General features: G+C 40.9%; 81 protein-coding genes and 1 tRNA gene (1 of these 82 running past the window's edge). 41 read left to right on the forward strand and 41 right to left on the reverse strand.

Translation table 11 applies throughout. From position 1 onward, the window contains the following. Window positions 1-125: 125 nt before the first annotated feature. Window positions 126-1,337: an MFS transporter gene (locus ACFO6W_RS18820; RefSeq protein WP_379999263.1), complete on the reverse strand. Its 1,212-nt coding sequence runs from the start codon at window positions 1,335-1,337 to the stop codon at window positions 126-128. A 695-nt stretch (window positions 1,338-2,032) separates the two neighbouring features. Here ACFO6W_RS18820 and ACFO6W_RS18825 point away from each other — a divergent pair. Then, complete coding sequence (locus ACFO6W_RS18825; RefSeq protein ID WP_379999265.1) at window positions 2,033-3,412, forward strand: C1 family peptidase; 1,380 nt, start codon at window positions 2,033-2,035, stop codon at window positions 3,410-3,412. Window positions 3,413-3,717: 305 nt separating this feature from the next. On the opposite strand, the gene prmA is transcribed toward ACFO6W_RS18825, so the two are convergent. Beyond that, window positions 3,718-4,560, reverse strand: coding sequence for a 50S ribosomal protein L11 methyltransferase (gene prmA / locus ACFO6W_RS18830; RefSeq protein ID WP_379999267.1), 843 nt, complete (start codon window positions 4,558-4,560; stop codon window positions 3,718-3,720). 186 nt (window positions 4,561-4,746) lie between these two features. Here prmA and ACFO6W_RS18835 point away from each other — a divergent pair, with 186 nt between their 5' ends. Then, window positions 4,747-5,589, forward strand: coding sequence for a hypothetical protein (locus tag ACFO6W_RS18835; protein WP_379999269.1), 843 nt, complete (start codon window positions 4,747-4,749; stop codon window positions 5,587-5,589). Between the two features lie 150 nt (window positions 5,590-5,739). Beyond that, window positions 5,740-6,432 (forward strand): DUF554 domain-containing protein, encoded by a 693-nt coding sequence (locus ACFO6W_RS18840; RefSeq protein WP_379999271.1) that lies wholly within the window; start codon window positions 5,740-5,742, stop codon window positions 6,430-6,432. A gap of 65 nt (window positions 6,433-6,497) precedes the next feature. Here the strand turns inward: ACFO6W_RS18840 and ACFO6W_RS18845 are convergent. Further along, window positions 6,498-6,573, reverse strand: a tRNA-His gene (locus ACFO6W_RS18845). A gap of 231 nt (window positions 6,574-6,804) precedes the next feature. Between ACFO6W_RS18845 and ACFO6W_RS18850 the strand changes: the two genes are divergently transcribed. The 14 genes from ACFO6W_RS18850 (at window position 6,805) to ACFO6W_RS18915 (ending at window position 22,966) form a co-directional block, all read left to right on the forward strand. After that, complete coding sequence (locus ACFO6W_RS18850) at window positions 6,805-8,079, forward strand: dicarboxylate/amino acid:cation symporter (protein ID WP_379999273.1); 1,275 nt, start codon at window positions 6,805-6,807, stop codon at window positions 8,077-8,079. A 41-nt stretch (window positions 8,080-8,120) separates the two neighbouring features. Then, entirely contained in the window at window positions 8,121-9,962 is a 1,842-nt protein-coding gene (locus tag ACFO6W_RS18855; protein WP_379999275.1) for a membrane dipeptidase, read from the forward strand. A 398-nt stretch (window positions 9,963-10,360) separates the two neighbouring features. Then, window positions 10,361-11,155, forward strand: a complete 795-nt coding sequence (locus ACFO6W_RS18860; protein WP_379999277.1) for a thymidylate synthase — start codon at window positions 10,361-10,363, stop codon at window positions 11,153-11,155. Window positions 11,156-11,187: 32 nt separating this feature from the next. Further along, entirely contained in the window at window positions 11,188-12,918 is a 1,731-nt protein-coding gene (locus ACFO6W_RS18865) for an LIC_10190 family membrane protein (protein WP_379999279.1), read from the forward strand. A gap of 251 nt (window positions 12,919-13,169) precedes the next feature. Further along, complete coding sequence (rplM, locus tag ACFO6W_RS18870; RefSeq protein WP_379999281.1) at window positions 13,170-13,625, forward strand: 50S ribosomal protein L13; 456 nt, start codon at window positions 13,170-13,172, stop codon at window positions 13,623-13,625. 6 nt (window positions 13,626-13,631) lie between these two features. Then, on the forward strand, window positions 13,632-14,018 hold the full coding sequence (rpsI, locus tag ACFO6W_RS18875; RefSeq protein ID WP_379999283.1) for a 30S ribosomal protein S9: 387 nt from the start codon (window positions 13,632-13,634) through the stop codon (window positions 14,016-14,018). A 190-nt stretch (window positions 14,019-14,208) separates the two neighbouring features. Beyond that, window positions 14,209-15,063: a 30S ribosomal protein S2 gene (gene rpsB / locus ACFO6W_RS18880; RefSeq protein WP_194225583.1), complete on the forward strand. Its 855-nt coding sequence runs from the start codon at window positions 14,209-14,211 to the stop codon at window positions 15,061-15,063. Window positions 15,064-15,284: 221 nt separating this feature from the next. Further along, on the forward strand, window positions 15,285-16,109 hold the full coding sequence (tsf, locus tag ACFO6W_RS18885; RefSeq protein ID WP_379999285.1) for a translation elongation factor Ts: 825 nt from the start codon (window positions 15,285-15,287) through the stop codon (window positions 16,107-16,109). A gap of 104 nt (window positions 16,110-16,213) precedes the next feature. Next, window positions 16,214-17,032 (forward strand): hypothetical protein, encoded by an 819-nt coding sequence (locus tag ACFO6W_RS18890; protein WP_379999287.1) that lies wholly within the window; start codon window positions 16,214-16,216, stop codon window positions 17,030-17,032. An 830-nt stretch (window positions 17,033-17,862) separates the two neighbouring features. After that, window positions 17,863-19,623, forward strand: a complete 1,761-nt coding sequence (locus ACFO6W_RS18895) for a family 43 glycosylhydrolase (protein ID WP_379999289.1) — start codon at window positions 17,863-17,865, stop codon at window positions 19,621-19,623. A 166-nt stretch (window positions 19,624-19,789) separates the two neighbouring features. After that, on the forward strand, window positions 19,790-20,488 hold the full coding sequence (locus ACFO6W_RS18900) for a DNA alkylation repair protein (RefSeq protein ID WP_379999291.1): 699 nt from the start codon (window positions 19,790-19,792) through the stop codon (window positions 20,486-20,488). Beyond that, complete coding sequence (locus tag ACFO6W_RS18905; protein WP_379999293.1) at window positions 20,485-21,708, forward strand: M16 family metallopeptidase; 1,224 nt, start codon at window positions 20,485-20,487, stop codon at window positions 21,706-21,708. Before ACFO6W_RS18900 ends, ACFO6W_RS18905 begins: the two co-directional genes overlap by 4 nt. A gap of 32 nt (window positions 21,709-21,740) precedes the next feature. Continuing rightward, window positions 21,741-22,445, forward strand: coding sequence for a porin family protein (locus tag ACFO6W_RS18910; protein WP_379999295.1), 705 nt, complete (start codon window positions 21,741-21,743; stop codon window positions 22,443-22,445). A 125-nt stretch (window positions 22,446-22,570) separates the two neighbouring features. Further along, on the forward strand, window positions 22,571-22,966 hold the full coding sequence (locus ACFO6W_RS18915; RefSeq protein ID WP_379999297.1) for a hypothetical protein: 396 nt from the start codon (window positions 22,571-22,573) through the stop codon (window positions 22,964-22,966). Here the strand turns inward: ACFO6W_RS18915 and ACFO6W_RS18920 are convergent. After that, the gene (locus ACFO6W_RS18920; RefSeq protein ID WP_379999299.1) at window positions 22,907-24,691 is read right to left on the reverse strand and encodes a L,D-transpeptidase family protein; all 1,785 of its coding nucleotides are present in this window, start codon (window positions 24,689-24,691) and stop codon (window positions 22,907-22,909) included. The two genes, ACFO6W_RS18915 and ACFO6W_RS18920, sit on opposite strands and share 60 nt — an antisense overlap. 309 nt (window positions 24,692-25,000) lie before the next feature. On the opposite strand from ACFO6W_RS18920, the gene ACFO6W_RS18925 reads away from it, so the two are divergent. The 14 genes from ACFO6W_RS18925 to ACFO6W_RS18990 all read left to right on the forward strand — a co-directional run bounded on the left by ACFO6W_RS18925 (window position 25,001) and on the right by ACFO6W_RS18990 (window position 49,226). Then, on the forward strand, window positions 25,001-27,772 hold the full coding sequence (locus ACFO6W_RS18925; protein ID WP_379999301.1) for a family 78 glycoside hydrolase catalytic domain: 2,772 nt from the start codon (window positions 25,001-25,003) through the stop codon (window positions 27,770-27,772). A gap of 264 nt (window positions 27,773-28,036) precedes the next feature. Then, window positions 28,037-29,140: an alpha-L-rhamnosidase N-terminal domain-containing protein gene (locus ACFO6W_RS18930; protein WP_379999303.1), complete on the forward strand. Its 1,104-nt coding sequence runs from the start codon at window positions 28,037-28,039 to the stop codon at window positions 29,138-29,140. Then, window positions 29,141-30,778, forward strand: a complete 1,638-nt coding sequence (locus ACFO6W_RS18935; protein ID WP_379999305.1) for a family 78 glycoside hydrolase catalytic domain — start codon at window positions 29,141-29,143, stop codon at window positions 30,776-30,778. A gap of 464 nt (window positions 30,779-31,242) precedes the next feature. After that, entirely contained in the window at window positions 31,243-32,121 is an 879-nt protein-coding gene (locus ACFO6W_RS18940; protein WP_379999307.1) for an AraC family transcriptional regulator, read from the forward strand. A 165-nt stretch (window positions 32,122-32,286) separates the two neighbouring features. Continuing rightward, entirely contained in the window at window positions 32,287-33,462 is a 1,176-nt protein-coding gene (locus ACFO6W_RS18945) for a glycoside hydrolase family 130 protein (protein WP_379999309.1), read from the forward strand. Window positions 33,463-33,650: 188 nt separating this feature from the next. Beyond that, on the forward strand, window positions 33,651-35,048 hold the full coding sequence (locus ACFO6W_RS18950; RefSeq protein ID WP_379999312.1) for an MFS transporter: 1,398 nt from the start codon (window positions 33,651-33,653) through the stop codon (window positions 35,046-35,048). Beyond that, window positions 35,041-36,222 (forward strand): AGE family epimerase/isomerase, encoded by a 1,182-nt coding sequence (locus tag ACFO6W_RS18955; RefSeq protein WP_379999314.1) that lies wholly within the window; start codon window positions 35,041-35,043, stop codon window positions 36,220-36,222. The genes ACFO6W_RS18950 and ACFO6W_RS18955 overlap by 8 nt, the downstream gene beginning before the upstream one ends. A 226-nt stretch (window positions 36,223-36,448) precedes the next feature. Further along, window positions 36,449-39,535, forward strand: a complete 3,087-nt coding sequence (locus ACFO6W_RS18960) for a SusC/RagA family TonB-linked outer membrane protein (protein ID WP_379999316.1) — start codon at window positions 36,449-36,451, stop codon at window positions 39,533-39,535. Between the two features lie 19 nt (window positions 39,536-39,554). Then, complete coding sequence (locus tag ACFO6W_RS18965; protein WP_379999318.1) at window positions 39,555-41,279, forward strand: RagB/SusD family nutrient uptake outer membrane protein; 1,725 nt, start codon at window positions 39,555-39,557, stop codon at window positions 41,277-41,279. A 214-nt stretch (window positions 41,280-41,493) separates the two neighbouring features. Further along, complete coding sequence (locus ACFO6W_RS18970; RefSeq protein ID WP_379999321.1) at window positions 41,494-42,714, forward strand: glycoside hydrolase family 88 protein; 1,221 nt, start codon at window positions 41,494-41,496, stop codon at window positions 42,712-42,714. 133 nt (window positions 42,715-42,847) lie between these two features. Then, window positions 42,848-44,962, forward strand: coding sequence for a polysaccharide lyase family 8 super-sandwich domain-containing protein (locus ACFO6W_RS18975; protein WP_379999323.1), 2,115 nt, complete (start codon window positions 42,848-42,850; stop codon window positions 44,960-44,962). 13 nt (window positions 44,963-44,975) lie between these two features. After that, entirely contained in the window at window positions 44,976-46,577 is a 1,602-nt protein-coding gene (locus ACFO6W_RS18980; protein ID WP_379999326.1) for a glycoside hydrolase family 28 protein, read from the forward strand. A gap of 112 nt (window positions 46,578-46,689) precedes the next feature. Further along, on the forward strand, window positions 46,690-48,945 hold the full coding sequence (locus ACFO6W_RS18985; protein WP_379999328.1) for an alpha-L-rhamnosidase-related protein: 2,256 nt from the start codon (window positions 46,690-46,692) through the stop codon (window positions 48,943-48,945). A 158-nt stretch (window positions 48,946-49,103) separates the two neighbouring features. Further along, entirely contained in the window at window positions 49,104-49,226 is a 123-nt protein-coding gene (locus tag ACFO6W_RS18990; RefSeq protein ID WP_379999330.1) for a hypothetical protein, read from the forward strand. Window positions 49,227-49,417: 191 nt separating this feature from the next. On the opposite strand, the gene ACFO6W_RS18995 is transcribed toward ACFO6W_RS18990, so the two are convergent. Both ACFO6W_RS18995 and ACFO6W_RS19000 read right to left on the reverse strand, forming a co-directional pair. After that, window positions 49,418-51,511, reverse strand: a complete 2,094-nt coding sequence (locus ACFO6W_RS18995) for a M3 family metallopeptidase (protein ID WP_379999333.1) — start codon at window positions 51,509-51,511, stop codon at window positions 49,418-49,420. Window positions 51,512-51,654: 143 nt separating this feature from the next. Then, the gene (locus tag ACFO6W_RS19000) at window positions 51,655-52,293 is read right to left on the reverse strand and encodes a nitroreductase family protein (protein ID WP_379999335.1); all 639 of its coding nucleotides are present in this window, start codon (window positions 52,291-52,293) and stop codon (window positions 51,655-51,657) included. A 281-nt stretch (window positions 52,294-52,574) separates the two neighbouring features. On the opposite strand from ACFO6W_RS19000, the gene ACFO6W_RS19005 reads away from it, so the two are divergent. The 5 genes from ACFO6W_RS19005 (at window position 52,575) to rprY (ending at window position 64,683) form a co-directional block, all read left to right on the forward strand. Then, complete coding sequence (locus tag ACFO6W_RS19005) at window positions 52,575-53,660, forward strand: IS110 family RNA-guided transposase (RefSeq protein WP_379999338.1); 1,086 nt, start codon at window positions 52,575-52,577, stop codon at window positions 53,658-53,660. Between the two features lie 398 nt (window positions 53,661-54,058). After that, window positions 54,059-54,640, forward strand: a complete 582-nt coding sequence (gene ruvA, locus ACFO6W_RS19010; RefSeq protein ID WP_379999341.1) for a Holliday junction branch migration protein RuvA — start codon at window positions 54,059-54,061, stop codon at window positions 54,638-54,640. A 74-nt stretch (window positions 54,641-54,714) separates the two neighbouring features. Next, window positions 54,715-62,208, forward strand: a complete 7,494-nt coding sequence (sov, locus tag ACFO6W_RS19015; RefSeq protein ID WP_379999344.1) for a T9SS outer membrane translocon Sov/SprA — start codon at window positions 54,715-54,717, stop codon at window positions 62,206-62,208. A 158-nt stretch (window positions 62,209-62,366) separates the two neighbouring features. Continuing rightward, entirely contained in the window at window positions 62,367-63,947 is a 1,581-nt protein-coding gene (locus ACFO6W_RS19020; protein WP_379999346.1) for a sensor histidine kinase, read from the forward strand. Between the two features lie 22 nt (window positions 63,948-63,969). Next, window positions 63,970-64,683, forward strand: coding sequence for a response regulator transcription factor RprY (gene rprY, locus ACFO6W_RS19025; RefSeq protein ID WP_379999348.1), 714 nt, complete (start codon window positions 63,970-63,972; stop codon window positions 64,681-64,683). A gap of 50 nt (window positions 64,684-64,733) precedes the next feature. On the opposite strand, the gene ACFO6W_RS19030 is transcribed toward rprY, so the two are convergent. The 26 genes from ACFO6W_RS19030 to ACFO6W_RS19155 all read right to left on the reverse strand — a co-directional run bounded on the left by ACFO6W_RS19030 (window position 64,734) and on the right by ACFO6W_RS19155 (window position 92,714). After that, window positions 64,734-65,636 (reverse strand): DMT family transporter, encoded by a 903-nt coding sequence (locus ACFO6W_RS19030; RefSeq protein WP_379999351.1) that lies wholly within the window; start codon window positions 65,634-65,636, stop codon window positions 64,734-64,736. A 2-nt stretch (window positions 65,637-65,638) separates the two neighbouring features. Beyond that, window positions 65,639-67,012 carry an aminopeptidase P family protein gene (locus ACFO6W_RS19035; RefSeq protein ID WP_379999353.1) on the reverse strand — a complete coding sequence of 458 codons (1,374 nt, stop codon included), beginning with the start codon at window positions 67,010-67,012 and terminating at the stop codon, window positions 65,639-65,641. Window positions 67,013-67,944: 932 nt separating this feature from the next. Beyond that, window positions 67,945-68,475 (reverse strand): REP-associated tyrosine transposase, encoded by a 531-nt coding sequence (locus ACFO6W_RS19040; RefSeq protein WP_379999355.1) that lies wholly within the window; start codon window positions 68,473-68,475, stop codon window positions 67,945-67,947. A gap of 190 nt (window positions 68,476-68,665) precedes the next feature. After that, complete coding sequence (locus ACFO6W_RS19045; RefSeq protein ID WP_379999357.1) at window positions 68,666-69,250, reverse strand: hypothetical protein; 585 nt, start codon at window positions 69,248-69,250, stop codon at window positions 68,666-68,668. A 65-nt stretch (window positions 69,251-69,315) separates the two neighbouring features. Further along, window positions 69,316-70,614, reverse strand: a complete 1,299-nt coding sequence (gene flxY / locus ACFO6W_RS19050; RefSeq protein WP_379999359.1) for a flexirubin biosynthesis putative acyl-CoA ligase FlxY — start codon at window positions 70,612-70,614, stop codon at window positions 69,316-69,318. Window positions 70,615-70,621: 7 nt separating this feature from the next. After that, window positions 70,622-72,283 carry a C45 family autoproteolytic acyltransferase/hydolase gene (locus tag ACFO6W_RS19055; RefSeq protein WP_379999361.1) on the reverse strand — a complete coding sequence of 554 codons (1,662 nt, stop codon included), beginning with the start codon at window positions 72,281-72,283 and terminating at the stop codon, window positions 70,622-70,624. Further along, complete coding sequence (locus ACFO6W_RS19060; RefSeq protein ID WP_379999363.1) at window positions 72,276-73,763, reverse strand: phytoene desaturase family protein; 1,488 nt, start codon at window positions 73,761-73,763, stop codon at window positions 72,276-72,278. Before ACFO6W_RS19060 ends, ACFO6W_RS19055 begins: the two co-directional genes overlap by 8 nt. Further along, on the reverse strand, window positions 73,756-77,622 hold the full coding sequence (locus tag ACFO6W_RS19065) for a 1-acyl-sn-glycerol-3-phosphate acyltransferase (protein ID WP_379999365.1): 3,867 nt from the start codon (window positions 77,620-77,622) through the stop codon (window positions 73,756-73,758). The genes ACFO6W_RS19060 and ACFO6W_RS19065 overlap by 8 nt, the downstream gene beginning before the upstream one ends. 13 nt (window positions 77,623-77,635) lie before the next feature. Next, entirely contained in the window at window positions 77,636-78,835 is a 1,200-nt protein-coding gene (locus tag ACFO6W_RS19070) for a DUF2062 domain-containing protein (RefSeq protein ID WP_379999367.1), read from the reverse strand. After that, window positions 78,828-79,211 carry an ApeI family dehydratase gene (locus tag ACFO6W_RS19075; protein ID WP_379999369.1) on the reverse strand — a complete coding sequence of 128 codons (384 nt, stop codon included), beginning with the start codon at window positions 79,209-79,211 and terminating at the stop codon, window positions 78,828-78,830. Before ACFO6W_RS19075 ends, ACFO6W_RS19070 begins: the two co-directional genes overlap by 8 nt. Continuing rightward, on the reverse strand, window positions 79,198-79,746 hold the full coding sequence (lolB2, locus tag ACFO6W_RS19080) for a flexirubin biosynthesis protein LolB2 (protein WP_379999372.1): 549 nt from the start codon (window positions 79,744-79,746) through the stop codon (window positions 79,198-79,200). Before lolB2 ends, ACFO6W_RS19075 begins: the two co-directional genes overlap by 14 nt. Next, window positions 79,721-80,350 (reverse strand): flexirubin biosynthesis/transport protein LolA2, encoded by a 630-nt coding sequence (lolA2, locus tag ACFO6W_RS19085; protein ID WP_379999374.1) that lies wholly within the window; start codon window positions 80,348-80,350, stop codon window positions 79,721-79,723. Before lolA2 ends, lolB2 begins: the two co-directional genes overlap by 26 nt. Next, a complete protein-coding gene (locus ACFO6W_RS19090; protein ID WP_379999376.1) occupies window positions 80,347-81,039 on the reverse strand; it encodes a polysaccharide deacetylase family protein in 693 nt (230 codons plus the stop codon). The genes lolA2 and ACFO6W_RS19090 overlap by 4 nt, the downstream gene beginning before the upstream one ends. Then, a complete protein-coding gene (locus tag ACFO6W_RS19095) occupies window positions 81,033-81,983 on the reverse strand; it encodes a beta-ketoacyl synthase chain length factor (protein WP_379999378.1) in 951 nt (316 codons plus the stop codon). The genes ACFO6W_RS19090 and ACFO6W_RS19095 overlap by 7 nt, the downstream gene beginning before the upstream one ends. A gap of 10 nt (window positions 81,984-81,993) precedes the next feature. After that, entirely contained in the window at window positions 81,994-83,178 is a 1,185-nt protein-coding gene (locus tag ACFO6W_RS19100; RefSeq protein WP_379999380.1) for a beta-ketoacyl-[acyl-carrier-protein] synthase family protein, read from the reverse strand. Continuing rightward, on the reverse strand, window positions 83,178-83,438 hold the full coding sequence (locus ACFO6W_RS19105; RefSeq protein ID WP_291110700.1) for a phosphopantetheine-binding protein: 261 nt from the start codon (window positions 83,436-83,438) through the stop codon (window positions 83,178-83,180). The genes ACFO6W_RS19100 and ACFO6W_RS19105 overlap by 1 nt, the downstream gene beginning before the upstream one ends. Next, complete coding sequence (locus ACFO6W_RS19110) at window positions 83,426-85,162, reverse strand: beta-ketoacyl synthase N-terminal-like domain-containing protein (protein WP_379999481.1); 1,737 nt, start codon at window positions 85,160-85,162, stop codon at window positions 83,426-83,428. Before ACFO6W_RS19110 ends, ACFO6W_RS19105 begins: the two co-directional genes overlap by 13 nt. Further along, complete coding sequence (locus ACFO6W_RS19115; RefSeq protein WP_379999382.1) at window positions 85,150-85,593, reverse strand: acyl-CoA thioesterase; 444 nt, start codon at window positions 85,591-85,593, stop codon at window positions 85,150-85,152. The genes ACFO6W_RS19110 and ACFO6W_RS19115 overlap by 13 nt, the downstream gene beginning before the upstream one ends. After that, a complete protein-coding gene (locus ACFO6W_RS19120; RefSeq protein WP_291110696.1) occupies window positions 85,590-86,024 on the reverse strand; it encodes a hotdog family protein in 435 nt (144 codons plus the stop codon). Before ACFO6W_RS19120 ends, ACFO6W_RS19115 begins: the two co-directional genes overlap by 4 nt. Further along, window positions 86,021-87,106: a FlxJ family methyltransferase gene (locus ACFO6W_RS19125; protein ID WP_379999384.1), complete on the reverse strand. Its 1,086-nt coding sequence runs from the start codon at window positions 87,104-87,106 to the stop codon at window positions 86,021-86,023. Before ACFO6W_RS19125 ends, ACFO6W_RS19120 begins: the two co-directional genes overlap by 4 nt. A gap of 32 nt (window positions 87,107-87,138) precedes the next feature. Next, entirely contained in the window at window positions 87,139-88,026 is an 888-nt protein-coding gene (locus ACFO6W_RS19130; RefSeq protein ID WP_379999386.1) for an LpxL/LpxP family acyltransferase, read from the reverse strand. Beyond that, window positions 88,007-88,273 carry an acyl carrier protein gene (locus ACFO6W_RS19135; RefSeq protein WP_006801508.1) on the reverse strand — a complete coding sequence of 89 codons (267 nt, stop codon included), beginning with the start codon at window positions 88,271-88,273 and terminating at the stop codon, window positions 88,007-88,009. The genes ACFO6W_RS19130 and ACFO6W_RS19135 overlap by 20 nt, the downstream gene beginning before the upstream one ends. 16 nt (window positions 88,274-88,289) lie before the next feature. Next, on the reverse strand, window positions 88,290-89,513 hold the full coding sequence (locus ACFO6W_RS19140; protein ID WP_379999388.1) for a beta-ketoacyl-[acyl-carrier-protein] synthase family protein: 1,224 nt from the start codon (window positions 89,511-89,513) through the stop codon (window positions 88,290-88,292). Between the two features lie 19 nt (window positions 89,514-89,532). Further along, entirely contained in the window at window positions 89,533-90,261 is a 729-nt protein-coding gene (flxB, locus tag ACFO6W_RS19145) for a flexirubin biosynthesis SDR family reductase FlxB (protein ID WP_379999390.1), read from the reverse strand. Beyond that, window positions 90,258-91,790, reverse strand: coding sequence for a flexirubin biosynthesis tyrosine ammonia-lyase FlxA (gene flxA, locus ACFO6W_RS19150; RefSeq protein ID WP_379999392.1), 1,533 nt, complete (start codon window positions 91,788-91,790; stop codon window positions 90,258-90,260). Before flxA ends, flxB begins: the two co-directional genes overlap by 4 nt. A gap of 120 nt (window positions 91,791-91,910) precedes the next feature. Continuing rightward, a complete protein-coding gene (locus ACFO6W_RS19155) occupies window positions 91,911-92,714 on the reverse strand; it encodes an inositol monophosphatase family protein (protein WP_379999394.1) in 804 nt (267 codons plus the stop codon). 160 nt (window positions 92,715-92,874) lie between these two features. Between ACFO6W_RS19155 and ACFO6W_RS19160 the strand changes: the two genes are divergently transcribed. From ACFO6W_RS19160 to ACFO6W_RS19175, 4 genes are all read left to right on the forward strand, one after another. Then, the gene (locus tag ACFO6W_RS19160; RefSeq protein WP_379999396.1) at window positions 92,875-93,438 is read left to right on the forward strand and encodes a helix-turn-helix domain-containing protein; all 564 of its coding nucleotides are present in this window, start codon (window positions 92,875-92,877) and stop codon (window positions 93,436-93,438) included. Window positions 93,439-93,519: 81 nt separating this feature from the next. After that, window positions 93,520-95,739 (forward strand): heavy metal translocating P-type ATPase, encoded by a 2,220-nt coding sequence (locus tag ACFO6W_RS19165; protein WP_379999398.1) that lies wholly within the window; start codon window positions 93,520-93,522, stop codon window positions 95,737-95,739. A 69-nt stretch (window positions 95,740-95,808) separates the two neighbouring features. Then, complete coding sequence (locus ACFO6W_RS19170; protein ID WP_379999400.1) at window positions 95,809-96,024, forward strand: heavy-metal-associated domain-containing protein; 216 nt, start codon at window positions 95,809-95,811, stop codon at window positions 96,022-96,024. Between the two features lie 275 nt (window positions 96,025-96,299). Continuing rightward, window positions 96,300-97,976 (forward strand): putative transporter, encoded by a 1,677-nt coding sequence (locus ACFO6W_RS19175; protein WP_379999402.1) that lies wholly within the window; start codon window positions 96,300-96,302, stop codon window positions 97,974-97,976. A gap of 107 nt (window positions 97,977-98,083) precedes the next feature. Here the strand turns inward: ACFO6W_RS19175 and ACFO6W_RS19180 are convergent, their stop codons facing one another. Next, complete coding sequence (locus tag ACFO6W_RS19180) at window positions 98,084-99,496, reverse strand: amidophosphoribosyltransferase (protein WP_379999404.1); 1,413 nt, start codon at window positions 99,494-99,496, stop codon at window positions 98,084-98,086. Between the two features lie 407 nt (window positions 99,497-99,903). On the opposite strand from ACFO6W_RS19180, the gene ACFO6W_RS19185 reads away from it, so the two are divergent. Then, a complete protein-coding gene (locus tag ACFO6W_RS19185; RefSeq protein ID WP_379999406.1) occupies window positions 99,904-100,290 on the forward strand; it encodes an Arm DNA-binding domain-containing protein in 387 nt (128 codons plus the stop codon). Between the two features lie 260 nt (window positions 100,291-100,550). Here ACFO6W_RS19185 and ACFO6W_RS19190 read toward each other — a convergent pair whose 3' ends face one another. From ACFO6W_RS19190 to ACFO6W_RS19225, 8 genes are all read right to left on the reverse strand, one after another. Beyond that, complete coding sequence (locus ACFO6W_RS19190) at window positions 100,551-101,030, reverse strand: hypothetical protein (protein WP_379999408.1); 480 nt, start codon at window positions 101,028-101,030, stop codon at window positions 100,551-100,553. Between the two features lie 120 nt (window positions 101,031-101,150). After that, window positions 101,151-102,734: an MGH1-like glycoside hydrolase domain-containing protein gene (locus ACFO6W_RS19195; protein WP_379999410.1), complete on the reverse strand. Its 1,584-nt coding sequence runs from the start codon at window positions 102,732-102,734 to the stop codon at window positions 101,151-101,153. A gap of 136 nt (window positions 102,735-102,870) precedes the next feature. Next, the gene (locus ACFO6W_RS19200; RefSeq protein WP_379999412.1) at window positions 102,871-103,872 is read right to left on the reverse strand and encodes a hypothetical protein; all 1,002 of its coding nucleotides are present in this window, start codon (window positions 103,870-103,872) and stop codon (window positions 102,871-102,873) included. A gap of 24 nt (window positions 103,873-103,896) precedes the next feature. After that, window positions 103,897-105,594 (reverse strand): RagB/SusD family nutrient uptake outer membrane protein, encoded by a 1,698-nt coding sequence (locus ACFO6W_RS19205; protein WP_379999414.1) that lies wholly within the window; start codon window positions 105,592-105,594, stop codon window positions 103,897-103,899. 13 nt (window positions 105,595-105,607) lie between these two features. Then, window positions 105,608-108,802 carry a SusC/RagA family TonB-linked outer membrane protein gene (locus ACFO6W_RS19210; protein ID WP_379999416.1) on the reverse strand — a complete coding sequence of 1,065 codons (3,195 nt, stop codon included), beginning with the start codon at window positions 108,800-108,802 and terminating at the stop codon, window positions 105,608-105,610. Window positions 108,803-108,833: 31 nt separating this feature from the next. Beyond that, entirely contained in the window at window positions 108,834-111,152 is a 2,319-nt protein-coding gene (locus ACFO6W_RS19215) for a glycoside hydrolase family 3 N-terminal domain-containing protein (RefSeq protein ID WP_379999418.1), read from the reverse strand. A 40-nt stretch (window positions 111,153-111,192) separates the two neighbouring features. Next, window positions 111,193-114,213, reverse strand: coding sequence for a glycosyl hydrolase 2 galactose-binding domain-containing protein (locus ACFO6W_RS19220; protein WP_379999420.1), 3,021 nt, complete (start codon window positions 114,211-114,213; stop codon window positions 111,193-111,195). 39 nt (window positions 114,214-114,252) lie between these two features. After that, window positions 114,253-115,343: the 3' portion of a sulfatase family protein gene (locus tag ACFO6W_RS19225; RefSeq protein ID WP_379999422.1), read on the reverse strand. 364 nt of this gene lie beyond the right edge of the window; 1,091 of the gene's 1,455 nt are visible here — the last part of the coding sequence; its start codon lies off the right edge, out of view; its stop codon occupies window positions 114,253-114,255.

Below are 115,343 nucleotides of genomic sequence, written 5' to 3' on the forward strand. Positions count from 1 at the left end.
CAAATATAAGTATTTTCACTCATCCTTAACGAATTATCAGTTTATCAGCAGACCCTAATTATGAATTATAAGTTATGGATTATGAGTTATCTGCTTCGAGTTTATTCATAACTCATAACTCATAACTATTTCCTAAGCGTCTTGCTCAATGCTGCAATAACAACAATGCATCCGCCCAATAACCCGACCGCAAGGTAAGCCCATTCCATTCCATGACTGTCGGATATGGCCCCTACTAACAGGGGGGCAACCAATGGTCCTACAAAGCTGATGCTCGACATAATGGTAAGGGCTGTTCCGACCGGAGTTTTAGCTTTATCTCCGACAATACTGTATAAGGTAGGTACTACACAGGATATTCCCAGACCGATAAGCATAAAGCCGATCGAATTGATTATAACCTTTATGATAAGGGTATCGGCCGTATGGATAAACAGGGAAGATGTAACGAAGCCTATCAGGATAAGTGCTCCGGCAATCTGCAATACTGTTTTTTTCTGCCAGATACGGTATGCAAAATTGGTAAGCATACGTCCCGAAAACATCATAATCATAAATACAAGGAAACCTACCTGTAGAGATTCAGGCGCTTTTATAACCGATTGGAAATATACATCGCTCCATTCGAACATTGTATTTTCTACGATGAGGGCAAGCAGCCACACCAGACCTAACTGTATAAGCAATGTTTCGGGCATACGGAAGCCTTTCGATATTATCTTCGGCTCTGTTTCCTTTTCAGCTTGTACTGCTTTTGGAGTTGCTTCCTGCAGGTATTTATAATTGATAAGTATAGCGATAAGCGCGACTATTGTAATTATAGCAAAATGGACGAATGTTCCTACTTTCAGGTTAATCATACCATAACCTATCAATGCACCGATACAGGCGGCAAGGCTCCAGCTTGCGTGGAATGTGGCTATGATGGGTTTTCCGTAGATGCGCTCTACTTCAATAGCCTGCGTATTAAGTGAAATATCAGTCATATTCCAAAAAATGCCGAACAGGAACATGGCTATGCCCAATCCGGTAATATCAGGCATAAGGCTTACCATAAAGAGGGAAAGCGTGAATCCGGTGATACTTATCAGGACGGTTTTCTTACTTCCGATACGGGGCAGGAGGAATCCAACCAGTGGTATGGCTACGAATTTACCTATCGGAATAAGGAACATAAGTAAACCATAGTGCAGATAGCTTTCTACACTGAAATCCTTTTTAATGTCCGGTAAACGGCTTGCCCAACTGGCAAAGCATAATCCCTGAGCTATAAAAAGAGCCATTACGGCGTAACGTATTCTTTGTTTGGAGTAAGAGGCCGGCTGTATTTCAGTCATTTTCCTGATGATTTTTTGATTAAAACGATGCAAAGATAAATTCTTTAAGGAAGATTCTTTATATATAAGACAATTATTTATGCATATACAGGAAGTTTGAGGTATAATTTGTATCTAAGTTTATCTATGTATATATATAGCCGATAGCCTTTAGCTGTTAGCTGATAGTTTTTGAAATTTTGATTAGCATATTAGCGGATTAGCATATGACTGAAAAAGTTGTTACTTTTGTTACCTTTTTAACAGCTATGAGTTACGAGCAAACAAGATACGAGATATAAGTTGTTGACTGTTAATTGTAAAAGGTACCTTTGTTCCCTTTTTGCGTCTTTGCGAGAGAATATTGTTAACTGATGACTGTTGACTGTTCACTGATATATGTGTTACCTTTGTTACCTTTTTTGAATAGAGTTACGAGTACATAAGATACGAGATACGAGTTATTACGATTTGTGACTGCTCACTGTTTACTGCTCACTGTTTACTGTTAACTGTAAAAAGTGTTACTTTTTCGATTTATGTAACATTTGTAACATTGTAAGACTGTTATCCCGCCGTATTTCTTATTTTTGTATAGTAAAAACTATTAATTGGTCTGTCTAACCATGAAAACCGATATATCTTACCAGAGGAACTAATCCTTATATTTGATATATGTAGGTTTCCGTGTAATGATTAAATAAAACTATTCATATATGAAAAAGATTCTGTTTACAGGAGCCTTGTTATGTTCTTCGATACTCCTGTCCGCGCAAAGTATTACTGAAAGAGAATTGCAGGAAATACAGTCGGGCTTTAAACAAGATGCTCCTACAAAAGCGATTCAAAACATCCTGACAACAAACGCCAACATTACGGCAAATGCCCTGAATCACGACCTGCAAGGGAAAATAGATCATTATTTCCGGTACAGAGTGAATGTAAAGGGGATTACCGATCAAAAAAGTTCGGGACGCTGCTGGATGTTTACATCGATGAACGTATTGCGTCCGTCTATTATGGAGAAATACAATATCAGTGAATTTGATTTCTCTCACAATTATCTGTATTTCTGGGATATTTTTGAAAAAGCCAACCTGTTTCTCGAAAATATTATAGGTACGAGTAAAGACCCGTTTGGAGACAGGGCCGTGGAATACCTGTTCAAATCTCCGGTTGGCGACGGTGGTGTTTGGAACCTGTATTATAATGCCGCGAAGAAATATGGAGTTGTGCCTCAGGATGTAATGCCGGAAACTGCGCATTCGAACAATACAAGGCAAATGCTTGGTTTACTCAATGAAAGGCTGCGTTCCGGCGGATATACCCTTAGGGAACTGGCGTCCTCAGGCAAGAAAATGCAGGATTTAAGGTCGGAGAAAACACTTATACTAAAAGATGTGTATCGCATACTGGCTCTGTGTCTTGGCGAACCGCCTGCAGAATTTACATGGAGATATAAGGATAAAAACGGTATTATAAAGGAATTGCGTAATTATACCCCGAAACAGTTTTATGAGGCGATCACTCCGGAAGATTATTCTCCCGATAACTATATTATGGTGATGAACGATCCTACCCGCGAGTATTATCAGCTATATGAAATACAGAATTACAAAAATACGATCGAAGGCATCAACTGGATATATCTGAACCTGCCGAATGAAGACATAAAGAAAGCTGCTCTGGCTTCCATAAAGAATAACGAACCCCTGTATGCCTCTTGCGATGTGGGTAAGCAACTGAACAGGGAATCGGGAATACTCGATCCGGATATGTACGATTACCAGTCTTTATTAGGAGTGAATTTGTCGATGGATAAAAAAGCACGTATCCTGACACGGCAAAGCGGTTCGAGCCATGCCATGACATTGATCGGTTGCGACACGGATGTGAGTGACACGCCTGTAAAATGGGAATTTGAGAATAGTTGGGGAGCTGCTTCTGGCAATAAAGGTTATCTGACCTTTACAGATAAATGGTTTAGTGAATATATGTTCCGTCTGGTAGTACATAAAAAATATCTGGATGCCAAAGCGGTAGATTGTCTTAAACAGAAACCTGTACAATTGCCAATGTGGGACTATATGAATTAAGGCTGGCACATATTTTGTTGTTATACAGGGTATATATTGGGGTATTATGTGTTGATAGATAAAATTAACTAAAATTAGGATGGTGTTAAAAGGGTTTAAAAAACATTGGTTTTCGGCCTTGATATGTTAGCATTATTTATAAAAAATATGTTTTATAATATGTTTTTTTATTTGGTACGGTTTAATTTATGTCGTTCCTTTGTACCGATAACCAAACAATCTTTATTTACCTTAAAGCCTAATACCTAATTTAACTCACACATAAGAGGAGGTTTCAAATCAGAAGCCTCCTCTTATGTCTTTTATTATGACAATTTAGTATATTTTACTGCCACCCAGTTATCCTTTTCTGTATTATAGATGAAAGCCAGCTCATTTTTACTACACTCTTCGTCTATTGCCGGAATATCTTCCGCATAAAAACCACTCATATACAGAATGCCACCGTTATTCAAAACTGAAGAATAAGAATGGATGTCGTTTAGCAGGATGTTGCGGTTTATGTTTGCCAGGATGATATCAAACTTCTTATCGCCCAGCAATTCCGCCCCGCCTATCTTTATATCTACATTGTCAACGTTGTTCAAATTAAGATTCTCAATAGCGTTATCATATGCCCACTGATCTATATCTATGGCGGTTATAGGATTCGCACCGCGCATAGAAGCCAGTATCGCGAGTATGGCGGTGCCTGTACCCATATCGAGAACCGATTTGCCGTTGAAATCATCTTTCAGTATTTCCCGTATCATCAGCTCGGTGGTTTGATGGTGTCCTGTTCCGAAAGCCATCTTAGGGTCGATGTATATATTGTAGTCGTATGTTGCAGGAACATTGTGGAATGTGCTTTGGATGATACATTTGTCGCCGATAATCAGCGGCTGGAAATAATTCTTCTCCCATTCTTCATTCCAGTTCCGGTCTTCTATGCTTTTGTATGTATAGGTGATTTCGGCTTTTATAGGGAGTGTATTTAGGGCTTTATCCAGTTCTTCGATGTCGAACAGATTGTTCTGGATATATGCTGTTGTTCCGAGTTCGTCTTCAACGAAGCTTTCAAATCCTATCTCTGCAATTATGGCTGACAGTACACTATTGACTATTTCATCATTCGGCGTACATATAAATTTTACTTCAATATAGTTCATAATAGTAATTAGTTTAGCACAAAAGTACATTTTTATTCCCACTTTCGGATTTAAGATTTAGTATATCTGTGTTATAAATATTTTAACATTCTTTCTTGTTGTAGGTTAACTTTTTTTATATCTTTGGGCCTTGAAGAGTGAAAATAATCCGCTCTTTATTAACTAAACCTAACAACTTAAAGAAACATGAGACTACTATTACTGACTATCATCGCATTATGCGTATTACCTTTGCACGCTCAAGAAACCATAACCCTTAGTTCAAATTCTGTTTTGTCGATGGCTGATTCCGTTGCTGCTGCACCTGCTGCCGGCTTTGCAGAAAAAAAATCAGACAAGCAGTTTCTCTCACATCTCAGCATAGCTCTGAGGGCCTCGACTATGGGTATCGGTTTGCAGGCAGCAACACCGATAAACGATTATCTCAATTTACGTGCGGGAATTGATTTTGTCGGATTCAAAACAAGTACATTCGATATTGGTCTGGATGACACTGATGGAATGTTCGAAGAGGCATTTGGTTATACGCCTGATTATAAAATGAAAGGTGAGTTGAATTTTACCAATGGGAATGTATTGGTAGATTTCCATCCTACAAAGGGTATATTCCATCTGACTGCAGGTGTGTTTATAGGAGCAAACAAGCTTAAAGCGAAAGGCTTCCTGGTTAATCCGAATACAGGAGAGCGCGCAACCTTGAAACCCGGAGTTTCAGAATGGCCATATGTAGATTTCGACGGACACAGACTAACATTGGATGACGCTAATCTGGATGCAACCCTTCAATTGGGAAAAATTATCAAACCGTATTTCGGGCTGGGAGTTGGCCGTGCTATAGCGAACAAGCGTGTCGCTTTCAAATTCGAACTGGGTATGATTTATCAGGGAAATTACAGCCTTAAGCAAAATGGGAAGAAATTAGATGTGGTGAATAATGCCTCTGAAAGTTTCGAAGATATAGATGATTATACTAAATGGCTGAAATGGTGGCCTATGCTTAATTTCCAGCTGTCATACAAAATATTCTAGTCTGAAATAAATAGACTAAAAAAGAGCTACTCAGGACGAGTGGCTCTTTTTAGTTTTTTGTAAACGAACCGGATCTATAGAGAATAAAATGTCGATATATTTTCTATTTTTGTAGAAAATCAAATCTATTTAAACACAATTGCTATATCTATGGTAGGAACACTGGTCAACACGGGGGCAATTATCGGGGGTAGCCTGATAGGACTGATGGTCCATTCAAGGCTGTCTTCCAAAATGACAGGTATTGTATTTCAGGGTATCGGGCTGCTTACTATTGCAATCGGCATATCAATGTCGTTGCGTATAGAAAGCATGCTTCTTGTAGTGGTGAGTATTGTACTGGGTTCCGTAACCGGACAGGGTATCGATATAGATAAACATTTGCGGCGCTTTTCCAATTATCTGGAATCCAAAAGTTCGGGAACGAAAAAAGGTAATGCGGCAACAAATCAATTTACAGAGGGATTTATTACCGCCTCCATGCTGTTTTGTGTCGGTTCTATGGCCATATTGGGATCGATTGAGGATGGTATGGGAAAGTCTCCTGATTTATTGCTAACCAAGTCTATTATGGATGGAATTTCGTCCATAGCTTTGGCTTCCACATTTGGTATCTGCATTCTGTTTTCATCCGTTCCCGTCTTAATTTATCAGGGAGGACTGACTTTGTTCGCGGCTTTTATTATGCGCTATATGAGCGATGATATGACAGCGAATATGACCGGAGTAGGAGGAATTCTGTTGATAGGGCTGGGAATCAGCATCCTTAAAATAAAGGATATCAGTGTGACGAATATGCTTCCGGCCCTGGTCATTGTAGTGATTTTGTCATACTTCTTTTGATTATAGTATGGCGTGGCTGTAAAAATAAAAAGAAACTGCTTGATAAACAGTTTCTTTTCTTCTTTGGGTGAAAGACGGGTCTCGAACCCGCGACCTTCGGAACCACAATCCGACGCTCTAACCAACTGAGCTACAATCACCATTTTTGCATTCGCGGTGCAAATATATGTATTTTTATTATAATAACAAGGCTTCCGGGAGAAAAAATGTGAAGCTTTTTGTAGATATACAGCGAAAATTAAGACTATCAACAGGATAGTTATTGCCTTCAGGATATCAATTTTCTTAAATCTGCAATTATTTATAGATAACAGATGTAGATTCTCCGTTTGAAAGTGTAATTTTGCAGACTTATACAATTTGTTTGTTTCGATGAATATTTTAAGAAATTATGTATATACTATTCTTCTCCTTTGTGGAATATTGACAGGAGGGATATGCGGTATCATTTTCGGGGAAGATGCATCTGTCGTTAAACCGGTAGGGGATATTTTTCTTAACCTGATGTTTGTGCTGATAGTGCCGTTGGTATTTTTCAGTGTTTCGTCGTCTATCTGCAACATGAAGCAGTCGAATATGGTGGGGAAGGTTGTCGGTAATATTGCCCTTGTATTCCTGCTCACCTCTGTTGTTGCGGCGATAGTAGCATATCTGTTCACTCTGTTTTATAACCCCCTGGGTGGAATTAACCAGTCGGATGTGCTGACAGGGCTTCCCGGACAAACAATCAGGCAGCTGACTTCTGCTGAAATATTTGTAAATACATTTACGGTCTCCGATTTTCAGCAGTTGTTTACCAAATCAAATTTGTTGCCCCTTATTATATTTTCCGCGTTTTTTGGCCTTGCCACCGCTCTTTCCAAGAGTAAAGGGAAGATGGTGGCGGAACTGCTTAATGCTGCCAATAGTATAATATTGAAAATGATGAGTATTATCATGATAGCCGCGCCTTTAGGCCTTGGCTGTTATTTCGCGGATACAGTAGGGAAGCTGGGAGGACAGATACTGAATGGATATTTACATGTATTCCTGCTTTATCTGATACTCACTGCTATCTCTTTTTTTGTACTGAATTCGGTTTATATTTTCATAGCCGGAGGGAAAAAGGCTTTTGTCGCTTTCTGGCGCAATATGCCGACACCATCCTTGATGGCGATTGCCACATCTTCGAGTGCGGCTTGTATTCCTGTAAATATTGAGGCGTCGAAAAAAATGGGAGTTCCGGAGAATATTGCGGAAACGGTTATTCCTTTAGGTACAAATATACATAAGGATGGTTCGGTTATGGCCGGGGTGCTTAAAGTTATATTTCTGTTTACTATATTCGGGCAGGAACTTACATCCTCCTCCAATATGTTTATGATTATCGGAGTAGCCTTGCTTGTGGGAGCGGTAATGGGGGCGATACCGAGTGGAGGTATGACCGGAGAGCTGCTTATCTGTTCAGTTTTTGGATTCTCTCCTCAACTTGCAGGAACATTGATGATAATAAGTACAATTGTGGATATTCCGGCTACACTGCTCAATTCTACCGGGAATGTCGTCTGCGCGGTATTAGTTACCCGGCTGACAGATGGTAAAGACTGGGTAAAGAAACAACTGGTAGCCCCTCCTGACCTCCCCGAAAGGGAGGAAATAAAAAGATGATAATAAGTAATGGAAAGGTCAAAGCTTTTAATAATAAAGAGATGAAAAAAATAGTATCCATCATATTTTCTATCTGCTTGTCGGTAAGCGGAAGTATATACAGTCAGAAAACAGCCACTCCAAGCCTGCCGGAGTTATATAAAACCATAGATTCGGAATTTGTTGATTTACGCTCCAAGCCGGCTCCGCTTATCGGTTTATCGGCAAGCCGGACAGATAAAGGCAGTTCGGTAGTACAGGCGACATATATCAATGCCATACTAAAGGCCGGAGGTAAGCCTGTAATTATTCCTGTAATAACAGATGGCGTAATTTTGAGGGGTATTGTAAAAGACCTCGATGGGCTGGTGATGACCGGAGGAGAAGATATTAATCCTCCCTATTACAAGGAAACAGCAATCCCGGATATGAACGATATAGATTCCCTCCGTGATATCTACGATTTGGTGTTACTGAAGCTGGCTACCGACCGGAATGTTCCTATACTTGGAATTTGCCGGGGGATGCAACTGATAAATGTAGCTTTCGGAGGAACACTCTATCAGGATATCCCTACGCAGGTAAAAGATAAGAGTATCAATCATAAGCAAACAGAGCCGAGAGAACAAGGGACACATACGATAGCTATAGAAAAAGATTCCAAACTAGCACAAGTATTAGGAGTTGATGAGTTCTCGGTGAATACATTCCACCATCAGGCGGTAAAAGATATTGCGCCGGATTTCCGTACGGTGGCAATCACGCAGGATGGCATCGTAGAAGCTATCGAGGCATATCCCAACCGTTCAGTAATAGGGGTGCAATGGCATCCCGAAGGACATGTTTACGGCGGGGATACGACAATGCTTAAAATATTCAGGTTTATTGTGAACGAAGCCAATACTTTCCGTAAGGCAAAAGAACTGCATAAGCATATTTTGTCGGTTGATACGCATTGCGATACACCGACCGAATTCAAAAAAGCAGGGTTTGACATAGGAAGAAGGGAAGAAAATCAGGTGAATATCCCTAAAATGGAAGAGGGGATGCTGGATGCTATTTTCTTCGCTGCTTATATAGCGCAAGGGCCTCGGGATAAAGAGTCGACACAGAAAGCAGTGGATAAGATAGAAAACTATATAAAAGAAACGCATCAACAGGTAGAAAGAAACAAGGATATCTGCGGAATAGCCTATACGGCCGATGATCTTATACGCCTCAAAAATGAAGGTAAAAAGGCTGTATTTATCGGTATCGAAAACGGATATGGCATAGGCAAGGATATCTCCAATATTGCCCGTTTCCAAAAAATGGGAGTGAATTATATAACCCTTTGCCATACCAAAGACAATGATATATGCGATACGTCGAGTGATACAAAACATGAATGGAACGGCCTTAGTCCTTATGGAAAAGAGGTGGTAAAGGAAATGAACCGGCTGGGGGTTATGGTGGATATTTCGCACGTGGGAGAAAAAACATTCTGGGATGTAATAGAACTATCTACCAAACCTGTCATCGCATCGCATTCGTCTGTGCAGGCGCTGTGCTATCACGACCGCAACCTGACCGACAAGCAGATGCAGGCAATTGCAAAAAACGGAGGAGTAGTGCAGATATGCCTCGTAGACCTGTTTATCAATAAAGATAAAAGCAAAGCCAGCCTGACAGATGCTATAGACCATATTGATTATGTTGTGAAAGTAGCGGGTGTCGACCATGTGGGTATCGCGTCCGATTTTGATGGTGGCGGAGGGCTGATAGGATGTCAGGGTAGTAATGACATGATAAATATCACGGTGAAATTATTAGAGCGAGGTTATTCGGATAAAGATATAGAAAAGATATGGGGCGGTAATTTCCTTCGGGTAATGTCGGAGGTGCAAAAGGGCGCGAAGAAATAAGCGATTAAATACTTTATAATAATATTGTTGAATGTGAAGGTGTGCCAAAAGTCTTTTACTTTTTCTTTGTCATGTTGAACGGAGTGAAACATCGCATTTCCAAGGGGCGAGATTCTTCGTTGCACTCAGAAACAACGTTCGGCAGAGCGAAGCGGAGCCAATGACAAAGAGGATAATTAGTTGATTGTACAGTTTTACTTTTGACATCACCATACAAATCATCTCTAAAAATTGTTATATAAAGTAACCGTTTATTTTTTAGATTTCTACAGAGATGCAAGCAAGTCAGGGATCTGAATTTAGAAATATTACAAAAGCATAACACGAACCATTGTTTTTTTAGAGCGAAATATATCTTACTTTTGTATAATTTTCAAAGCAAAACAAAATATCCAAATATGAAACAATATCACGATTTACTGAAACGTGTTCTGGCAGAAGGCATACATAAAAGTGACCGCACCGGGACAGGTACGATCAGTGTATTCGGACATCAGAGCCGTTACAATCTGGCAGACGGTTTCCCCGTGCTCACTACGAAGAAATTACATCTCAAATCCATCATATACGAACTACTCTGGTTTCTGGCAGGGGATACCAACGCGAAATATCTGCAGGACCATGGTGTGCGTATATGGAACGAATGGGCTGATGAAAACGGTGATCTGGGGCATATTTACGGTTATCAGTGGCGTTCCTGGCCCGATTATAACGGAGGCTTTATAGATCAGATCTCCAATGTGGTGGATACAATAAAAAACAATCCGGATTCGCGCCGTATTATCGTGAGTGCATGGAATGTGGCCGATCTGCCGAATATGAACCTTCCTCCGTGTCATGCTTTCTTCCAGTTTTATGTGGCTGACGGGAAGTTGAGTCTGCAACTGTATCAGCGCAGTGCCGACATATTTCTGGGCGTACCTTTCAATATCGCTTCATATGCCCTTTTGTTGCAGATGATGGCGCAGGTAACAGGTCTCGAAGCCGGAGATTTTGTGCATACATTAGGAGATGCGCACATATATACAAATCATCTGGAGCAGGTAAAATTACAATTGACACGCGATTTCCGCCCGTTGCCACGTATGATAATAAACCCTGAAGTAAAAAGTATTTTCGGTTTTAAATTTGAGGATTTCAGCTTGGAAGGCTATGATCCGCATCCGCATATAAAAGGGGAAGTGGCTGTGTGATAATCATAACTTATAACTTATAATTACCAAACGTGCTTGCAAACTTTATAACATGGACAATCATATTCTTTATCCTCTTTAGTTTCGGGGATATGCTGCTCGCGTTATATAATAGGATTTGCAAACGTGATGAAGAGTACAATCCTGTAGATAAACTGCTGCTCGGATTGTGTTTTCTTATTATACCCTTGTCGTTGTGGTCGTTGTGGCTGCCATCCAATCAGTTATTCTTAGTTGCCGTCTTTCTGGTTTCGCTAAACTATTGGGCTATCTGCCCCAGAAGGTTGTTTTATACCTATGATTATATTGTAAAGTCAACGAAAGGAGTTTTTTCCCCTTTTCAATCGGTACTTATAATCCTATTCCTACTGTTCTCTCTCTATTTCTTTACGTGGCAACAGGATGTGTATGATTCAGCATTTTACCATTTTCAAAATATCAGGTGGAATGAAGAATACGCAGTTGTGCCCGGAGTCGCAAATCTCGATGACAGGTTTGGCTTCAACTCCAATTACTTCCTGCTATGCGCTGTTTTTTCGTTTCGTTTTTTTCTGGGAGAGGCGATGTATCCGTTACAACCGCTGATTGTGACGGTTGCCGGATGTTGGATTTTATACGAACTGTTTATCTCCAGATACGAGGCAAAGCGCGTTGTCATATTATTATCATATATTCTGCTTTTTTGGATTTCTATCTACTTTCTCGGAAATACCTCTACGGATATATTGCCTAATTTTATTGTGTTTTATATCATTGCCCGGATTGTATTATACCCTAAACTGTTGAAAACGAATTGCCTGATTGGTATTGTGCTCCCGGTTTTTTTGCTTACATGTAAATTATCATTTTTCCCGATCGGGCTGATAAGTATTTATTTGTTGTATAACCTTTTCAGAGAGCGGAAATACAAGGTTATTTCATTTGTCGTTATTGCCGGGCTTTTCATATTGATTCCGTGGCTGATAAGGAATGTTGTGATTTCCGGCTATCTTATCTATCCGTTCTATCAGATAGATTTATTCTCTTTCGATTGGAAAGTTCCACGCGAAGTGGCTATAAGAGAAACGAATTATATATTCGATATCGGTTATTATTTTTTCAGGATTGCCCTGCGCTATCCGGGGGAGAGTGTCCGGGACCCATTGTTCATAAATATACTTACTGATGTAATATATTTACTGACCCTTTGCTCATTTATTCTCGCTTCTTATCTGATACTGAAAAAGAGAAAAAAAATTGGAATACATATATATTTACTGTATGTTGTTTTCTTTGTCTCTATTGTGGTCTGGGCTTTTGGAGGGCCTGATATACGATTTGTACCCGGTATATTGTGTGCTGTGATTTTTACGGGAGGGGTACTGTTGTATGAGAATAGGGATTATAAATTATATTTGCCGGGATTCAGTAAAACGTTACTTTGTGCTTTTATTCTTGGTATTGCCTTGTGGACGGGTAGCTGTTATTACGGCTTTTATCCGCAAATTAAAGAGTATGGCATCCATCCGTTCTCGCATCTGATGCTTAAACCTTATTCCATCACCGACCGGCAGAAAGCGCGAGGTATAGATATTACAGATGGGTTTTTGCCATATACCATTAATAATGAGCAAATCATATGGGTAAGTGAAGACCTGCCTTATGAGATGATACTTCCCGCCAGTATTGCAAGCCACTACGCCAAATTTATTCCTTTGGAATGCATTGAGGCCAGAGGATATAAGATACAGGATGGGTACAGGGTGAAGAAAATGTGCCAATAAAAGATAGATATGCAAATAATCTATTAATTCATTGGCATATCGGCATATTATAACATTCCCTCATTAAAAATTCCCCGTTTATTTTTGCTAATTCACTGATAATTTGTAATTTTGCGAGCCGATTATTACGAAATAAAACGTAAAAATTTGATTAACAAACGATTATCGCTTATCATATCTTAGCTCGATAAGCGGATGAAAGTTGAGTGAGTCAAAGAAAAAGTAATTAACCAAATTAATTTTTTAAGTAAGTGGATACTTTAAGTTATAAGACCATTTCAGCGAACAAAGCAACCGTACAAAAAGAATGGGTTGTGATTGACGCTACAGGCCAGACACTGGGACGCATGGCATCCAAAGTGGCAAAACTTCTGAGAGGGAAGTATAAACCAAGTTTTACCCCGCATGTAGACTGTGGCGATAATGTAATTATTATCAACGCGGACAAAGTGGTGTTGACTGGTAACAAATGGAACGACCGTGTTTATCTTAGATATACAGGCTATCCGGGTGGACAAAGAGAAGCTACTCCTGCCGTATTGATGGAAAAAGGAGCCGACCGCTTGGTGCATAAGGTAGTAAAAGGTATGTTGCCTAAGAATCGTCTTGGCGCAGCTCTTTTGAAAAATCTTTATGTATATGCAGGTACTGAGCACAAGCATGAAGCTCAACAACCGAAAACAATAGATATTAACGCTCTTAAATAATTATTAATGGAAGTAGTAAATGCAATAGGAAGACGTAAAGCTGCTATAGCTCGCGTATTCGTAAGCGAAGGAACCGGAAAAATAGTGATCAACAAACGTGAACTAGAGAATTACTTCCCTTCAACTATTCTTCAATATGTTGTAAAACAACCGCTAAACAAACTGGCAGTTGCTGAAAAGTACGACATCAAGATCAACCTGAACGGAGGTGGATACAAAGGACAGGCAGAAGCTGCACGTCTTGGTATCGCCCGCGCTTTGGTGAAGATCAACCCAGAAGATAAGTCTGCTCTCAGAGCTGAAGGATTTATGACTCGCGACCCACGTGTTGTAGAACGTAAAAAACCGGGACAACCAAAAGCAAGAAAAAGATTTCAGTTCTCAAAACGTTAATTTGGATATTATTTTACCCAATTACGCTTTCACGGCTACGGCCGCTTAAAAGTTACAGGTTGGTTAATATATGATGAGTCGGCCTCATCTCTTAAATTACGTTTAGTATCTAAATTGCCGGGACTTCTGAAAATGAGCTACCCGACAATTCGCTAACAGAAAAAGAAAGTAAACGATCAAAAAATTAAAAATGGCAAAATTAGAATTCGACCAATTATTAGACGCTGGTGTACACTTCGGTCACTTGAAAAGAAAGTGGAACCCGGCAATGGCTCCTTATATCTTTATGGAGCGCAATGGTATCCACATCATTGACCTATATAAAACAATAGCTAAGACCGAAGACGCAGCTGCTGCTATGAAGCAAATCGCTAAATCGGGCAAAAAAATATTGTTTGTTGCTACAAAGAAACAAGCAAAGCAAGTTGTTACAGACCTGGCCCTGTCAATAAATATGCCTTATGTGGTAGAGCGCTGGCCGGGTGGTATGTTGACAAACTTCCCTACAATCCGTAAGGCTGTGAAGAAGATGTCGACTATCGACAAAATGGTGAAAGACGGAACTTTCGATACTCTATCGAAAAGAGAAAGACTTCAGGTTACACGTCAACGTGCAAAACTTGAAAAAACATTAGGTTCTATTCAGGATCTTACCCGTCTTCCATCTGCACTATTCGTAGTGGACGTGATGAAAGAACACATCGCCGTAAGAGAAGCAAACCGTCTCGGAATACCTGTATTTGCAATGGTAGATACAAACTCTAATCCGGATGATATCGACTTCGTAATCCCTGCAAACGATGATGCTGCCAAATCTATCGAACTTATCCTCGGAAGCCTTTGCGATGCAATCAAAGAAGGTCTTGAGGAAAGAAAGATCGAAAAAGCAGATAGCGCAGCTGCTGAAGCTCAGGATGAAGAAGGTGCTCCAAGAAGAGAGCGCAAAGCGAAAGCCGGTGCAAAGAAACCTGTGGTTGAAAAAGAAGACCAGGAGGCTATCAATGCAGCTGTAGCAAGTAAATTTGCTAAAGGAGACGAAGAGTAAATAAAGTTTAATAGACTAAGAATTAGCCTCTAAGAGCATTCTTAGAGACTATTTCTTGGTCTTTTTTAATAGTTACAAGTTACAAAGTTACGAGTTACAAGTTTACTGTTGATTGGAAAATGACATACTCGTAAAATATATTGGAGACTTGTAACTCGTAACTGCCCAAAGGGCGAAGTAACTCGTAACTAATTATAAACCAAAAATAAAAGGAGAAAAACATGGCAATTTCTATGGCAGATATCCAACACTTGCGCAAAATGACAGGTGCAGGTATGATGGATTGTAAAAATGCTTTGACTGAAGCAGAAGGAGATTTTGATAAAGCAATCGAAATAATTCGTAAAAAAGGACAGGCTTTCGCTGCAAAACGTGAAGACCGTGATGCAACAGAAGGTTGCGTGTTGGCTGCAACAAACAGCGATTTCGCTGCGATAGTGGCAGTAAACTGCGAAACTGACTTTGTGGCAATGAACGGCGATTTCGTGGGAATGACTAAGTCGATACTTGATGCCGCACTGTCTAACAGACCTGCTGATATAGATACTCTGAAAACTATTAAAGTCGGCGATCGTACAATTGCTGAACTTGTAACAGACAGAATGGGCGTTACAGGTGAAAAAATGGAACTGAACGTGTATAAGCAAATCACTGCTCCTACAGTAGTGGCATATGTTCATCCGGGCAATAAGCTGGCGGCTATCGTTGGTTTCAATAAGCCAAATGTTGACGAACAGGTAGCTAAAGATATAGCTATGCAAATCGCTGCTATGAGTCCTGTTGCCCTTGTGGCGGAAGAAGTTTCGGAAGAAATCAAAGAAAGGGAACTCAAGATTGCCAGAGAAAAAGCGATTGAAGCCGGCAAACCTGAGAATCTGATCGACAGAATTGCTGAAGGCGCATTGCAGAAGTTCTATAAAGAATTTACACTTCTTCAACAGGAATTTGTGAAAAATCCTAAGCAAACAATTGCTCAATATCTTGCAGAACATGATAAAGAGCTTGCTGTTACAGGTTTCCAACGTTTTACGTTGAACGCTGAATAAGCAGGTTTAAGAAATAGATATAAAAAGTGCAGCCGTTACAGGTTGCACTTTTTTGTTTGGTTTCTTATTCTTATTTTTGATTATTGATAATCAATGTGAATACTATGAGATACCTGACGCAGATTTTACTATTAGTTCTTGTTATTGCTACTCTGACCGGTTGTGAAACGGTCGCCAATATGTTTTCATACAGATATGTTACAGTAGCATTTGTGGAAAGCCTTCTAAATGAGGAGTATGACAACGCTATTGATCAAATGACAGTGAATAGGAAAGACTTAGGTGAAGCTAATCTGGATACGCTGAAACTCGAATTGGCTGATTTTCGGTATCATATCGTAAAGAAATTCGGAACAGAGTTGGATTATACCTTTATGAAAGCTGAAAAAATGAGTTCGGCCTTAACCTCTGATCAAGCATCGTCTGCCGGGACTACGGATGTATACATTCAATTTTCAAATGAAGACTATTTCGGCGTTTTTAAGGTTTCTTTCGATGAGGGGTACGGAAAGATCAAGTTTATAAATGTACTTGATATCAAAAAGATCATTCCTTCTATGTTTTCATTCTGGCTGATAGGGTTCATTGCAATCTTGGTGCCTGTCCTTAATGTATATGCGATCGTACGGATAAAACGAAGTGATCTGAAAAGGAAATGGATAAAATACATTGCGGTTATTTGCCTGAATGTTCCCACAATAACATATTCCGCCATTAATGGTTTTTCATTTCAATTATTACAGTTTCAAGTGCTTTTCGGGTTTGGTTTTAGCCTTATGGGGTATCTGAACTGCGCATGGACAATAGGTGTACCTATAGGCGGATTGTTTTGGCTGTGGCGGCTGAATGAACGCAAGAGGCTCAGATACGAACCCGATACGGCATATACGGAGGATATAGAACAGAAATTTCCGTCCGAATAGGATTTTTTGTATAACAGTTTATCTATATACATAGCTGATAGCCTTTAGCTATTAGCTGATAGTTCTTTGAAAGGATAAGCGAGCGTCCTCAATTCCCCAAAAGGCAGGGCTGTTAAGTTCTACGTTTTATTCTGTTATTCTCTGCTGTCATCCTGAGTGAAACGAAGGATCTCTTTCGAGTTAAGAGATGTTTCACTTCGTTCAACATGACACAGAGGATATAAGAATGCAGAACTTAACAGCCCTGCCCCCAAGGGAGACTTATACAGAGGAAAAAAAGGAACAGATAAAAAATAGTGGAAAAAGTGTAACTTTTGTAACTTTTTTGATATAGTTACGAGTTACTTCGCCCTTCGGGCAGTTACGAGTTACGAGTAGACAAGATACGAGATACGAGTTGTTTACTGTTCACTGCTAACTGAAATAAGTGTTACTTTTGTTACCTTTTACCCCCCGCTGGCGCGAACTTCCAGTCCGTGTCTTGTTGACAGGGAAAAAATGTTTGCTACGCAACACACAGACGGGACGTCTGCGCGAGCGAGGGGCACCCTATTTTGTTTCACGCAAAGACGCAAAGGCGCAAAGTTTTTACATCTTGCGAGTTGTTGACTGCTAACAGATTACTGTTTACTGATTACTGTTTACTGTTGACTGATACACCTGTTACCTTTTAACCATATACAGTTAACAGATGTGAAAACTACAAAATGAAAATAATGGAAAAAGTGTCAGATATGTCAGGTTTTAACCAAATATAGTCAATAAATGTAAATTGCATAAATGATTAAAATTGCTTATTTTCGTTTACCCTAATTACAAATACCACTAGTATGAATAATCTGAAAATAATATTATCCCTGTTGTTTTTTGTGGGATGCCTGCATTTACCTGCGCAGCAGAAAACATATTGCAACCCGGTCAATCTGGATTATGGTTACGGGCCTATCCCAAGTTTTACAACATGGGGAAAGCACCGGTCTACAGCCGATCCTGCTATTGTCAATTATAAAGGGGACTACTATTTATTCTCCACCAACCAAACCGGATATTGGTGGAGCAGTGATATGCTGAACTGGAACTTCGTTTCAAGGAAATTCCTTACGCAAGAGGCTATAGATACTACTCCTAACAAATGGGATGACCTTTGTGCCCCGGCTGTTTGGGTACAAGGTGATTCGCTGTGTGTTTTCGGGTCAACCTATTCCCGGATTTTTCCTATATGGGTGAGTACCAGCCCTAAAGAGAATGAGTGGTCCAAGGCTGTAGAACATTTTGAAATCGGAGGCTGGGACCCGGCTTTCTTTGTAGATGACGACAAGCGCCTTTATATGTATAACGGTAGTAGCAATGTGTATCCTTTGTATGGTATTGAACTTGATAGGGCTACATTCCAGCCTGCAGGAACACGCAAGGAACTTTTGTTATTGGATGATGACCGTATCGGTTGGCATCGCTTTGGTGAACATATGGATAATACATTTCTAAAACCTTTTATGGAAGGAGCCTGGATGACTAAGCATAATGGAAAATATTATCTTCAGTGGGGTGGCCCGGGCACAGAATTCAGCCATTATGGAGATGGAGTCGCCGTAAGTAATAGTCCTTTAGGGTATTTTGAGCATGTCTCTTTACCTTTTAGTATGAAGGCCGGCGGGTTTATTCGCGGAGCAGGTCATGGTGCTACGTTTCAGGATAATAGCGGTAACTATTGGCATACATCTACAATGGTGATAAATGTGAAAAATAATTTTGAACGTCGTATCGGCATATGGCCTGCCGGATTCGATAAAGATGATGTAATGTATTGTAATACGGCTTTTGGGGACTATCCTCACTATTTGCCGGATGGAAAAGCGGCCGACCATCAGAAAAGCCGTTTTACGGGATGGATGTTACTCAATTATAAGAAGCCTGTTCAGGTATCCTCTGTTTTTGGAACGCATTATCCTAATAATATCGTCAACGAGGATATAAAAACATATTGGAGCGCCGGGACTGCCCGCAAGGGAGAATGGCTTATCTCCGATCTGGGCGAAGTATCGACCGTTTATGCCCTACAGATCAATTATGCAGATCAGGATGCTGAATTTTCAGGCAAGCAGCAAGGCATATATCATCAATATAAGATCTACTATTCATCAGATGGGAAAAAATGGGATGTTCTTATTGACAAGAGCAGGAATGACAAGGATGTGCCGCATGACTATGTAGAACTAGAAAGGCCTGTGAAAGCCAGATATCTGAAAATGGAGAACATTCATATGCCAACAGGTAAATTTGCAATATCGGGTTTCAGGGTGTTCGGGATAGGCTCCGGGCAGAAACCGGATAAGGTAGAGCAGTTTATGGCCTTTAGGTCGGATGTAACAGACAGGCGGAATGCCTGGTTGAAATGGAAGCCTGTGGACAAAGCCTATGCTTATAATATATATATAGGTCAGGAGCCGGATAAACTGTATAATTGTGTGATGGTATACGATGCGAATGAGTATTATTATCCGGGAATGGATAAAACCAAACCTTACTATTTCGCTATTGAAGCAATAAACGAGAATGGAATTTCAGAATTAACCAAAGCTGAGGCTCCATGATCTATAGCTTATATGAAATTTTAGAAGCACTGTATATAGAAAGAGGCAGAGACGAAATAGTATAAAAAATCAAGTTTTATGCAGGAAGGGCAACCTCAAGAATTATTAATTTTTCATTCTTCATTATTAATTGTTTTCTGTTACCTTTGTTACTTTTCTGGATACAATGACTGCAAAAAATATACAAAAAGAACTGGAATCATATTCAACACCGGAGAAGAAAGAATTTCTCCCGTACTTTTTCAAAACAGGAAAAGGACAATACGGTGAAGGTGACAGGTTTATCGGGGTTGTAGTACCTGATACCCGCAGGGTGGCTAAGAAATGTAAAGATATTCCATTCGCGGAAATTACCAAGCTATTGGAAAGTGAATATCATGAATGCCGTCTTTGCGCATTACTTATACTTGTAGAACGCTTCAAGAAGGCCAAAGAGGCGGAACGTAAAGAGATTTGTGATTATTATCTGTCGAAAACCAAATATATCAATAACTGGGACCTGGTAGATCTGAGCGCAAAAGATATAGTAGGGGAGTATCTTGTAGACAAAGACCGTTCGGTGCTTTATGGCTTGGCGGAGAGTAGCTTACTCTGGGATCAGCGTATTTCTATCCTGGCTACTTTCGCTTTTATCAGGCGTGGTGATCTGGATGATATATTTGCTTTATCTGAAAAGCTGTTGCGGCACGAGCATGATCTGATGCATAAAGCCATTGGCTGGATGCTGCGCGAAGCAGGGAAAAAAGATAAAGATCGATTGTGTTCATTTTTAGGTCTTTATCATAAAAAAATGCCGAGGACGATGTTACGCTATTCCATAGAGAAATTCCAGCCTGAAGAACGGGCGCATTATATGAAAAAATGATCAATTACCATTCACATACCTTATCCAATGGTTTGCGTATAGTGCATAAACCTATAGCTGGAAATGTCTCATACTGTGGCTTTATCGTAAATACCGGTACACGAGATGAGAACCCCGTGGAATATGGTATGGCTCACTTTGTAGAGCACATGTTGTTTAAGGGGACAACGAAACGCCGTTCACATCACATAATCAATCGTATGGAGCATGTAGGTGGAGAGCTGAATGCTTATACGAATAAGGAAGAGACCGTGGTGTATGCCATATTCATGGAACAGCATTTCGACCGGGCATTTGAACTGCTATCCGATATGACTTTTCACTCCCGGTTCCCTCAGCAGGAGATAGATAAGGAAGTGGAAGTAATTATTGATGAAATACATTCTTATGAAGATAATCCCTCGGAATTGATATTTGACGAATTTGAGAATCTTGTTTTTAATGGATCGCAGATGGGGCACAATATTCTGGGAGATCCGGATACACTATTAAGCTTTGATACACAGAAAGCCAGGGCTTTTGTTGACAGGTACTACGTGCCGTCCAATGCCGTTTTCTTTTCCTTAGGGAATACAAACTTTAAGAAAGTTGTATATCTTGCCGAAAAGTATTTGTCCGGTCTTCCCGGCACTGTATGTCCCAATGGGCGTATCGTCCCTGCGGGGATAAGGTTGGAAAACAGGACTGAAAATAAGGATACATCGCAGGTACACGCTCTGATAGGTTGTCGTTCATATTCATTGCTTGACCCTAACCGGAAAGTATTGAACCTGTTGAATAATATATTGGGAGGGCCGGGTATGAATAGCCGCCTGAATATTTCGCTTCGTGAGAAAAAAGGATATGTCTACAGTGTTGATTCTACTGCTACGGCTTATACCGACACAGGTATAGTATCTATATATTTCGGATGCGACAAGCGCAATGCGGACAAATGTGTTGATCTGGTTCATAAGGAACTGAAGAAAATAAAGACAGAGAAGCTGAGTACATCGCAATTATCGATAGCTAAAAAGCAATTGATAGGACAGATCGGTGTAATGAGTGATAACCATGAAAATATGGCGTTGTCGCTTGGAAAGAGTTTCTTTCATTACAATCATTATAATACACTTGAAGAAACGTTTCGCAAGATCGAATCCATAACAGCGGAACAAATACAGGATGTGGGGAATGAAATTTTTGAGGAAAACAGGCTCTTTAGTTTATTATATAATTAATTCTTTTACCTTTGTGATACGATATAAGCTTTATGAAAACAGTATCTAGAATATTTTTACTTGCCGGTTTATTAGTTTTGGCATCTTCCGTAGTGAATGCCCAGACTATAAGGAAGCGCTTTACCGCGGATCTCCTGTTTGGGTTCAACTTTGCTTCCATGGATATCAAAGGTGCTAATATGTATAAAGAACCTAAGGTTGGTTTCACAATAGGTACTAATATCAATTTCAAGATATTGCATAATATTCAGATACAATCAGGACTTTATGTAACAAAGAAAGGTCTCAGGCAGCATATCAGGAGGAGCGAATATAATACAGGTATGGATATTGAGTATTATGGTGATACTCTGCGCAATACAGCAGCTGACTATCTGCAGGTTCCACTGTGTTTGGGCTATGAGGTGTATCTTTCGAAGCATTTTGCGATCAACCTTAATGCCGGCGGTTACGTTGCATATGGTTTTAAGGGAAAGAACAGGGGCGAAGCTTATGCAACAACGATTAAGAACGGTGTTGTGCAAGGTACGCAAATAACAATACCTTCTTACGAAGAAGAAACATTTGCTTTACGAAAATGGAATAGGCTGGATTATGGTGTTTTAGGCAGGGTTGGGTTGATATATGATATATGGACGATAAACCTGACCTATGAATACGGCTTTCATAATATAGCCGATGACGGACGGGATTTACGGAACCGTAATATGTCGGTAGCTTTGGGCTTTCGTTTTTAGGAAGGCGTGTAGCTAATCGGAAGACTCTTCTTTCTTATTCGGAACCTTATAATACTGCAGGCCGGAACTTTTAACCGGGCATTTTGTTCTATATTTACAGGATAACCCTCAAAAATAGTATAGATATGGAAGATTTGGTAAAGAGACTTCAGACCGAAGTTGGACTGACAGAGGAAGAGGCTATTAAGTCTATATCTGTAGTAAAAGACTATATGGATAAGGAAGGTCTTGATATAGATTGGGAAAAGTTCTTTAAAGGTAAGAGCGAAGATTTTATAGAGAAGGCCCGGCTATTATTTGCAAATGTATCTAAGCAAACCCAAAGCTATACAGATAAGATAGTGGATAAAGTAGATAGCTTTGCCGATAAGGCTAAGAAAAGTGCGCAAGACCTAGCCAGAAAGCAGCAGACTTCTTCGGTGAGAAATAGCCGTACTCAGATAAAGGCTTGGCTATTACAATTATTTATCCTCCCTTTTCTTTTCTGTGGTTTGTTTGGGGTTCAGAGCGTCCAGTATTAGCTGATCGTATTCGTAAGTGTCATCGGCATAATACAATAGCTTATCATCAGGATACATAAAAGCAGTATAGTAATCAATGGATAAGGATATCTTATCTTCTTTATCAATATTGATAATATCAGGCAGTTTCTTTAGCTTTTGCTCTTTAAGCAGTTTTTTGCCATCATCGGATATAGGTTGCTTATTTATACTGTGGTATAGCCGATCCTTATAGATCTCGGTTACGGGTGACACACAGAAAAATGCAAGCTCGAACGGTTTCTGCACTCTCACACAGCCATGACTGACAGCCCTGTCTTTCCTGTTGAACGCCAACTTGCTAGGCGTGTCGTGGAGGTACACAGAGAATGCATTATTGAACATGAACTTAATCAGACCAAGAGAATTACCCCCTCCCGGATCTTGTTTGATGGTATAGGAAAACTTACTGGGGTCGACATTCTTCCAGTCTATCGACGACACATCTACTTCTTTGCCTCTTTTGTACAGTTTCATATTATGCCGTTCGATATATGTAGGGTCTTTCTTTTGTAATACTGCAACCTCTTTCTGAGCTATACTTGTTGGTATATTCCATACCGGATTAAGATTAATATAGCTGATATCACTTTGCAGGAGGGGCGTCTTGTTTTTTACAGAACCAACGCATACTCTCGATACCAAAGGGAGGCTGTCACCACTTGTATTACTAGCAACCAACATGGCCGCAGCTACATTCACTTCTATATGCTTATTGCGTCTGGTTTTGGTCCGCCTCCAGCGATACCGTTCCATATTGGCCCGTATCTTCGCCTGATAATAGTCCAAAGGCCTGTTTAGTGCGCTGATCGTCAATTTGCCGATCTCGGCTTCTTCCGGATATGAATTTCTACGTCTGAAAGTATTTATTGCAACAAGTAGCTCTTCATCGAGTCTCATCTGGAGGCTGTCGCTACTGATCGAATCAGGTGCATATTCTCCGGTCAGTATAAGCCTGTTTGCAATATCTTTGATGTGCTTGTTCTTATCTCCCAGCTTATAAGTCGCATCACCGGATGCTATCTCTTTAAACCCTGCCTCTTTCCTTTTTTTGAGGAGTTTGTATTCTTCCGATAATTTCAGATAAACTTCTTCTGTTGGCTGAGAATTGAGTAAGGCGGAAATCGGATCTTTCATTATTTCAGTATATACATCCTCATAGAATAAGGAGTCCGGGACGGAGGTAATTATATCATAATCTTTTTGATATAGGTTCCTAGGATTGACGAATCCGTATTTCATCCCGGTAATATACCTGATGGCAGATTTCGTCGAAGTCTCTTCTATATCCAGCATTATCTTATATACTGTATCCAGATTGTTTACGAAGATACCTGAGTCTATGGCATCTGTCATAGATTTGATTTTTGAAGAAGAAAACATCTCGGGGGATAACCCATGTTCTTCTGCCTGGTTCAAAATATCAATAAATGTATACAATCTTTTAGTATCCAGTGTATCATGTATCCATACCGGATTAAATCCCGTCACTGTATATATAGGCTTCAGGATAGAATCCTGATCTGTATGAGCTTTTAATGACTCTTGCAATACCCTGAAATCAAATTCCGGATAATTTTGAGCAAACTTGGATTGGAGGACTTCTTTCTTGTCAGATTCACTGACTTTTGTATGCTCTTTCCTTTTACAGCTTGTTATAAGAAATGAGAATATAAGGAAAGTGATGAACCATATAAAATATTTCATGCAGGTTATTAATGTGCCAGGTGTGTAATTCGTTCGATTATTATTTGACACAAAAATAATAAAACTTTATAATATGACAATATATAAAATCGGCTTAACAAAGCAAAGTTTTCATTATACTATGTGGAATAGTGATTCAACGATTTTGAAAACGCCAATATTGCCGCTTTCCATTTTTAACCTTTCCTCCCCCAAAAAAGGTGCAAAAAAGTATTATATACAGATAAAAAATTACTTGACAATCTTCTGTAAACGCAATACTTTTACAACCAACAATTTAATAGTTAAAGCGATCTAAATAGTATGACCATGAAAATGTATAGGTATATGGGGTTGATCACAGTATTCTTATTTACTGTATGCCAAATTTACGCCCGGGAAAAAGAACCGGCTAAATGCCCGGTTTATCCGACCGACCTTAAGTGTGAATATCTGAAAAATCCAATAGGACTAGATGTTTTCACTCCGCGTTTAAGTTGGAAATTGACCACACGCAACATTGAGGCCAGAGGACAAAAACAACACTCGTTCCAGATTATAGTAGCAACTTCCGAAGCTGTATTGCAGCAAGGTAAAGCCGATCTATGGGACTCGGGGACCGTGAAGTCCGATGAATCCGTAAACATCATCTATAATGGGAAAAAACTGAACGAAGGACAGCAATGCTTCTGGACAGTACGCGTATGTGACGAGCATAATCATTGGTCGGCATGGAGTGAACCGTCTTTCTGGACTATGGGGATCACTCAAAACAGTTGGAAAGGTAAATGGATTGGAGCAAACGGATTAGATTTAGATAAACAAAACGAGGGATCTATTTCGATGCGGAGAGCTGATCCTTGGATAAGGAAGAATCTTGAGCTGGCAGAAAAACCAGAGAAAGCTGTGATCTATGTAGCATCGGTAGGTTACCACGAATTATACGTGAACGGAAAGAAAATAGGCGACAAGGTATTAATGCCATCGGTGAGCGATCATAAAAGACGGGCGCGCTATATAACTTATGATATCGCCAAGGAGTTGGAAAAAGGTGACAATGTGATTGCCTTGTGGCTGGGGACTTCATGGTCTATTTTTCCAGCTTATCAGACTGATGATAAACCCAATGCACCCCTCACATTAGTTCAGGCAGAAATAACTTTTCAGGACAACAGACCCATGCAAATCGTGTCCGACGAGAGTTGGAAAACACATCCAAGCCCGAACACCTTGTTGGGGTATTGGGAAGCGCATCATTTTGCGGGAGAGGAATATGATAGCTCCAAAGAGATAGACGGCTGGAATAAACCCGGGTACGACGATTCTGATTGGAAACCGGCTTCGGTGTTCAGTCCAAACTTGCTTGTGTCTGCGGATAAAACAGAACCAAATCGTTTGATAAAAGAAATCAGGCCGGTGGCTATTGAGGAGATAGAAGCAGGTATCTACCGTATAGATATGGGAGTGAATTTTGTAGGATGGCTGGAAATGACTGTAACAGGAAGTCCGGGAGATATGGTAACATTTCATTTCTCGGAGCGCGAAAAAGAAAGCTCTAGCTATGGACTACACAGTATTTACAAAGTAGGCGAGTCGGGTATAGGGGTATTCTGTAACAAATTCAATTACATGTCCGGACGTTGGATAAAGGTGTCGGGCATTAAGCACAAACCTAGGCTAGAAGATATAAAAGGGTTTTTAATACGTCCCGATTTTGAGCGGATAGGGCAGTTTAAGTGCGACCAACCATTGATGAACGATATTTATGATGCGACTCTCTGGAGTTTCGAGAATTTGAGCTTGGGAAATTATGTAGTAGACTGCCCACATCGCGAGCGTCGCGGATATGGTGGCGATGCCTTGGCTACTACACGTCCGGCAATGGGAAACTACTCATTGGGGGCATTCTATACCAAGTGGATGGAGGACTGGCGCGACGTACAGCAAGCTGACGGAAATGTACCGTATACCGCCCCCACACATGTAGGCGGAGGCGGCCCGTCGTGGAGTGGATATTGTATTACGTTGCCTTGGAATATGTACAGGCAGTATGGTGACAAGCGGGTGTTGGAAGAGAGCTTTCCTACCATAGAGCGTTGGCTGGCTTTTGTTGAAACCAAATCGGCAGGCAATATGCTGGTTCGATGGGGAGGGAAATGGAGTTTCTTGGGCGACTGGCTATGGCCACAGGCATGGGACGAAAGATCGAGAATGGAAACACAGGGGAAAGCTCTGGGTGACACCGATGAAACTCTCTTTTTTAACAATTGCCATTGGGTTTACAGTTTGGATTTGGCTGCAAATATTGCTGAGATCATAGGCAATGGTGTGAAAGCAAGAACATATAGGACACGTGCCGATGAGGTAAGAAAGACCCTACACCAAAAGTTTTTTAATGTATCGGACAATAGCTATGTAAATGGATATCCTGCCTATTTGGCAATGGCTTTGAATACCAATATCCCGCCCGTAGAATTAAAAGATAAAGTTTGGAAACGCTTAGAGCATGAGATTATGGTAACACGCGAAGGACATTTTTGGGGAGGGATTACCGCAGGTTCGTTCTTGTTCTTTACATTAATGGATAATGAGAAAAATGACTGGTTGTACACGATGATTGGCAAGGAAGATTTCCCCGGTTGGGGTAATATGCTGAAACACAATTTAGGCACTTTCTTCGAAGATTGGGAATGCCGTGGCTCGGCAATACATAGCTCTTATTTGTATGTAGGCAGTTGGTTTATAGAAAATCTGGGTGGAATTAAGCAACCTCGGGCTGGCTTTAAGCAATTTACCATAGACCCGTGGATAAATCAGACACATGCCCCACAGGAAGTGGCTGCCAGTTACAACTCGCTATATGGCGATGTTGTTTCCAATTGGCATAAAAAAGACGGAAAACTGCAAATGGAAGTAACAATTCCGCCAAATACCACAGCTCTTCTATATCTGCGCGGGGTGGATGCAAACAGTGTGAAAGAGAATAACCAACCACTGAAAGGCACAAAAGGTATTGCCATCGATGTTCAAAAAAACGAATACACCAGCTTACGCTTGATGGCGGGCCGCTACAAATTTTCGGCTAGAATGGCCGGTGAATAAACTGAACTGGAATAATATCTGGCTTTTAGTATGTCTTTCTCTTCCAATATTTCAGTGTGGTTAAGAATATAAGAAACAAGGCCTCCGAGAGCTCTGTAAAGAAGGATTTTCGAAATAAATGTGACCTGGTGTAAATTACCTGCCTGTATTACGCGTTGTCTAAAGACCGGATACAAACGGAGATCAGGATGTTAATCAAAATAATACTTGATGGAATGAAACAAACAAATTTAGATAGTTACTTAATGACTCCAGTTTAAAAACATGAAAACATATTTCTTATTTAAGTCATCAATGGTTCTGTTCTTACTATTTTTATGTTCAGTGAGTTATGGGAAGGATATAACATTGACCCATTTACAGACAGAATACAAAACCAACCCGGTGGGAATTGAGGCTGAACAGCCAAGATTGAGTTGGGAGATAAAATCAACTGATCGATCAGTAATTCAGACCGCTTTTCAAATTCGGGCTGCTGCATCTGAAGCGCTGCTAAAATCAGATAAAAGCCTTTTGTGGGATAGCAGGAAAGTAGAGTCAGGCCAATCGGTACATATTCCATATTCAGGCGGGCTACTGCAAAGTAGAGAGAAAATATACTGGCAAGTGAGAATATGGACAAACAAAGGAAACTCTTCTTGGAGCAGCCCCGCTTCCTTTGAAATGGGGTTGTTGTACCCTTCCGATTGGATCGCCTCATGGATTGAAGCTGATATTCCGGAGGATATTGAAAAATCTGGTCCTTCCCCTTACTTAAGAAAAGAGTTTACTGTAGGAAAAGAAATTAAAAGTGCCAGGATTTATACTTCGGCCCGGGGCCTTTACCAATTGCACCTGAATGGAGAAAAGGTGGGTGATGAACTTTTTACTCCGGGATGGACATCCTATCACAAAAGAATACAATATCAGATATATGATGTTACTCAACAACTTAGGAAAGGTACTAACGCAATAGGCGTGATATTGGGAGATGGTTGGTACAGAGGGGTGTTGAAGTGGAGAAGCCAACGAAATCACTATGGCGAAAAATTACAGGCTATCTTACAATTAGAAATCACTTATACCGATGGTTCGAAAGAAACGGTTGTGTCCGATAAGAGTTGGAAATCCAATACAGGACCTATTGTGAAGTCTGATATTTACAACGGAGAAAGTTATGATGCCCGATTGGAGATGAAAGGCTGGGATAATCCTCATTATCCGGATTCTCAATGGAGCGGAGTAATAATAAAAGAAGTAGACAAAAAATTGCTGGTGACTTCGGAAAGTGTACCTGTCCGAATCACTCAGACAATTAAACCCATTGCTAAGATCATCACGCCTAAGAACGAGTTGGTATTCGACTTTGGACAAAACTTTGTTGGTTAGGTGGAATTTAATTTAAAAGGTAGTAAAAATGATAGTATATGTTTAAATTTTGCAGAAGTGCTTGATAAAGAAGGCAATTTTTATACTAAAAACCTTCGTACAGCAAAGGCAGAAGATAATTATATTTTCAAAGGTGAAGGAGTTGAAAAATATGAACCACATTTTACTTTTCATGGATTCCGTTATATGAAAATAAGTGGTTATAAAGGCGAAATTACTTTGGATGACTTTATTGGCAAAGTTGTTACCTCAGATGTTGCTACTATAGGATACTTCACTTGTTCCGACACTTTGGTTAATCGTCTGCAGGAAAATATTAAGTGGGGATTGCGGAGTAATTTCTTAGATGTCCCGACTGACTGCCCACAGCGCGACGAACGTCTTGGATGGACAGGCGATATCCAAGCTTTTTCACCGACAGCTTGTTTTAACGTTCATGCGGCGACTTTTTTGAGCAAATGGCTAAAAGATTTGTCTGCCGATCAATTAGAGAACGGTAGTGTTCCTCATTTTATTCCGGCTGTAAAAACAGGTCATGGGGCTGCAGGTTGGGCAGATGCTGCAGTAATTGTACCATGGGAAGTGTATATGGCATATGGAGATAAGACTATACTGGAAACGCAATATCCTTCCATGAAGGCTTGGGTGGATTTTCTGAAACAAGGTGCAAATGAATATTTGATTGCAGATAACGGAGATAATTTTGGAGATTGGTTGGCTTATGCCCCGGCCCTGCGCGACTATCCGGGAGCGACTACTGACAAGGATTTGATTGCTACCGCTTTTTTTGCATATTCTACCAGGTTGCTAGCGCAAACGGCGAATGTATTAGACAAACAGGATGATGCAAAATCATACTTTGATTTGTATGAAAATATAAAAAAAGCGTTTCAGAAAGAATATATGACCCCGACCGGACGCCTGTCTTCTAATACCCAAACGGCTTATGCCCTGGCTCTGGCTTTTGAATTGATGCCTGACAGCCTGAAAGCATCTGGCGCTGAACGGTTGGCAGAGAATGTCCGTTCTTTCGGTCATATTACCACCGGATTTCTTGGTACCCCGTTGATAAACAATGTGCTGAGCCGATATGGATATAATGAAGAGGCATATACTTTGCTTTTTCGCAAAAAATATCCTTCATGGCTATATCCGGTAACTATGGGGGCAACCACAATCTGGGAACATTGGGACGGAATTAACCCGGACGGAAGTTTCCACACACCTGGTATGAATTCATTCAATCACTACGCTTACGGAGCCATCGGACACTGGTTGTACACACACGTGGCCGGTATTTCTCAAGCGTCAAATTCGGCAGGTTACAAAAAGATCGTAATTAATCCTGTTCCTGATAAAAAAATATTGCAGTATGCTGAGGCTAGCTACCATTCTGTCTATGGAGAAATTGTTTCTCACTGGGAAAAAAAGGATGGATTTTTTACGTTGAAAGTAGTGGTTCCAACCAATACAACAGCCACAGTATATCTTCCGGCCCGGACAATAACGGACATCACAGAAACTGGAAAACCGTTGGGTAAAGTGGACGGGATATTGAAATCTGAAGCACTGGGAGGCAAAGTGATACTCGAGATAGGTTCAGGAGAATATAATTTTTCTACACTTCTCCAACAATAGCTTTCTAAGCTAAATAGCTACAATCCGAGTTCCTGATTAGATATGCTCAAAGGTCTAATTTGGAACTCATTTTTTATTTTCTCCATTTTTTCATATTAAGCCATTATTGAGGGTACTGCCTATCGTTTTGGTTTCTACTGCACCCTCTATGGTACCAGAAAACGTTCCCCAAAGATATAGGGATAATCATACTGGGACGGAAACTATATTCTAATTTTCAGATAAAAAAGTACCATAATTATTCCGCTCAATTCTATTTTATGTGTGTTATTTACTTATTGTAATTTTTGTGTTCAGGCAACTTTATAATATGATTTTATCATATATTATTTTTATTTTTTATTTATTTGCTTACAATTGAGTATATTAATGTTTTATTGTATTGTTTTTGTTAATTATTTTCTTTGCTTTTATTTATATTTATTAGTTAATAAAGTATATTTGTATATAGATAAATAACAGATATGAATACTATTTTCAGAGAAGTGACCCCATTGTCGGCCGAAGATTGTTTTATGATCTTTTCGCGTGTGAAGTCGGAATTCAACTTTCCCATACATACTCATGCCGAATATGAGCTGAATTTTATTGAAAATGGAGCCGGCGCAAGGCGTGTAGTGGGCGATAGCGTGGAGGAAATAGGAAGCCTGGAACTGACGCTTATTGCGGGCTCTAACCTTGAGCATGGTTGGCTGAATCATTATTGTAAATCGGATCAGATTAACGAAATCACAATACAATTTCATAACAATCTGGTAAATAATGATTTACTTTCAAAGAACCAGTTTATTTCGATGAAAGAGATGTTTGATAAAGCCTCCTGTGGCCTTACCTTTTCCAATGAAGCTATTCTGAAAATAAAAGATAGGCTTTATTCTCTGGCAACAGAGCAGGAGGGGGTGCATTCGGTTCTGAAACTTATTGGTATTCTGTATGACCTGTCTCTCTCAAAAGCATCGAGAGTGTTATCCAGTACTTCTTTTGTGAAGGAGGTACAAACCTATGATAGCCGTCGTATAGAGCGCGCTTATACTTATATGCTCGAGAACTATAGTAAAGAGATATCTTTGTCCGATATTGCAGGCATTGTGGGTATGACAGAGGTCTCATTTAGTCGGTTTATCAAAAAAAGAACCAGTAAAACATTTATCGATTCGCTCAACGAAATCAGGCTGGGGCATGCTACCCGCATGTTGGTAAATACTACCCATAATGTGTCAGAAATTTGTTTAGCTTGCGGTTTTAATAATATATCCAACTTTAATCGCCTTTTTAAAAAGAAAAAAGGTTGTACGCCCAGCGGATTCAGGGAGAACTATAATGAAACAAAGATATTCTTATAGAGTACGCTTTTCCCTTTTTTAATTCTTTATGTATTGATGATAATGAGTTCTGTCTAATTATGTACTTATAATACAATGATTAGATAAAAAAGTATATTCAAAAAAGATATAAAGGATATACTTTTGTTTATCGCTAATCTATCGTATCATTCAATACATGAATCTATGAATTTTGAACAAAGACTACTTGACGTAACTAATGCTTACGAAACGCTTATTACTCGGAAAAACGAAACCTTATTGCCGGGAAATGGCATTTTTGAGCGCTATAAATACCCTGTATTGACAGCTAATCATACCCCTCTATTTTGGCGATACGACATGTCGCCCGATACCAATCCATATTTTATGGAGCGTTTCGGGATCAATGGAACGTTTAATGCCGGAGCCATGAAATGGGAAGAAAAGTATCTGATGGTAGTCAGAGTAGAAGGAAACGACCGGAAATCTTTTTTCGCCATAGCCGAAAGTCCCAATGGAGTGGATAATTTCCGTTTCTGGGATTATCCTATTGTTATTCCCGAAACTGACGATCCGGACACGAATGTGTATGATATGCGCCTGACAGTTCACGAAGATGGTTGGATATATGGCGTATTCTGTACCGAAAGGAAAGACCCTGCTGCTAAATTAGGTGATTTGTCGTCAGCCGTTGCAGCCGCAGGTATTGTGCGCACAAAAGATTTGAAGACTTGGACGCGATTGCCTGATGTTATCAGTAGTCATCAACAACGTAATGTGGTGTTGCACCCTGAGTTCGTAAACGGAAAATATGCTTTATATACTCGTCCGCAAGACGGATTCATTGATGCCGGAAAAGGAAGGGGCATTGGGTGGGCTTTGACCGATGATATTTGCAATGCGAAAATCGAAGAAGAGAAAATTATCAATTTCCGCTATTATCATACAATAAAAGAACTGAAAAATGGCGAGGGACCGCATCCTATAAAGACAGCTAAGGGGTGGTTACATATGGCTCATGGAGTGCGTGTATGTGCTGCCGGGTTGCGTTACGTCCTGTATTTGTATCTGACCGATTTGGAAAATCCGGAAAAACTAATTGCCGAACCGGCAGGACATTTGATGGCTCCGGTTGGTGAAGAACGCATAGGCGATGTATCTAATGTTTTGTTTAGCAATGGCTGGATCGCAGATGAGGATGGTACAGTATTTATCTATTACGCATCGGCCGACACCCGGATGCATGTGGCAGTTTCTTCTATCGATAGGCTTTTGGATTATTGCATCAACACTGCCGTTGATGGATATCGTTCGGCTACATCGGTTGAAACACTGACAACATTGATAAAGAAAAATAGAGAATCAGGTGAATCGGTCTGATAATAGTGATTGATTGAAGAAACTGAAACTTGTAAAGTAAGGAGCAGATAGTCTCGGTATAATTGTATATATGCATGCAAGTAAATAAACTTTCCATTTTTGTTTTCGGTACAAAAAGAGACATAACATATATTTGCCTTTTGTGAATTGTTAACCCTATATTCCTTTCAGGGAATTAAAATAGAACCATGCAAAATCTTTCAACCAAAGTGACTCTTAAGGAAAAAATCGGCTACGGATTGGGCGATGCAGCCTCTTCTGTGTTTTGGAAACTATTCAGTATGTATCTGCTGTTTTTCTATACTGATGTTTTTGGGATAGATGCAGCAATAGCAGGTACAATGTTTCTTATTACCCGCATTTGGGATTCTCTTCTCGATCCCGTTGTGGGAGTCATCGGTGATCGTACAGAATCGAAATGGGGAAAATTTCGTCCTTATTTGCTGTATTTTTCCGTGCCATTCGGTGTAATAGGGGTATTGACGTTTACGACTCCCGACCTTTCGGCAACAGGTAAAATCATTTATGCCTATATCACCTATTCGCTTATGATGATGATTTATTCGCTCATCAACGTTCCCTATGCATCACTTTTAGGGGTAATGTCTGCTGCTCCCAAAGAAAGAACGGCACTATCGTCTTACCGGATGATATTTGCTTTCTTGGGAAGTATTCTTGCTCTTGTCCTTATTGAGCCGTTGGTCAGGCTATTTAGTGGAAACGATGGCAATCTTCAGTCTGGCTGGTCCATGGCTGCATTGGTTTTTGCCGTGATATCCGTTGTCTTTTTCCTTTGCACTTTTTCTTGGACAAGGGAACGGGTGCGTCCTATAAAAGAAAGTGGCAACTCACTGAAAGATGATTTAAACGATTTGTTAAAGAACAAACCTTGGTGGATATTGTTAGGGGCAGGTATTGCCGCATTAATATTCAATTCGATTAGAGATGGGGCTGCAGTGTTTTATTTTAAATATTACGTGGCTGCATCCGAAACGTTTGATCTGGGAATCATCAGTTCGGCACTATCTCTTACTACCGTTTTTCTCGTATTGGGACAAGGTGCCAATATATTAGGTATACTTCTGGTAACCCCTGTTTCTAATCGTATAGGGAAAAAGAAAACATATCTGTCGGCCATGCTTATAGCTACTGTATTCAGCATTGCTTTCTATTTTGTAGATAAGAATAATATTTTAACAATGCTTTTCTTGCAAGTCATTATTAGTGCCTGTGCAGGAAGCATATTCCCGTTACTGTGGTCTATGTATGCCGATATTGCCGACTACTCCGAATGGAAAACTGGTCGTAGAGCTACAGGCTTGATATTTTCCTCTTCCTCTATGTCTCAAAAGTTCGGATGGTCTATAGGAGGCGCGTTAACCGGGTGGTTACTGGCTTTATATGGATTTGAAGCTAACGCAATACAAACAACTGAAACCCAGACTGGTATAAGGTTGATGATGAGTGTATTACCAGCTATAGGGACTATTCTGTCTGTGGTTTTTATCTCCATTTATCCTCTTACCGAAAGTAAGTTGAAAGAAATAACCGGGAATCTGAATGCAAAACGAAAGAAAAATGATTGAAGAATTCCATATAGAATTGACTGCTAATATCTTGCCGTTTTGGATGAATAAGATGGCAGATAGCGAAAACGGAGGGTTCTATGGGCGCATAGATGGTAGTGGAATATTACATAAACAAGCCAATAAAGGTTCGGTATTGAATATGCGTATCTTATGGGCATTTTCTGCGGCATATCGAATATTATGTAGAGAAGAATATCTCGAAATGGCAAATAGGGCATTTGATTATATACAGAGCCATTTCATAGATTACAAAAACGGCGGGGTGTATTGGGAGTTGAACTGCAAAGGCAAACCTGTAAATACAAAAAAGCAGGTTTACGCGCAAGGATTTGCCCTCTATGCATTTTCGGAATATTATCGTGCTACCCAAAATACAAAAGCGTTGGAATTGTCTAAAGAGTTTTTTTATCTGATCGAAGGACAATGCAAAGACAAAGAAAGGGGAGGCTATTTCGAGGCATTTACCGAAGATTGGAAGCCAATAGATGATATGCGTCTGAGTGGGAAAGACGCGAATGAGAAGAAAACCATGAATACGCATCTGCACATTCTGGAACCATATACAAATCTATATAGAGTATGGCCCGACAAAAACTTGCAGAGAGCCCAAACTGAACTTATAGATATTTTTTCAAACCAAATCTTGAACAAAAGGAATCATCATCTGAACCTGTTTTTTGATGACAATTGGAACTCTAAATCCACTATTGTTTCATATGGGCACGACATCGAGGCTTCATGGCTCTTGTTCGAAGCCGCAGATGTACTGGGAGACAAAAAGCTTCGTGCAAAAGTTAGAAGGATATCTCTTCGGATCGTTGATGCGGCTATGGAAGGCTTTCGGGAAGATGGCAGCCTGATTTATGAAACAGCCGGAGCTCATGCCGATACCGATCGTCATTGGTGGGTGCAAGCCGAAGCTGTGGTCGGATTAATGTATGCTCATAAAAACTCAGGAGATAAAGTGCATAAAGAAAAAGCCGCAAAAACTTGGGAATACATTAAGCGATATCTGATAGACTATAAAAGTGGTGAATGGTATTGGAGTGTATTACAGGATGGCAGTATAAACCTGAAGGATGACAAAGCAGGCTGTTGGAAGTGCCCTTATCACAACGGGCGGATGTGTATGGAAATGATAGAGCACTTTTCTGATGATAAGACTAATTAAATATAGATTTTTTATTTCATTGATATAATTAACCAGAATTTAAACTTTACTTAAAAATACGAGCCTATGGAATGATATAAATATTCAAATCTAATTGACTATGAAAAGATAAGTGAAAACCGGCCGCAATACAATCGAACCGGTTTGTAAAAGAAAAATTTAAGTATTAAACACTCTGTGGAATAATCGTAATAAAATCTACAGATTCTATTAACAAAAATCATCTATGAAAAAAAATAAAAAAAGAATACTCTGTTATAGGTGGCTAACTATGCTTCTGACTGTTTGTCTATTCTTCAATTTGGCAAATGCACAGAACGATAAAAGGACGCTCAAGGGAGTTGTTACAGATCCTTCGGGTGAAACCCTGATTGGAGTAACTATAATAGAAATAGGTACAAATAATGGAACAGTTACCGATTTAGATGGTAATTTCACGTTACAGGTAAAAGCCGGAGCAAAGATCAAATTCAGCTACGTGGGTTATAATGCCAATATAGTAACTGTTGGGAATCAATCTACACTAAATATAATAATGGAGCATGGTGCAGGATCGGAACTGGACGAGGTGGTAGTAGTGGGATATGGTGTGGTAAAGAAAAAAGACCTTACCGGATCTGTTGCATCTGTCAATTCACAGAAATTAATGGAAAGTCCCGGACTGACAGTTGCCGAAGCCATGCAAGGTAAAATTCCCGGAATGTTGGTTACAAAAAGTAGCTGGAAGCCGGGAGCGAGTGCTTCGGTTCTTATTCGTGGGACACGATCTATATCAGCGAAGAATGATCCACTATATGTAGTGGATGGTATTCCTGTAACCGGAGCCTTAGACGAAATCCCTCCGGGAGATATAGAATCTGTCGATGTGTTGAAGGATGCTTCGGCCACAGCAATTTATGGCTCTCGTGGAGCAAATGGAGTGATTATCATCACTACCAAAAAAGGAAAAACAGGAAAAGTCCAGGTCGACTATAATGGATACTTTGGTTTCCAAACAATTAAGAATAAATTGGAGTTAATGAATGGAGCAGAGTATGCCGACTATATACGAGAGTCGTATCGCGGGAAAGGTGAATATTCTTCGGCAACGCCTGATAAAACGCTGGACTTTACCATTGCGGCATTTGGCGGTAATCCGACTAAACCTAACGACTCCCCTCTTGATGCATATACATGGCAATCGATCGCAATGGCCTATGATGCCAATGGAAATTACAACCCGTCCAAAATTCGTTCCGGTGCATTGTGGTGGAAAGATGTAGAGCAAACAGGTATCGTAACCGACCATCAGGCAACAGTACGAGGTGGAAATGATAAGACTCAGTTTGCATTGGGTTTGACTTATTTTAGCAATGAAGGGGTATATAAAACACAGCAATACGACAGATATTCGGTTCGTTTGAGTCTCGATACAGAAGTGACCGACTGGCTGAAGATTGGAGGCCAGACACAATTCTCTCATTCGGTGAATAAAAGAGGACGCAATTTTCAAGACGATTGGCGGGTAAATCCGTTAGGGGCATTGTATGATGAAAACGGCAATCTGACAGAATGCACAACAGGTGTTGATGTTCAGTATTGGAATCCTTTGCAGTATTTAGTAAACGGGGCTATAGTGAATCCGCTGAAAGTAAATCGTTTTTTTGGCAGTTATTATGTAGAAGTAAAATTGCCTCTGGATGGCCTGAAATATCGTTTGAATGCAGGTATTGATTATTTTGGAGTTGAAGACAACAGCTTTTCTTCAAGTCTGGCAAATCAAGGTAGGGTGAATAGCGCGAGCAATTCTAAAACAAACACTTATGCATACACCATCGAAAACCTGCTGTTCTATAATAAGGAAATAGGCGAGCACTCGTTTGGAGGAACATTATTGCAGTCGGTAGAGCAAAATCGTAAAGAAAGCCTTAATGCTTCCGTAGAAAATTTACCATCGGATTATTTAACTTATAATGATATTGCATCTGCTCTTACTATCAAGGAAATAGGGAGCAATAATACTGTTGCAAGCTTAGCTTCTTTTATGGGCAGAGTAAATTATAATTATAAGGGGCGTTATTACTTAACTGCTTCAATGCGTTACGATGGATCATCGCGCCTGGCCGATGGACATAAATGGGTTGCTTTCCCTTCTTTTTCATTGGCTTGGCGTATGAATGAAGAATCGTTTTTAAACTATGAAAGCCTGGATAACTTGAAACTGCGTTTTGGATATGGCGTAACTGCAAATCAGTCAGTAGATCCTTATCAGACAAAGGGCTTATTGTCGAAGAAATATTATAATTATGGCAACGATTTGGTGATTGGTTATGCGCCGGGTGACCTGCCTGATAAAAATTTGACATGGGAAACAACAAAGCAATGGAATATTGGCCTTGACTTTGGATTCTTTAAAGGACGCATAAACGGTACTCTGGATATTTATAGTCAAAATACATACGACCTGCTGTTGCACAGGCAGATACCTGCGGTTTCGGGATATAGCCGAACTCTAACTAACATAGGAAAAACCAAAAATACAGGATTGGAGCTGAGTTTGAACACAGTTAATTTAAGCTTGCGCGATTTTCTATGGACTAGTAATTTTACCTATAGTACCAATAAGGAAGAAATTGTAGAGCTCTACAATGGAAAAACAGATGATATAGGTAATAAATGGTTTATAGGTGAAGCTGTGAATACATTCTATGATTATAATAAAATAGGAATCTGGCAAAATACACCCGAAGATTTAGCTGAAATGGCAAAATTCAATACTAATGGGCATAAATTTAAACCGGGTCAGATTAGGGTAGAAGATATCGATAAGGATTATAGAATCAGCGCGGATAAAGATCGGGTAATTATAGGACAAAGAAATCCAAAGCATATCTTTTATCTGGGAAATACGTTTGTATATAAAGGATTTGACCTAAATGTAGTTGCATACTCAACCCTGGGAGGAATGCTGTCTAACAATATTCGTTACAATCATCAATCGGATCGTAATAATAATGTGAAATACGATTATTGGACAGCCACTAATCCGACTAATGCTTATCCACAGCCTGACAGAGGTTTTCAAAACATCGATTATGAATCTTCTCTGTATTACGAAAAATCGGATTTCTTACGATTGAAAACAGTCACATTAGGTTACACTCTTCCTAAAAAACTAATAATAAAAGCTGCTCTATCAAGGTGTCGCATATACTTTACAGCCGAAAACCCATTGTTGTTTACAAACTATTCAGGGATAGATCCAGAGGGTGCAACCGGTTATGCGGCGCCAAGTTTAAGCAGTTGGATACTTGGTCTTAATTTAAGTTTTTAATAGTATATAAAGAAAAAATATGAAGAGCAATAATTATATAAAAACAATCAAAGCATTTTCTATTGCAGCCGGAATATTATTCCTAAGTGTTGGGTGTGATGATTTTTTGGCAGAAAAAGAAGTGCCTCGCATAGGCAATGAGTTTTATAAAACTAAACAAGGAGTACTTTCTGCAGTTGATGCTACATATAGCTATATGCGTTACGGAGTAGGGGGCGAATTTACAAACCTGTTTACCGAACTGGGTACTGACCTGATCGTTGGAGCGGTAGGAGGCATATCAAAACCAACTGATTCTTACAATTCCGGATTAAATCCAGCTTGGGAAAATCTCCATAATTGGTGGGAAAATAATTACAAAGCAATTAATATCACTAACGAAGTACTGCAAGCATTACCCGAAATAGAAGGCATGTCGGAGTCCGAAAAGAGACAATGTACCTCAGAAATGCGGTTTTTCAGAGGATACTATTATTTCGACTTGGTGCAGCAATTTGGAAGTATTCCTTTGGTAACAGTGGCAGATCCGGTCTCGGTAAGGACAGATTTTAAACGTGCACCGGTTAGTAATATCTATAATCAGATTATTTCGGATTTGCGTTATGCTGAAGAAAATCTGAATGAAACAGCAACTGAAAAAAAAGGGAAAGCGACAAAATATGCAGCAGCCCACTTGTTGGCCAAAGTATATTTGACCCGTGGCAGTGCGGTTGCTGAGCAAAGAGGTCAACAAACGACCGATATGGATAGTACCTTATATTATGCCCGAAAAGTGATCGGCAATACAAAATATGCCTTATTAGACAACTTTTCGGATTTATGGGATATTGATAATATGGGAAACAAGGAAGTAATTTTTTCAGTCCAGTTTACTTACGATCTTATTTATAATGGGGGGGGGAATTATGGGCATTTATACTGGTGTTCGTCGTACGAAAGTGTCCCGGGAATGGTCCGTGATATAGCTAATGGCAGACCTTGGGGATTTCACCGTCCGACCAATAAAGTAATGTTCGAATTGTTTGACCGCAAAAATGACTCTCGCTTTTATAAAAGTTTTCGTTGGGTAAATTATGCAAATAAAGCGGAAAAAGGTTTGGCAATAGGTGATACAGCAATATATTACAGCCTGAATGCACCAAAACCGGGAAGTACGCATAAATATACTTACTTTCAGTGGAACAAGGAAGATGAGACTAAGAACAATGACAGATATCCTTCGCTAATCAAGCATTTTGATCCTAAGCGTGCTACAGTAGCAGAACAGAGGGGTTCACGCGAATGGGTGCGTATGCGTTTGGGCGAGACATATCTGATAGCTGCCGAAGCCGCAGGTCGAAAAGGGGATTATACCACAGCCATAACCTATATTAATAAATTACGCGAACGCGCTGCCTGGAAAGCAGATGAGGCAAAATATCCTCAATATTGGATAGAAGAAGGGGGGGAGGAAGGAGATACAAATTCGACCTTTCCATTAATCAAAGTAACCGAGAACGATATAAAGACCAATTTCGTAGATTTTATGTTGGATGAGCGGGGACGTGAGTTGCTTGGCGAATATTATCGTTGGGAAGATCTTGTACGTTGCGAAAAGTTGGTGGAATATGTCACTAAGTGGAATGCTACAGCTGCCAGAAACATCAAAGACTATCACAGAGTACGCCCTATTCCACAAAAACATATCGACCGGTTGAATCCTAGAGGTCCTATAGAGGAAGAACAAAATAAAGGTTACTTCTAACAGCTATTATTGCCTTGTTATTGATATTATAGCAAGATAAGTGTCTTATCAGACCCAGATTACGAACCGCATGAGAAATGTCTCTCTTGTATATTGGAAAATGATACCGTAGCATTACGGATGGCTCATTATCCCTCAATAATATATTAATAAGAAGGTATGGCGAGTGTAAAAAACTCTTCATACCTTTATGTAAAACAAACTCTTTTTCATTATGAAAATATTAAAACATTTGCTTGTTTTTTTTATAGTAAACCTTATTATATTACCACTTTCAATACCAATACATGCCCAGCCGGGCAAGAACATAGAGAAAAGTTCCTTTAATGCCGCCAGACAATTAAATAATGCTACTGTTCAATACCGACACATGATAAAAAAACTGAACGAATCGGGTAAAGATCAATTTCCCAGAACCAATAATCCATATTTGCAGCGTTTGCAAACATCTAATTCTAGTTGGTGGTGCAGTGGATTCTATCCCGGTACATTATTTTATCTGTACGAAGAGATGGGCAAGAAGGAGCTATACGACGAAGGTTTGCGTATGCTGAAACTGTTAGAAAAAGAACAATTCAATACCGAAACACACGACATAGGCTTTATGATGTATTGCAGCTATGGTAATGCCAACCGCATATCGCCAAAACCTGAATACAAGGGAATATTGATAAACAGCGCTAAATCACTTATCACACGTTTCAATCCGAAAGTAGGTTGTATAAAATCACACAACCGCGAACCCGAAGATTTTATTGTCATAATAGATAATATGATGAATCTTGAATTGCTCTTTTGGGCAACTCAAGTAACTGGCGATAGTACTTATTATAACATTGCCGTTACGCATGCCAATACGACTATGAAAAACCATTTCAGAACAGACAACAGTTTGTATCATGGAATCAATTATCATCCCGAAACAGGTAAAATTGTTTACTATCAGGGAGGGCAAGGCTATTCCCAAACATCAGCATGGTCGCGCGGACAGTCATGGGGGTTGTATGGCTTCACGATGATGTATCGTTTTACCAAAGACCAAAAATATCTGGATACGGCAATCAAAATAGCAGAATTCCAATTCAACCATCCCAGTATGCCTCAAGACCTGATACCGTACTGGGACTTTAACGCTCCTGATATACCGGATTCTTTGTGTGATGCATCGGCGGCGGCTATTAATTGCTCGGGATTGCTGGAACTGGCGCAATATGTATCCCCGGCACTTTCCCAAAAATATGAGAACTATGCAAAAAAAATACTTATAGCGTTATCGTCGCCTAAGTATACGGCTCGCCCAAACACCAATGGAGGATTTATTCTTATGCACTCGGTAGGTAATATTCCGGCAATGACCGAATTGGATGTCCCGCTTACTTACGCCGATTATTATTATGTAGAAGCATTGAAGCGTTATAGAGACCTGAATAAATAAGGTTGCAGACCTCTTTTATAGCTTTACATACGCTTTGCTCCGGTGAATATTTTTAGTATGTATAACATTATGAGATAGTTATTCTATAAAAACATATCGTTAAATACTTTATATTATTTAAAAATCTTTTTTGATGCAAAATAAAATTATATCTCTGGGTCTTTTTTTGTTATTTACCGTTTTTGTAGCGGCTCAACAGCAGGATATAGACCTGATTACCGGACGTCTTGTCGATCAACATCTGCAAGGCAGTTACAGTCCACAACAGGTGAACCAGTACATGAGCAGCATAAAAGCCGATGGCAGCTGGAGTGATGTAGACTATGACGCCGTGGTCCGGGAGTTTCCTTCCGGCCCTCACCTCGAACGTCTCGTGCAAATGGCGCTAGCATACCGAAAAACAGGTTCTGAGTTTTCCAATTCTAAGTTTTTGTTGGATAAGATCCTTTTGGGAATCGATTATTATTTCAAAAAACACCCACGTTCTACCAATTGGTGGTGGAACGAAATAGGCGGGCCGCAAAATTATATGGCGGTACTCATCTTATTAAAAGGAAAAATCGAAAAGGAAAAATTACATCATTATTCATCTTATCTGGAAGATAGAACATCTAATGCAGCACATAAAGGGAAAAACCGGACTTGGATATCGTCTATCACCATGCACAAGGGTTGTATCGAAGATAATTATCAATTGATTTCCATCAGCTTCAACTCCATCGCTTCTACCATCATCATCGCCGACAGTAAAATGGTGGAGGGAATGAAAATAGATAACAGCATACATCAACATCGGCCACAGCTATATTCGGGCGGGTATGGAATGTCTTTTATGAGCGATCTTGCTCAATTTATCCATTTGTCACGTCAGACATCTTTTGCCCAACTGTTCACTCCCGAAAAAATGGAGATATTCAGGCAAACCATGTTGGGTGGACAGCAAATATTCGGTTACAGGAGAACTTATGATTTTGGTACCGAAGGACGTAATATCAGCCGTGTGGGGCATATGACCAACATATCGCCTGGCGTATTGGAACTGATGGCTGTGATAGATTCCGCAAATGCTCCGGCATACGATGCTTGGCGTAGACATTTAGATGGCGCTCCTTTTCCGCAGGTGGGCAACAAATTTTTTTGGAATTCGGCTATTATGACATATCATGGTGGCAATTATTACTTGTCGGCCAAAGTGATCTCGACCCGAACTAATGGGACCGAAATGCTGAACGGTGAAAACCTGAAAGGCTACAATTTGCCTTTGGGTACCACCAATATACTGACATCCGGGAAAGAATATTTCGATATCTTTCCTGTTTGGAACTGGGCGCGCATCCCAGGCACTACGGTACTGGCCAATCAGGACTCTACACGGTTGGAAGGATATCATTTCGGCACTAATAAGTTTGCGGGAGGAGTTAGCAACGGCAAAAATGGAGTACTGGCATATGAGCACCACTATAGAGGAGTGCAGGCAAAAAAAGCATACTTTTTTGCAGGCGACGCCATGTTATGTTTAGGTGCGGGCATTTCGTCTGTTGCACCAGACAAGGTAGAGACTACCCTGAATCAATGTTTTGCTAATGGCGATGTATTTTATTCAGAAAATGGGAAAGTCCAAAAATTAGATAATACTGGAAAGACCTCATCTCATATAGACTGGGTGCATCACGATAATGTCGGGTATATCTTTCCGCAAGCGTCAAACTGTGTCATACAAAGTACCGACCAAAAAGGTTCGTGGCAAATGATAAGAGATTTAGGCGATGAGGAAGAATTGACCGAAAAGGTGTTTAGCCTGTGGGTAGATCATGGCAACAAACCACAAAATAGCAGTTACGCCTATATCGTGATGCCCGATGTTTCGATATCCAATTTTGAGCAAAAGGCTAAACAGCATGGCTTCGAGGTACTGGAAAATACCAGTCGGTTGCAAGTAGTAAGGAATAAGGAAGCGGGCTCCTGTATGATTGTTTTTTATTCGCCGGGAACAGCGACGTTGGCAAAAGGCTTCCGGATTACTGCCGATAAACCGGCTATGGTGCTTTTGGAAGGAAAAGACGAAGAATACCAGATCTCGGTATCCGACCCCTTATACGAAGCCAGAGAAATTACTTTAAACGTGAGTAAAAAACTAAATGGGCCGGGAGCTACGGTTCTGGAAAAACAGACCGCAATTAAAATAGAGCTTCCTCAGGGAGAATATGCCGGTAGCATTGTGGACCGGAAATTTAATCTTATAAAATAATATACAGTAAAGCATGAAGAAAATCTGTTCGATCCTTATTTTATCTATGGTTGTTCTATGGCAATCGTGCGCCAACAAGACCGGCTTCAATGTGAAAAATTACGGGGCTGTAGGCGATGGGGCTACCATAAACACGCAGGCCATTCAGAAAGCTGTTGACGAGTGCCATAGCAAAGGCGGAGGCACTGTAATTATTCCCGAAGGAGTGTATATATCAGGAACATTGTATATGAAAGACAATGTGAACTTGCATCTCGAAGAGAGAGCCATACTAAAGGGCAGTGCTTCTTTCAGTGACTATCCCGACAATAAAGTGAAATACATAAACTCATTTACGCATCCACCGGGAAAAGAGTTTGGTTGCAAGGCTCTTATTTTTGCCGAAGGAGTGCGCAATGTGTCCGTTACAGGAAAGGGAACAATTGATGGAAATGGAGACAACCCTGCATTCCAACTGGGTAACGACTCAAGTCCGGAAAGCCGTAAACGCCCCTGTATGCTTCTGTTTATTGATAGCAAAAACATAAAAGTGCATGGCCTCCATTTGCGTAATTCGGCTTATTGGTTACAAAATTATTTGGGTTGTGATACCTTGCATCTGAAAGGGTTGAATATTTACAATCACACCAATTTTAATCAAGACGCTATGGATATTGATGCCAATAATGTATTGGTAGAGGATTGCAATATAGATGCTGATGATGATGGTATCTGCCTGAAAAGCCATGACCCGAACCGTATTGTAGAAAATGTAACAGTACGTAACTGTACTATTGCTACCAATTGCAATGCAGTGAAATTCGGTACAAAATCGGATGGTGGATTCAGAAATATCAATATCTCTAATTGCTTCATCAAAAAAGCATCGGAAGACAATATGCGCAAATGGCAAGAGAATCTGAAATTTATAGAATTGCCTACTACTGTAATTTCGGGTATTGCTTTAGAGTCGGTAGATGGTGGCATGGTAGATAATGTGACAGTCTCGGATATCACTATGCAAGATGTACAAACTCCTATTTTTGTGATAATGGGGCGTCGCAATGCGGGGCAGGCAGGTAATCAAGACTTCTATAATTCGGAGAAAAACGGATTAGAACCGTCTTTGAAGGTAGGCCGGGTTTCTAACCTCACTCTCCGCAACATTACGGCTATTAGCCACAGCAAAATGACCAGCTCGATAAGCGCGGTCCAGGGTTACTATGTAGAAAATGTGACATTGGAAAATATAAAAATAAGTACTATGGGCGATGGGACAAAAGCCGAGGCTGATGCTCCTTTGCCGGAATACGCAGGCTCATACCCCGAAAATCGTATGTATGGTTTTGTATATCCATCAAGCGGATTATTCTTGCGCCATATAAAAAATGTGACGTTAAAAAATATCGACTTATCAGTCAGAAAAGAAGATTTCCGCCCATCGGTTATTTTAGACGATGTGCATAAGATAAGCATAGACAATCTTATGGCGGCGCCTCCGGCAGGAAATCAGCCGATATTCAAGATAATAAACAGTACCGCCATAGATTTATCTAATACTAAAACTGGCACCAATCCTTTGGCTGTTCTTGCAGGAACAGATAAAAAGGAGGTGACAGGTAATCACGATCGTTGATACTATAACATGCCGATTTTTGTAAAAAATATTGACCGGTGATTTAAAATCAAAATTTAATTTATTTTTATATATGCGCTTATTGTCTATTTCCTTCATATTCTTTTTGTCTGTGCTGCTTGTGAAACCTCAGGCTCCTACCAATCTGACAACAGATTTATTAGAACATACCGACAGAGTATTTTTAGATGGCTATCTCACTACCATGTCTTTGTCTGATATAGATTCGGCTATAGAGCATTATCAAATAGCAGCAGTGCGCAGCGCACAGCCTTGTTTTGGGTGGGTGGTAAATAGTAAAATGCCTAACGCTTTACAAGTCGCATACCGCCTGGAGGTGGCTTCGTCTAAGGAAATATTGGAAGCGGGTAGGGCGGATGTATGGACTAGTGGAACAGTAGCAAGCGAAAACTCTGTTGCAGTTGAGTATAAAGGTGCTCCTCTTCAACCGTCAAAAGTTTATTTTTGGAGAGTGAAAACTTGGGATAATCATGGAAATGAAAGTCCGTTTTCGGTCATAAAGCCCTTTATGACCGCTTCGGAACTGGATGGTAAAACAACACAATATCCACTTCAAATCACCGACGAATATCCTGTCGATATAAATAAGACCGGAAACCAAAATACTTTTATTGATTTTGGAAAAGCGGCATTTGGAAGATTAAAATTAACGTTGGCTTCCGAAAATGGTGAAGATACAATCACTATACGATTGGGGGAGCGGAGCAAAGATGGGTTAATTGATAGAAACCCCGGAGGATATATCCGATACACCGAGTATAAGTTGCCACTGATGGCAGGAATTCATTCTTACACAATCAAATTCAGGCCTGACGAGAGAAACACAAGTAAGAAAAAGAACGAAAGTAATACAGACCCGGTCTACATGCCCGATTATATAGGAGAGGTTTATCCGTTCCGCTATTGCGAAATAGATAACTACTCTTATCCATTAACCGGCAAGAGTGTGATGCGTCAAAGTGTTCATTATCCTTTTAATGACATGGCGGCTTATTTTCATTCTTCAGATTCTGTTCTGAATCAGGTATGGGAACTATGCAGGTATTCGATAAAAGCAACCTCTTTTATGGGTACTTATATTGATGGCGATAGGGAACGTATAGCATACGAAGCAGATGCGCTTATAAATCAGCTTGGACATTATGCTGTAGACAGGGAATATACTATGGCGCGCCATACGCACGAATATCTTCTATATACTCCGACATGGCCTACCGAATGGAGTCTTCAATCGGTTTTAATGTCTTGGTATGACTATATGTATACCGGGAACAAAGCCTCTCTCGAACGTTATTACAATGACCTGAAAGCTAAAACATTGATGGCGTTGAAAGAGGACAATGGATTAATATCCACGAAAACCGGAAAACTAACTGAGGAATTTAATAAGAGTATACATTTCAAAGGAAAATCTATAAGGGATATCGTAGACTGGCCTCAGTCGGGAATTATCGGCGATGAGAAAGAAAATCCTGGTGAAGCTGATGGGTATGTGTTAACTGATTATAATACAGTAGTGAACGCGTTTCATTACGAAGCTGTGAGAGTGATGGGTATGATAGCCGGAGTATTAGGACATAAGGCAGATCTAGAGTATTGTGCAGCAGAAGCACAACAGATAAAGAAGCAATTTAACCAATTGCTGTTCGACCCCAAGAAGGGTTATTACAAGGATGGTATAGACACAGATCATAGTTCTTTGCATGCGAATATGTTTCCGATGGCTTTTAATATGGTTCCAGACAAAAATGTGACGCAAGTTGCAGATTTTATTAAATCCAGGAAAATGGCGTGCAGTGTCTACGGTTCGCAATTTTTGTTAGATGCTATGTACAATGCGCATGCTGCAGAGCATGCTCTACAACTACTTACTTCGACTAAAGAGCGTAGCTGGTACAATATGATAAGAGCTGGTTCTACAATTACATTGGAAGCATGGGACGACAAATATAAACCCAATTTAGACTGGAATCATGCATGGGGGGCGGCTCCAGCCAACCTGATACCAAGAAAATTGATGGGTATTGAACCTATTGAACCCGGATTTAAAAAGATACGCATCAAACCGCAGCCGGCACATCTGCGTGAAGCATCAATAAAAGTTCCTTCCATAAGAGGAGATGTGATAGTATCGTTTGTAAATAATTTGCAAGAACGTTTCTTGATGGATGTCCGGATTCCCGCTAATATGGAGGCAGAGGTATGGCTTCCGTATATAACAAAAGGATATAGGCTGGAGGTGGATGGGCTGAAGCAGAAAGGCGAATCAGTGAATGGTTTTGTAAAAGTAAATATAGGCTCGGGTAAGCATACTTTGGTGATTTTGGGAGCAACCAGCCGGCAATAAGTTTCGTTATATTGTTACAGGTACCGCCTTATGCTAAAAAATCTTCTACAATATATATGTGTCTATATGAATGTATTAATAATGCGAATCAGTAGTTGAGTTTTAACGATCTATTCTTCTGACGCTCCTGCGGGCTTGTTTTATTAAACGTTGCCTTGATGCAAAAGTTACAAAAAATCAAGGCTACACCTCCTTCGGCGACCCAAAACCGTAAGTTGAAGCGGGGCGCAAAAGCGTTTTTGTTTCCTTTTGCGGCCTGGGCAGGAAGTAACCTCGTATAAAAATTTGTGTTCTTTGTGATCAAACCTTTTTTGCCACAAAGAACACAAAGAAAAAGTATTAAGGACACAAATATTCGATTGTGTTATACTGATAAAGAATTGATTATATATTTTTCTTATATCCAGCTCACGTAAATATTGATATACAGCCTGTTACTCTTAAAGAGGATTATCCCTGTATATAAATTCTGTTATTTTTTCACGCCATTGCGAATCAACAATGCATCCACAGACGGTTCTTGTCCTCTGAATTTGACATACAGGCTCATCGGTTCTTCTGTATTTCCTCTTTCAAGGATATTTTTACGGAACGATTCTGCTGTTTCCTTGTTGAAAATACCGGTTTCCCTGAATAAGGCGAAAGCATCGGCATCGAGTACCTCAGCCCATTTATAGCCATAGTATCCGGCTGCGTATCCACCCGAGAATATATGACCGAATGAAGGAGACATTGCACTCCCATCTACCAGTGGCAGGAGAGCGGTTTTAGCCATTGCTTTACGTTCAAAGTCGATCACATCGCCTGTATAGGGCTGAGTAAGCGTATGCCAGGCCATATCCAGATATCCGAACGATAATTGGCGATAGCACAGGTAACCTGCATTATAGTTAGCAGCATCCACCAGTTTCTTTACCAGTCCGGCGGGAATTTTCTCTCCCGTTTTGTAATGTACGGCAAACTTATCCAGATATTCTTTTTCTGTCAGCCAGTTTTCCATTATCTGAGATGGAAGTTCCACAAAATCGTGTAAGACATTCGTGCCGGATAAAGATTCGTAAGTGCATTTTGTAAGCATGCCATGCAACGCGTGCCCGAATTCATGCAGGAATGTTTCTACTTCATCAAATGTAAGCAGGGCGGGATCTGTACCCGCCGGACGGGTAAAGTTCATTACAATAAGCACCTGCGGGCGGGAATCCTTACCTTTCTCTATGTATTGTCCTTTAAATTCTGTCATCCACGCGCCTTGTCTCTTTCCTTCGCGCGGATGGAAATCCGTATAAAGCACAGAAAGAAAGCTTCCTTTTTCGTCTAATACATCAAAAGCTTCTACTTCAGGATGATAAACCGGTATTTTCGTATTCTTTCTGAATGTGATGCCATACAAATCGGTAGCCAGGCCGAATACGCCTTTCTTTACATTTTCCAGTTCGAAGTATGGGCGTACCAGTTCGTCACTGACACTATATTTGGCATCTTTCAGTTTTTCGGAATAGTACGACCAGTCCCAAGGCTGAAGATCTATATCTTTATTTTCCATACCGACAGCGAAGCCTTCGACCATTTTCACATCTTCGCGGGCTGCTTTAGTATAGGCATCGAACAGATTGTCAAGTAGTTCATATACGTGTTTCTTATCCTTAGCCATTTTGTTACGCAATACATAAGTTGCATAATCGGAATAACCCAGCAGATTGGCGATTTCCATACGGATTTTGGCTATTCCTTTTACATTTTCCTGATTGTCGAATTCGCCGCCTGCGGCACATTGGGTCGTATATGCCTTATATAGCTTTTCCCGCAGATCGCGGCGTGAAGAGTATTTCATAAATGCAATATAGCTGGGAGCCGACAAGTCGAATAGCCATCCTTCCTTGTCCTTTGACTTGGCTTTAGCTTCAGCAGCATCCAAAGCCATTTTAGGAAGTCCGGCAAGATCTGCTTTATCGGTCAGCAGCATTTCGAATTTGTTGTTCTCTTTCAACGCATTTTGTCCGAAAGTCAGAGTTAATTGGCTCAATTTGGAAGATAATTCCTTATAGGTATCCCTGTCTTTGCCTGTGAGTGTGGCTCCTCTGTTTTCGAATCCCTGATATGTTTTTTCCACCAGACGGATCTGCTCAGGATTAAGGTTGGATTCGAACCGTTTGTCATATACAGCTTTCACTTTCTGAAACAACCCTTCGTTAAGGTTTATTTCATTTGAGTGTGCCGAAAGCTTCGGTTGCACCCGTTGCGCTATTTGTAGCATTTCGTCATTACTTTCCGCACTTAGCAGGTTGAAGAACACTGATGTCACACGGGATAGAAGTTTACCCGATTCATCCAGCGGTACTATTGTATTCTCAAAAGTAGGGACAGCCCTGATCATTACTATCTTGTTTATTTCCATAGTATGGTCTTTAATACCTTTCTCTATGGCAGGTTCGTAATGTTCGTTTTTTATTTTGTCGAACGGGGGAGTATCGTAAGGCGTTTTGTACGCCGAAAAGAACGGGTTTTGAGCTTGAATTGTTGTCATCGCTGTTATTAATAATAAAATAGATAATATGAGTTTTTTCATATAAATCAGGGTTTTTAAAGTTAATAAGTAATAGATAGAATTTAATAATATATTTTCTGTAAAATTTAAGCAGTTACTAAACAGGTCTGTGACCTTAACCGTGTTGTAAACTGTTTTACTTTATAGTTTGTTCACTGCACAAATTATTTCCATTGAGCAACTTCATTTACAGAGAAACGAACTGTATCTTTACTATCCTCTGCGGCTTTCCCTATAGATAAGAGTAATACAGGAATATATCGCTTAGGGTCAAGATTTAGGGTTTCGGTCAGTTCTTTACGCAAAAATCCGCCTATGGGATTGGTGTCATAGCCGTAATTTTTGGCGGCAAGCATCAGCTGCATTGCCACAAAGCCGCAGTCAAGTAAGATGGAATTTCTTAGTCTTTCCTCAGTATAACCGGTGCCATAGCCGTTTATGATTTCCAGCATTTTATCTTTGTGTTCCTGTGCCATCAAGTCATATTCCACATTGGCCGACAGTATTTTATCGGCAGAGGAATAATTGTCCATATCACCATAGATGGCTATTATGGCAGACGAAGTTTCCCATTGCAGCTGGTTAAACATCATATATGGCTTTATCAGTTCTTTACCTTCTTCGCTGTCGAAAATGAAAAAACGCCAGGGTTGGAGGTTGAATGACGAGGGCGCAGTCATTGCATCTTGGAGGATATCGGACATTTCCTCTTTACTGATTTTTATAGACGGGTCATATTTTCTGATTGAAGTGCGTTCTGTAAACAGATTGTTGGCCTGATTATTAACTTTCTTTAATTGCATAGCTCTCTTTTGGGATTAATAGACTCAGGCAAAGGTATAAAAACTAATCTAAAAACTTTATCTTTGCCCATTAAATAAGATATTTGCGGAGATTGAAGAGTCTGAAAAAGTTCTTTGCCGGGATATACTTTTTTTAATGTTTTTTCGTTATTAATTAACCAGTGTAATATAATAGTTCCTATGTTTAAAATCGGAAGCGACGGATAGGTAGCGAAGAAATAAGCTATACCATTTTAGTTAACTTTATTTTGAAAAGAAGTTTAACTTAAACAATATAGCTTATGAGAACAACACAAAGAAAAGGATTGGATTTCAAAGGACAAAATATTTATGTAGGAATTGATGTCCATTTGAAGAGTTGGTCGGTAACGGTGTTATCAGAAAATTCAGTCCTGAAAAAGTTCAGTCAGTCACCCGATGCAGGAGCATTGTTCAGGTTTTTATCAGCAAATTATCCGGGAGCGAGTTATCACTCGGTTTACGAAGCGGGATTTAGTGGATTTTGGATACATCGCCAATTAGTGAAGTTTGGAATCACGAATATAGTCGTTAATCCGGCAGATGTACCGACTATGAGTAAAGAGAAATTGCGAAAGACAGATTCTGTTGATAGCAGTAAACTAGCCAGAGAATTACGGTCAGGAAGCTTAAAAGGTATTTATGTTCCTGATGATGTGATGCTGGAAATGCGATCTTTGATAAGGTTAAGAAACACAATTGTAAAAGACAGTACACGCCAGAAGAACCGTATAAAGTCCCTGTTGCGTTTTCACGGCATAGAGATTCCGGATCAGTTCATGCGTCATTCTGTGGGTAACTGGTCCAAGCATTTTCTCAAATGGCTGGCAGAGGTAGAGCTATCTACCCAATACGGCAGACAAGCATTGAATTTGCATATTGATCAGTTTATTCGTCTTCGGGCAATGTTATTGCAGCAGACAAGGATTATACGCAGCATATCTCGCAGTGAAGCATTTACAGAATCAATAAGTTTGCTGACATCTGTACCTGGCATAGGCATAACTACAGGTATTACATTCCTGCTTGAAATAGATGATATCAGTCGCTTTGGCAGTGCAGATCAACTTGCCTCTTATGTGGGATTGATCCCCATGTGTCATTCTAGTGGAGACAAAGAAGGGATTGGAGATATAACGGTTCGTAAACATGCCATCTTGCGATGTTATATTATTGAAGCTGCCTGGATTGCCGTAAGGAAAGACCCTGCTATGACATTGGCTTATGAAGGATATAGAAAGAGAATGAATCCTCAAAAAGCGATTGTCAAAATAGCCCGCAAGTTAGTGAATAGAATATTTTTCGTACTTAAACGCAGACGGTTATATGTGCCATGTATTGTCAAATAAAGCATAATCTTATAGATAAACAGCTTTTTCATGAGAGATAACACTACATAACTCTTGCAGCTTTGAAGTCTGCTCAAATTAGAATGTGACTCTCACCTACAGTAAACTGATAGAGGAACTTGCAGCTCTCACTAGTGGGTAGTCTGCTATGGAAAGGCTGTTTACAATAGGATTTATTATTAGGTTTTTTTAGCCATATGGACAGTATCAGTAATAGAAAAGAGAGGCGATGATACGCCTCCCTAAGTAGCATTACTGCGTACCGTCAGGATGTTTATTGCTGACAAGTTGCTCCCCAGCAGAGCTTGTTTCCTCTTAACATCCTGATATAAAAGTAAAAAATAAAAGTTAAGTAAAATAATTGTCCAAGTTTATTTGGATTTTAAATGGAAAGAGTTATGATTGACTATATAAAAGGTGAAATCACGGAATTAACCCCGGCCTCAGTCACCCTTGAAACCTATGGCGTAGGATATTTTATAAGTATATCGTTGAATACATATTCGAACCTGACCGGCAGGAAAAGTGCACAACTTTTCATTTACGAAGCTATAAGAGAAGATGCTCACCAGTTATTTGGATTCTTTGATAAACAGGAACGTGAGTTGTTTATGCTGTTAATCAGTGTATCCGGTATCGGAGCCAGTACCGGGCGTATGATATTATCTTCGATGAGTACACAGGAACTTGCAAATGTTATTGCTTCAGGCAATTCAGATATGTTGAAGACAGTGAAAGGTATTGGATTAAAGACGGCCCAACGTGTAATTGTAGATCTGAAAGATAAAATAAAAGTGAGCGGAATAGAACAGGTCGATATGTTTACGTCGGGGCATCCGTCGGGAGAAGAAGCTGTGGCTGCATTGGTTATGCTGGGATTTACCCAGCAGGCATCCCAGAAAGTAGTAGCTAAGATATTAAAGGATAAGGCTGATAGCACAGTTGAGCAGATTATAAAGACAGCGTTGAAGATGCTCTGAGCCTGTAGTGTATTTTAACTTGACAAGGCAATAAATAGGTTTGGTACCTTATTATCGGTTATTTATTTTTAGAGTTGAAAAAATATATCAAATATTCATATGTAGTTACGCTCCTCATAAGTTCTGTAAGTTTGTTTTCCGGTATTACCGGTAAGACCGTATCCTTTTTTGCCTATGCGGATGAATTGCAATCGCAGGATACAGTACCCCGTTATCCTGTCAAGAAAATCCAGATAACTACATATGACGATTTGAAAGATAATCCGCCGGCCGATCTGAAAACTCCGTCTAATATTGAGACTTCGGTAGAATATGATCCCAATACAAAGCTATACATCTTTCGTACAAAAGTAGGAGAACAGGAGATCTCAACACCTTTTTCACTTACTCCTAAAGAATACATGGACTATACGCTGAAACGCTCTATGTCCAGTTATTTTAAGGGAAAGAATGCAGAGACCTACAACAATAAGGATGAAAAAGATGAATTTTCATTGAAGGATATAAAACTGGATATCGGTCCCGCCGAGAAGCTCTTTGGCCCTGGAGGAGTAAAGGTTAGGACACAAGGATATGTAGAGGCCACAATGGGAGTCAAGCATACAGGCACAGACAATCCGACCTTATCGGAACGCAACAGAAGTAAAACAGCTTTTGAGTTTAATGAGGATATACAGATGAACGTAACAGCATCTGTAGGCGATAAGATCAATTTCGATATGAATTATGACACAAAGGCATTATTCGATTTTGATTCTAAAAAACTAAAATTGGCATATGAGGGAAAGGAAGATGAGATAATAAAACGTATCGAAGCCGGAAACGTAAGCATGGCAACCACCAACTCCCTCATTAACGGAGGAACATCTCTTTTCGGTATCAATACAGAACTCCAGTTTGGTAAATTACGTATTAATACGGTAGTATCGCAACAAGAGTCGGAATCTCAGACTACGAGTTCGAAAGGTGGTATCCAAACCAATGAGTACGAATTCAAAGCCGATCAATATGATGCCAACAGGCATTTCTTCATATCCAACTATTTTAGGGACAACTATGATAAGGCTATGTCTAAACTGCCTTTTATTCAGTCGCCTGTCAATATTACAAATATTGAAGTATGGGTGACGAACAAGAGGGGGGATTATACGCAATCCCGTAATATAGTAGCGTTTGCCGATATCGGTGAACATACAAAAATCAAGAATGGTAAATGGTCTGCCGCCGTAGGTAAGCCGGACAATCCAGATAATGATGCAAATAATCTGTATGCTACCATTAAATCGGAAAAATCCGGAGCCAGAGATATATCCCAGATTACGGGACTTTTTAGCGGATATATAGAAAGCGGCCTCGATTATGAAAAAATAGAGAGCGCCCGGTTGCTGACCCAGGCTGAATATACTTTTAATCCTCAATTGGGTTACATATCGCTGACTTCGGCCCTGCAAGCCGATGAAGTGCTTGCTGTAGCTTATACATACAGAGCCAACGGCAAAGATTACAAGGTGGGTGAACTGGCTACTGATATTGTGGATAAATATGATTCCGGCAATCCAAAATCCGGAGCTTTGTTTATAAAGCTGATAAAGCCGGTTTCTCTTTCTCCTCGCTCCTACACCTGGGATATGATGATGAAGAACGTATATAAGGTAAGTGATAATGCTGTCCAACAAGACCATTTCAGGCTGAATATATCTTATCAGTCAGACACTATTGGTACGTATATAAATTACATTCCGGAAGGTAATATCAAGAATGAACTGCTGTTGAGAGTAATGAATCTAGACAGGCTCGATTCCCGCAACAATGAAGTAACGAGTAAAGAAGGCACTAAAGGTGACGGTATCTTCGATTTTGTGGAAGGATATACCGTTAAGTCGCAGAACGGACGTGTTTTCTTTCCTGTGGTCGAACCTTTTGGCTCTCATTTGAGGCAGATGATAGGAAATAATGCCATTGCGGATAAATATGTTTATCAGGAGTTATACGATTCCACGTTGACTGTTGCCCAGCAGATCGCAGAGAAGAATAAATTTAAAATATCAGGATCATACCGCGGGTCGGGTTCCAGTAATGCAGAGATAGACCTTAACGCCACCAATATACCTCAGGGTTCCGTGAAATTAACCGCTGCAGGAGCTACCTTGGTCGAAGGTGTAGACTATATAGTCGATTATATCGCGGGAAGGGTTACTATTATCAATCAGAATTTGCTGGATTCCAATACACCGATACAAGTTTCTTCCGAGGGGAGAACTTTTAATATGCAACGAAAAACTTTGCTGGGACTTAATCTGAGTTACGATATCTCAAAAAATTTCAATATTGGTGGTACTATTATGCACTACTATGAGAAGCCTCTGACGATGAAAACACAGATTGGAGACGAGTCTGTGAAAAATACTTTGTGGGGGCTGAACACATCCTACAAAACAGAATCGATGTGGCTGACAAATCTTGTAGATAAGTTGCCATTTGTAGAAGCGACCCAGCCATCGCAGATATCGTTCAATGCCGAGTTTGCCCAGATGATACCCGGACATTATCAGAGCAAAGAAGCGGGAGGATATTCTTATCTGGATGATTTCGAATCATCACAATCTAGAATAGATATAAAAAACCCTTATGCGTGGACTTTAGCATCGACTCCTTTGGGCGCTAAGGGTAAGGATAATAATATTCTATTTGATGAAGCAAGATTAAGTGACAGTATCAGGTATGGAATGAACAGAGCCATGCTCTCGTGGTTTATGATAGACAATCTTTTTACCCGGAAAGGTTCGTCTCTGACACCTAATCATATAAAAAATGACCAGGAACAATTATCCAATCATTTCGTACGGGAGATCAATATGTATGAGATTTATCCCCAAAAGGATATTCCGTCTAATGAAGCTGCTACTATTCCGGCCCTGAATTTGTCTTTTTACCCCAATGAGAGAGGCCCTTATAACCTCGACGCAACCAATATAGATTCGGATGGGAAGCTTGGGGATCCGGAAACCCGTTGGGGAGGGATTACCCGCCGGATGGATGTTCGCGATTTTGAAGCGTCAAATGTGGAATATATCGAATTCTGGCTGATGGACCCATTTGTCTATGACAGAACGGTTAAAGGGGGAGAATTATATATAAATCTGGGGGAAATATCGGAAGACGTACTCAAAGACGGTAAAAAATTCTTTGAAAACGGGCTTCCTGTCAATGATGATCCCGAAGCTACAGAAACTACCGTATGGGGTAAAGTGCCCAAACGCCAGTCGACTGTCTATGCTTTTGACGATAATGCCGGAAGCGATGCCCGCAGAAAGCAGGATGTGGGACTGAATGGGTTGAGCACAGAAGAAGAACGTACATTTGGTACATATAGTAGATATTTGCAGGATTATGACGCCAAACTATCGGCGGCGGCAAGAGAAAAATTAAACGCTGATCCATTTTCACCACTGAACGACCCTGCCGGGGATACTTACCATTTCTACCGTGGGACAGATTATGACCGCGATGAGGTAAGTATCCTCGACCGTTATAAATATTATAATAACACCGAAGGAAACTCCCCTGATACCAGGCAGACATCAGAGAGTTATTCTACCGCAGCCCGGCCTGTCCCCGATGTAGAGGATATAGATCAGGATAATACGTTGAATGAGACAGAAGCCTATTTCCAGTACAGGATAGAGCTTGACCCGAAAAAAATGAATGTCGGCGAGAATTATATAGCTGACAGCCGTAAAATGACAGTGCCGCTTCGTAATGGAACAAATGGGGAAATAACATGGTACCAGTTTAAAGTACCGGTACGTCAGGGTGAAAAAATCGGGAATATTTCGGACTTTAAGAGCATCCGCTTTATGCGTATGTTCCTGACCGGTTTCGATCAGGCAACATTCCTGCGATTCGGTACATTGCAATTAGTCCGTGGCGACTGGCGTACATACGAACAAACACTAAATAAAAATAATGAGCCGTCAGGGAATGGGACTCTTGATGTTGCAACAGTAAATATAGAAGAAAATTCGGACCGTAAACCTGTAAATTACGTACTTCCTCCGGGACTTAGCCGCGTCACCGATCCCGATCAGGCACAGATGACAAAGGAGAATGAGCAATCCTTGTCTATGCGGATACACGACCTGAGTGCAGGGGACGCGCGGGCGATTTATAAAAATACATATTATGATCTCAGGCGGTATAAACGCCTGCAAATGTTCACCCATGCCGAAGAACTTATCGACGGGGAGAAATTGGTAAGAGGCGACCTCACTGTATTTATCCGCCTGGGTTCCGATTATAAGAATAACTACTATGAGTACGAGATACCTTTAGTAATAACTCCCGAAGGCTCAACCGACAGGAATGTGGTATGGCCTAACGAGAATATGTTCGATTTTCCGTTAGAATTGTTGAAAGATGTAAAATTGCACCGTAACAGGGAAAAACGAAAAGCGGGTTCTGCCGTTTCATACACGACACTCTACTACGAGTATGACCCTGATAAACAAAACAACAGGGTAAGTGTGATCGGTAATCCTTCATTGTCCGAAATTAATGTGATAATGGTTGGGGTAAGAAATAACAGTACGGTGATCAAGTCGGGAGAAGTATGGATAAACGAACTTCGCCTAACCGATTTTGACGAAGAAGGCGGATGGGCAGCACAGGGAAATCTGAATGTGGCGCTATCCGACCTGGGTACGATCAATGTCTCGGGCCGGAAGGAAACAGTAGGATTCGGAGCTTTGGACCAAAAGCTGATGGAGAGACGTTCCGATGATTACCATACATATAGTATTGCTGCCAATATAGAATTGGGTAAATTCTTCCCGGAAAAAGCTAAAGTAAGCCTGCCTTTATATTATTCATATTCGAATCAGACGACTACCCCTAAATATGATCCGTTCGATCAGGACGTTACATTAAAGGAAGCTTTGAGCATAGTGGAAACCAAGGCTGAAAAAGATTCAATAAGGAGTCTGGCTGAGGAAAAAACTACTACGAAGAGTATTAGTGTGAATAATGTTAAAGTAAATATTCAGAGCAAGACCCCGATGCCATACGACCCGGCAAACTTTAGTTTCGGCTATTCATATAGCCAGAGTGAGACGAAGAATCCAACCACGGTGTACGATGTGAGTAAAAATTACAGAGCCACATTCAACTACTCATACAGCCCGATGGTAAAGACCTGGGAACCATTCAAAAATGCCAAGAGTAAGTCAGGGGCTGCGAAATTTGCCCGGTCTTTAGGCTTTAATTATTTGCCGTCCAATATTGCCTTCAATTCAAATATCGTACGGTATTATACCGAAACTGCGTTACGCGATATAGAAAGTTACAGGCTGGGAGGAGGTACCGCGAGCCAGTTTTTATCATGGAGCCAGTCATTCTTATGGGACAGGGACTTTAATATCGATTGGGACTTTACCCGTAACCTGAAGTTTTCTTTTCAGTCGGGAACCAGGGCAGAAATAGAAGAACCGTATCTGCAGGTGAATAAAAAACTGAACAGGGACCACTATGATACGTGGAAAGATGCGGTTATGCGTAGTCTGAGAAGCCTTGGAGATCCGCTTTCGTACCGGCAAGCAGTAAAAATTACATACCAGCTTCCTTTCAAGAATATTCCGGCGATGGATTGGGTTACGTCTAATGCCGGCTACACAAGCGGTTATCAGTGGGATCGCGGAGCTAATATCGATAGTGTGGAAATTGGCAATACCATAAGCAATACAATGACGCTGGAACTGACAAACCGGTTTAATATGACTTCGTTATATAATAAGTCATCATTCTTGAAGAGAGTAAACGACCGTTTCGATGCAAAGAGAAGGTCGCAGTCACCCGGCCAGCGTGAGCGCGAAAAACGGGAACCTGAAAAGCGCAGGTTTACTCAAGATGTAATATTGCACAGAGATACCACAACTACAGTAACACATGGCCTCGAGACTAAGAATATACAGGTGACAGCGAGAAAAGACGGAAAGGCATATACTGTCAAATTTAAAAAAGTAGATGATAATACAATCTTAATTAATAATAAAGACTCGGCCAATATCCGGTTAAGCATTGAAGGCAGGTATCGGGAGACCGGAACATCGAAGGTATTACAGGATATAATTGAATACTCGGCTCGTGGACTAATGTCGTTGCGTACGGTAGGTTTTAATTATTCAAGGCATAACGAAACGTATATTTCAGGTTTCAAACCGGGTATAGGCGACGCGTTTGGTCAGAAAGGTTCCGATTATGGAATGGTTCCGGGGCTTGGCTTTGCTTTCGGACTGGAGGGCGGTGATGATTTTATACAAAGGTCGATAGAAAGGGACTGGCTGGTAGGGAATACCCTGAATGTGTCGCCGTCGGTTTTTAATACTGCTGAAACATTCGAATTCAGAGCACAGATAGAACCGTTCAAAGACTTTAAGATAGAACTGAATGCCAAACATGAGGATAATAAGCGGACAGAAGTTCAATATACTGTTTTAGAAGATAATACACCGAATACAATGAGGACATTCGGCGGCAATTTCTCTATGACCACCGTGGCCTTGTCTTCAGCCCTTAAAAGCAGTAACGCTAAAAACGGTTATTATTCGGCTGCCTTCGAGAAATTCCTTGAAAACAGGTATCATATAAAAGACAGATTAGAAGCTAAATATAGAAATACATCTTATCCTGCGGGAGGTTTTATCAGCGATAATACTCCAGGCCTTATAAATAAGCCATATTCGGCTGCTAATGGGGAAGTTGATGTCAATTCCGCCGATGTGCTTATTCCTGCATTTATATCTGCTTATACGGGGCGTAGCGCGGATAATATAGCGCTTACAGCATTTCCGTCTTTGTTATCCATATTACCCAACTGGACAGTGGCATATGACGGGCTGACCAGTATCCCACTTATAAAAGAGAAATTTAAGAATTTACGGCTGAGTCATGCTTATACCTGTTACTATCAGGTGAGTAATTATAATTCTTTCTCAAATTGGGTACAGGCAGACGACGAACTAGGATATATACGTGATATACTCAGCGGGAATCCGGTACCATCTTCACCATACAATATATCATCGGTCGGCATATCCGAAGTGTTTAATCCTCTGTTCGGAGTTGAAGGTACATTGAATAATAATATGACAATAAATACACGTTATAATAATGCACGTACTTTAACCTTAAATATGTCATCTTATCAGATTATAGAGTCATTGCAGAAAGAATTTATAGTTGGGTTCGGATATCGTATCAACGAATTTAACCGCCTGATAGGACTGAGCCAGAAATCAACAGGGCAGTTCAACAACGATTTGAATATAAAAGCAGACTTGTCACATAAAACAGTCGAAGCATTACTTCGCAAGATACAGGAGAATTTTACGCAGGCAACAAGTGGCACGACTATTGTAACATTAAAAATATCGGCGGATTATGCAATGAGCAGGTCTTTGACTTTGAGGGCATTCTATGATCGTATTCTGAACAGGCCATTAATTTCATCATCGTCATATCCGACAACAAATAGTAATTTTGGAATAAGTTTAAAATTTATTTTGATACAATAAAAAAAATTTATAAGCTTGCATAGAAAAAATATTTCCTTTATGTTTATTTTTTCAAATGTTAAACAATATCTTTGTCTTAATTGTTAAATAGTAAAACCAAGACGTATAAAATTTATTTAATTAAAGTAAGCAAGTCTTGATAGAATAGAGAGGCTAAAATGAAAAAATCGACAATATGGATACTCGCCGGAATAATGGCATTCGCGTTCTTTGGCCTATTGTATTTGCAAATAACCTACCTTCGGGAATCTATAAGGATAAGGAGTGATCAGTTTAATGAGATCATTAACAGAAGCCTTCTGCAGGTCTCTCGCAGTTTGGAACTCGATCAGACACAAAAGTATCTGAATGAGGCTTTTCTCGAGAATCAGAAAAAACAGGCGGCCGCTTATAACAGATCACTATCCTTGCAGAATCAGGTGCAGGAAGAAACCGTAACGCATCAGCAAAGGGTGAAGATGACAGCTCCCGATATGGAGATAAATATGGAGTTGAATATGTCGACCACTACCCAGGCTCCGAAGAGCCAGATTTTCCAGTCGCCTAGCAAAGGTGGGACGAATGCTATATCGAAAACTATATTCGGTATGCAGGATGAACAAAAAAAGAAATATCTTTACGAGAGCGATATAATGAACGAGGTGCTGAACCGTATCATAAATACGGCAAGTAGCATACCTATAGCCGAACGGGTAAACCTGAAATCGCTAGAAGTTCTTATCAGAAACGAGATAAAAGGGAATGGTATAGAGTTGCCGTTCCAGTACGAAGTGGTGGACAAAAACGACAAGCCAATATATCAGCAGCCGTTTTTTACGATGCAAAACAGGAAGGACTATTATCTCCAATCGTTATTTCCTAACGATCCGCAGGATAAGGTTACATACCTGAAAGTATATTTTCCTGATAAGGATAAATACTTGTTTAGTGAGGTAAAATTTCTATATCCGTCAATTTTGTTTACCTTTATATTATTGGTAACGTTTATCATAATCATTTATATTACATTCCGCCAAAAGCGTTTGTCGGAAATGAAGAGTGATTTTATGAATAATATGACACATGAACTGAAGACACCTGTGTCGACAATATCCTTAGCTGCACAAATGCTGAAAGATGGTTCTATAACAAAGTCACCGGAAGTTTTCAAACATATATCAGGCGTGATAAACGATGAAACCGAACGGCTAAGTTTTCAGGTAGAAAAAGTTTTGCAGATGTCTCTTTTCGAGAAACAAAAGGCAACCCTGAAAATGAAAGAACTGGATGCCAACGATGTGGTTGTAAGTGTAGCTAATACTTTCCAAATAAAAGTCGAAAAATTCGGCGGTAATCTGGATATTGATTTGGAAGCCACAGAATCAGCTATTGAAGCAGATAAAATGCATTTTACCAATGTGTTATTTAACCTATTGGATAACGCGGTGAAGTACAGAAGGGAAGATGTGCCGCTGGAATTGATGATACGTACATGGAATAGCAATAATAAATTGTATATCTCAGTAGAGGATAATGGCATAGGTATAAAGAAAGAATTAGTAAAGAAGATCTTTGAGCGTTTCTATCGCGTATCCACAGGCAATAGGCACGATGTTAAAGGATTCGGCCTGGGACTGGCATATGTGAGGAAAATAGTTGAAGACCACAAAGGAACAATAAAAGCAGAGAGTGATTTAGGAAAGGGCACCAAGTTTATTATTTGCCTGCCTGTGATGAAGAATAATGAGCAACTCAAATAAATTGTATGTAAATAAGTAAGTTATGGAAGAAAAATTGAAATTATTTTTATGTGAAGATGATGAGAATCTTGGTATGCTGCTAAGAGAGTATCTTCAGGCAAAAGGTTACGACACTGACCTTTACATTGACGGAGAAGTTGGATACAAAGGGTTTGTAAAAGAAAAATACGACCTGTGTATCCTGGATGTGATGATGCCTAAGAAAGACGGTATCACTCTGGTAAAAGAAATCAGAGCAATCAACACGGAAATCCCTATTATATTCTTGACCGCTAAGAATATGAAGGATGATATCCTTGAAGGCTTTAAGGCCGGAGCTGACGACTATATTACAAAACCGTTCAGCATGGAAGAACTTGTTCTTCGTATCGAGGCTATTTTCCGTCGTGTAAAAGGAAAGAGAAGTAAAGAACAACAGGTTTACCAATTCGGTAATATGAACTTTGATACTCAAAAGCAAATTCTGACTATCAATGGTGAAAGTACCAAACTAACAACTAAAGAAGCAGAACTATTGGCTCTGTTATGTGCTCATGCTAACGACATATTGGAAAGAAATCATGCCCTGAAACAAATCTGGGTTGATGACAACTATTTCAATGCCCGTAGTATGGACGTATATATCACAAAGTTGCGTAAACTGTTAAAACCGGACCCAAGTATTGAGATCATCAATATCCACGGTAAAGGTTATAAACTGATTGCCCCTGTGAACGAGGAAGAAGGAACTGAATAATATCAGTCCGAATATAGAGTAAAAAGCCGGTTGATACCGGCTTTTTTTATTTAGTCAATAGCCTTTTTTCGTAAATACTTTGTCAGATATTCATTGAATATGATACCAAATACGATCAGGAATAATCCCACATATGTAGTCACGTATATTTGCTCCCCTAATATCAGATGAATCAGGAAAAGGGAAATAAACGGCGATAAATAGCACATCTGATTCACCAAAGCCGGATTATTGGTTTTCCTGATAGCCAGCCCGAAAAAGATGAACGGTATCCCCATCTCAAAAGCGCCTACATAGATACTGGATAATATTCCGGGCACAGAATTCAGACTGACTCCTATAAACAAAGCTCCTATCAGTAAGTATAATGAGCCAAACAGGAAACTGAGGAATAATGCGACTATCCCATCCACTTTTTTATTCTGATTATTTACTATCCAATATGTTGCCCACAAAAATGCACTTAGGAAAGCGAGTAGTAATCCTGTAATAGGTAAACTCTGTCCGCTTATACTTCCCGAACCTAACGATATAAGGGCAACTCCTCCGAGAGACAGCGCCATGCCGGCATATTTTGTCTTGGGTATTGGCTGGCGGGCAATTATTGCCAGCAGGACCAGCAATACAATCGGCCATGAATAGTTTATCGGTTGTGCTATTTGCGCAGGCAATAAAGCATACGATTTGAAAAGGACCAGATAATAAGTTACCGGATTGAGTAAGCCGACCAGTGAAAACCATCCCCACTGCCTTGCGGGAAGAGTTTGCAGGTCTGACCATTTTTTCAGTATAGTCATGGCTATGCTGAATATAAGTAGCGCGGTAAAACTGGCAACCAAAAGCATTTCGAAATGAGAGAAATACTTCAATGCCGTTTTAAACATCGTGGCTACTGTAGACCAGCTTAATACGGCAATGCCGCCATAAATAAGCGCTTTATTACTATCCTGCATCGTTATCTTAAAGCTTCTACTTCTTCGGTAGTCAATGGTATCTTTTTGCCTAACCTGCGGGAACCTGTTTCTGTAATGAGGAAATCTTCTTCGTTACGCAATCCGCCAAAGTCCCTGTATGCATCCAGCTTGTCGTAATTGATGAATTCTTCGAATTTCTTTTCACCTTTCCATAAGTCTATCAGTTCGGGTATAAAGTAGACGCCCGGCTCGATAGTGAGTACAAAACCCGCTTCCAGTTTCCGTCCCAACCGTAACGATTTCCGTCCGAACTGCGTACTTTTGGGCTCTCCGTTGTAACCTACCCAAACTTCACCCAGATTTTCCATATCATGTACATCCAGTCCCATCATATGTCCCAGTCCACACTGGAAAAACATCGCATGAGCGCCGGCCTGTACAGCTTCGTCCATATCACCTTTCATCAGGCCCAGCGATTTCATCCCTTCGCAAATGACCTTTGCCGAAAGTTCATACACTTCCCTGAACGGGATGCCCGGCCGTAATGCTTCTACCGATGCAATATGTGAAGCTACCTGAATATCATATACGTCTTTCTGGCGGGACGAGAATTTCTTTCCGGCAGGTATGGTAGACGACATATCGCCTGCATAACCCATTTCGGTTTCCGCACCGGCGTCGATGAGGAACATATCGCCTTCTTTTACTGTGTTTCCGTGATAGTGATTGTGCAATGTTTGTCCGTTTACTGTGGCGATAGTAGGGAAGGAGAGCCTTCCTCCGGCTGCATAGGCTACTTCTTCCAGTGCTGCCATCACCTCATATTCTTTCATTCCTACACGGACTTTCTTTATCGCGGTAATGTGCATATCGGCTGTAATATCACAGGCCTTTTCTATTTCAGCGATTTCTTCTTCCGATTTATAGATACGTTGATTTACCACACCCTGAATAAATGGGAGGGAGGCCTCTTGTTGTGCAGGTTTAAGACCAGTCCAGTCCATTAGCCTGAGTGTATGTTCCGCCCTGTAAGTTGGCAGGTAATGTACTTTCTGTCCTTTAGTTGCCGCTTTTGACAGATAACTGCCTAATGACGGATACGGTTGAATATTTGCTACTCCGATTCTTTCACTTTTTTCCTTCAATGTAGGCTGTGTCCCCATCCATACTATTTGGTCGATAGTAAGTTCGTCTCCGAATATGATCTCCTTATCTTCGTCTATATTGATAACGGCTGCTAGTCCGGCATATGGAAGCCCGAAGAAATAAAGAAATGTGGAATCCTGACGGAAAGGGTAGGTATTGTCTTCATAATTCATTCCGGATTCGTCGTTTCCGAGGAATAGGAGAATGCCCGAACCTATTGTTTTTTTCAATTGGTTGCGGCGGCGGATGTAAGTTTCTTTTGAAAACATAATATTATTATTTTATATTGATTAGCAATTTATAATTTTCTCACCGTATTTTACAGGGTGTGAGTTAATAAAAAGTTGACAAACTTTACATATTTTACACTTTTTCTTTATTGTCACTATTTCCTTCTATTAGCCGATAGCTTTTAGCCTTTAGCAATGCGGGCCGATAAAAATTTTTAGCTCGTTGCTGCTTGCAGGGAGAAGTAACACAAATTCTTTACTTAAAACTTATAACTTGTTAAAATCTGACAAACTTTACACTTTTTTCATATTTTTTATTCTTATGTACTTAGGGGATAAATTTTTCTTTACCACAAGTGTACAAAAATTTACAGAAGGACACTATATAAAAACTTGACAAACTTGACACATTTTGCACTATTTTTATTCCTTTATTTTTTATCCTCTGATAAACCAGGATACTAAAAACTTATACATTAAAGTCGTCAATACTTTTTATTTTAGTATTATTTTGTCATTGGCTCCGCTTCGCTCTGCCGAACGTTGTTTCTGAGGTACGAAGAATCTCGTTTCAGGGGATGTTTGCCTTGTCTCGCTTCAACGATTTTGACTCCGTCGATTTTCAATTCAATTCACTACCGTTCAACATGACAAAGAGAATAAAAACAGATAAAAAGAAACTTTTATTGAAAAGTCTGGACGGCTTCATTTAAAAGTATCAAAGGACTATCAATTATCAGCTAAATATATAGATAAAGTTTTCAAATACCGATCAGCATAATACATGGAATTTATATTTTCTTCTCTTGGTTCGGCATAGGCTCTGCCTACGTCGTGGTATAACTAAAGTTCCTACTTTTGATGTTCTCGTACATGCCGGTTCCAGCAATGATTATATATTTATCTATACTGTGAAACAAAGTTTTACCCCGCTCGCGCGGACTTCCAGTCCGTGTGTTGCGAAGCAAAACTTATTCAATAATAATTACATTTAACAAACCTTTCTCTCCCGAATAATCAACAGCGCTGCTATATACATAATCTTCTGCCCGAAAAACCAAGCCTTCTTCAACCGGATTATTATGCAAATAGTCCAACTTTTGATTAATAACCTCATTACTCCATAGTTCTATCGGATGGTTTTCTGTTGCCCAAAAACAATTACCTTCTACATCCCTAAATTTTTCCAATAACCACTCTTTGCGACTTTCTTGAGGATTATTACTGATTGCTTTTAATATTTCTCTGGATGTAAAGCCTTTAAAATCCCTCAATATATTTTGTAGCAAACACCCTTCCTCTGTTCTAACAATCAGATGAACATGATTGGTCATTATACACCATGCAAACAGTTCTAAGCCCTTATGGTTTTGGCAAAAATTCAAACTGTCAACCAATATATCTTTATATTCATTACGGGTAAAAACATCAACCCAATCTTTAACAGCAAAGCTGATAAAGTAAAGCCCATCCGGATTATGAAATTTATATCTTCTACTCATAATAGTTACAATCTATTTTTGCTGCGCAACACACGGACGAGACGTCCGCGCGAGCAGGCAGAGCCTATGCCAAACGATTATTCTATAAACGACTTAAATCTTTCAGGACTATTGCCTGAAAGATTTAAATCGTTATTAATTAGGTTGTTATTTAAATAAACAAAAAGGCTCTGGTGCGAATACAGTATTCTTATTTCAATGCAGATTCGCTGAATTTCAGAACTTCACGTACCGAGTGCGCCCAGAAATTGCGAAGACCAAATCCCTGTGCCTTACCATCAGCTTTCCAGCTATCGATAATATTGCGGGTTTTTATATCAAAAAACACGACATCGAAGTATCCTCTGTTCTTTGCCTTGCTTAATCTTTCGGCTATGATGATTACTCCGGTACCATCAGTCTCTTTTATCGAAAGGGATTTTACAATGTCCTTTATTGTATTGTCCTCCAGTTGATATGCAGCATCTGTAGTAAGAATATCATCGGCTTTAAGGTCTGATATACGTGTTTTAACAACATCAACATAAACACCCAGAACCCTTTTCTTCAAATACTTAGCAATGTCATATTTTTTTGCTTCTGTAATGAATAGATTGTTTATATCCTGAAAAGCATATTTGAAATGTTCACCGGATTCTTTTGCACCATATACTTTCGCATGAGAAAAGTCAACCCCGTAAAAATTGATGGCTTGAATGTCTTTTAAAAGCTCTTTCTTCTGAGAAAAACCGCATACACTTACCAGTAGCGCAATAACTAAAACTAATTTTTTCATATAAATAAGATTTTATTAGTGATTTTATACCAAATGTAAGAAAAAGCCTCTTCTTATCAAAGGAATTACCGTAAATCTATAAATTTAACAGCTTTCCGGCTCATAGGCGGAGTCTGAATCTGCGCTATATATTCAGGGGATTCGAAAGTTATGTTTGGTGCAACTCTAACCTTCGATCTGAACAGGTCCTTGATTTCTTTTATAAAAGCTTCGCTCCTGCTTTCATCACAGCCTACCCGCACTAATATTTCATCTGTTCCCAGATCGTTGGTAAATACTTCAACTACATAATTCTTGATATGCGGTATATTGTCCAGTATATCGAATAAGGCAGGCGGATAAAGCGTAGTACCCTTATATTTTATCATCTGTCCCCTGCGTCCCAATACGCTGCTCAGGCGTATGGTATTCCTGCCGCAGCTGCAAGGTTCGGTATAGTGATAGCATACATCTCCTGTCTTGAAACGCAGGAGGGGCATACCTTCCACTCCCAGAGTAGTAATCGTGACTTCTCCGGACTCGCCTTCTCCGACAGGATTGTCGTTATCGTCCAGAAATTCCACTATAATCAGTTCCGGCTGTAAGTGACCGCCGCAAAAGCCGTCGCATTCTGTGAAAGATGCCTGCATTTCGGTAGAGGCATATGTGGAATATAATTGCAGGGAATTCCATTTTTCCCGGATGCGTCTGCCCAAGGTATTTAGTTCGAAGCTTTCTTTGCGTAAAGATTCTCCTATACAAAGGCATTTTTTGATGGAACTGTTGTTGTAATCGATTTTATTTTTTTCGGCAAAATCTATCAGTTTTATGAGGAATGAGGGTACTGCTATTCCGCATGTGGGCTGTATCCGTTCTATCGTGTCCCATTGGAGTTCAGGTATTCCGTTTCCCACACGGGCTACACCCATACCTAGTTCGCGCGCTCCGAGGAAATAAGCCAGCCCGGCCATGAAACGGCGGTCTATGGTTGTCATCAATTGCATGATGTCATTTTTGGTAAATCCTGCGGTGGTAAAAGACAGGTATTCGTTATAGGCGAGGCGGTCGAGGTCTTTGCCGGTGAGGGCAAATGTGATGGGATCGCCCAGAGTCCCCGATGTAGTTACATAATCAATGATCCGGGATTTCTCTACACAAATAAAATCTTCACTGTATTTTTGCAGGTCATTCTTCGTGGTGACAGGTAATTGCCGTAGATCTTCGATTGTCTCGATTCCCTTTATATCGATATTCTGTTCTTTGAACATCCTTTGATAAAAAGCGGAGTGTTCCTTTAGGTATTGCAGAGCAGCCTGTAGTTTCGTTTCCTGATATTCTTTGATCTTGATGGCAGGCTGAAATTGTATGTCGGGGTGTTTTTCCATTACGTTGTTATTTACTTTTTTTCAATATCCGTTCCTTTTCGGAGACTTTCGGTATCTCTTTTGTTAATGCTTTTTGCCAGTAATCCTTAGCCTTCTCTATTTCTCCTTGCGACAGGTAATAATCCCCCACTATTTCGTACATATGATAATATTCGGGATTAGAGGCTTCGTATTTATTTAATATTCCCGAAGATACGGAACTCTTCTCTTTTGTCTTAGCTTTTATATCTTTTGTCAGTTCCTTATATGTCAGTAGGTTACTGAACATATCGCCATGTATCAACGAATCTTCGGGAATAGTGTATTCCGGGGAATATATCTCTTTCCTGAAATCCGTATCTTCGCCGAATATCTTATTCAGGTCATAAGCCACATATCTACCCATTTGCCAGGGGTGGGTAGACACCCATATTATCCGCTGTTCGGGCTTGAATATGACCGAGTGGTGCGCGATAAACTGGTTGATTGCCATTTCGTTCGTCAGGCCGATATCCTTATTTCCCGATCCTTTTGTGTTGCGGAGGATAGAGGCTGCTTTTGTTACATCTAAAGGTTTGTTTTTATCGAGGAGTTCGGTCAATCGCCGGAAACGGTATTGGCTGTCTGTCGTACGGATATTTTCGAGATTTCGCTCGTCCTTGGCGAATGTTTCGGATTGGAAATGATTGGTACATATAATTTGTTCTCCATCGGTAGTGAATAAACCTATCTTATCAGGCGATTTTTCTATAATGGCCGCTTTCTTGTCTTTCGCTGAACCTATAAGGATGGATTCGGATACAAAAGTCTCTCTCTTTTTCGCAATCTCATACGCTTCCTCAATTGTTGACGCATATTGCAATATCTCCCTTGTAAGGATAGATATTGGCGTTTTAGCGGATGTAGGCATGGACGATTTTGCGGCATTAATTGTTACAGTCAGCCCTTCTTCATTCATTCCTGATAATACGCCGGTCATCCCCGGCCAGGCTACAGATACGAATTTATAACCTTTTTCGGGCGCATAGAACTGCACTTCTTTATTCTTTGCAAAATCATCCCCTGCATAAAAATCGAAATTGCGGCCGATTACCAATGTTGAATCGGCGCTTGCCGTGCCCCATGTAGCAAAGGAACTGCATCCTACGAGCATATAGTCTTGCATGGCATGTCCTAAATCATGTGCAGCGTGGTAGTTTAACTGTCTTTCGTAGGGAGTGCCGATATAACTGAATTCATCGGAGCAGGAGTGGGATATTCCGTAAATTTCGCGTCTGTATTCCTCAGGTATGTTCTTTCCCAGATTACGGTTGTACAGGATGGTAAAGAAGCCGAGGAACCGCAGGTAATTTTCGGATGGGACAAGTACCTTTATCTGGTCTACAAATACTTTTTCCTGATAATATAGCAGGTCTTTCGACATCTCTCCTATAGCGATGCCCCGTTCATAATCGCTGCCGGATACTTTCAGTTCCCACAATCCGCTTTCACTCTTGCGGAGATAATTGTCGCCCCACTGACGGTAATCAGGTTCTTCTGTCAGTTTATAGGCGGGAACTTCTTCCGTTATTTCGGGGACACACATGTCCGCTGAAAAATACATATAGCCGGTAATTCCCCCAAAAGCGAGAATGAATATCAGCAGCACATATAATCCGGTCTTCAGGCCTTTTTTCAGCAATTTATGCATTTCCTACTTTTTTAGCTAAATATTCCTGACCTACAAATTCGGCGCAAGTGAACATGGATGTGAGCGTTACACCTAAAGCTCCGTGCACATTCATATTCTGACCTGTAAAGTAAAGGTTTTTCAGTTTCGTTTTTGTGGAAATAAAACCTAATTCGGGAAACTTACAATCTTTTACTATACCGTATGCCGAGCCGTAAGGCGTTCCCGTATAGTCACGGTAACTTAACGGTGTGGTGCTATATATGCTTTCTATCTTACCGGAGAAATCGAATCCTTTGCCTTTCAGAAACTCGAGGACATTATTTGAATAGGCTTTCTTGAAAGCGATGTAATCATCCCCCCGCTTGCCCACAGTAGTGTTTTCCCATTCTTTCAGTTCCGACATGTACATCGGTGTCAATACGGAGATTACATCCGTATAGTCACTATTGCTGTTGCATTGGAAGCAGAGCAGGGCGTTGTTGATCTTATCTCTGGACGAATCGTCATTATACCATACATTATCAGTTCCATGCACATAATAATTACTGTTGATATAGGGTTGGGAATCCGGCTTCATCACCAGATATGTTGTGAAGACTCCGAATGAATTAGGCAAAGCATTGATGCGTGATATATAAGCGTTTTTTATATAGCGGCTCTTTTCCAGTATCTCCAGTGTGCGTTTGGGGTGGATATTGGAGATAAAATGGTCGGCCTCGAATATTTCTTCATTGTTTACTTCCGCTGCCGTTACCTGATTGTCCGTTACTATCAGGCGGGTAACTTCCTTATTGTTCAATACGGTGCCTCCGTTTGCGCGGATAACGTCTATCAGCCGTTCGGCTATCTGCATCGTTCCGTCTACAAAACGGTATGGACTTTCGATATACGAGTTATTGGTCATCGCATGATGGTAGAAGGTAGAACTATTCTTTATTCCTCCATACAGCATGGATGTAGCGGCTAAAACACTCCTCAGTGTTTCATCCTTAACTGTATCTGCTATCATCTGAGTAGCCGACGCATAAAAATATTTCATGCCGTTTTGTGCTATATTTCCTTTTTTCAGGTTATCCACATCTATGAGCCTGCTCACATCTTTAAGGATAGAGGTATATGCTTTCAGGGTCTCCCGTTCATGGGGAAAAGATTGGGCCAGCGTATCTGCGAAATGGTCGTGGCCAACCGCGTAATTATATACTTTATCTTTATAGAATATGGTGTCGAAAGAATCGGTGTCGAGACGTTTTATGTTCAGCTTATCCATTATACCGAAGTATTTGAAATACTGGTTCATTATCTGTCCCTCATCCAGACTACCGATATAATGAATCCCTGTATCGAATTGATGTCCTTTCCGGATGTATGTTTGCAGGCATCCACCGAATAGCACGTTCTTTTCAAGCACGCATACATTGTATCCCTCTTTGCTCAGAATGGCAGCGCATTCGAGACCGCCCAATCCGCTTCCGGCTATAATGATATCGTATTTACCCATTTGTTTTCTCTTCTTTCTTCTTAAATATAAAAATAGTATTAGACGTATATTTATCGTTTTTGAAGCTCTCTATTGCCATATTACAGCTTTCTGCTATTTCATACAGCTTTTCAGCCGAAGTAAAACAAAGTTCTTCTTTTGTTTTATTAAAACCAAATATACGGGTAGAGAATATCTCCGATAACTTTGTCAGTTTTTGTTTTTGCTTATCCCGGCTATCTCCGTCACGAACGATAATCAACCCGTTGTCACGAAGATTCCATATGCATTTTTTTAATAACGATTCCTGTTTCCGGCTATCCATATAATGTAACATGTCATTCAATACAAACACATCGCTTTCAGGTAGCGGATATTCCAATGCGTCGGCATATACAAATACGGTATTCTCTTTATGTAAATATCCGTACCGGGCGACTCCGGCTTTATCTTCATCATAATCTATGCCTAATACCTGCCTGTCAGGCGATAACATGGCAAGCATATATCCTAAAGTGCCATATCCGCAACCGATATCTGTGATTTGCCCCCTCTCAGGTATCAGTTCATCGAATATTTTATAGCTTTTTTCCATTTTCACCTTTATGCGTACATACCATTCCATCACCGGCCCCTTATAGATGTAATTCTTTACCAGCATATGATAGAAATACGGGTTGATAGCTGTATTATATTCTGTACAAACTCTTATATATTCGGATGCGAAATAAGCCGCCGTGTTTTTTGTCCTTTCTTTATAAGTGTTTCCGAACGAGCGGTCTTCATAAGTAACGCGGGGCAGGATTTTAGTCGCTATTATTCCCCGTTTCAGATAGAATGGCTGTGATTTTGAAATAACCATCCCCGTGCCATATAATATGATGGGGATTATATCCAGTTTCAGTGCCTCAGATAGATAGAACGCACCTTTGTGGAAGCGCTTCAATCTTCCATCGTATGAACGTGTGCCTTCAGGGAATATGACAACGGAGTATCCTTCATCGATACGTTCTTTGATATGCGATACCGAATTTTCATATCCTTCGCCTGTATAAAAATAGCCTGCATACCTGATTACTGCGCCGAAGAACGGAGATCTCCATACCCATTCGTTTGTAACCATTACCATTTTAGGGTGGAGTGTAAGCAACAGGAGTATATCGAGGAAAGACTGATGGTTGGCTATGATAATGGCGGGTTTCTTAAATGTTTCGCCACCGGTATTTACTTTCTTTTTCTTCAGTATAAATCCTGCAAAGCAGATGAACCGGCAGTTGAGCATTATCAGGTAGCAAATGAATTGCCGCTTTTTACTTTTCTTTACAGGAACAAGATACAATAACAAAATCGTTATACGGAGGAATACGCATCCGGCAAAGAATAGCCCGTATATAAAGGCGGTTATCAAAATAGAGGCCAGTGTATATGGCGGCAGCCCTTTTGTTGTCTGTGAAGACATAAAGATGCGGAAGATGACAGGAGGGATAGTATATGAAACCAGAACCACGACTATCATTCCGAGGATAGACATCAATGAAATAGATTGCAGGGCGGGATGCTGTGCGAAAATCAAGGCTCCCATTCCTACAATAATGGTGAAAGCCGAAAAGAAGATGGCTGTTTTATGCCCGTTCAGCGCAGGCTTATTTGTCCGGTATTTATTCTGTAAACCGTCCATAATAAATATACTGAAATCGTCCCCGATACCAAATATGAAAGTGGACAGGATGATATTGATGATATTGAATTCCATCCCGGATATTCCCATGATACCGATAATGATAATCCAGCTGATAAACATTGGGGAGAAACTAATCAGTGTTAATTCGATACGTCCGTAAGATATAAGTAAAGTGATGAAAATGAGGAATGATGAAATGAATAATATCAGATAAAAATCATCATTGATAGCAGATACCCACTTCTTTGTAAAGAAGGAACGGTCTAAAATCACAACTTCATTGCCATTATTGAAGTGTTGATATACTTCTTCCTTATTTTTATCATCGAGCTGCACTTGTGAAATGAGCAGGGTAAGGCCCGGCACATTAGTTTGCCAGTCGTTTAATATCCGGTTTGTCTCTGTAATATCTTTATGCAGGGTAAAGTCAGAATCTATCCATTTGTAGAATGGGGCAAAAGCGTCCTGACGAAAATTAAATGTTGCAGACTCGCTTTTCAGCGTTGTTTTCAAAAATTCTTTCTTTCCGGCAGTCCAGTAATTATTCCATTTTTGTAAACGTTCTTGCCGGATATCTTCGGGGATAAGGAAGTAATCGGCGGAAGCGAAGTTGTTAATCAGGCCTTGTCCTTTTAGTACTGATAATTTTTTATTGGTCGCATTATAGTTTTGTATTGCTTCATCTGTATTTTTACCTACACTTACGAACAGGATATTTTTCTTATCGTTATCTACGATCTCCGCCAATTTCTGTTCGGCTCCTTTCAGATGTTCCGGTTCATAATTCATATGCATCATGTCGGCATCGAAACCCACATTGCGTGAAGTAAATATACAGATGACCGTTAATATTAAGATACCGCCTACAAGCCATTTGTTTTTATCGAAGCGGTAAGCATTGAAGCGCTCTATAAAGCGGAGCAATGCGCTTCTCTTCTGATGAACCCTTCCGTCAAGGAAGTGAGGCAGGTATATGAGGCAGAAGATAATTGTACCTATCAGCGTCATAGATGCAAAAAGTCCGAAGTCTCGTAATAATTCCGAACTGGTGAAAAGTAATCCTAAAAATGCGCCGATTGTTGTAAAACTACCGACAGTGAGAGGGTAGGTGAGTTCCTTTATCAGTTGCGTCACAGACGCGACATGGCTCTGGTGTACGACCATGTGTATGGAATAACTTAGGGCGACACCCATGATTATGGAGCCGGAACCGACGGCGATAGACGAAATACTGCCTTTCAAGAGTGAAATCATAAAGAGGGCGAACAATCCCCCGAATATAGTCGGTGTGATGATCTGGAAGATAGTTCTCTTTTGTCTGAAGGCCAGCAGGATGAAAACAATGATTATAACCAGTGCCAGAGTGATTGTCAGTATGGAGTCTTCTTTTATCTGACGGGCATTATATACACCGACAGAAGGACCTCCGTAGTATTGAGCTTTTACAGAAGGGTAGTCTTTGTTAATAGCGGCTATTTCCTTTTCGATGGCCGAGATAAGTTTATCGTTTTGTCCCGTACTTCCCATACTGTATGTAGGAGTAATGAACAACAGCAACATGGAGCCGTCTTTGGAGAAGATGTATCCGTCTTGTTGCTCGAAATTATTATCCAGTTGGAAGTCCTGTAGGCGTTTCAGTGCATTTCCTCCAAGACTGAGAGGGTCTCTCATAATGTATTCTTTGAGAAAGCCTCCGGCCGGAGACAACAGGTTGGAATAATTTCGGTGCATAACCGATGCGATTTTTTCTTTTGAAAACAAGGAATCTATACGCTGATAATCGCTGTCGCTGAGTAAGATCGGAAGATTGTCATAGACGAAATTCTGCATCTCGGTTTTCAGACTGTCGTCTATGCGGAGGAGTATATTGTTTACATATGTTCCTTGTGTCCGGGCCAACAGGCTATCTGCGAATAAGGTCGCGCTTTCTGTCAATACTGCGGTATCGTTGTCCTGTTCCTTATCCGATGACGAGAACGAGAACATGACAATAATCTTGTCCTTGATACGCAGGTTGTCGAAAACAGTATTCAGGTTTTGTTCGTTTTTGGTATCAGGAAAGAACTGGGTGATATTTTCCTCGAATTTGAGTTGCAGGGCAAAATAACCCATAATGGCTATACTTGCAACCAGCGACAAATAGAGGATTATCTTATGCCGGGTGAAATAATTATATAGATTGACGAAAAAGTTACTCATTTATACTTCTAAATTAAATATCTACTGCCTGTTTCCTTTTTCTGAATATCAGCAGTAAACTTGCCGAAATAATACCTGCCAGGATACTGCAAACCAAAGCGAAAACTATACTGCCGGTCAGATACTGGAACAGGACCGTCTTCATTCTTTCCAATGAAACACCGGTGAAATCGAACGATACAGGGCTATTTGTAAGAACGCAGCCGGTAGCATAGCTCCCATACAAAAGGAACGGCATTACCGGGGGAATACTGATATTGGAAGCAACCAGCGAAATTACTTTGTTCAGTCTCAGAAAATGGGCAAGGAAAACCGTCACAATCATCTGATACCCCCATATGGGAATAATTCCCATGAAGATACCCAACATAATGGATAGTGTCATGGTTCTGTTCGAATCTTTCGACTTTAGTATTTCCTTATCTATAAAAGCGCGGATATTTGCCCATGTCAGTTTCCTTAAAAATTTCAAGGGTAGTATCCACAAGAAGGTGGCTATAACAAGTATTGTATTCAGTATGCTGATGCGTGTAAAATCCCTTAACGGTCGGAAGTGTGATACCCGTTCGTCCTGTGGCGGGTAATATACATTTACAGGGATATTTTTTACATTCACGCCTTTCCATGCCAGAAATACGATCATTTCCAGTTCGAATTCATATTTGGCTGTGCAATACTTCATTTTTCCTATATGATGGAGCGGATAAAGGCGATAGCCGGATTGTGTGTCTTCCAGCTTTATTCCTGTTTCGAGCTGAAACCAGAAGTTCGAGAATTTATTGGCAAATGTATTTTTACCCGGCATATTATTGGCTGTCAGATTTCTTGCCCCCACAAGCATAGAATCGGGATGCATCTCTATTTCATTCACAAACGCAGGTATATCGGCAGGGTAATGCTGTCCGTCGGAGTCTATCGTTATCGCATATCTGAAACCCTGTTCTTTTGCTGCTGATAATCCATTTTTGAGAGCATAGCCTTTTCCTTTATTTTTTGTGTGGGTAATGATCTGAATGCCGGGGATGGATTTCAGTATTCCGGATGTTGTGTCGGTAGAGCCATCGTTGACCACTATAATATGTTTGCTGTATTGTTTTACCCCTTCGATAACGGATAGGAGAGTCCTGTCGTTATTGTATGTAGGGATAATAACAACGATACCGAGATTATTTAATATCTCCTGCCATATTATAGTATCTACGGATTCATTCATTTTCAATCTCTTTCAAAGTTGCTTTTACTTTGATGAATACGGTATCTGTGTTTTGATATTTTCCTTCTGCGGACAGGGAGATACGGTTATCATCTGTATTTTTTAACGAAATATTAAACTCTATCAGGTCGTTGACTACCGGGTCGACCAAAGACAGGAATTTTGAGGAGGCTATGTATGCGTACATGTACTCTTTACCGGATAGTTTTTCAGCGCAGTCTTTTATAATTTGTAATGTGCATACCCCCGGAACTATCGGTTGTCCCGTGAAATGTCCTTCATATATGCGATGCGAAGGATTCAGCTTCACTCTTAAACGATCAGAGGGCTCACCTCTCATTACATCGGTTATTTCGTAAAAATCATTCAATAACATTGTTTTCTCCCATTTTTTCCAGTCCGATAGTTAATCGTAACCAGAAGTGCTTTATTTGTATTTTCTCAGGAACGTTCTCTGTCTCAGGCGTGACGTAAATCACCCCCTTGGATATACCTCCTCCTGTTACAAATTTAGTATATTCTTTTGTTTTTTCTACTTTTTTAACGTTCCTGTCAGGTAAAAATAACAGTCTGAAATCAGTTTCAAAGATTTTCAGTACGCGGTCTTTCCGCATAGGCTCTATGCAACTATAAACATTCCAGTTTTCACCTTTTATTCCGAAATCGAACAGACTAAGCCCGAACATGGTAGATGCGACAATGCGTATTTCACCATCTTCCATTGTTTTTGCGATAAGCATACCGTTAAAATGTTTGCCTCCGAAATCCAGCGTCATATTATACTTCTGCGCTTTATTCCCAACGGATATAATAGGAGCAGGCCCTGTTTTCAGCGGATATGTATTCTTAGAACAGGAGACGAAAGTAAGGCATACCAACAAGAGACTAATTAACTGAAAACTTCTTGTCATCTGTCAGTGTATTAAACTTTTTGTTCTGAAACAGGTAATCGGTATAATCGGTGGCATTCTCGGATATACGCAATTTGGATACCGACATGTCTTTTTTGTCCATATAAATATCGAAGCCTGAGATATATGCCTGTACAGATTTATTGGTTGGTTTTATTTTTATCAGATAGGAGTTGCTATCTTCAAAGTATTCCATGTTATAACCTGATATTTGCGAAATATTGCCCGACATACACGCGGCGAGCATACTTCTCATTTCGCTCATGACTTTATTCGATTTCAGGTTCACAACATTTTTTTTACCATCCGAAACTATCTTTAGTTTATCAGCATTTATAACAATCAGGTATTTTGTCGGGGAACTATAATCGAGGCTTATTTTATCATTGTGCCTGTAATAGAATTTACCTTTCGAAGTTATATCTTCATTAAACAGGTCGAGATGCTTTATTTGAGTAAAATCACTTTCTATACTTTTTATAGATACAGCCTCCCGGAGAACCCGTTCATTAAAGGCTTTCACATCTTTCATCTTTTTCATCTGCGCGTTTATCTGCGGTATACAAATGAAAATAAGTAAATAACAAATATATATGCGTTTCATTTCGTTGTTTTAGGTATATCAAATAATTTATCTACTCTCTCTATGGTGTAATCGTTTTCTTTCAGAAGATCGAGCACTTTTCGTAACAGGCTGTCACTCTGCGGCAAGGGATCGTGTAAGAGAATGACCGCTCCCGGCTTTAGTCCTCGCTTTATTCGCTTCAATACCGTGTTTTCTTTCTTACATGTATCTAAAGAGCGGATACTCCAGCCAATAGTCAGATAACCCATTGTCCTGACCACCTTTGCTATGGTCGGATTGGTGATTCCGAAAGGCGGACGAAACAATATCGTTCTTTCTCCTGTTACCTCCTCAATAGCCTTTTCACAATCGCTTAGCTCCATTCTCATTCGTTGCGACGCATACAAAGGAAACGAAAAAAAGTGATTAAAAGTATGATTACCGATTAAATGGCCTTCCTCTTTCATCCTTGACAGGATACTCTCATTGCCTTTAATCTTGCTGCCGATACAAAAAAAAGTAGCTTTGATATCATATTCTTTCAGAATATCAAGCACCTTGGGCGTCTGCTCTTTGTCGGGCCCGTCGTCAAATGTGAGCGCTACGACTTTTCCTCTCTTTTCATTCCGGCATAATGCTTTTAAGTATATTCCCGACCGGATGCTGTAAGAGGCATAGATGAGGAATATAAGCAGTATAGCGGCTATGGATGAAATGAAAATCAGCATTTTCTCAATAATATCAATGAATGATTTATATTGTAATAATGATTGTAGATAAGCAGGTATCGTATATCACCGGATTCTTTTAATAGATTTAATCCTTTCCACATACCGAAAGCCGAAGCGGTCGGGTATTCCCCGCAAATATCTTTGAATGTCGAGTATGAGGTGGATGGGAATAATTGCTCCACAACATTATATACCAGGTCATCGGTCGTATTTCCGTTTCTGCCTGTAATAAGATGTTGTATATCTGCTGGCTTCAGATTGTTTTCTGTCAAAAATATTTTTATCTTTTGCAATATTTCCTCCGAAGACAGCTCTCCTGTGAATGTCCTGACAGCTGCGAGTTCGGCAACAGTATGTAATTCCTTTTCAGCCGCTAATGTAAAAAACTGGGAGCCTTCGCCCAATGTAATATTATCGAGCATACCCAGCCTTTTCAAGATAGTATGTCCGGCCGGTAACACTTCATCGGCAGCGCCGACCAGTACCAGATTGTCACCTTCCCATATCCTCATCATGCCGTCGATCAGGGCGCTTTCGAAGCTGAGGCCACGGTGCACATAGGTATTGTTATAAGAATGGCTGCCTGTAATCAGGGCGATCTGAGCGCCTATGACATTGAATGTAGATTGTATAAAAGCCGAAGGATTCAGCAGTTGCTCCTCATTTTCTATGAGATTATCCAGAAATTTTTCTGTATCGGTCAGGCATCCAAGTCCGGTGGCTGTAATAATGGCATCTATATTTTTGTTTCCACTTTGTTCCAGACAAATCAATCCGCACGCAACACCCATCCTTACAATGTGGCTCATACGGCGGCGCATATTCGCGTTGGTTATGATGTGCTTGTAATCAGGCTCCACCGCATGCAGCATCCCGCTTTCTCCGGTAATACCATCGGGGTGGATAGATGCGAATGAGTTTATATAACAAGGTCTTTTCATAACTAAGAGTCTATTCTATTGCCGAAAAAAGTAAAGAAGAATCATTCCCTCCGAATCCGAAAGAGTTGGATAAGACATGTTTGATCGGTAAGCCTTCGTCACATTCTGTAACAGGAATAAGATTCGTATCTTCTATCGGTTTTTTAAAGTTGAGGTTCGGATAAACGATTCCTTCAGATATGGATAATACGGATAAGGCCGCCTCTATCCCTTCCGAAGCTCCTAATGTATGCCCTATAAACGGTTTCAATGAACTGAATCCAGGTGTACCCTCACCGAAAAGATGTATGATCGCTTTCCCTTCCGACAGGTCGTTGTTAGGCGTTCCCGTACCATGCACGTTGATATAGTCCACATCACGGGGAAGTATATTTGCCATTTCAACAGCTTCTTTCATACACAGGTACGGCCCGTCTCCATCGGGAGAAGTGGCTGTCTGGTGATAAGCGTCATTTGCATTGGAATAGCCGGAGAGGATACAATATGGTTTTCTTTTTAATGTTTTTTCTGATTGTAATACAAGATAACCGGCACCTTCGCCCAGATTCAGGCCTTCACGGGATTTGTCAAATGGTTTGCACAGTTCTTTATCCAGAATCATCAGCGAGTTAAAGCCATTCAGGGTAAACTTACATAAAGCATCGGTTCCACCGACGATAACAGCGTCCAGCAATCCGTTTTTAATCATCCTTGCCCCCAGCATTATCGCGTTTCCTGCGGAAGAACAGGCTGTACTTATTGTTGTTACATAATCGGTTATACCCAGATAGGACACAATTTTTTGAGTACTGTCGCCGCAATCGTGCGAAACAATATCCCTTAAACGGCCCTTTTCCTCATCTTTCCGGAAATCGACGTAAAAGTTTTCACTTAAATCCATACCGCCCACCGAGGTGGAAGATATAAGTCCGGTGCGTTGGGCGTTTACGTCTATATCTGAATCCGATAAGGCTTCCTTTGCCGCCAGTATTCCAAGCAAAGCAGTCCGGGAGTATGTTTTACCGGAAGGTAGAGCCAATAGCTCTTTAAGCTGCTCATTTGTATATTTCACCTCACTTACAGGAACATCGAGGCTGGTAGGGAAAAGTGTAACTTTCCCCATTCCATGACTTTTGTGCCGGATAGCATGCAGGTTTTCTTCTGCATTTATGCCTATACCCGATACAATACCTATTCCTGTAATGTAAATCTTCATTATTTCTGATGTGTAGAAATAAATTCGGCTAATGATCTTACCGACCTGAATATTTCGCGTCCTTCACCTTCTCCCGGCTTTTTGATTTTGATACCGTAATTACGTTCGAGGATAAGGATAATTTCGAGAGCGTCGATGGAATCCAGACCCAAGCCGTCTCCGAATAACGGGGCATCGGCATCTATATCTTCGGGAGTCATTTCTTCAAGATTTAATTCCTGTATCAGTTCTTTTTTCAGTTTTTCTATCAATTCTTCCATATTTTATCTTTCTTTATGAGTATGAATTCAGCTTTGTATTTATTTGCAAAATATTCGCACCGACCGGTGATGCAAAATTGTAATTTACTCCTGTTCATGGCGAGTTTTACATATTTTTCCTGTCTTTCCGAACTATCGGGATATTCGATAAAGAAGGTATTTTCACCTTGTATTTTATGACGGATACATATTTCACCGGCAACAATGTTGGGCAGTGTATAAACGAATACAGCCGGACTGGCAGCATCGTCTCCACCTTCATCTATTATCCGCTGATGCTTTAAATCCGTATCTGATGACGAAGAGTAATTGGATAAGATAATTCCCATTTCATCGGAATTAAAAGTGATTCCATCTAGTAAATGCAGCGCTGCTATATATCCCAGTTTGCAGAGGTCATCCATCTTATAGAACTTCTGGTTGCTGTCGCCTGTATTTTTGTATGCTTCGCGGATGAAAACGGCAAAATCACCGGATGTGGAGTTAAATATGACTTCATCATTTACTTTTATAGAACTATTCTCTATAATACAGCGCTTTATTTCGTTGAATAAAAATGTTCCCTGCTCGATTGACTTATGCGAAGGTATTTTGGATAATATAATAGCAGCATTACAACCGCCAAAGCCGGAAGCCGTTTTTAAACAGGTGTTTATCGTCTTTTCACAGATGTGATTATTACTTACATTCAGGGATTGTGAAACACCATTTGTCTGATAACCTAATGTGCCGTATATGACGTTCTCTTTTAATTGGTGTGCGCAAATAATTGTTTCAATGATTCCCGATGCGCCTAATGTATGCCCGAAATACGACTTTAGGCTATTGACAGGAACCTTTTCTAATTGAGCCAGATGAACAGCTTTTGCTTCCATTTCATCGTTGAAAACGGTTGCAGTGCCATGCAGGTTTATGCAGTCAATGTTATTGGCTGTTACTCCGGCTTCATCCATTGCGTCCCTCATTGCATAGTACAGGCCATCACCTGTGCGTGATGGGCCTGATATATGATTGGCGTCGTTGCTTATAGCCCCGCCTCTGATAATTATATTGTTCGTTTCGGATTCTGCGGACAGCAGGATGCTTCCACAAGCTTCTCCCAGGTTTAACCCGTCCCTTTCACTGTCGTAAGGCCTGCAAAGGTTTTCACTCAGGGAACGGAATGACCGGAAACCAGTGGTAATAAAATGAGAAAGGACATCTACCCCCGTAACGATTATATGCTTGTAGTCACCATTCAGGAGTAAGCGGCGGGCAATAATAAGAGCTGATACCCCCGATATGCAGGCATTGGAGACAACCATAGCCCTATCGTCCATTCCGAAATAATCTGTAATCTTAGACGCGCTTTCCCTGAGAAAAACGTTCCTGTCAATGTTTTCTGTATGATGTTGCAGTAAGTCTACATTCCCTTTTGTTGTAGAAAGAATGAAGCCACACTGCTTCAGATCTATATCTTTTTGCGATAATAAGTCCTTAATTGATAATATGGCGAGTTGTTCGGCCTTGCTGAATTCTTGCAGGCTATGCTTTTCTGTCAGTCCGTTCAGAATACCGGAATTAATTAACCCGGCAAGAATTGGTGCATCGGAGATTTTTCCTGCTTCGACAGAGGCAATCCCGGATTTATTCAGATTAATGGCACCGACATTCTCTTTAGTCGTAAATCCTAAAGAACTGATAATGTTATCGGCAGTAATGTATATGTCATTCAGATATTCCATTTCTTCTTCCACTCCTGATAAAAATCGGGATTTGTCCACTCCAGTTCATTATTAGAATTTAAGAATACCTGAACCGTACTTCCTGTAGCAACAACTGTCTCACCATCACTTTTGTAAACAGTATATTCAAATATTATTTTTGCGGCATCCGAAGCTATATAGTTTGTTTCCACAATGGCTTCTTCCCCGAATGATAAGGATTGCTTATACTGGCAGGTGAGGTCGACAATGGGTGCAGTGTATCCGTTTTCGTAAATGTCGCAATAACCGATTCCATATCGTTTGCCAAAGGTTTCCCGGCCATCCTCAAAATACTTGATGTACTGGCCATGCCATACAATACGCATGGAGTCTACTTCACTGAAACGGACTTTTATAGTAGTTCTGTCTGTTAGCGCGGATTCTTTAGCTCTGTATTTATGTTTTTTCATTCCTTTTTCAAAAATATTTTCATACGGCATTCGGCGACAAGGTTATCTCCGATTTTTACTGTCGCACCTATCAGGGTGATTTCGGCGACTTCCTGTATTATTTTTATCTCGGTATGCAGTTCATTACCTACCTTTGGTAAGATGTGAATTGTCATCTTGTCTACAGATCCGATAAAGCCGAGTGGTACGGCGACATTATTTTGCCTACAGATATATCCCACACGTGCTGCGGCCGATTGCGCGATATGTTCTATAATACCGGGTTCCTTGAAATAATTGTTTTCAATGAAAATATTACCGGGGCTGATTGTCAGTCCCGTATATGAACAGTCACCTTCAATTCCATAAAACTTATCGACCATCACTATTGGTGGACGTTGCGGAATTAAGTCCAATATACCTCCTTCTTCTGTTATTACCAGTTTACTCATATTCGTTTACAAACCATAATGCTATGCCCCAATCCCAATCCGTCGTGTATTTCGTTAACTTCCAGTCCGGCTGCTTTTACACAGCGTATCATATCATCCGAATGATACATCTTGCTGTTGCCGTTTGCCAGTGCCGTAAAATACAGGCTGGTCAGAGTGAGGCAATAAGCTGCTGTTTCAAATTTCTGACGATCCCAGAATGTTTCCATAATGTAAAGGAACGAAGATTTTTCCATAGATGCCGCGGCGCGGGTCAAAATACTTGTAGCTTCTTCTTCCGAAAAACAGTCGAGAAACTGACTCATCCATATAGCATCGAAGCCTTTTGGGAAAGGTGCTTCTTTATCCAGCAGATTGCACCCATGCCCGTGTATGCGATCGGAGCCGGTTTGTCCGGAAGTTTGTTTTTTCATCAATTCAAGTTGCTGGGGTAAATCCATGATGGTTACATCTACTTCGGTGTTGAATTCAACGCACTTCATGGCCCAGCGGCCTGTATTACCTCCCACATCGAGCAATGTACGGGGATTGTTTGCAAAGACGATTTCCAATGCTTGTGAAAAAGAATTATCGGAATAAAAATGGTCGAAACCGAACCAGCTTTTTTGTACATTTTCGGGCAACTTTGACAGGCCTTCGTATATTGTCGGCCACTCACCAAATACTTTCAACCCTTCAGGTTTCCCATTCAAAAGAGCTTCTTCCAGATTGAATAGTCCCTGATAGTTTACATCATGATTAAAGTTCATATTGATACGTACCATTTCATCGTTCAATAAGAACCATCCGACCTTGGACAGCATATATTTATCGTCCTTTACCAATACTGTGCCAATCGAAAGCGAAGCCTCCAGCAATACTTGAACTGCATAACGGGATAGCTTCTTATATTCTGATATTTCATTCAATGTTAATCCCTCACGCTTCTCTGCTAACAATTCGAAAACACCGAATTTGAGCATAAGCCGTGATACCTGAAAAACAATAGGGCCAAAGGCTATTTCCTGGGCCATCCGCTGTGCTTCGGCCGCTGAAAACTGCTCTTCGGAATATCTTTTTTGTAAGGAAGGAAACAAGTTCATGATTGATTATATGTTAGTCGGATTGTTATGCTTTACTTTTCGTTCCAGAATTTATAGTAGTTGAACCATTGTTCCGGATATTTTTTTAGAATATTTTCCAGAGCCGGGATATATTGGTCAAGTAATTGTTGTTCAGGCTTTTCTTTTTCATTTTTAGAAACAGGTGCAGCCACAATGAAATGGAACCGGTACGATTTTTTAGGTTCGCGCATGGCAAAATAAAATACTACGGGGACTTTCATCTTTGTCGCCAATAGAAAAGGTCCGGATGGAAAGCTGGTTTCTTTTCCCATGAATATACCTTTCAGGCGTCTCTCTTCATTGATATACCGGTCGCCCTGAAAACAGATATACTCTTTATTATCCAAAGCTCCCTTTATAGCAAATACATGGTTCAGATCAGTATCATTTACAGGAATTACTTTAAAACCGGCCGGAACGGAATTTTTTTGAAGTAATTCTTTTATCCTCTTATATTCAGCGTCATATAAAAGGATGTTGATTTTTTTACCATATTCCTCAAAGAACGGTGTACCCATTTCCCAATTGCCGACATGCGCCCCGATTATAATTGCTCCCGTGTCGGCATTCAGTATATCAAGGAAACTTTCATAATTTTCGAAACGGAAAGTATATTTATCTTTCATTCCGTTGCCGATAGCAATTTTATCTATCAGCGTTTGCCCAAACCTGTAATAGCTACAAAAGAGCATTCCGATAGAGGAAAATATGCTTTTGTTTAGTACCTTACGGGAATAGTACCAGATACTTCCGGTAGCTTTTGGCGCAAAGGGGATAAAGTATAAGACGATAGTGCTTAAAAATATATAAGCCGCAGTAATTCCGATTTTCTTTATCAGGAAGATAAAGAAAAGGTATCCGAATACTCCTCCTCTGGTTTTACCCTTCCATTCCGTCATTTGGCTTGTCGAGATGTTCTATGATAAAATCATAGAAATCCTGAAAAGTTTTTATATTTACAAAGTCATTACCATTTACGGTAAATCCGAAATTCTGTTCTATCAGTACGACCATATCTACAAAGTCGAGGCTATCCATTTCCAGTGTCTCGATCAGAGGCGCATCCGGCTGGATAGTTTCTACATCTACTTCGAATTCTTCGGCTAAAGTAGTTCTTATTTTCTCTATTATCTCCTCGTTCGTCATTTCCATAAAAGACTAGTTACTCTTTGAATTTTTTAATTATCAGGGTTGAATTTGTCCCTCCAAAACCGAATGAGTTGGAAAGGAACATGTCAAATGATGTATCGATACGCTTATTAGGTATATTAAGCAAAGCCGAGGCTTCGTCTGCTTCTTCAAAATTAAGATTCGGGGCAATGAAATTATTATTCATCATCAATATCGAATAGATCGCTTCGCTGGCTCCCGCCATCCACATTTCGTGTCCTGTCATTGACTTTGTGGACGTTACAAAAGGCTTATGTTCACCGAGTACCATGCTGATCGCTTTAGCCTCATTCATGTCCCCGATAGGGGTAGATGTGGCATGCGCGTTTATATACCCGATTTCTTCCGGCTTTACATTTGCGTCTTTCAGGCACATCTCCAATGAACGGACTGGCCCGTCTATATTCGGGGTAGATATATGGTCCCCGTTTGAAGAGAATCCATATCCGATTACTTCTGCCAGAATATTAGCGCCGCGTTTTACCGCAGATTCGTAGCTTTCCACTACCAGACTGGCGGCACCGCCGCTGGGAATAAGCCCGTCCCTGTTCTTGTCGAATGGGCGGGATGCTCTGGCAGGTTCATCTGTCAATTTGGAAAATGTTCCCAATCCATCGAAGCTACCTACCGAATATGGGTTTACTTCTTGGGCGCCTCCGCAAAGGATACAATCCTGTAAACCGTTTTTGATGAGGAAGTATGCTAATCCGATAGCATGTGAACCACTCGCACATGCGCCCGAAACAGTGAGATTAATACCCCTCAGTTTGAAAATAACAGAGAGATTCATTGTTACGGTCGAGTTCATCGACTGGAAGATTGATCCCGAGCCAACGAGCACTGTATTCTTCTTGTTACGGATAATATCGGCGGCTTCTATGACAGGGAGCGCGCTGCTATCGTTGCCATAGAGTACACCTACCTCATTCGCTTCGAGGAATACATCGTCTATTCCTGCATTCCGGAAGGCTTCGAGAGTAGCGACATATGCATATTCGCCCTGTTCGGCTAAGAAGTTACGCTTTTTACGATCGAGAAGTTTTTTCATGTCAGGCCTTTCTATTATGCCTGTCAGAGGGGAAAGGAAACCGAAGTCCAGTCTTTCGGGGTCGATGCCTATACCCGATTTGCCATGATATAGCGAATCTTTTACCTCATCAAGATTTTTTCCGATGCAGGAATAAATTCCCATGCCTGTTATAACAACTCTCCTCATTTATGTATTTATAGTATTATCAGGTATATATACCGCCATTAATGGAAATCACTTCGCCTGTAATGTACGATGCTTCTTTCGAAGCCAGAAAGCCGACTAATGACGCTACTTCTTCCGCTGTGCCGAAACGCCCTGCGGGTATCAGTTTTTTCAACTCTTCTTCCGGCAGGTCTTTTACCATATCCGTTTGTATGAATCCCGGAGCTACGGCGTTTACAGTCACGTTTCTTGGGCCGACTTCAGCTGCAAGCGCTTTTGTCGCTGCTATAAGGCCGCCTTTGGCTGCCGAATAGTTTGCCTGTCCTTTCATTCCTTTAATGCCGGACAAAGATACAATATTTATAATTCGGCCGAATCTCTTTACCAGCATATTTTTCAACATATACTGGGTCACATGGAAGAATCCGTTGAGGCTGACGTTTAATACACTTGTCCAGTCTTCTTCGGGCATCCATATCATCAGGTTATCTTTTCTGATACCTGCGTTATTTACCAGAACTTCTATATATTCGTTTTTATGTCGGGCTGTCCATGTATCGAGAACCGACTTTGTTTCGGCGGCATCCGATACATCAAATTTCAGCAGTTCCCCGTCAGAGCCTTTTTCCTTAACCAACTCTAATGTTTTTTCTGCGTCTTCACGGCTCGAATTATAGTTGATGAGGATAAAATATCCCATTTCGGCAAGTCTGAGACTGGTTGCTCTGCCGATTCCTTTGCTGGCTCCTGTTACTAAAGCGTATTTCATAATGAAATTTTTTCTATCTCTTTATTCGTTAGGTAATTTGTCAGCTTACCGATCTCTTTGTATTTCGGTGTATCTTCTACAAATTTAGGGAAGATCTCCCTTATTTCATCATAGATTACTTTTGTATTCTTTGATAAGTCGTTTTGTATATCCAGACAGTCTATCGCCTGTGTTATCCCCATAAACAAAACAGACATAACCTGATATCCGTTGTCTATTACCGTTTTGGCAAGTAGGGCCGAATTTGTCCCCATGCTTACAATATCCTGATTGTCATTGTTATTCGGTATGCTGTGTACATACATAGGATAGGAGAGTGTCTGGCACTCTGCCGTGGTGGAGGTTGCTGTAAATTGCGCAGCCTGTAATCCGTAGTTCAATCCCAGTACACCCATATTAACAAAGGGAGGAAGTATATCGTTTATCCGGTCGTGAAACAGGTAATTGAGCTGCCTCTCGGAAAGCATAACCATTTTTGTTACAGCGATTTTCAGTTTATCCATTTCAAAGGACACATAATCGCCGTGGAAATTTCCGCCATGATATACATTTCCGCTTTCTTTGTCTACAATAGGGTTATCACAGGCCGAATTGGTTTCGTTAACCAATACCTCCTCGGTATTTACCAAAGTATCGTGTACCGGGCCTAATATCTGAGGAATGCAACGTAATGAATAATATGGCTGGACTTTATGCTTAAGTATTTTTTCTTTATTCTCTTTATTATACAGGTAATTCTCACGCTTGCGTAAGCTGGAACTTCCCTTGCTCCATTTACGCATCATCTTGGCTATCTCTTTCTGACCTTTATGATGTTTTGTCGCATTCAGTTCTTCGGACATAAAGTCATCATACGAAGAGGCTATCTCATTTATCATCACTGATGCCGCAACAGCCCAGTGCAGTAATCTCTTTGCGTATATGAGGTTTACAATACCGATTCCTGTCATTACAGAAGTTCCGTTGGTAACCGAAAGGCCCTCACGTATATGCATGGAGATTGGCTTCAACCGGTTTTCTTTCAATACCTCCGCCGTATCTCTCAATTCACCGTTGTAAAATACTTCACCCTCACCTATTAAAGCTAATGCGATGTGTGCCAATTGTACAAGGTCGCCACTTGCTCCTACGCTGCCATGCTCGGGTACAAACGGACAGATGCCGCGGTTGATAAATTCCGCTAATAAATGAATTAATTCGGGATGAATACCTGATTTTCCCTGCAACAGATTATTCAGGCGTACTATCATCGCCGATTTCACATAGAGGGCGTCCAGAGGTTTGCCTGCTCCTGTGGAATGGCTGCGGATAATATTGTATTGGAGATTGTTCAGGAAGTCATCATCGACACGGTATTGGGCCATAGGGCCAAATCCGGTATTGATACCATATATGATCTTATCCTCCGAAAATTTTTTCAGAAAGTCATAGCTTTGTTGTACTTGGTCAATACTATCTTTATCAACAACCAGTTTCTTTTCCTTAAATAAAAGTGTGTATATAGAATCAATGTCAAGGGCTTTTCCCATTTTTCTTTATAATCAGATTAAAGATTTGCAAAAGTATTACTTTTTGACATCTCCTGCAATGCGCTAAAGAAAAAAACAGTTAAATATAAATATAAAAGACTGAGATTAAAATGAGATATTTTATTTTATAAAGCCAAAAAAAGGTTGTATCAGTGTAAGTATTTCATCATGTATCACAGTATTGTTCGATGCTACAATATGGTGGTTATTAAAAAGGAATTCCTTTCCTTCAAAGTTTGTAATCCGTCCGCCGGCTTCTTCTACTATGAGTGCGCCTGCCATAAAGTCCCAGGGATTGATGAAGGCTTCACACCAGATATCGAACCGTCCGGCAGCTACATAACATAACGACATGGCGGCCGAACCATTGACGCGGATACTGGATGCTTTGCCGTATAACTGATCCATAAAGTGGTTCATCAGGGGTTTGTACTCTTTGTCGTTATATGGTAAATCAAGTCCCACCAGAGCCTTGTTTATGTCGTTCGTGGCAGATACTGATATCTGTTTTCCATTCAGGTACGCGTTGCCGCCTTTCCATGCATAAAAGCATTCATCACGGCATACTTCATATACAACGCCTACTAATGGCTTCGATTTGTAGGTAAGGGCTATACTTACACAGTACGGAGCGTTGTCGTGAATAAAGTTGGTTGTTCCGTCGAGTGGATCGATAACCCAGCAATAGTCTTTTTCTTCGGTTTTTATAGTTTCTTCTTCGGTGACAAATCCGGCTTCCGGCAACAGGGCCGATAATTTTTTTACCAGAAGTTTTTCAGTCTCTTTATCCACATACGATACATAGTCGTGTGCGTTCTTTTCTTCTACTCTGTTTCTTTGAAAAACTTTTCTCTCCTTTGCGAGAAAATGTCCGCCTTCGGTAGCTATTTTGCAGACTTCGGATGTTATATGTTCTAAATTCATAAGTTTATATTAAAAACGGTTCAAATTTAATGAAATAAAAAAGAGTTGTAACTTTATATCGCTATTTATTGTTTAATATTATCTATTAAAGTGTCCATCGTTCATTATTCTGTAATTGCATGGTATACTTTTTGCGGGTTTATAATATATAGATAAATTTATGGAAGTGTTATACATAAAAAATATGGTTTGCAACCGTTGCATTATGGTTGTGGAATCGGAGCTCGAAAAACTGAATATACAACCGCTTTCGGTTGAATTGGGAGAAGTCCGTCTCGATAAGAAACTAACCGCAGAGCAGAAAAATAAGCTGAGCGGGAGGCTCGAATCTCTGGGATTTTCGTTGATAGACGATAAAAAAGGCCGTTTGATAGAACAGGTCAAGAACCTTATTATAGAGTTGGTGCATTATAATAACAATAATCTGAAAATCAATCTGTCTGATTATATCAGTGCGAAGCTTCATCACGATTATAACTATACCAGCAATCTGTTTTCGGAAGTAGAGGGCACTACGATAGAAAAGTATTTTATCGCCCAGAAAATAGAAAAGGTAAAGGAATTGCTGGTATATGATGAGTTAACGCTGAATGAAATAGCTTTCAACCTGAATTATTCCAGTGTTGCTCATCTTAGCGCCCAGTTCAAGAAAGTAACGGGCCTCACCCCGAGCCACTTCAGGCAAATAAGAACAAACAAGCGAAAGCCATTGGATGAGGTGTAAATCTCATAAACTTTCCAAAGAATAGTATAACAAATTCCGGCTATTTTGTTGCCATCTTTGTACAATCAAAAGATGAAGATTATGAAAGCAACAGATAATACAGTAAAGAAGACGTTCCCCGTACTCCAGATGTCATGCGCGTCGTGTGCTATAAGCGCGGAGAGTATTGTTAAGGGACTGAAAGGGGTGGTAAATGCATCAGTTAACTTTGCTACTGCAACATTGACTGTAGAATATTTACCGGATGATATATCTCCCGAAAATATGCGTGATGCAATTCAGGACGGGGGATATGACCTACTTATTGAAGAAGACAAGAATACAACCACTGAAACTTTGGAAGAAATTCACCGGAAGAAATTCGGTGATCTGAAACGGAAAACGATATTAGCCATCGTCCTTTCTATACCGGTAGTTGTGATAGGGATGTCCTTTATGCATATGCCCTATGCCAACGAAATAATGTGGGTGCTTTCCACTCCTGTTATTTTCTGGTTGGGTAAAGATTTCTTTATCAATGCGTGGAAGCAGACAAAGCACAGATCTGCAAATATGGATACACTCGTGGCGTTGAGTACAAGTGTGGCTTATTTGTTTAGCGTATTCAATACGCTGTTCCCTGATTTCTGGATAGCGAGAGGAGTAGAACCCCATGTCTATTTCGAGGCTGCCAGCGTTATCATCGCATTTATTCTATTAGGACGGTTGCTGGAGGAAAAGGCAAAAGGGAATACTTCGTCTGCCATAAAAAAGCTGATGGGCTTGCAACCGAAGACCGTTACGATTATACAAGAAGATGGCAGTCACAATCAAATTCCGGTTGAAAATGTAAGTATAGGTGACCTGATCCTGGTAAAGCCGGGAGAAAAGATTGCGGTCGACGGACGGGTTACAGAGGGTACATCGTATGTAGACGAAAGTATGCTGAGCGGAGAGCCTGTACCTGTATTGAAGGAAGCAGATGAAAAAGTATTTGCCGGAACAATAAACCAGAAGGGAAGTTTCCGCTTCAAAGCAGAGAAAGTAGGTTCCGAAACCATGCTTGCCCAAATCATAAAGATGGTACAGGAAGCCCAAGGGAGTAAAGCGCCAGTGCAGAAACTGGTTGACAAAATAGCAGGGATATTTGTTCCTGTGGTGATAAGCATTGCGATTGTGTCTTTCATTATCTGGCTTGTGTCAGGCGGTAGCGGAGGGTTTACGCATGGATTACTGGCATTGGTAACGGTGCTGATTATAGCCTGTCCTTGTGCTTTGGGACTTGCTACGCCGACAGCGATAATGGTCGGGGTAGGGAAAGGCGCTGAAAAAGGCATCCTGATAAAAGATGCCGAAAGCCTCGAACTGGCGAAGAAGATAAACGCAGTTGTGCTGGACAAGACCGGAACCATAACAGAAGGTAAACCTCAGGTAACCGATATTCTCTGGCTGAATAATGATGACAGCCGCAAAGCCGCTTTGTTAAGTCTGGAGAAGCAGTCGGAGCATCCGCTGGCAGAGGCTGTGGTACGATATTTCGATGCATTGGCGTCTATTCCTGTTTCTGGTTTCGAAAGTATTACGGGAAAAGGAGCTAAAGGCTTTGTTGGCGGGCAGTTATATTTTGCCGGAAATTATAAATTGCTGAATGATAACAACATTGTTATAAATGAAGCCTTAGGCAAAAAGGCCGAAGAACTTAGTTCCCAGTCTAAAACCGTAATCTGGTTTGCTGATGATAAGCAGGCGATTGCTGTCGTTGCCATTGCAGATGAGATAAAGATGACTTCGCAAACCGCTGTGCGGGAATTACAATCCTCAGGAATAGAGGTGTATATGCTCACCGGCGACAATGGCTCCACAGCTAAGGAGATAGCCGCGAGAACCGGTATAAAACACTATAAAGCCGAAGTGTTGCCTCAACAAAAAGCTGAATTTATAAAGCAATTGCAAGCAGAAGGTAAAATAGTAGCGATGGTCGGAGACGGCATTAATGACAGTACGGCGCTGGCTCAGTCCGATTTGAGCATAGCGATGGGTAAAGGCAGCGATATTGCTATGGATGTGGCAAAGATGACAATTATATCGTCGGACCTCACCAAAATACCCGAAGCGATTAAGCTGTCGCGGCAAACTGTGACTACTATACGGCAAAACCTGTTCTGGGCATTTATATATAACCTGATAGGGATTCCTATTGCCGCGGGTATCCTTTTCCCAATCAACGGTTTTTTACTTAATCCGATGATAGCAGGCGCGGCGATGGCATTGAGTAGTGTCAGCGTGGTTAGTAATAGCTTACGCTTGAAATGGAAGAAATAAAGATTTATAACCCTCATAACTGGTAGGGCAAAGTAATTCATAACTTATAACTCATAACTCATTAAACATATGGAAACAAAGACATTTACATTTAAGACCAATATCAATTGTGGCGGATGTATCGCCAAAGTTACCCCATTCCTCGATGAAGTGAAGGGCATTTCAAACTGGAATGTTGATACCACGAATAAGAATAAGGTACTGACTGTAGTATCGGACGGCATCACCGAAAGTGAAGTAATAGATACTGTACAGAAGGCCGGATTCAAAATAGAAACGATATAAAGCATTATTTAACGGGCGGCTGATTATATAATTAGTCGCCTGTTTTTTGAGTGAATTCATCTCTGTTATTAAATATCTAAATACTTTTTAATTATTTATATCTCTGGTTATACTGAAGCTTTATAAACTTTTCAAAGAACGCTTTCTTTTTATATATAGATAAAGTTTTTACGAAAATATTCAGATAGTTACCAGAATTTTCATCCGTGTAATATTGGCGCATTCGTTTTTATTGTCTTACCTTTGTCGCAGCATTTCTAACGTTGTGTAATGTCATGGATTGGTTAATGGAGACCATTTTTGAGCCCTCGTCGGTTCAATCTATTATAGTTATTTCGGTCGTTTCGGCCATTGGGTTGCAACTGGGCAAGTTGAAACTGTTCAATATTTCACTGGGTATCACCTTTGTTTTCTTTGTCGGCATTATACTAGGGCATTTCAACCTTGACCTGAATAAAGATATGCTTAGTTTTGCACAGAACTTCGGGCTTATACTGTTTATCTATGCGTTGGGATTACAGGTTGGTCCAGGCTTCTTTTCATCTCTGCGGAAAGGTGGCCTTCGTTTAAATCTGCTGGCTTTGGGCGTTGTATTCCTCGGTTTGGTAATGGCGCTTATATTCAGTATCGTAAGCGATATTTCTTTACCTAATATGGTAGGCATCCTATGTGGAGCCACTACAAATACTCCGGCTCTTGGTGCTGCCCAACAAGCCTTGAAGCAAATAACCGGCGGAGATGCAAAAGCCATAGCTGATATGGCATTGGCTACAGCCGTTGCATATCCTTTGGGAGTAGTAGGTGTAATATTGGCTATCATATTTCTGAAGAAGGTATTTGTGGCCAAAGGAGCCTATGCTGTTCCCAGCGAGAAAAAAGACCATAATACATATGTAGGAGAGTTTCATGTGACTAATCCTGCTATAGAAGGAAAGACAATCCGTGATTTAATGAAGCTGTCTCCAAAGCGTTTTGTCATATCACGCATATGGCGCGATGGTAAAGTGACTATCCCTACGTCCGAAAGTGTGATGCAACATGATGACCACCTACTGATTATCTCCATTAAATCGGATGTAGAGCATATCAAGGTTTTGTTCGGTGAGCAGGAAAACGTGGACTGGAATAAGGAAGATATAGACTGGAATCATATAGATAACAGCCAGCTTGTATCGCGCCGCATCATTGTCACCCGCAGCAAGGTCAATGGTGTGAAACTGGGTGCTTTAAGACTTAGGAACAATTATGGGATCAATATTACCCGTATCAACCGCGCAGGTATAGACCTGCTTGCTTCCCCGGACTTATCGTTGCAGATAGGCGACAAGCTCACAGTGGTAGGAGAAAAGGCGTCGATAGACAATGTGGCTAAAATACTCGGTGACGAAGAGAAACGTCTCGACCGTCCCAACCTCATCGCTATTTTTGCCGGTATTGCCTTAGGTCTTATCTTGGGTGCATTACCATTGCCTTTCCCGGGTATGACATTCCCTGTGAAGCTGGGTATAGCCGGGGGACCTATCATTGTAGGAATACTGATGGGCGCATTTGGCCCACGATTCCGCTTTACTACATATACGACTCAGAGTGCAAACTTGCTGATGCGCCAGTTCGGGCTCACGGTCTATCTGGCATGCTTGGGAGTCAGCGCCGGAGAGCATTTCTTCGATACGGTATTCCAGACAGAGGGACTGATATGGATAGGCTTCGGCTTTATCCTGACCGTTGTTCCTATCATTATTATAGCCCTGTTTGCCATGAAGATGTTCAGACTCAACTATGCCAGATGTGTCGGAATGCTATGCGGCAGTATGGCAAACCCAATGGCGCTCAACTATGTAAACTCGATAATAGAAGACGATGAACCATCAGTAGCGTATGCCACTGTTTATCCCGTATCTATGTTTGCCCGGATAATCTTTACGCAACTGTTGCTGATGTTCTTTATATAGTTACGAGTTACTTCGCCTTTCGGGAAGTTACAAGTTACGAGTTTTGTCGCTTTGCGCCATTTATTCATGCGTCAGCCGACTTGTATCTTGTAACTCGTATCTTGTAACTATACTTCCTCTTCCGGCTTAGCGCCATTATAGCAATATGTACAAACGCATTCTTTGGGCAGTCCGATCGATGCGATCAGGTCCTCTACTGTAATAAACTTCAGTGTTGTTATATTCAGCTTTTTACGGATGCAGTCTATCATATTCTTATATTGCGGCGAATCGGTAGTCGCGTACTTATCCAGATCTTTTGCGTGATTACCTTCGAGTTCCTCCACTGTACGGCGGGCAATCAGTTCCAATGGTGAACGTGATGCCGAAAAACCCAGGTAAGGGCATGAGAACAAAATCGGCGGGCTACCTAAACGGATATGTACTTCTTTGGCTCCGTATCCGTAGAGTATATTCACATTGTCGTTGAGCTGCGTGCCCCGTACAATGGAATCGTCACAGAATATTACCCGCTTATCCCTTAGCAGTTCCCGGTTTGGGATCAGTTTCATCTTAGCTACCAGATCCCGCACTTTCTGATTTGCCGGTGTAAAGCTTCGCGGCCACGTAGGGGTATATTTGATAATGGCACGGCGATAAGGGATTCCTTTTCCTTCGGCATATCCCAGGCCCATCCCGATACCCGAGTCGGGGATAGCTGCCACATAATCCGCTTCCGTATCGTCTTTCTTAGCCATGGCTTGTCCACTGGCATAGCGCACAGCATCCACGTTTATCCCTTCATAGTCGGATACCGGATAACCATAGTACACCCAGAGGAAAGAGCAGGCCTGCATCTTTTTATTTGGTTTGCGCAGTTGGGTCATACTGTCGGCAGTAAGCATGACTACTTCTCCCGGCCCGACATTATATTCTAATTCGTATTCCAGATTGGGAAAACTGCAAGGTTCGCTTGTTGCCGCATATGCTCCGTCTTTCTTTCCTATAAGGACGGGGGTACGCCCCCATTTATCACGTGCCGCGATAATTCCTTCTTCGGTAAGGATAAGCATGGAACAAGAGCCTTTTATCTTTTCCTGAACAAGCTCTATCCCTTCTACAAAGGTATTGGCCTGTGAGATAAGGAGAGCTATCAGCTCCGTTTGATTAATTTGTCCGGCATTAAATTCCGAAAAGTGACAACCTTTATCGAGCAGTTCCTTTTCCAGCTCATCTATATTGTTTACTTTGGCGACCGTTACCACTGCATATTTGCCCAGATGGGAACTGATAAATATAGGCTGAGGGTCGGTATCGCTGATGATACCGATACCTGAGTTGCCCTGAAATTTATCCAGGTCGGCTTCGAAGCGCAGACGGAAATATGAATTTTCCAGATTATGAATAGCCCGTTTAAAAGTCCCGTCATGGAGTGTAACCATTCCTCCCCTGCGGGTACCTAGATGAGAGTTGTAATCCGTGCCGTAAAAAAGGTCTGTAGCACAGGCTGTTTTAGATATTGTTCCAAAGAAACCACCCATTTTCTATTGTGTTTTTTAATTATAGTCGCAAAAAGGTAATTTTATATTGTGCCTTAAAGTCATCATAACTGCCAATCATAGTTATACTTATATGGATAACATAAGGCGTGATGCCTTGTTTTTTCAGATTGGGATATAAAAGTACTGGTTTTCGTTGAAATATTCGCCCTGTAAGCAACAGATTAATATTTTTAATTAATATACTTATTGTACTTATGTTACCATTTTTTATCGTGAAATCCACGGTTAAAGGTAGCAAAACAACCGGATCTGCAAAGGCAAAGGGCAGTATAATCCATCCTTTGGCAATCGAATTTATCCGAAGGATTTTCTTTCCCTGTTTAGCCCTGTTTTTCATAACATTCTGTAGCTCATTGATATATAACTTAAATGTAAAAAATGAGCCTATGAAACCGGAACTAAAGGGTTTGTTCTACCTAAAAAAGAACCAACGCAACAAAGGAGGCCTCTGCCCTGTAATGGGATACATCCGTATCGGTAAATCCGTGTCGCAGTTCAGTCTGAAAATAGACGCTGATACTAACCTGTGGGATACCAAAGCAGGACGGGTGAAAGGCAAAAGCCACCAGGCTCTAGAAATCAACCGGGTTATCCACACCCGCTATAAAGAGTTGAGCGAAATTAATTCTCAGGTCGATGCCGATGACCTGAAAAATGCCGTACAGGGTATAGCTTCCATCCAGCCTACAGTACTGGATTCTTTCCGGACAATGAATGATGCTATTTCTGCACGGGTGGGAAAAGACTATAGTAAGGCGGGATTCGAACAATAATACATTGTCCGGAGAAAGCTTCCAGCATACGCCCTGCAACTATATCGTAAATCTTCCGTTCGTCATAATACTTTATAACCAAGAAAGAGATATTTCTTTTTCGAAATACCTCCTTCTTTCAGCGGCTAAAGCCTTGAATCCGGATCGTTCATATAGCTGTCTTTAAGCAAATCCAGAAATGGCGAGACATCCGCCATTTCGTTGATACGCGTTACTTTATTATGCGGCCGATTCACCTTCCTGTTGAAAAAGACTTCCAGTTATTTTTCAATATCTATAAACCTGGTTCTCTTTCCTTTATGAAAGGAGATATTGGCGACATACAGCGATCTGGCCAACTCTATAAGGTCGTTATCCGAAATTTGCCAGTCGAACGCAGAAGATCCTGTCATAGGTGAGACTTTCTTCCATGGCGTATCAATCTGTGTATAAAAGAGTTTCGGCTCCGCCAGCAATTGCCTTTCCACCCACTCAATATGTATGTCGACCAGCTTAATGGCTTTATACAGATAAGTCCTTACATTTTTTCCCGATACGCCTGTCAATCCTGCAAATTCAGCGCGGGTATAAGCAAGTGTGTTGCGATATACGGTCTTATCGGTAGAAGCGGTGCTTTGAGTAAACAGAAGCCCGGCAAACTCGTTATAGCTGCTTTCCAATGTCCGGGTGTCGATGTCGATATCTTTACGTGAAGCCTCCTGCAATGTGCAGAAGAACTTCGTAGTGATAAATCGTTTCATGATTATTTGAAAAAAGGAGATTGTCCGTTTATTCGTAGACAACCTCCTATTTATTTAATGTTTATAAATAATAACAAATGGAATTAAAGTTTACAACTGCCAGCTTCTCATAACTAATAATCAAAGAGAAGTACCTTTGATATATATAATTTCGGAACCGCCCTCCCATATTAATTTCAAAGTAATATCCCGGTCTGACTTTACCCGGATATCAGGCTTGTCTGTCTTTCTCTTCCTTTTATGACATATGAAATCGGCAAAATTTCCTTTCCCAACAGGTAGATTTTTTACGCCAAACGTATCGGTAAGCCGGACATCCCAGACAACGCTGTTTCCTTCAGGTTGGATATGTATCCCATAAATATATTCGAACAAAATGCTTATAGGGGTAATACCTGTCCAGCCGACAAAATCCTTACGGCTTTGTTTTGGGAAGAACCCTTTTTCAGGAGCATAGTTCTCCCATAATGTACCTGTCCTGTTATATACATCTATGACATTGTTATAATGATTCAAGGCAATCTCGTATGCCAGGGAATCCTGTTTACAATTAGTCAGCCCTTTTAATAGCATATAAGTTGTGGGGGCCCATACGCCGCCACGCCAATATCCGCCGTCCGGTTCGTATCCTAGATGATCTGCGGACAATGTGGGCGGACGGTGATTACGATTAAATTCCATAGGGTTGCTCAGATGTTCTAAAAAGCGTTCCAACTTATCATCCGGGACTATATTTGCCAGTAAAGACCAATATGCCGCTATACTTTTTACATAATTGGGGGTGCCGTCTCTATATAAATCATAATAGTAAGCGGAAGCTTCATCCCACATTTTATCTCGGACATACTGTCTCAGAAATTTATTTTCTTCTATTATATCCTTAACATCGTCCCTGCGATTAATGATTTCAGCTATTTCAACCAGAATATTTCCGGCAAATACCTGTTGAATTGTAATATCTACCCACGACATAAATCCATGGCTGAAATCAACACTGTAACCTTTTTGCAGACGGGGCTGGTTATCCATACCACAGCCCCAGCCTGAAGAGAAATACGATCCGTCCGGCCAACTGTAATTTGACCTGAACCATTGGTAATAGGCAAGCAATGCGGGAAAAACATCTTTTAACCTTTCCTTATTACCAAACATAAGATAATATTCCCACTCAGCCCAGGGTAACAGGTTGGGGCCTGTACTCGAGATATCGTATTTTTCAAAACTTTCACTCCCGTCTATTTGAGAAATTTCCCGGCTTATAAAGCCATCTCTATGTTGTTTTGCATAGAAGTTATCCAGTGTTTGCTGAAAATTAAAGGCGTTTTTCCCATAACGCCCAAACATTACCATAAAACTACTATCCCACATAAAAAGATGGCGATTGAACGCTGCATCTATATAAGGTGAGATCAATCCGCTTCCCGGTTCTACAGTATACAGATTTGAAAATGCAATTTCCCAAGCTTTCCAATAGGCGCTGATAGCATCGGGACACGCTTCCCATTCGGGTTGAGGGAGCTTCGCCTTACATTCTTCAAAGGACCGGGGAATCATATTGTCGGGACTCTTTTGGAGGAATTTGTTTTCAGAGACATAACGATTCGGGATATCGGTAAGAAGGCTTTTTTGAGCTGAAAGCGTATTTATGCTAAAAAGCGATAATAGTATAATTATACTGTTTCTTATGAAGAAGGTATTTACCATATATTTTATTTTTGGTACGACCAATTCAATCAGACATTAATTTGTTTACAAATGTGTAAAAATAGAGAGTCTCCGGTTGAATGGACGAACATTAATCTATATGGGGCGAAAAAAATATTCGCCCCATAAACCAATTTTATTCATTAACAACGAACCCGTGTAATTTTACGTCATCCAACTCAACAAAGCGGTCATTTCTAGGGTCAGCGTTACCGATACGCCAGAAATAAATACGGAATTCCACAGGCTTATCTTTCTGCGTAGCCAAAGAACTGATATCTACTTCATTCATAACCCATCCGCTAACCGTATTGACTTCATTTGCGAAAACTTCAACGGGATTTCCTAAGCGTTTACCCACAGAGAAACCATCTACATTGCTGTACAGGGCAGCAAAATAAGATAACTTATTATTTCCCAAGCGTTCAGTTGTGCGAGCCTGTAGCTTAAAGCTTAGCCATTTAAGATCGAGTCTTTTACCTGCTTCGGGGGTGACGGTAAAGGTCAGATAATCGCTTTTTTGCGATCCCGCTGTAGTAGCGTTAAGTACTTCTGTTTCACTCGTACAATTAATATGTTCGGGTAATTGCCCAAAGTCATGTATGCATCTTCTTACACCAATCCCCTCTGGAGCTTCGAATGGAACGAAAGTAACATTGTTTTTACCGTCCTCAATGTGGTTATCAAATGATGTAGCGCTCAGTTTAGCCTGCGTTCCTATCAGGGGATTGAAGGTTCCGTCCTCAAAATCATATTTTAACAGCAACTCTACTTCATCCGAAGGATATTTTGGCCAGTCAACCGAAGCAATTATAACTTTCCTCTGGGTAGATACTGGTCCCCCGTCGCACATACCTGTAAAAGTAATTGTATATTCACCTGTATAAGGTATAAATACCGTATCTATTTGCCTGGTAGATATTCCGGCTACGTAGTTCCAGTAAGGAGCGTACTGGGTAGTATTGTTTTTGAGCACAATAGCATTTGTCCCCGGCGTGAGTGGATAGACTTCTATATCAAACACGCTTTCCGAAGGAAGAGCTTCCAGACTCCGGTCCGATTCTACCGGGTCGAGGCAGGAAATCATCGAGAAAAGTACTACTGACAGTACTAATATTAATAGCTTATAATTTTTCATATTCCAACAATTTTAATTTTACAGTTAATATAGATGTTGTCCCGATTCCCATCCCGGATTCTGGGTAAGTACACCTTCCGATAAGTCTATCTGTGTTTGAGGTATTTGCAGAAAACCTCCTGTTTCAGTACGGAATACAATATTCCTTTTATAATCCACACCAACATCCTTCACGGGAATATCCGTTTGATTGGCAGTAAGGACATCCTGATCGTGCCAGCGTAAAATATCATAATAGCGTACACCTTCGAACGCAAGTTCATAGCGGCGTTCCTTTTTAATATTCTCCAGCGTAGCGGGAACAGAAGCCAAGCCTACACGGCCGCGTACCCTGTCCATATATTCCTGTGCCTTTGAACTGCCTAATTCGGCTGCCATCAACAACACATCGGCAAAACGTATTATGACCATATCCTGCGTATGTTGGAGTTGACGGTCTTTTTGAGCCATACCATAAAGTTCCATACTGTATGGACATATATTACCATCTTTATCCAGAACATTGAGGGGAATATACTTTTTCTGGATGTATCCAGTTTCATCCATATTCTGGGCAACATTCCATACAAATCCGTTAATTTCCCTTGCACAATCTACAACGGACGCTTCCTTACGGGGGTCATCGTTAGGCCACTCTGCCATCAATTTAGGATTTACATTTCCCCATCCCCAACCTATGGCGAAAGGCAAACACGTTTTCCAATTTGCGGCGTTTCTTAATCCAAAAAATTGTATCATGATATTCGAATAATGTTCCGCTCCGCTCCATCCTCCATAGATAGAATATTTGACAGCGAAAACAGTTTCTATATTATCGCCGGTTTCACGTATCCATTTTAACCCCTGTGACACGGGGTATTTACTATAGAATCCTCCTTCACTGCAATAAGAGTAGGGCCACAAGTTTCTAAAGTCAGAAGTAATCAGCCCGTGCCCGCTTCTTGAAATACACTCATCGATCCATTGTATTACCTGCTGTTTACTGATTTTGTCCCCATTTGTGGGCAGGGCATCCGTTTTATAATAGCCTGTATAGAACAGGAACACCTTTGCCACCAAGGCTTGGGCTGTCCATTTGGTAGCACGTCCCAGGTCTGATTCCGGCATTTCCTGAAAGGATTGTTCGGGCAACATATTTATTGCCCTTTGCAAATCTTCGGCTATTTGGGCATATATTTCATTAGCCGCGGTCTTGGGCTTATTCACCTTTTCTGTAGAGGTCAGAAGGGGAACTGAACCGAACATACGCACTAAATCGAAGTAAAAATATGCCCTTAGGAAATAAGTTTCGCCAAGTATTTTGTTCTTTACAGCCATATTATTTTCGGTCCACGGTACAAGGTCGATTGTTTCCAATAAGGAATTGGCCCGGTAGATAGCTTTATAATATGCTGCCCACGCGCCACTGAACATGTCATTATTCGTAACTAGAAAACGGTCTACAGCTTGTGCGTACCTGTCATCTGTTCCACCACCCCCAAGGCGGTCGTCAGACATAAGTTCCGATACCATGAAAAGGCTTTGCCGGTCAATACCGCCTGCCGTCTTAGCCAGCCCTGAATATACTCCTGTCAGTGCCTGCTGTGCGTCCTGTTCTGTCTTAGGAAAGTTCTCTGTACTCTTTTCCATCACATTTTCCGTATCCAAAAAACTTTCACCGCAGGAAGCAAATAATAGCACAAGGGATAGGAGCAAAATTATTTTGTTTATATATTTCATCATGATTGTCATTTTTTTAGAATTTTAAATTACATCCGATAAAGAAAGTTCTGGTACCCGGGAAATTACCTACATCTATACCCGACACCCAGCCTTTACCATCGCCATAGCCTATTTCCGGATCCATTCCTGAATACTTGGTGAAGGTATAAGGATTTTGAAGGGAGATATAAAGACGTACCTGTTCGCATGGAATACTTTTCAGGAGCCTTTTAAAATCATATCCTAATATAATATTGTTTATACGCCAGTAGTCCCCGTTTTCAAGATACAAACTGGAGATATACTGATGACTGATATCCGTTGAGGCTGTTAATTTTGGTATTTTGTTTGAGGTACCTTCTCCATGCCATCTGTCCAATATATCTTTCGTATAGTTATGAAGCGGGCTGGCAGCAAACTCCCGGTATGACTTGGCGATCTGGTTGCCTAACATTCCACTTGTAACAACCGACAGATCAAATCCTTTGTACCCCAGATTGAGTGAAAACCCAAAAAGGACGTCCGGATGAGGGTTACCTATCATTGTCCGGTCATCTACAGTGATAACGCCATCGTTATCATAATCGACAAAGCGAATATCTCCCGGACGGGCTTCCGGCAACAGCATTTCTCCTTTACTGTTTACATATGCCCTGACTTCATCTTCGTTTTGGAAAATTCCATCTGACTTATAGCCGTAGAAATAACCTATAGGATAACCTACCTGCGCACGGTACATTTCATCGGTGCCCTGACTCAGTACATTTTTTGCTCCATGAATAACCCCTTCCGAATTGGCTATCCTCAATACTTCATTCTTATTATAGCTGACATTCGCATTTACGCCATAACGAAAATCACTTATTTTGTCGTCCCAGGTCAAAGCGAGCTCAACACCTTTGTTCCTTACATCGCCACCGTTGATATAGGGAGCATCCGCTCCATAGGAGGCCAGAACGGGAGCCTGCACCAGCCAGTCCTTTGTTGTTTTATTATACAAATCTAAAGTCAGCCCCAGCCGGCTTTTTAAGAAACGGGCGTCCACACCGAAGTTTAACTGTTCGGATGTTTCCCATTTCACGTCAGGATTTGCCAGGCGATTCGGATATGCTCCTAAAGCCCTGACCGATTTGTCGGGCCCGAAGAAATAGTCTGCTAGGTCAAAACTTATAGGGGCTACATATTGAAACCCGGTAATACTTTGGTTACCGTTCTGTCCCCAGCTTGCCCTTATCTTTAGATAATCCGCCCAGCCACGGATACTTTCAGCGAAATTTTCATTCGTCAGAATCCAGCCGGCAGATATCGATGGAAAATATCCCCAACGGTGTCCTCTTGCAAAGTTGGAAGAACCATCGGCCCGCATCACTACTGTAGCCATGTATTTTTCCTGAAAATCATAATTGATACGGCCAAAATAAGAAACCAGGCTGCTTTTGCCCCACGGGCTACCTGAATAAGACGTTCCACCCACAAGTACCGCTGGCGTATTACCCAGATAGGCATGATCCATATCATCAAAAATAGGGTTCACATTGGATGCCCCGACGTTTTCGCCCAAACCGCTCTTCTCTGCTGTCATACCGGCCATAACGTTGAAGTGATGGCTTTCACTGAGTGCCAGATCATAGGTGAGCATATTCTCGAATACCCAGTTTGTACCAACAGACATATCCTGGCTTATTTTTTCATCTTTTTTATACCTGTACTGATTCGCGCTTATATAGTTTGCCATTTGATACGACCGGTTACTGGATGCCGACATATTTATCCCGAAGCTTGTCCTGTAAGTAAGATTTTTGACAGGTTCGAGAACTGCATATATGTTTCCTCTCAAACCATGTCTTTTACTTACTCCTTGTGAACGGTCATAATACAGGTTAGCAAGCGGATTCTTGGCTTGTGGTGCCCATCCGACAGGTCCGTGAAAATCACCGGACTCGGTGTAAGCGGGCATAAACGGACTTGTCGTCAGCGCCCAGTAAATATCATTACCGGTCTGTCCTCCTGTAGCCATGCCGAGTCCTGTCTTTTGAACGAAATTATAATGAAGGTTTTCCCCGACTTTCAGGATATTATGGCCTTCCCCCTTGAAAACCGTATATTCATTGTTTATGCGTAAAGTATAACGTTCGTACTGAGAATTTACATTTTTAGGTACCAGGGCACTTTCCTGCGAAGTGTACCCAACCCCGAAAGAGAAGACAGAGCGGTCTGTTCCTCCTGTTACGTTAATTGCATGGTTTTGAGTTAAGGCATCCTTGTTCAGCATCTCCCCAAACCAGTCTGTACCCTGCCACTCCCCACGTTCGATACGATCCCAGTCAGGTACCAGCGTAGAAAAATCATAAGGGGTAAGTTTGTCATTCATTCGGGCTTCATTCATTATCATCGCATACTCTTTCGCATTCAGCATACCCGGTTTTTTGTAAATATTCTGCCACCCTACATATCCGTCATAACTGATTTGCGTTTTTCCGGCTTTTCCCTGCTTTGTTGTTACAAGGATTACCCCATTTGCCGCACGTGCACCGTAGATGGCTGCGGATGCTGCATCCTTGAGTACATCTATGGATTCTATATCGGCAGCGTTCAGCGTGTTTATATCCGCTCCTATTATACCGTCCACGATGTACAACGGAGTAGAATTGCCAACGGTACCCAATCCGCGTACGGTAATTTTGAATCCTTCCCCGGGTTTTCCATTCGATTTAATAATATTCACCCCCGGAGTCTGTCCTTGCAAGGCGCCAATAGCATTGACAGTATTACGGCGCAATATATCGTCACCGTTTACCTGTATTGTAGCGCCTGTTATCAATTTCTTTTTTTGCACGCCATACCCTATGACGATCATTTCGTCCAATGCATGCCCGGCGGACTGCATTTCTACATTTATCCTTTCTTTGTCCGCTTTAACAGTAAGTGCAGTATAACCGACATATGAAAATTTCAGCGATTGCCCTTGTTTTACATTAATAGAATAGTTACCGTCTACATCAGTGATTGTACCTTGTGTAGTCCCTTCAATGACGACGGAGACCCCGATCAACGCTTCCCCGGTTTCGTCAACAACCTTTCCCGAAACGCTTATCACTCCCTTTTGTGTTTCTGAATTTGTGCTTTTCGACTGAGCGTTTGCAACATTGGTTATTCCGGTTGCGCAAATCAGCAGCAAGCACAGAATAGTCCCCAATAATGTTTTTTTCTTGGCTAACGTTTTTCTCATAGTTAAATAAAATAGGTTTATAAATAATACATTAATTCTTAACTTTCAACGTGATCTTTTGCAAGTCCTCGTCACGGGACGACGAACCTATCATTAGCGTGAAGGTGCCTTCTTCGACTCCGTATTCCATATCGGCGTTATAAAAAGCCAGCTGTTCAGGAGTCAGCCGGAATGAGATGGTTTTCCTTTCTCCCTTTTTCAGGGATATCCTGCTGAAGTCTTTTAATTCTTTTACCGGACGCGTAGCCGAACTATAATCGTCCCGGATATAAAGCTGAATAATCTCTTCACCGTCAAACTGTCCGGCATTAACTACATCTATACTAGCTGTCACAGATTCTTTCGATGTAACCTGTTCTTTTTCTATTTTGAGATTTTCATATTTGAATGTTGTATAGCTCAATCCATAGCCAAACGGATACAGAGGCCCGCTGTTACCGATAGCATACGGAAACCATTTTGTAGTATATTTATGGTTATAAACACACTGTATCTGCCCCACATTGCGGGGAATGGTGACAGGCAGCTTCCCAGATGGATTTACTTTACCATACAATATTTCGGCTATGGCCTGGCCACCGAAGGAACCCGGTTCCCAGGCTTCAACGAGGGCCTGTACATTTCCGGCTATCCACTCTACTCCTAACGGCCGGCCGTTGATCAAAACCACAATAGTCGGTACTCCTGTGTTATAAATAGTTTCGACCAGTTCCTGCTGTAATCCGGGGAGATTAATATCCATACGGTCGGTATTTTCCCCACATGTTTTTTCTCCCCAATGTTCACGCATCGAATTTTCCCCGACCACGACAATTGCCAGATCGGCCTGTTTTGCCATAACACCGGCCTGCTTTATTTTTTCTGGCTTCATAGTCCGAAGGTTCCAGCCAAACTCCAGTGTTGTGAACTGCGTTTCCGGTGAAATCCGTTTCAATCCGTCCAGGACAGTAACTATATTTTCCCGGGGTTGTGGAACAGCCCAGTCCCCCAGGATTACATGAGTGTCTGCATTAGGGCCTGTTACAAATACTTTTTTATACTTTGATTCCGTAAGAGGTAAGATATTATCGTTCTTAAGAAGCACAATGGATTTACGTGCTATGTCCAAGGCCGTCTTCTGATGGGAGGGATTAAACAGCACCTCTTTACTTTTAACCTCATCGTAATAGGGATTCTCAAATAGCCCCAGCTTGAATTTTGCAGTCAATATCTTGCGTACGGATTCGTTTATTCTTTTCTCAGATAGCTTGCCTTCACGGACAGCTTTTACAATTCCTTCCATAAATCCGGGACCATGCATATGCATATCCATTCCGGCACTGACTGACATTATGAATGCGTCGTCCATCGATTCCGCCACACTATGGTAATCATGCATCCGTTCTATATCCATCCAGTCACTGACAATAAATCCTTTAAAATTCCATTCTTTGCTTAATATGTCCTGCATCAGCCATTTATTACCATGTGCCGGTATTCCGTTCACTTCATTATGGGCAGTCATTATCGTATAAGCGCCTGCTTCTACGCAAGCTTTGAAAGGCGGGAAAAATATCTCGCGCAGTGTCCGTTCGGAGCCGTCGAAAGGCGCTCCATTGATACCGTTTACAGGCTGGCTTCCTCCTACAAAATGTTTGGCACAGGCCAGAACATTCTCCGGTGTATCGAAATTTTCTCCTTGCAGGCCTTTTATGGTTGCAACGCCCATTTTCGAGACAAGGAACGGATCTTCTCCGAAAGTTTCCCCAACCCTTCCCCAACGCGGATCCCGTGCTACTTCCACATTTGGGGTGAAAGACCAATGCGATCCCATAGCCCTCATTTCCAGTGCGGTCTCTTTCGAGACTTGCTCTACCAGAGCGGGATCGAAGGTTGATGCTTGCCCGATAGGGGTAGGATAGATCGTCGCTCCTACGCATTGCCCATTGCCGTGAATAGCGTCGATACCCATGAGCAATGGTATCTTCAGCCGGCTCTTCTGTGCAAGGCTTTGCAGGTAATTCGCCTCTTTCAGGTCTGTCGCATGAAGGAAAGAGCCGATCATTCCCTCTTCAACCATATGTACAAGATCAGAAGAATGTAACCCGGGGTAAAAACCCTGTGCATGGTTTTTCTTCAATTCCTTTACCGTCATATTTTTTTCGGCAATCTGCATATGCTTCAATCCTACGTATTGGCACATCTGCGCGACTTTTTCTTCCAAAGTCATCTGCGACAAAAGATTTTCAACACGCTTTTCCACAGGCTGGCCGGCAGACTTATACAAGTCTTTGTCATCGGTTGAACAACCGGCAACAGTTATCAAAGCGGCTGAAACAACCATCCATCTTATCAAATAATGTTTTTTCATATTCTATATATCATCTGTTTGTTTATCAATATGTTTTGTTTTATAGATTTTGACCGGAAATATTCCAGCCTTCTATCCGGAAAGAAACATCTTCCTGTCCGATAGCTTTATTATGAAGCTCTATACTGATTTCCTTAGACTCTCCGGGCATCAATGAAAAATAATTGTCACTGAAATAGACAGGTAGTATTTGCCCCTGGGACTGGGTGTCAATCGCTTTTATGCGAATCAGAAGTGCCGGACTATCCCCCTCGTTGGTTACTGTGATTTTATAATATCCGTTATCTGCCGGTCCTGAGTTTCCTTTCAGTTTTGCCTGTGGAATTTCCGATAGCTTGGTATAATCTTTTTTCCCGTCGGCATCAATCCATGTGAAGTTATCGGCAATAATCCTGCCTTTTTCATAAATCCCTGATTTTATGAAGATCAGTCCTGACAGTTCTTTCAACTCAAGTTTCGAAATAATGCTTCTGCTGTCTGCAACGGCTGATTTTACAAAAACGCTTTCTTTCAACAGTTTTCCGTTCAGATCGAAAAGCCGGATAACAATATTTAAGCCGTCCTTATCTTCCGTTGTATTATTCGTCAATACAAAATCCTGGGTAGATGGATTATAAATCAGATTAACAGGCTGATTGGCCTGCTTGACAGCAAAATACCCAGCATTCGTATCATAGTAATAATCATAAGTTTGCCAAACCATTGATGGCCACGATGACTGGCTCATCCACATGAGCATTCCGTTACTGTTATTGGTATAAACCGGTTCGAAAATACCTTTATGTCCAATATAATTTACCATCTGCGCTACCCTGGAAAAGGATTTCAGGTCATTGTATGTTCCATACCGATTCATTTCCTCAAGGAATTTCTTGCCATGTTGCGCCCCTTCCATCGTAAAGTCATGGATACCCCATACATCATCAACAGGCCAGTGGTTTTCAGGAGGAAGCATACGCGCCAGGCTTTCATAGGCAGGTATGTTGGGCATTCCCCTTTCACTGTGAATAGTAGGGAATGTATTCTCGAAATACCATTCGCGATCCTGGACAGCATATGGTCCCCAGCCGCTAACCGCTCCGTTTGCGGAATGGGATATGTAAGTCCGTGTTCCGTCCAGGCGTTCGGTAGATAAGGCAAGGTCTTTGTCCAGCGATTCAGGAGGATTCCCTTCGTTCCGTCCGCAGTATAAAGCCACTGAAGCATAGTGCCGGTTTCGCTTTACTTTATCGATGGCATTGTGCATGAACATAACTTCATTGTCCGGATCAGGGCCATCACCGGGATTTGCCAGCCAAAAGTCATCCCATATCAAAATCCCGTATTTATCACATGCACGGTAGAAAGCATCTTTCCGGGTCATTCCGATCCAATTGCGGATCATAGTCAGGTTTGCTTCGGCATGCATTTTGATCTTGATGTCGTAATCATCACTGGTTGCGGCCAAATTACCATCGTCCATACCCCAGTTCCCTCCCCGACATACAATACGTGTACCGTTGCAATAGATTGTCAGTGGCCTGTTCGTATCGTATGTAAATTCACGGACACCGAATTTAAAACCAATACTGTCCGACAGCCTGTCTCCAGTGACAGCTTCAAGTTGCGCAGTATAGAGGAATTGCTCTCCATATGTATTCGGCCACCATAGGCGCGGATTTACCATTGTCAGGTCAGCGACGGATAACTCCCGTGTTTCACCCGGCTCCAGGGTGAATACCGGACTTTGAAAATCTAATCCCGATGGCTGTATTTTACCTTTGACAAATACTTCCTGCTTTTTATCCGAGGAATTTCTCACTTCCGTTTTTACAGAAAGATATGCTTTTGAAAAATCTTTTTTCCCGGTATCGAGGTCTACGGTAATCCATGGATTTAATAACTGCACATCCTGAGTGTAGGAAATAAAAACATCGTCGTATATACCTATATTTCTACCACGTATGGTCGGGAGCCAGTCCCACCCGATACTGGCGTGGATTGTCGGATTATCTGCTCCCAGAAGTCCGCCGTTGTGTCCGGGATTTCCTTTTGTCTGAATAGTGACTTCTCCCGGGGTATCATTTTTATGAACAAGTACCGCCAGATAATTATCTTTTCCCCACTTTACATAGTCTGTAATATTGAACTGCCCGCGGATAAAAGCCCCGTCAATACGTCCGAGGTATGTTCCGTTAAAGAAAACATCGGCTTTCCAATTAACGGCATTAAAATTCAGCCAAGTTATTTTCCCTTTTTGTGAAGATGGTATTTCAAATTTGTTCCTGTACCAGAAATCGGCGGTGAAATAAGAGTCCGAAACCAGCCGTTGCTGCTCTCCATAATTCGGATCCGGTATGGCTCCGGCTTTCAGATAGGACATAAGAACTGTTCCGGGAACTGTTGCCGGAAGCCAGCCTGCATCATTGAAACCGGATAAGGAAAGTTTTTTTCCATCCTGGACAGGTACCTCGGATGCCCTCTGAATACGCCAGTTGCCTCCTGTCAAATATTGCGTTCCATTGGAAGACGGAGCTGGCACTGCTTCCGGTTTATGATCGATATTATTCGATCCGGATACTTCCATTTCGATGAGGGAGAAATTGCTCCACTTGCCCGAGATACAATTAAGACGGACGAAACGGGCTGTTTCCGTATTTTTTACCGGGCATAACGCTGTACCTCCATCGCCCTTTTGTTGTGAAAAAATGGTTTTCCACTCTTTAGCATCGTCGGATACCTGTATTTCATACTGGGTCGCAAAATTTTCAGTATCCCAATATAATTTTATATTTTCAATTTTACTCTGGGTCCCCAGATCGACATAAACCCATTCATCTCTGTTTGTCTTACTTACCCAACGGCTGTCCAACTGTTGGTTTTGACTGATACTGCCATACTTATTGACAGTATAGATGCCATCGGTGATGAGATGGCCTGTGGAATTGAAGTTAATGGCACTGGACTGATAAACAGCCCGCCGGAAAGCGATATTTTTTATTCCGTACAGATGTATGCAACCGGTCATTAGTATCATTGTAAGCAATGACAAGGTCAATACAAGTTTTTTAGGGTTGATCATAATTTTGAATTTGAATTTTTTATAACATATGAGGTTTCTTTATTCAATTGAACCATGCGGCCTGCGGTTTTCTCCTTCGCGTTTGGTGAGATTATCACCTAGGTCTGTTCTGGCACTGTCGGCTACAGCCGACAGGCGTTTAACGGCATCGGGATATAAGTCTGCGACATTATATTGCTCGCCCGGATCACGGCGCATATCAAACAATGACACGGATATCCTTGACCGGCCCCTTATGCCCGGAAAACCGTCGTTTCCCGGCAGGTTTGTACGGTAAGACTCATGTTCATGGGGAAAAATCAATTTAAACCGGCTGTCCCTAATGGCTTCCAGATCATTGCCGCCATAGTAGTAGAGAAAGTACTTGCGGGGCGATTCATCCATATTCCCGGTTAATAACGGTAATATGCTTACTCCGTCTATTTTATTCGAAGGTGAAGCAGCTTTTGTGATTTCTGCCAGAGTAGGCAGGATGTCAATGGCAGACGTTAGTTCATTGCAAATTTTTCCTTCGGGGATGACTCCTTTCCATCTCATAATACATGGTACCCGTTGCCCGCCTTCAAAAGTAGTGGCTTTTGCTTCCCGCAATCCTCCGGTGCTTCCTGCATGATTTCCGAAATTAGCCCATGGCCCGTTATCGGAAGTAAAGATGATAAGCGTATTTTCGTCTAACTGATATTCTTTAAGGGTGTTCATGATCTCCTGTAAGCTCCAGTCGATTTCCATCATCGCATCCCCATATAGCCCTTGCCTGCTTTTTCCCTTGAATTTGCCGGATACAGCCAGAGGCACGTGTGGCATGGAATGTGCAAAATAGAGGAAGAAAGGAGTTTCTTCATGTTTGCATTTCCTGATAAATTGTATGGCTCTCTGTGTATAGAGCGTGGTTAGCTGGCCTTGATCTTCCAGTGTCCATATTTCTTTTACCTTCTCATTTCCATCAATCAACGGTAACGCCGGGTGCCTTAATTTATGAGCCAGGCCGGAGTCTGGAGTAACCCTGTTCCCTTCATAATCGACTGGCCACATATCGTTGGAATAAGGTAACCCCAGATAATCGTCAAACCCGTTTTGCAAAGGCAGAAAGGGTTGCATACTTCCTAAATGCCATTTACCTACCATGCCGC

Origin of the sequence: Dysgonomonas termitidis (assembly GCF_042654545.1) — a bacterium.
GTDB lineage: Bacteria > Bacteroidota > Bacteroidia > Bacteroidales > Dysgonomonadaceae > Dysgonomonas > Dysgonomonas termitidis.

Coding starts and splice junctions, on each gene's coding strand:
- ACFO6W_RS18820 (WP_379999263.1), bottom strand. CDS start 1,337: ATGACTGAAATACAGCCGGCCTCTTACTCCAAACAAAGAATACGTTAC.
- ACFO6W_RS18825 (WP_379999265.1), top strand. CDS start 2,033: ATGAAAAAGATTCTGTTTACAGGAGCCTTGTTATGTTCTTCGATACTC.
- prmA (WP_379999267.1), bottom strand. CDS start 4,560: ATGAACTATATTGAAGTAAAATTTATATGTACGCCGAATGATGAAATA.
- ACFO6W_RS18835 (WP_379999269.1), top strand. CDS start 4,747: ATGAGACTACTATTACTGACTATCATCGCATTATGCGTATTACCTTTG.
- ACFO6W_RS18840 (WP_379999271.1), top strand. CDS start 5,740: ATGGTAGGAACACTGGTCAACACGGGGGCAATTATCGGGGGTAGCCTG.
- ACFO6W_RS18850 (WP_379999273.1), top strand. CDS start 6,805: ATGAATATTTTAAGAAATTATGTATATACTATTCTTCTCCTTTGTGGA.
- ACFO6W_RS18855 (WP_379999275.1), top strand. CDS start 8,121: ATGAAAAAAATAGTATCCATCATATTTTCTATCTGCTTGTCGGTAAGC.
- ACFO6W_RS18860 (WP_379999277.1), top strand. CDS start 10,361: ATGAAACAATATCACGATTTACTGAAACGTGTTCTGGCAGAAGGCATA.
- rpsI (WP_379999283.1), top strand. CDS start 13,632: ATGGAAGTAGTAAATGCAATAGGAAGACGTAAAGCTGCTATAGCTCGC.
- rpsB (WP_194225583.1), top strand. CDS start 14,209: ATGGCAAAATTAGAATTCGACCAATTATTAGACGCTGGTGTACACTTC.
- tsf (WP_379999285.1), top strand. CDS start 15,285: ATGGCAATTTCTATGGCAGATATCCAACACTTGCGCAAAATGACAGGT.
- ACFO6W_RS18890 (WP_379999287.1), top strand. CDS start 16,214: ATGAGATACCTGACGCAGATTTTACTATTAGTTCTTGTTATTGCTACT.
- ACFO6W_RS18895 (WP_379999289.1), top strand. CDS start 17,863: ATGAATAATCTGAAAATAATATTATCCCTGTTGTTTTTTGTGGGATGC.
- ACFO6W_RS18900 (WP_379999291.1), top strand. CDS start 19,790: ATGACTGCAAAAAATATACAAAAAGAACTGGAATCATATTCAACACCG.
- ACFO6W_RS18905 (WP_379999293.1), top strand. CDS start 20,485: ATGATCAATTACCATTCACATACCTTATCCAATGGTTTGCGTATAGTG.
- ACFO6W_RS18910 (WP_379999295.1), top strand. CDS start 21,741: ATGAAAACAGTATCTAGAATATTTTTACTTGCCGGTTTATTAGTTTTG.
- ACFO6W_RS18915 (WP_379999297.1), top strand. CDS start 22,571: ATGGAAGATTTGGTAAAGAGACTTCAGACCGAAGTTGGACTGACAGAG.
- ACFO6W_RS18920 (WP_379999299.1), bottom strand. CDS start 24,691: ATGAAATATTTTATATGGTTCATCACTTTCCTTATATTCTCATTTCTT.
- ACFO6W_RS18925 (WP_379999301.1), top strand. CDS start 25,001: ATGAAAATGTATAGGTATATGGGGTTGATCACAGTATTCTTATTTACT.
- ACFO6W_RS18930 (WP_379999303.1), top strand. CDS start 28,037: ATGAAAACATATTTCTTATTTAAGTCATCAATGGTTCTGTTCTTACTA.
- ACFO6W_RS18940 (WP_379999307.1), top strand. CDS start 31,243: ATGAATACTATTTTCAGAGAAGTGACCCCATTGTCGGCCGAAGATTGT.
- ACFO6W_RS18945 (WP_379999309.1), top strand. CDS start 32,287: ATGAATTTTGAACAAAGACTACTTGACGTAACTAATGCTTACGAAACG.
- ACFO6W_RS18950 (WP_379999312.1), top strand. CDS start 33,651: ATGCAAAATCTTTCAACCAAAGTGACTCTTAAGGAAAAAATCGGCTAC.
- ACFO6W_RS18955 (WP_379999314.1), top strand. CDS start 35,041: ATGATTGAAGAATTCCATATAGAATTGACTGCTAATATCTTGCCGTTT.
- ACFO6W_RS18960 (WP_379999316.1), top strand. CDS start 36,449: ATGAAAAAAAATAAAAAAAGAATACTCTGTTATAGGTGGCTAACTATG.
- ACFO6W_RS18965 (WP_379999318.1), top strand. CDS start 39,555: ATGAAGAGCAATAATTATATAAAAACAATCAAAGCATTTTCTATTGCA.
- ACFO6W_RS18970 (WP_379999321.1), top strand. CDS start 41,494: ATGAAAATATTAAAACATTTGCTTGTTTTTTTTATAGTAAACCTTATT.
- ACFO6W_RS18975 (WP_379999323.1), top strand. CDS start 42,848: ATGCAAAATAAAATTATATCTCTGGGTCTTTTTTTGTTATTTACCGTT.
- ACFO6W_RS18980 (WP_379999326.1), top strand. CDS start 44,976: ATGAAGAAAATCTGTTCGATCCTTATTTTATCTATGGTTGTTCTATGG.
- ACFO6W_RS18990 (WP_379999330.1), top strand. CDS start 49,104: ATGCAAAAGTTACAAAAAATCAAGGCTACACCTCCTTCGGCGACCCAA.
- ACFO6W_RS18995 (WP_379999333.1), bottom strand. CDS start 51,511: ATGAAAAAACTCATATTATCTATTTTATTATTAATAACAGCGATGACA.
- ACFO6W_RS19000 (WP_379999335.1), bottom strand. CDS start 52,293: ATGCAATTAAAGAAAGTTAATAATCAGGCCAACAATCTGTTTACAGAA.
- ACFO6W_RS19005 (WP_379999338.1), top strand. CDS start 52,575: ATGAGAACAACACAAAGAAAAGGATTGGATTTCAAAGGACAAAATATT.
- ruvA (WP_379999341.1), top strand. CDS start 54,059: ATGATTGACTATATAAAAGGTGAAATCACGGAATTAACCCCGGCCTCA.
- ACFO6W_RS19020 (WP_379999346.1), top strand. CDS start 62,367: ATGAAAAAATCGACAATATGGATACTCGCCGGAATAATGGCATTCGCG.
- rprY (WP_379999348.1), top strand. CDS start 63,970: ATGGAAGAAAAATTGAAATTATTTTTATGTGAAGATGATGAGAATCTT.
- ACFO6W_RS19030 (WP_379999351.1), bottom strand. CDS start 65,636: ATGCAGGATAGTAATAAAGCGCTTATTTATGGCGGCATTGCCGTATTA.
- ACFO6W_RS19035 (WP_379999353.1), bottom strand. CDS start 67,012: ATGTTTTCAAAAGAAACTTACATCCGCCGCCGCAACCAATTGAAAAAA.
- ACFO6W_RS19040 (WP_379999355.1), bottom strand. CDS start 68,475: ATGAGTAGAAGATATAAATTTCATAATCCGGATGGGCTTTACTTTATC.
- ACFO6W_RS19045 (WP_379999357.1), bottom strand. CDS start 69,250: ATGAAAAAATTAGTTTTAGTTATTGCGCTACTGGTAAGTGTATGCGGT.
- flxY (WP_379999359.1), bottom strand. CDS start 70,614: ATGGAAAAACACCCCGACATACAATTTCAGCCTGCCATCAAGATCAAA.
- ACFO6W_RS19055 (WP_379999361.1), bottom strand. CDS start 72,283: ATGCATAAATTGCTGAAAAAAGGCCTGAAGACCGGATTATATGTGCTG.
- ACFO6W_RS19060 (WP_379999363.1), bottom strand. CDS start 73,763: ATGGGTAAATACGATATCATTATAGCCGGAAGCGGATTGGGCGGTCTC.
- ACFO6W_RS19065 (WP_379999365.1), bottom strand. CDS start 77,622: ATGAGTAACTTTTTCGTCAATCTATATAATTATTTCACCCGGCATAAG.
- ACFO6W_RS19070 (WP_379999367.1), bottom strand. CDS start 78,835: ATGAATGAATCCGTAGATACTATAATATGGCAGGAGATATTAAATAAT.
- ACFO6W_RS19075 (WP_379999369.1), bottom strand. CDS start 79,211: ATGTTATTGAATGATTTTTACGAAATAACCGATGTAATGAGAGGTGAG.
- lolB2 (WP_379999372.1), bottom strand. CDS start 79,746: ATGACAAGAAGTTTTCAGTTAATTAGTCTCTTGTTGGTATGCCTTACT.
- lolA2 (WP_379999374.1), bottom strand. CDS start 80,350: ATGAAACGCATATATATTTGTTATTTACTTATTTTCATTTGTATACCG.
- ACFO6W_RS19090 (WP_379999376.1), bottom strand. CDS start 81,039: ATGCTGATTTTCATTTCATCCATAGCCGCTATACTGCTTATATTCCTC.
- ACFO6W_RS19095 (WP_379999378.1), bottom strand. CDS start 81,983: ATGAAAAGACCTTGTTATATAAACTCATTCGCATCTATCCACCCCGAT.
- ACFO6W_RS19100 (WP_379999380.1), bottom strand. CDS start 83,178: ATGAAGATTTACATTACAGGAATAGGTATTGTATCGGGTATAGGCATA.
- ACFO6W_RS19105 (WP_291110700.1), bottom strand. CDS start 83,438: ATGGAAGAATTGATAGAAAAACTGAAAAAAGAACTGATACAGGAATTA.
- ACFO6W_RS19110 (WP_379999481.1), bottom strand. CDS start 85,162: ATGGAATATCTGAATGACATATACATTACTGCCGATAACATTATCAGT.
- ACFO6W_RS19115 (WP_379999382.1), bottom strand. CDS start 85,593: ATGAAAAAACATAAATACAGAGCTAAAGAATCCGCGCTAACAGACAGA.
- ACFO6W_RS19120 (WP_291110696.1), bottom strand. CDS start 86,024: ATGAGTAAACTGGTAATAACAGAAGAAGGAGGTATATTGGACTTAATT.
- ACFO6W_RS19125 (WP_379999384.1), bottom strand. CDS start 87,106: ATGAACTTGTTTCCTTCCTTACAAAAAAGATATTCCGAAGAGCAGTTT.
- ACFO6W_RS19130 (WP_379999386.1), bottom strand. CDS start 88,026: ATGACGGAATGGAAGGGTAAAACCAGAGGAGGAGTATTCGGATACCTT.
- ACFO6W_RS19135 (WP_006801508.1), bottom strand. CDS start 88,273: ATGACGAACGAGGAGATAATAGAGAAAATAAGAACTACTTTAGCCGAA.
- ACFO6W_RS19140 (WP_379999388.1), bottom strand. CDS start 89,513: ATGAGGAGAGTTGTTATAACAGGCATGGGAATTTATTCCTGCATCGGA.
- flxB (WP_379999390.1), bottom strand. CDS start 90,261: ATGAAATACGCTTTAGTAACAGGAGCCAGCAAAGGAATCGGCAGAGCA.
- flxA (WP_379999392.1), bottom strand. CDS start 91,790: ATGGGAAAAGCCCTTGACATTGATTCTATATACACACTTTTATTTAAG.
- ACFO6W_RS19155 (WP_379999394.1), bottom strand. CDS start 92,714: ATGAATTTAGAACATATAACATCCGAAGTCTGCAAAATAGCTACCGAA.
- ACFO6W_RS19160 (WP_379999396.1), top strand. CDS start 92,875: ATGGAAGTGTTATACATAAAAAATATGGTTTGCAACCGTTGCATTATG.
- ACFO6W_RS19165 (WP_379999398.1), top strand. CDS start 93,520: ATGAAAGCAACAGATAATACAGTAAAGAAGACGTTCCCCGTACTCCAG.
- ACFO6W_RS19170 (WP_379999400.1), top strand. CDS start 95,809: ATGGAAACAAAGACATTTACATTTAAGACCAATATCAATTGTGGCGGA.
- ACFO6W_RS19175 (WP_379999402.1), top strand. CDS start 96,300: ATGGATTGGTTAATGGAGACCATTTTTGAGCCCTCGTCGGTTCAATCT.
- ACFO6W_RS19180 (WP_379999404.1), bottom strand. CDS start 99,496: ATGGGTGGTTTCTTTGGAACAATATCTAAAACAGCCTGTGCTACAGAC.
- ACFO6W_RS19185 (WP_379999406.1), top strand. CDS start 99,904: ATGAAACCGGAACTAAAGGGTTTGTTCTACCTAAAAAAGAACCAACGC.
- ACFO6W_RS19190 (WP_379999408.1), bottom strand. CDS start 101,030: ATGAAACGATTTATCACTACGAAGTTCTTCTGCACATTGCAGGAGGCT.
- ACFO6W_RS19195 (WP_379999410.1), bottom strand. CDS start 102,734: ATGGTAAATACCTTCTTCATAAGAAACAGTATAATTATACTATTATCG.
- ACFO6W_RS19200 (WP_379999412.1), bottom strand. CDS start 103,872: ATGAAAAATTATAAGCTATTAATATTAGTACTGTCAGTAGTACTTTTC.
- ACFO6W_RS19205 (WP_379999414.1), bottom strand. CDS start 105,594: ATGATGAAATATATAAACAAAATAATTTTGCTCCTATCCCTTGTGCTA.
- ACFO6W_RS19210 (WP_379999416.1), bottom strand. CDS start 108,802: ATGAGAAAAACGTTAGCCAAGAAAAAAACATTATTGGGGACTATTCTG.
- ACFO6W_RS19215 (WP_379999418.1), bottom strand. CDS start 111,152: ATGAAAAAACATTATTTGATAAGATGGATGGTTGTTTCAGCCGCTTTG.
- ACFO6W_RS19220 (WP_379999420.1), bottom strand. CDS start 114,213: ATGATCAACCCTAAAAAACTTGTATTGACCTTGTCATTGCTTACAATG.